We start from the raw sequence: 97,202 nt of genomic DNA on the forward strand, positions 1-97,202 counted from the left end.
CAACCGCGCCTCAGCGCCGCCGGTGAAGGGGGTTCTAGTACCACCACCCAAAACCCGCAAGCAGTTTTTTGAAGAAACGTCAGTTTTTTTTCATCCCCACATTTTCTCGTATAATATCAAATGGTTGATGCTGAATTTTTTGCGGCCGTCTAGCCACCTCAAGCTGAAAACCACTGTCGTGCGCCCTATCAAGGTTCAACATGTAGCGGTTGCCAAGACATCAGCCCCAAGAGGAAGATTCTCAGAGGCGATTCAGAGAGGCCACAAGGCATAGTCTCGGAGACCAAACCGTCAGATTCCCGCCATTCGCGGCCGCCGCGCACTCCGAAATTGATACCTATGCGTCGTCGGTAGAACCAAATTGGCCTCAAAACGTCGAAATCGACAAAATCGCGATTTCTCAAAGCGCCAAATCTCCCGGATTTCGACGCTCAAACTGCCTGATTTTTACGCACACCGCGAACCCGGAGGGCAAGGAGACCCAAAATCACGACGATATAGGCCAGAGGCTCTGGCTGAAGTCCCTTCACCAGCATCACGAAGTGCAATCCACCCAGCAAAATAGCGGGATAGACAAGCTTGTGCAGACGCCTCCAATCCGGGCCCAGACGCCTGATCGAATAATTGTTCGACGTCACCGCCAAGGGAACCAGCAACAGGAAGGCCAACATGCCGACCGTGATATAGGGCCGCTTGAGAATGTCCGCCCATATCTGACCGACGGCCTGCACATCCAAGAACAGCCAGACCGACAGATGCAGAACAACATAGAAGAAGGCCATCAAGCCAAGGGCGCGTCGAAACTTGAGCAGGTTCACTCCGGCGAACCGACGCAGCGGCGTCACCGCCAGCCCGGCGATCAACAGCTTAAGCGCCAGTTGTCCGTACTCATGTTCCAGTGCTTTGATCGGTTCAACGCCCAAGCCCCCGGTCAGGCCAAGATAAAACAGCCAGGGCGCAGGCAGGGCGCACAGTATATATACAGCTGCGAGGGGCGTTCGCCGCGCGAAGGCATTGATCCGATCTTTCAGCATCAGAAATTCGCAGTCAGGTCCATGCCATCGTATAGGCTGGCGACCTCATCGTAGCCGTTGAACTTCTGCGTCGGAACCTTGCGAGAAAAGAGCCCCCCGCCGATCCGACGTTCGCTGGCCTGAGACCAACGCGGATGATCCACATCGGGATTCACATTGCTGTAAAAGCCGTATTCGCGCGCATTCGCCTTGTTCCATGACGTAGGCGGCTGGGTGTCGGTCAAGCTAATCCGCACAACGGATTTGATAGACTTGAACCCGTATTTCCACGGCACCACCAACCGAAGCGGCGCACCGTTCTGGTTCGGCAGGGGTTTTCCATACAGCCCCGTTGCCATGATCGTCAGGGGATGCATCGCTTCGTCCAGACGCAACCCCTCGACATAGGGCCAGTCAAGTACGGGGAAGCGGGTGCCGGGCATCTCGTCAGGGCGCAGCGCGGTTTCGAAGGCCACGTATTTTGCGTCGGATTTGACGCCAGCCATGCTCAGCAGATCCGCAAGTTCAAATCCGTTCCATGGCACCACCATCGACCAGGCCTCGACGCAGCGGAAACGATAGATGCGCTCTTCCACCGTCATCTTGTCTATGATCCCAGCCAACGCATATTCACCGGGACGTTCGACAAGACCATCGATCTTTACCGTCCAGGGCGAGGTGGTCAGCATATGTGCGTTGCGGGCCGGATCTTCTTTGCCGGTTCCGAACTCATAGTAGTTGCAGTAGCTGGTGATCTCTTCAAAACTGTTGGGCTCTAGCCCTTCGGCCCGCGCTGGCGCAGCCAATCCGGAGATGGCCCCGGCGCCGATCCCAGCGATGATCTGGCGACGGTTCAGGAACACGCGCTCGGGCGTGATATCAGTGTGGGTCAGGTCGTTTATCCAGCGCTTGGCCATCCGGTCCTCCTTGGTGCCTCACGCCAAAGATAGGCAGGTACGCGCGCGCCTTCAAACCACGCCGTTTCACTTTGGCGTGGTATCCGTGAAACAAATACCTTGCTTTACATACGCTTCAGCGCCTGCTCGAACATCTGGTGGCCCCCGGTCAGATCGCCATCCAGCGCAACTGCGGGATAGAGCACGCTCATCTGCTCGGACGAGCCGTCGTCCTTGACCAGCCGGACGTGTTTGCGCCGCATCAGACGTGGTTCGGCAACTCCGACGGAATGCGCAATGGTCTCGACCTCTTTGATTATCGATTTGGCATAGCGCGCCACGCGCTTGTCCTTTTCCTCGACCACCAACCCGGCCTGAAGGCGCGGATCATGGGTGGTGATGCCTGTCGGGCAAGTGTTGCGGTTACACTTGAGCGCCTGAATGCAGCCAAGGCTGAACATGAAGCCACGCGCCGAGGTGACGATATCTGCCCCGGCGCAAATCGCCCATGCCACATCACCGGGGGCAATAAGCTTGCCGCTGGCAATGATCCGGATCCGATCATGCAGCCCGGCCAGATCACGCAGATCCACCATCCGCACCAAAGCCTCACGCAGAGGCATCCCGACAAGGTCCATCAGGGGCATCGGCGCCGCCCCGGTGCCACCTTCGCCACCATCGACGGTTATGAAATCCGGCGCATAATCGGTGCCGCGTTCACGGATCAGTTTGAAGAAATCGAACCACGGATCGGCCGAGCCCATACAGGTCTTGAACCCCACCGGCTTGCCCGTCACTTCGCGCACATGATGGATCAGGTCCAGTAACCCGTTGAAGTCGTCCACCTCGCTGTGGCGATTGGGGGAAATACTGGCCTTGCCCTCTTCGATCCCACGAATCTCGGCGATTTCTTTCGAGACCTTGGCCGCCGGAAGAATGCCCCCCTTGCCCGGCTTGGCCCCTTGGCTCAGCTTGATCTCGAACATCCTGACCTGAGGATGCGCCGCCACTTCGCGCAGCTTGACGTCGCTCAGATTGCCATCTTTGTCGCGCACGCCGTATTTCGCCGTGCCGATCTGAAAAACGATGTCGCATCCGCCCTCAAGGTGAAAAGGCGACAGCCCCCCTTCTCCGGTATTCATCCAGATGCCCGCCTCTTTCGCGCCCCGGCTCAGCGCGCGTACGGCAGGCTTAGACAGTGCGCCATATGACATCCCCGAAATGTTGAAGATCGAAGGCGCGGCAAAAGGGATTTTTGCGGTTGGCCCGATCACCATCGGTTCAGTCGCGCCAAATTGATCGTCCAACGGCGGAAAGACCGCATTCATGAAAATCGGCGTGCCCGGCACGTTCAAATTGCGCGTCGATCCAAAGGCAACCGTATTGCTTTCGCCCTTCGCCGCCCCGTCCACCCAGTTTCGCTGCGCGCGGTTAAAAGGCATCTCTTCGCGGTCCATGGCAAAGAAATACTGCCGAAAGAATTCACCAAGCTCGGTAAACAGGTGGCGAAAACGCCCGATGACCGGATAGTTGCGCCGGATCGCGTCACTGGTCTGCGTCCTGTCGATGATGAAAAACAATAGAGCCAATGCCGCGCCAGCGCCGATGAGGAAAACAAACAAGAGCGCCAGGTATTGCAAGGCAGCGGTTGCGTAGGTCATATTCACCCTCATGAATTCGTTGATTTACGTCAATGCTAATCAACCTGTGTACCTTACTGTGGCATTATCACGAATGATTAGGCAGCCTTTCTGCACAAATCGTGAAGGGGAGAGATATGAGAAAGATTTTAACCGCAGCGGCGCTGACCATCTTCGCAACCGCAGCATCGGCAGCCGATATGATCACCTATGACAGTGACCAGAGCTTCGACGATGTCGTCTTTGGTCTTGAGAACGCGATCATTGACCAGGGGTTGGTTATCGATTCCGTCAGCCATACCGGCGAAATGCTGGAACGCACCCGCGCCGACGTCGGCTCGGACGTCGTGTTGTTCGAACAGGCAGACGTCTTCAGCTTTTGCTCGGCCAAGCTTTCGCGCGAGGTGATGGAAGCCGATCCGATGAACATTGTCTTCTGTCCTTACGACATCTTTGTCATCGTGCGTCCTGAAACCCCGGAGGTCACGACCATCGGTTTCCGCACCTATCCCGAGGGCGCCATGAAGAAGATCGAGGCCTTGCTGGACGGAATCGCAAGAGCGGCTGTCGGCCTCGAATAAATCACGCGCATTCACGAAAATGCTATTGGAAATTGAGAAAGCGCGCGGCTTAGCGGGGTCGCGCCTTTCGTCAAGTTTGCTCGGCGGGAATCCCCCCTGATCCAACTGCTCATAGTCTCCGTAAGCTTTGGTAGATGTGACAGCCACATCGGCAACACTTACTAGGAGAACACACATGTTCCGCAGAACTTATCTTGCCTTGACTGCCGCAACCCTTCTGGCTGGCCCCGCTTTCGCCGGTGGCCATTCCATGGATATCGTTGATACCGCCGCAAACGCCGGCAGCTTTGAAACGCTGCTTGCCGCCGCAACGGCCGCCGACCTTGTGGATACGCTGAAAAGCGAAGGCCCCTTCACCGTTTTCGCCCCCACGGACGAAGCTTTTGCCGCGCTTCCCGAAGGCACAGTCGAAAACCTTCTGAAGCCTGAGAACAAGGACCAACTGGCGGCCATTCTGACCTATCACGTCATTGCTGGCAAAGTGATGTCGACCGATCTGTCGAACAACATGATGGCGACAACTGTACAGGGTGGTGATGTCACCATCATGACCGAAGGCGGCGTGACCGTCGACGGCGCCAATGTTGTGCAGGCCGACATCGAAGCCTCGAACGGTGTGATCCACGTGATCGACGCAGTAATCCTGCCGAAGTAAACGACGCGTTTTTGCGTTTCCGGGTCCGTCGTGCATCGCACGGCGGACTTTTTTTGTGGCCCGCAGAATTGGCCCTAAATTAACCACAATTTCTATCAAAACGTCGAATTGTTGAATTAGCTTTAAGCGGAGCCATCATGTTCGGCGACTACAAGAACAAAGCAAACGAGCGACAAACCTTTACCGCCCAATCAGAAGCCCCGGTGCAAACCGTTCTGGGAGAAACGACCAGCGACATCCTTTTCGGCAGCGACGGACCCGACAAGATCCGTGGTGGATACGGCAACGACGCGCTTTATGGTCTGCTCGGCGACGACGAGATCCGTGGCAACAACGGCCATGACAGCCTTTGGGGCGATGGCGGGAACGATTTCTTGCAGGCCGGCGCCGGCAACGATTTCCTGAGCGGCGGGATCGGTGATGACTGGCTGCGCGCGGGCAACGGCGACGACGAGGCCAATGGCGGCGATGGCAATGACTATGTCAATGGCGGTAACGGCAACGATCTGGTCATCGGCGAGGCTGGTGACGATCTGCTGATCGGTGGTCTCGGGCTGGACCTTTTACTGGGTGGCGACGGAAACGATACCGGTATCGGTGGCACAGGCGAAGATACCCTGTTCGGCGGTGCGGGACAGGACAGCCTGTCCGGCAACAGCGGCAACGATGTGCTGGACGGCGGTGACGACGCCGACTGGCTGCACGGCGGCTCGGGACATGACACGTTGTTGGGTGGCGCGGGCGATGATGCTCTACGGGGGGCCTCGGGCCACGACAGCCTGAACGGCGGCGAAGGCAATGACAGCCTTTGGGGCGGCACCCTGAACGATATCCTCGAAGGCGGCGAAGGCAACGACCTGCTGTTCGGTGAAAGCGGCCACGACACGCTGTCCGGCGGCACCGGCGATGATACCGTCTATGCTGGCACCGGGCATGATCTGGTGTTTGGCGATGCCGGTAACGACATTCTTTGGGGCAGTGCCGGGGACGATTTCCTTGTCGGCGGTGACGGCAATGACACCCTGAGGGGTGGCTTTGACGACGACACGCTCAACGGCGGCGCAGGCGACGACCTGCTGCAAGGAGGCTATGGGCAGGACAGCTTTGTCTTCGATGCCGGGTCCGGCATGGACACAATCGAAGGCTTCAGTTTCAGTTCTGACGAGATTGACCTGACCGCGCTGAACCTGTCCGGACCCGAGGCCCTGACCTTGACGGAAACGCCCGCGGGCCTTGAGATCGGGATCACCGCAGGGGATGTGATCCTGCTGGAACAAGTGACCTTGGATGACTTCAATCCCGGATCGATCCTGTTCTGACCTTCAGCACGTGCGCAAGCAAAAAGGCCCGCCAACTCTGGCGGGCCTTTTCAGTATCACAGCGACTTAGTGCACTACGGCGTCATCCGGTTTCGGCCGGTTCGTGGACCCTACCCGATCACCGATGATCAGACCTTCGGCCCCGACGCTCACCGGAACGGTGTCGCCATCGTTCACATCCCCGGACAACAGCATCTCTGCCAGCGGGTTCTGCAAGGCGCTCTGGATCACCCGCTTGAGCGGACGCGCCCCGAATACCGGGTCATAGCCTTCGTTGGCCAACCACTTGCGCGCGTCATCGTCAAGCTCCAGCCGGATCTTGCGGGCAGCAAGCCGTTTGAGCAGCCGGGCCATCTGGATATCGACAATACCGTCCATATCCTCGCGCTTGAGCCGATCAAAGATGATCGTCTCATCCAGACGGTTCAGGAACTCGGGGCGGAAATGTGCCCGCACCGCATCCATCACGTCACGCTTGGCCTGCGCACCATCGGCACCGTCAGGAAGCTGGCTAAGCGCCTGCGAGCCAAGGTTCGAGGTCAGCACGATCAGCGTCTGCTTGAAGTCGACCGTGCGGCCCTGACCATCGGTCAGCACACCATCGTCCAGAACCTGCAACAGCACGTTGAACACATCCGGGTGGGCCTTCTCAACCTCGTCGAACAGCACGACCTGATAGGGCCGACGCCGCACCGCCTCGGTCAGAACACCGCCTTCGTCATAGCCGACATAGCCCGGAGGCGCGCCGATCAGACGAGAGACCGAGTGTTTCTCCATGAACTCGGACATATCAATACGAACCATCGCATTGTCGTCGTCGAACAGGAACTCGGCCACGGCCTTGGTCAGCTCGGTCTTACCCACGCCGGTCGGCCCAAGGAAGAGGAACGAGCCAAGCGGCCGGTTCTCATCGTTCAGACCTGCGCGCGCACGGCGCACCGCATTGGCAACCGCCGTCACCGCCTGGTTCTGGCCGATCACCCGCTTGTGCAGGCCCGCTTCCATCCCCAGCAGCTTTTCACGCTCACCTTCCAGCATCTTGCCAGCCGGGATACCCGTCCAGCGTTCCACCACCGCGGCAATCTGATCCGGACGCACGGCCTCTTCGACCATGACGTCGTTGTCATCGCTCGCCTCGGCCTCGGCCAGTTGCTTTTCAAGCTGCGGGATCACGCCGTAAGACAGCTCACCCGCCTTGGCGAGATCGCCCTGACGCTTGGCCTGATCCAGTTGTGCCCGCGCATGATCAAGCTTTTCCTTGATGTCACGCGCACCGGCCAGCTTGTCTCGCTCGGCCTGCCAGCGGGCGGTCATCTCGGCAGAGTGTTCCTGAAGGTCGGCCAGATCCTTTTCCAGCTTGGTCAAACGGTCCTTGCTGGCCTGATCGTCCTCGGTCCGAAGGGCTTCGACCTCGATCTGCTTTTGCAGAATATCGCGGTCCAGCGCATCCAGTTCCTCGGGCTTGGAGTCCACTTCCATCCGCAAACGGCTGGCGGCTTCGTCCATCAGGTCGATGGCCTTGTCCGGCAGGAAACGATCGGTGATATAACGATGGCTCAGCGTTGCGGCTGCCACCAAGGCGCTGTCCGAGATCCGCACACCGTGGTGCAGCTCGTACTTTTCCTTGATACCGCGCAGGATGCTGATCGTATCCTCGACGGTGGGTTCTTCGACCATCACAGGCTGGAAGCGACGGGCAAGGGCCGCGTCCTTTTCAACATGCTTGCGGTATTCGTCCAGCGTCGTGGCGCCAACGCAGTGCAATTCACCCCGCGCCAAGGCAGGTTTCAGCAGGTTTGACGCATCCATCGCGCCGTCCGCCTTACCGGCGCCGACCAGCGTGTGCATTTCGTCGATGAACAGGATGACTTCGCCAGCGGCGGCCGTCACCTCGGACAAGATGGCCTTGAGCCGTTCTTCGAATTCACCGCGATACTTCGCGCCAGCAATCAGCGCCCCCATGTCCAAGGACAAAAGCCGTTTGTTGTGCAGACTTTCGGGCACGTCACCATTGACGATGCGCAGCGCCAAGCCTTCGGCAATCGCAGTCTTACCAACGCCGGGTTCGCCAATCAGCACCGGATTGTTCTTGGTCCGGCGCGACAGCACCTGCATGGTGCGGCGAATTTCTTCGTCACGACCGATGATCGGATCGATCTTGCCTTCGCGGGCGCGCTCGGTCAGGTCCATCGCGTATTTGTTGAGGGCGTCATAGCCTTCTTCGGCACTGGCCGAGTCAGCTGTGCGCCCCTTGCGCAGGTCGTTGATCGCCTCGTTCAGCTTCTGAGCGGTCACGCCGCCCGCATCCAGCGCCTCTTTGGCCGGGCTTTTGACCATGGCAAGTGCCATCAGCAGCCGTTCGACCGGGACAAAGCTGTCGCCCGCCTTGGTGGCCAGCTTTTCGGCCTCGTCCAGAACCTTGCCGGTGCCGGAATCCATGTAAATCTGCCCGGCGTCTCCGGTCACTTTGGGGATTTTGGCGACCTTGGTTTCCAGAACCTGCACCACTCGTGCGGCATCCCCGCCCGAGCGATTGATCAGGTTGCTTGCCATCCCCTGATCGTCGTCCATCACTGCCTTGAGCAGATGTTCGGGCGCCAATTTCTGGTGGCTTTCCCGCATTGCAATGGTCTGCGCAGCCTGAATGAACCCGCGCGACCGTTCCGTGAACTTCTCTAAGTTCATGGTGTTCTCCTTCCGTTTAAGCGCCCCGTGGATTTGGCCCGCGCCCGAATTGCGGCACGCAGGTCCGAAAGGGCCTCGGTCAAAAGATGGCGATTGGCCCGGGCCGCTTCAAGGGGCTGGCGTTGCACTTTTGCAACTCCCCCTACGTCCACCGATTCTTAAGCTCGTTCGAGGATACTCCACCGCCGAGGAGAACAAATATGTATGTAACAAGTATCGAAATTTCAGGGTTTCATGATGCCGCCCATGGCGGCGCCCACCACGGCGCGGTCTCGCTTGTGACTGACGGCAGGCGCCTGCAAATCCCGTTGACCGTTCCCCGTCGGGTTGAAGTGCTCAAAAGCCGCCACAGGTTGCGCCTGCTGGCGATGGCCCTGAAACGGGCGCGGCAGATGCCGGAATACCTTGAGGGCGAAGAAATCCTCTTTGCCCCGGGCATTCTCCCCTATGGGCTGACACAGGTGGACTTGACGCGCCCCGTGCGGGCACCCAAAAGCAGGGGAACCCCAGCTTAGGAAAGATGCCCCATGTCTGATGACCGCCTGATCGTTGCGCTTGACGTCCCCTCTGCCATCGAAGGCCTGCACATGGCCAGCGCCTTGGGCGACACGGTATCGTTTTACAAGATCGGGCTTGGCATGCTGACCGGCGGCGGGCTGGCCTTGGCGAATGAGCTGAAGCAAGATTTTGGCAAGCGTATCTTTCTGGACATGAAGCTGTTTGATATCGGCGCCACGGTCGAAGCGGCGGTGCGCGGGCTGGCGCAGTTCGATCTGGATTTCCTGACCGTTCATGGCGATCCCTACGTGGTGCGCGCGGCGAAAGAAGGGGCCGCTGGCAAGGATCTGAAAATTCTCGCAGTGACGATCCTGACCTCGCTTGACCGCGCCGATCTGGACGCCGCGCTGATCCGACCCGGTGACATCCCCGAGCTTGTGACCACCCGCGCCGCCCGCGCGTTCGAGGCCGGGGCCGATGGCGTCATTGCCTCTCCGAACGAGGCCGCGCTGATCCGCGCCCTGCCAGAGGCCGAGGGAAAGCTGATCGTCACCCCCGGCGTCCGGCCCGTCGGTACCGACAAGGGCGACCAAAAGCGTATTGCCACGCCGGCAAATGCGGTTGCCGCAGGGGCCGATCATATCGTTGTCGGCCGTCCCATTCACATGGCCGCCGATCCTAAGGCCGCGGCGCAGTCCATCGTAGACGAATTGCGCTCGCCCCAGGCCAAGCAACCGAATATCGGCTGACCGCCGGGAATAGGCGGACTTCCGCACAGCGCGCCGGAGAAAGGGGACACAGCTTCGTGAGCCCTCTTCTCCTGACGGAACCTTATGCCCATCTGAGAGTTATCCACAGGACAGCCAGTCCCAAAGGTAGGATACAGGAGGCAGAGAGATGTCGCGCAGTAAAACAGAAATCGGTGAAATCCGTTACAATCCGGCAGAGCAAAGCTTTGAGGCTTTGGTGACGTTCCACGGAACAACCGGCACGCGCCGTATCGCAACCAGTTTCCGCGCCCCGCTGACCGCCGAATTCGACGTCGTCAGCAAAGGTTTGCTAAAGGCCGCGATGGCCCGCATCAATCGCTCTGACCAGATGAAATCGCGTCTGGAAAAAGCGCCTGCCCCGATGCCCAAACCGCTGCAAGGCGGGTTTGATTGGCAGGCCCTTCTACACGGCAGCCGCGCTGCCTGAGTTTTCCTGGCCTGAGCTGATCACCCGCACGGGCCAAACCGAACACCGTCCTTGATCAACGTCCCCCGAACAAGGGCGGTTCACTGGCCGGGGCGCTCTGCGCTCCGGCCTTTGATATATGCGCGCAGGATGTCCCGGAAATGCGGGATTGCCGTCGCATCCCCGACAAACGACGCAGGCGCCATGGCCTGCCAGCCCTGCCCTTCATCGCCAAAGCGGATGTCGCCCAGAATCCCCCCCGGAAGATGGGCCGCAAAAAACCAGGTCACGGCATTCCCCGTGTCACGCAAATGCGCCAGCCTTAAGCTGTCCGCAGGGACATCCAGGCCAATCTCTTCGCGGGTTTCGCGCAGCGCGCAGGCGACCGGACTTTCATTTCCCTCGCGCCCACCACCCGGAAAATCCAGACACCCCGGCCACACCAGCCCCGGCGCGAAGTCGCGGCGCAGCGCGACGATCTGATCCCCCGCGAACAGCATCAGCTTGGCCCCAAGAAATTCGCGATGTGGATCACTCATGGCGCGCCCTTTCGCTTCGCTGTAGACTGGCCCCATGCCCGCATTGTGCCGCGATTGTCTGACCAGCTTTGATTCCGGGTCCCGTTGCCCGGAGTGCAAGCGCCCGCGTGTCATCAATCACGATGAGCTATGGGATCTGTCCATCGCCCACATGGATTGTGACGCCTTTTATGCCAGCGTGGAAAAGCGCGACAACCCGGAACTTGCCGACAAACCCGTGATCATCGGCGGCGGACGGCGGGGCGTCGTCTCGACCGCTTGCTACATTGCGCGCATTCGCGGCGTACGCTCGGCCATGCCGATGTTCAAGGCGCTGCAACTTTGCCCCGACGCGGTGGTGATCAAACCGCGCATGTCTGCCTATGCCGAGGCCTCCAAGGCGATCCGCGCGATGATGGAGGATCTGACCCCCGCCATTGAACCGTTGTCTCTGGACGAGGCTTTTCTGGACCTGACCGGCACCACCCGTCTGCACGGTGCGCCGCCCGCAGTAATGCTGGCGCGGCTGGTCAAACGGATGAAGGATGAACTGGGGCTGACAGGCTCGATCGGGCTGGCGCACAACAAGTTTTTGGCCAAGATCGCATCGGATCTTGATAAACCGCGCGGTTTTTCCGTAATCGGCAAGGCCGAAACCGAAGCTTTCCTGCGGCCGAAATCCGTCCGGATGATCTGGGGCGTTGGCAGTGCGGGTCAGGAGCAGTTGGACAAGGCCGGTATCCGCACATTTGATGACCTGCTGCGCTGGGACCGCCGCGATCTGAACACGCGGTTCGGCAGCATGGGTGAACGATTGTGGCATCTCGCGCGCGGACAGGACAAACGGCGCGTAACGCGCAATGCGCCGATGAAGTCCATCTCGAACGAGACGACGTTTTTCGAGGATACCGCCGATACCGATATTCTGGACGGCCATCTTTGGCGCATGTCGGAAAAGGTGGCCGATCGCGCCAAGGCCAAGGGGCTGGCCGGGCGCGTCGTGACGCTGAAAGTCAAACGCAGGGATTTCCGGTTAATCACCCGGCGCACCTCTCTGCCCGAACCGACACAGATCGCAGACCGGATTTACCGCACGGTCCGTTTGCTGTTTGACCAAGTGCAGGATCAGGGACCTTTTCGCCTGATCGGGGCCGGCATCTCTGATCTGGTGCCTGAAGATCAAGCGGATCGCCTGCCCGATCTACTTGATCCGCAGGCTGCCCAGAGGGCGCAAGCCGAACGCGCCACGGACAGCCTGCGCGCCAAGTTCGGCGAAGGTGTTATCCTCAAGGGTCGCGCCCTGAGGTGACTTGGCGATCTTTACGCCCTGTTAGCGAATGTCTGGCATCGTCCGCTGAAAAATGACGATGGATCCAGCAAATGACTGAAACCGCGCTTGAACAACAATTGACCAAAGCTTTGGCCGCACACAATCGTTGGAAGTTGCGGCTCAAAACGGCGATCAACGTCGGCAAATTCGATCAATCCGTCGAGGATGTGCAACGCTGCGACATTTGCGAATTTGGCAAATGGATCGAAGGTGACGAGGTACCTGCCAGTTTGAAAGGCGGCAAACCCTATCAGGTCACCCGGCAGTTGCATCGCGAATTTCACAAGGCCGCCGCCGTGGTCATCAACCACGCCACCAATGGCCGCGCCGAACGGGCGCAGGAGGTGATGGAAGGAGCCTATGCAGAACGTACCGAAAAACTGACCCGCGCCATCACGCGCTGGCGGTCAGAAATTCAAACCTGACGGTCCCTACAAAAGCGCGTCTTCCTCGCCCTGAACATCATAGCCCAAAGCTTCCAGCCCAGCCTCGAGGTTGTCGGCAAGATGCGGGGTTCCGATCAGATAGTCCGATGTCGGAGTGGAGGCTTCGGCATAGGCGGTTGCGTAGGCCTCTTCGAATTCTTCGGCGTCAAAAGCATCACGTCCGACCCACATGACTGCGACCAGCGCGGCCTGTTCCTCTTCGTCCATGCGGTCAATCAGGGCGCGCAACTCTCCTTCTGCGCGGTCCAACTCCCGCGCCATCACGATGACGGCCGCCACTTTCCGAACACTGATCTTTTCCATGTCGCGTCTCCTTAGGTATTCGCCCAAGGATCATGCCGCACAGTGCGCCTGCCCACCTTGATCTTACGCAAACAGCCGATAGTACAACCAATCCGGCAAAAACTGCCCCAGACGGAACACAAGGCTGAATCCAAAGGGAAAAGAGCGTTTGAAGCGGTCCGAGGACATATGCTCAAAACAAATCTGCGCCGCGTCTTCCGGCTCCATCAGGAACGGCATTTTGAAATCGTTCTTTTCCGTCAACCGGGTCCGGATGAAACCGGGGTTCAACAACTGGACTTCGACCCCCGTCTTGCGAAGATCCGCAAACAAGGATTCGGCAAGCGCCATGACCCCAGCCTTGGACGATGTGTAGGGCGCGGAATCTGGCAGGCCGCGAAACCCGGACAGCGAACCGGTCAGGACAATGTGGCCTTTGTCGCGAGCCACGAACCCGGGCAAAACCGTGCCCATCAAGGCCATTGCCCCTGCGAAATTGACCTGTGCCATCGTGTTGGCTTGTTCGGCATTCCAATCCATCGCGCCAAAAGGCCAGTAGACCCCGGCCATTTGAACCACACCGTCGATCTCGCCAATCTCACCAGCGACACGCGCCAAAGCCGCGCTGTCCGTTACATCAACGGGAGCGATACGGGACTTGCCGGGAAGGTCTGCGGCCAACCGCTCCAGTCCCTCGGCGGACCGCGCCGACAGAATGACTTCGCATCCTGCCGCGTTCAGCCGCCGGGCCAGAGCCGCGCCCAATCCTTCGGATGCCCCGACCAGCCAGTACCGCTTGCCAACCCAATCTCTCACGCCGCTTCAACCTTTCGCATCGTGGCGACCAATTCCGCCACCTTGAACCCATATTTGCGAAACTGACTGCGGTTCACGATGGTTCCATTCGGCGTCAAATACATCCAGTCGAGGGTATCCAGAACATGGCCGCCAGAATCATCAGGCAGGCGGATGCGATACCGCAGGTTGACCGAGCCACCGCGTTGCGCGCCTTTCCCTTCGCCTACAAGATCCGGCGCGGTGGCCTTGATACCGCCGTCATTGCTCAGCACCAGCGCCCATTCGCGATGCTGTTCCTTACCGCTCTCATAGCGGAAGTGTTCGTGCATTACGCCACGGTTGCCATCCCACTGCACATGAAAATCACCAACGAAGCGCGACGTCACACGACCCGTCGGTCCATAGATGACGCCTTCACAAATCAGCGGTCCGTCAAGATGAGTGCGCAAATCGAATTGCTGTGTGCTATCCGCATAGTCTTCCGGCTTTTGCGCCGAAAAACTGAAGAAGCGCGTGCGCAGCCAAACCAGGCCAAAGACGATAACCGCGCCGAGCGCCACGAACAAAGCATCGGTCATCCGTTTGCCTCCTTGATTGAAGCACTTACAGCTTGCTTTGGCGGCGCGGGTCTGTCGCGATACCGTGCGCCCTTGATCCGCAGTTTCAAAGCCTGCCAAAAGATCAGCGCCAACACTCGGCGGGCGCCAAATGGGCGTCGAACCATAGCCCAGAGAATGGCCCGATTGGTCAAAGCTGTACGTTCGCCACAAAGCGTTGCGATCACGCCTCCGTCGCCGTGGCTGAAATCAATCCAGATGCCGATACGCTCCGCGCCAATATCAAAGCGAAAAACATAGTCACCCGCGATCGGCTGAAATGGCGAAACGTGGAATATCTTTTGCGCCTTTATGCGATCTTCGCGCGTGATCGGCCGCCCGCCCGGAAGCGCACAAAGGTACGAATGCCGATCCCCAAAGGTGTTCGTCACCTCGGCGATCACAGCGATCATCTGCCCTTGGCTGTCATGAGCCAGCCAGAAGGATACCGGGTTGAAAACATGTCCCAGAACCTTGGGCTGCGCCAACAACAACAGCGGCCCATCGGCGCGGATCTGATGCGCCTGCAAGACCTCGCGCGCCCAGACAGCCCCGCACCCCTGCTTCGGCGCGCCGCCATGATCCCTGTCCTGAACCGAGCTCAGGTTGCGCCCGTTCCGGGAAAACAGGGTCGGCGTTTTGACATCGGCCTCAGCATCCAGCAACACATAGTCGATGGCATAGCGAAAGGCATTCTCAACAGCCCCTTTTCGGCCATGGTAGGTGTGGCCCGCGATATGATCGACCTGCATGGTCATGCTGCCCGCACCGGCTGGGCAAGACGGGCCGTCAATGCTTCAGCGACGTCAACAGCGCTGGACAAGCCATCCTCGTGGAAGCCATTCTTCATCCATGCCCCGCAAAACCATGTGTTGTTTGTACCGTTTATTTGCGCCGCCAGTTTTTGACCTTCCAGCGCCGCAAGGTCATAGACCGGATGCCGCAAAGTGACTTCGTCATGGATCAGGTCTTCGCGGATCGCACGGGTCGAGTTGAGCGTGACGAAAAGAGGATCGTCCTTGGGGATGGGTTGCAGGCAATTCATCCAATAGGTCAGATCGATTTGGTTCATCTCTTTGCGGGTCGTTTCGGTGTAGTTCCACGACGACCAAACCGCCTTGCGCTTGGGCATGATCGACGTATCAGAATGCAGCACGATGCTGTTGGGTTGGTAGCCCACCGAACTCAGCGCCTTTTGCTCGTCGGCACTGGCATCATCGAGCATACGCAGGCTGTCGTCCGAATGCGTTGCAAAAATGACCTCGTCATAGTGTTCCCATTCGCCGCCCTTGGCCTTGATCGCGACTGAACCGGCTTCGCGCCGCACAGCGTCGACCGGGCAGTTCAGCCGTATGGCCACATCTTGCTTTTTCAGCGCGTCCTCCAGCCGTCGGACATATTCGACCGAGCCGCCTTGCACCGTATACCACTGATGCTGCCCGGTATGGTGCAGCAGAGCATGATTTTCGAAAAACTGGACCAACGCCCGCGCCGGAAAGTCGAGGATTTTCTCTGTTGGCGTCGACCAGATCGCACCCGAAAGCGGCAGCAGATAATACCGGCGAAACCAGTCCCCCATGTTTAACTGATCCAGAAATGCCCCCAAAGGGATCTCCGGATCCTGTGCTGCGCCCGCCGCTTGGGCGTTGAAGCGGGTTATGTCGCGGATCATGCCCCAGAACTTGGGTTTCGCCAGATTGCTCTTTTGAGCGAATACGGCGCGCATATCGCGCAAACCGTACTCCATGGCGCCACCGCGCAAGCTGGCGGAAAAACTCATGTCCGATTTCGCAACGGGCACTTCCAACCGCTCGAACATCGCGCAGAGATGCGGGTAATTGGCGCGGTTGAACACGATGAACCCAGTATCCACAGGCTGATCCCCGCGTTTCCCCGCCATGATAGTCCGGGCGTGCCCGCCAAGGCGCGGCTCGGCCTCATACACCGTGACCTTGTGATCGTCGGCCAGCATCAGCGCCGCGCCCAGCCCTGATATCCCAGCGCCGATAATGGCTATGTTGCGCGGCGCTGTGGGGCGGGCTTCAAAGGGCATGCAGTTCACCTGACGTTTGTTTTGTTTCAAACAATCTACGGATGGCGGCCCTGTTTGGATGAGAAAAGCCAAGAATTTTTTGATCCGACCCAGCAGTGCCCGCGTAACAGGTGTATGTTTGGTCAGATAGACATCATTGAGATCCGCGACTCTGTGCCTGTTGATAATGGGTTCACGGCAAGCGAAGTCTTGGTGAAACGACAGAAAAACAAGGCGAAACATGTGAAGGAAAATGAGGGCGAAAAAACGCCGGAGTGGAGCGACTGCATCGCACGGATTCGCGATCACCGCGATGAGATGGCCTTTGTTGAGCTGTTTCAGCACTTCGCCCCAAGGGTGAAGGGCTTTTTGATGCGGTCCGGCGCAGATGCAACTCTGGCAGAAGAGTGCGTTCAGGACGTCATGGCCACGATCTGGAGAAAGGCCGCTCAGTTCGATCCATCGCGGGCCTCGGTCTCGACATGGATTTTCACCATCGCGCGGAATCGCAAGATCGATCACCTGCGCAAACAACGTCGACCCGAACCCGAAGAATTAACCTGGGGTCCGGACGCAGAACCCGATCAGGCTGACGTGATTGGCCTGCAACAGGAAACGGAACAACTTGGGGCCGCGATCGCTGCCCTGCCCGAAAAACAGCGGGAATTGATCGAGAAAGCCTATTTTGGCGACCTTACCCACTCCGAGATTGCGGAAGCCACCGGGCTGCCGCTTGGCACGATCAAGTCCCGTATCAGATTGGCGTTGGATCGCCTGCGCCACACAATGAGCCAGAAGTAAAATGACACAAAGCATCACACATCACCTGACCGACGCCCTTATCATGGGGTATTCTGCTGGCACGCTGCCCGAAGCGGTCAACCTGATCGTCGCCACGCATGTTTCGCTTTGCGATGAATGCCGGGCCGCTGTCGAGGCGCATGATGCTGTGGGCGGAGGGTTGATCGAAGAATGCGCCCCGGCCGCAGTGTCGAAAGACTGCCTTTCGCAAGTAATGTCGCTGATACGCGACGAGCCCGCCCCGGTTGCTGCTCAGGTGCCCGTCGATCCGGCCATACCGGCGCCGTTGCGCGATTATGTTGGCACGTCGCTTGCAGACGTGAAATGGCGTCCTGTCGGGATGGGCGTGAAGCAAGCCGTGCTGAGAACCTCGTCCGAGGCGACGGCGCGGTTGCTTTTCATACCGGCCGGCACCGCTGTGCCGGACCATGGCCACAACGGGCTGGAACTTACGTTGGTCTTGCAAGGCGCTTTTCGCGACGAAGACGGATACTTCCGCCGTGGCGACATCGAAGTGGCAAGCGAAGCCGTGAACCACACGCCGATCGCTGACATTTCAGAGGATTGTATCTGCCTTGCCGTGACCGATGCACCCTTGCGGTTCAAAGGGCTCTTGCCGCGACTGGCGCAACCCTTCCTGGGAATCTGAAAGGCAAAGGCGTCAGTCGCACTTGTCGACTTAGCGCCAACCGCTGAAAAGAACTGGACATTGATGCGCCCGGGATGGTCCTGCCATACCGGGCGCTGCACGTTTAGTGCTTTTTCTTCTTCGGCGGCATCAGGTCGGTGATCGTGCCTTCGAACATCTCTGCGGCAAAGTTCACCGTTTCCGATAGCGTCGGATGCGGGTGGATCGTGTGGCCGAGGTCCACAGCATCTGCCCCCATCTCGATTGCCAAAGCGCATTCCGAGATCAGATCCCCGGCGTTGGTGCCAACGATGCAAGCGCCGATAATGCGGTCATCTGCCGGATCGAACAGCAGCTTGGTGATGCCTTCGCTGCGTCCGTTGGACAGGCTCTTGCCGGACGCCGCCCATGGAAAGACACCCTTTTCGTACTTGATGCCCTTGGCCTTGGCTTCAGTCTCGGTCAATCCGCACCATGCCACCTCGGGGTCGGTATAGGCGACCGAAGGGATCAACTTGGCGTCAAAGAAGCGCTTTTCACCGGCACAGACTTCGGCGGCGACTTTGCCTTCGTGCACAGCCTTGTGCGCCAGCATCGGCTGGCCGACCACATCACCGATGGCGAAGATATGCGGCACACCGGTACGTTGCTGGGCGTCGACGGCGATAAAGCCCCGATCATCCACCGCGACACCGGCCTGCTCAGCGGCGATCACCTTGCCGTTGGGCTTGCGGCCCACAGCAACCAGAACCTTGTCAAAGGTGTCGTTAAAGCTTTCGCCCTTGTCGTCTTCGAAGGTGACTTTCATGCCGCCCTTGAGCGCCTCAACCGCTGTGACCTTGGTCTTGAGAAAGATATTCTCGTAGCGGCCCTTGATGCGGTTCATCAGCGGTTTGACGATATCCTTGTCGGCCCCGGGAATGATCTGGTCCATCAGTTCGACCACGGTCACCTTGGCCCCCAAAGCGTCATAGACGCAGGCCATTTCCAGCCCGATGATCCCACCGCCCAGAACCAGCATTCGTTTCGGGATATCCTTCAGTTCCAACGCGCCTGTGCTATCAATCACCCGGTCATCTTCGGGGATGAAGGGCAGCGCGACAGGTTCGGAGCCCGCCGCGATGATGCACTGGTCAAACGACACGGTCTTGGTGCCATCGTCGCCGGTGACTTCGATCATGTTCGGGCCGGTGAACTTGCCATAGCCGCGCACGACCTGCACCTTGCGGCCCTTGGACAACCCGTCCAGACCGCCAGTCAACTGGCTGACGACGCTGTCCTTGAAGCCGCGCAATTCGTCCAGATTGATCTTGGGCTTGGTGAAGGTGATGCCATGGGCGCCCATCTCTTCGGCCTCGGTGATGACCTTGGCGACGTGCAGAAGCGCTTTCGACGGGATACAGCCGACATTCAGGCAGACACCGCCCAGCGTCGGGTTGCGTTCGATCATGACAACCTTTTTGCCCAGATCCGCCGCGCGGAAGGCCGCAGTGTAGCCGCCAGGGCCAGAGCCCAGAACGACCACTTCGGCATGGACATCGCCGGTGCCAGTGGCGGTTCCGATGGCGGCAACGGCTTTGGGAGCCTCGGCGGCAGGGGCTTCGGCCTTGGGGGCCTCGTCCTTGGCGTCTGCGCCTTCGAGCATCAGGATGACAGTCCCTTCCGAGACCTTGTCGCCCTCAGCCACCTTGATTTCCGTCACCTTGCCCGCTGCGGGGCAGGGAACCTCCATCGTGGCCTTGTCGGATTCAATTTCGATCAGCGGGTCTTCGGCGGCGACTGTATCGCCGACCGAGACCAGAACCGTGACAACGGGGACGTCGGTGAAATCACCGATATCGGGTACTTTGACTTCCATATCGTTGTCCTTTCTTACCACATCAACTTGCGCATATCGCCAAGCAGCGTCTTGAGCGTCACGGTGAACCGGGCGGCCAAGGCGCCGTCGACGGCACGGTGATCATAGGACAGCGACAGCGGCTGCATCAGGCGCGGAACGAATTCCTCGCCATTCCAGACCGGCGCCATTTTGCTGCGGGTCAGGCCAAGGATCGCCACTTCGGGCGCATTGACGATGGGGGTAAAGCTGGTGCCCCCGATGCCGCCAAGCGACGAGATGGTGAAGGTCGCGCCCTGCATGTCCTTGGACTTCAACTCGCCATCGCGGGCGGCTTTGGACAGGGTCATCAACTCCTTGGAGATCTCGACCAGACCTTTGCGGTCCGCGTCCTTGATCACCGGCACCATCAGGCCGTTCGGCGTGTCTGCTGCAAAGCCGATGTTGTAGAAGTCCTTCTTGATCAGTTTGTCGCCATCAGGATGGATCGAGCTGTTGAACTCCCAGTGTTGCTTGAGCGCAGAAACGCTGGCCTTGATCACGAAGGACAACAGCGTCACACGATAGCCGTCTTCCTTGGCCTGAGTGTCCATCTCCTTGCGATACTTGTCCAGATCGGTGATGTCCGCCTCGTCGTTGTGGGTGACGTGCGGGATGTTCAGCCAAGAGCGGTGCAAAGCGGGACCGGAGATCTTCTTGATCCGCGGCATTTCCACTTCTTCGATCGGGCCGAATTTGGAGAAATCCACAGCCGGGATCGGCGGGATGCCCATGCCGCCCTGTACCGCGCCACCGCCAGCAGCAGGAACAACGGCGGATTTCATCGCCTTTTCCACGTCTTCGCGCAGGATGCGACCCTTGCGACCTGTGCCGTTCACCGTGTTCAGATCGACCTCGACCCGGCGGGCAAAGGCCCGAACGGATGGCGAGGCATGGACCTTGGAGAAACCGGCATCCGTCACCGGCGCGGGGGCAGCAGCAGGTGCGGCGGCGGCGGCAGGTGCCGGAGCAGCAGCAGCGGCTTTCGGCGCTTCCTCGGCGGGGGCTGCGCCTGCGCCGTCGGCTTCGATGATCAGGATCACGGCGCCTTCGGAAACCTTGTCACCTTCGGCAACCTTGATCTCTTTGACCACGCCAGCGTGCGAAGACGGAACTTCCATCGTCGCCTTGTCTGACTCCAGCTCAACAATCGGATCTTCCACCGCAATCGTGTCACCAACGCTGACCAGAACGGTCACCACAGGCACATCGTTGAAATCGCCGATATCGGGAACTTTAACTTCTGTTGTCATCTGTTTTCTCCTCGTTCCCGCTTATGCCAAGCGCGGGTTCGGCTTGCCGCCGTCTATGTCGTATTTCTTCAAAGCCTTCTCGAGGTCCTTGTCGCCCACCACGCCTTCGCGCCACAGATCAACCATGGCGGCAGCGGCGATATGGTTCGCATCCACCTCAAAGTGCCGACGCAGGTTCACCCGGCTGTCCGACCGGCCAAAGCCGTCAGTGCCGAGAACCGTAAACCGGCCCGGAACGCAGCCGCGGATCTGCTCGGCGTAGTTCTTCATGTAGTCGGTGGCGGCGATGATCGGCCCTTTGACACCTTCGAGCAGCTCAGCGGCATAGGCCTTGCGCGGCTCGGCAAAGGGGTTGAGCCGGTTGAAACGTGCTGCATCCTGACAATCGCGGGCCAGCTCGTTCAAAGAGGTGGCCGACCAGATATCCGAGGTCACGCCAAAGTCCTCTTTCAACATTTCTGCAGCCTTGATCGCCTGTACAAGGATCGTACCCGAGCCCATCAGGTTCACATGCTTTTTCGCAGGCTTCGCCGTCTTGGTCATGCGGTACAGGCCCTTGATGATGCCCTCTTCAGAGCCCATCGGCATTTCGGGATGCTGATAGTTCTCGTTCATCAGAGTCAGGTAAAAGAACACGTCCTCCTGATCTTCGAACATCCGTTTCAAACCGTGCTGCACGATGACCGCGACTTCGTAGCTGAAGGTCGGATCATAACTGATGCAGTTCGGGACGGTGCTTGCCAAAATGTGGCTGTGGCCGTCTTCGTGCTGCAGGCCCTCGCCGTTCAGCGTGGTCCGCCCGGCGGTGCCGCCCAGCATAAAGCCCCGCGCCCGGCTGTCGCCAGCGGCCCATGCCAGATCGCCGATCCGCTGGAACCCGAACATCGAGTAGTAGATGAAGAACGGGATCATCGGAACGCCGTGGTTGCTATAGGCCGTCGCCGCAGCGATCCAATCGGCCATCGCGCCCGCTTCGTTGATGCCCTCTTGCAGCACCTGACCGTCCAGCGATTCCTTGTAGTACATCATCTGGTCGCGGTCTTCGGGGGTGTAGTGCTGCCCCAGAGGGTTGTAGATGCCCACAGAGCGGAACAATCCCTCCATCCCGAAGGTGCGGGATTCGTCCGGCACGATCGGGACGACCTGCTTGCCGATCTTCTTGTCGCGCAGCAGCGTCGTCAGGATGCGGACAAAGGCCATCGTCGTGCTGATTTCGCGGTCACCCGTCGATTCAAGCTGGCCCTTGAACTTGTCCAGCGTCGGAATTTCCAACTTGTCACTTTGGGTTTCGCGCTTGGGGAAGGACCCGCCCAGCTCTTTGCGACGCTCGGCCAGATAGGCCTTTTGCGCGTTGTTCAGGGTCACAAAGGGGACGTCCTTTTCAAGCTCCGCATCCGTGACCGGAATCTTGAACCGGTCGCGCATCGCCTTGAGCTGGTCGAACTGCATCTTCTTTTGCTGGTGCGTGGTGTTCTGGCCTTCGCCAGCGGTGCCCATGCCATAGCCTTTGACGGTCTTGACCAGCAGAACGGTCGGCTGTCCATCCGCTTTGGTGGCCCGCATGAAGGCATTGTAGACCTTCTTTGGGTCATGGCCGCCACGGCGCAGCGCCCAGATCTGATCGTCGGTCCAGTCTTTTACCAGCTCCGCCGTCTCAGGGTATTTGCCAAAGAAATGCTCGCGGATATAGGCGCCATCCTTCGACTTGAAGGTCTGATAATCGCCGTCGATGGTTTCATCCATCAACTGACGCAGCTTGCCCGAGGTGTCCTTTTCAAGCAGCTGATCCCAGCCCTTGCCCCAAAGCAGCTTGATTACGTCCCAGCCAGAGCCGCGGAAGTTGCCTTCGAGTTCCTGAACGATCTTGCCATTGCCGCGAACCGGACCATCAAGCCGCTGCAAGTTGCAGTTCACCACGAAGATCAGGTTATCAAGCCCCTCGCGCGCGGCGAGGGAAATGGCGCCTTGGCTTTCCGGTTCGTCCATCTCGCCATCGCCAAGGAAGGCCCAGACCTTACGGTCACCAGCGTCGATCAGCCCGCGATTGTGCAGGTACTTCATGAAACGGGCCTGATAAATCGCCATCAGCGGGCCAAGGCCCATGCTGACCGTCGGGAACTGCCAGTATTCCGGCATCAACCATGGGTGCGGATAAGACGACAGGCCACCGCCTGCGACTTCGGAACGGAAGTTCTTCAGCTCTTCTTCGCTGATCCGCCCTTCCATGAACGACCGCGCATAGATCCCGGGAACAACGTGGCCTTGGAAGAATACCAGGTCGCCGCCGTGGATTGCGGATTTGGAACGCCAGAAGTGGTTCAGGCCCACATCATAAAGCGCTGCGGACGAAGCGAAAGAGGCGATATGCCCGCCATATTCGCTGCTTTCCTTGTTGCGCTTGACCACCGTCGCCATGGCGTTCCAGCGGTTTATGGTGCGGATGCGCCATTCCATCTCGTGATCGCCGGGCATGTCGACTTCGTCATCCGGCGAGATGGTGTTCTGGTAGGGCGTCGTGGACGAAAACGGCAGTTTCGCCCCGGCGGCGCGGGCACGTTGAACGGCCTTGTCCAAAAGGAAATGCGCGCGGTCGGCACCGTCGCGTTCAATAACGTCTTCGACCGCCTCTTGCCATTCCTGGCTTTCGACCGGGTCGATATCCTGGGGAGTGTCTTTCATGTGCCTCTTCCCTTCTTCTGCGCAAGTGAGCGCGATATTGGTTTAACGCTAAACCATATTGAATTTCAGTGGGAGGTGATTGTCAGTCTACCGGCCCCTCCCATGGCTCAGCAAACGATGCGGCGTGTCTAGCAACCCAGTTTACTCTAAGGCAGCCCAAACAGTGCATAACTTCCATGCACCGCGCGCATGGCTATAGTTCAATGTTAAACAATCCACCACAGCCGTGCTTTCAGACGCAATCTTCTTTCCTTCCGGCCCACCATTCAGCTAGGGCGACCGCCGCAAGCCATCCACAATCGCGCCGCCAAAGCGTAATCCCCCGCAGCGATTCCCCGGAACATAAAAGCGCGTGGCCCCTGCCCAAGTGTGATGCCTTTGTCCAAAAGCTCGGTCAGATCGGCGGCGATCTGCGCGGGCGGGACAACCGGATCGGGCATGTTTTCTTCTTGCTCTCTATCATCGACCACTACGGTTTCGAAGGCGTCGAATGTCTCGCGCATCCACGGTTTGGCCGCGTCAGTGACAATGGCCAGCGCGCCCGGCTTCATTAGCCGTGCGTCAAGGAAGGGCGCGCCGGAATAGGTGATGGTGATGGAGCTGACAACAATATCAGCCCCGTCCAGCGCCTGATCCGGTGTCTCGCAGACCTTGGCCGTTAAGCCCAAACCCTCGGCCATTTCGCACAGCGCGTCGATATTGGCCTGCCCCCGCCCTGACAGGCGTATTTCTTTCAACGGGTACAGACCGGCAAACAGCTCAAGATGCGAGCGCGCCTGCACGCCGCAACCGACAAAGCTCATCACTTTCGACTGCGGGTCAGCCAATGGCCCCGCTGCCACAGCTGACAAACCAGCCGTTCGCACCCCGGTGATCCACTCGGCGTCCATCAGTGCAAGGCATTCCCCGGTGTGCGCATCCAGCACCATGATCGCCCCTGTGATCGAGGGCAATCCACGCGCCGGATTGTCCGGGCATACGGTCACAGCCTTGACCACGGTCACATCCGGCCCCTCACCCGTGGCAAGAGTGGACATCATATAACGGCCATCGCCGGGTTGAATCACCGATTTTGGCGTGGTGATCAGCCGCCCCGCCGCCTTGTCGCGGATGGCCTTGCTGATCGCTTCGACAATGTCTTTTGGCCCCAATCCCAACGCTTTGAGATCTTCGTCACTCAGGACTTTGGGGGCAAAGGGCATATTACTCTCCGGGCTTTGTTAGCGGTACAATTTCCGCCTCACCTTCGCCCGCAAGTTCCTCAAAGTCAAAGTTATCCAGTCTCCGCGCGCGCTTGCCCGCCTTGTCGGCGCTGATCTTGATTTCCTCGATGTCCTTAGAGGCCTGTCCGAAATGGCGATCAAGGTTCGCAACGCGGACGCCCAGCCGATCCACATCCGCATAAAGCAGGTGCAATTCCTTGCGGATCGCTCCGGCCTGTTCGCGCATACGCGCGTCCTTCAGAATCGCCCGCATGGTGTTGAGCGTGGCCATGCAGGTGGTCGGTGACACGATCCAGACCCGCGCGGCAAAGCCTTCGCGCACCAGTTCGGGGAAATTGGCGTGCAACTCGGCATAGACCGCTTCGGAGGGCAGGAACATCAGCGCACCATCGGCGGTTTCGCCTTCGATGATGTACCGGTCCGAGATATCGCGGATGTGCCGACGCAACGAGATGCGCAACTGTTGCGCCGCACGGGTCATCTGCTCGGGCGTTTCGGCGCGGCGCAGGGCCTCGTAGCCTTCAAGCGGAAATTTGGCGTCCACGACAATCGGGCCGGGCGGGTTTGGTAGGTGGATCAGACAATCAGCCCGGCGACCGTTCGAAAGCGTCGCCTGCAAGGTATAGCTGTCCGAAGGCAGCGCCTTTTGCACGATGTCATGCAGCTGGATTTCCCCAAAGGCGCCGCGCGTCTGCTTGTTCGACAAGATGTCCTGCAACGACAACACGTCGCCAGACAGTTTGGTGATGTTCGCCTGCGCCTTGTCGATGACCTGAAGCCGCTCCTGCAATTCCCCCAGCGACCGCGCCGTGCGTCGGGCCGAACCGTGCAGGTTCTCGCTCATCCGTTCCTGAACCTCGGCCAAGCGTTGCTCCATCAGTTGCAGCATGGCGGTCTGGCTTGTGGCCTGCGCTTCCGAAACGTGGTGCAGCCCGCCCGCAAGCCTTTCCTGACCATCCGACAACCCCGAAACCCGCTGAGCCAGCGATCCCATCTGATAGGCCAATGGCTCGATAGCGCGGGCCGAACGGCTGGCACCGCGCACGGCAAGGATCAGCAGTATAAAGAAGATGAAAAGCACCGTGGCGCCGCCAAGCCCCGCCAGCACCAAGGGGTCGTTCAGCGCAAAACTCGCTTGCCCGATCTGGATCATGTGCGACCGAACAGACGCTCTATGTCCGACAGTTTGAGTTCCACATATGTGGGGCGCCCGTGGTTGCACTGGCCGGAATGCGGCGTCGCCTCCATCTCGCGCAGCAGGGCGTTCATTTCCTCGGCGCGCATACGGCGACCCGACCGGATCGAGCCGTGACAGGCGACGCGGCTGAGGATAGCCTCGATCTTATCCTGAACAAGCTGACTTTGACCAAGGTCTGAAAGCTCATCCAGAATGTCTTCGAGCAGTTTTTTCGCGTTCACTTCCCCAAGGATCGCTGGCGTTTCGCGCACAGCGACAGCACCGCCGCCGAACGGCTCAAGCGTCAGCCCCATGCGCGTCAGATCCTCGGCCACAGACAACAGCGCATCGCGATCGCCCGGCGACAGATCCACCACCTCGGGGATCAAAAGCGCCTGAGCGGCCACGCCGTTTTCCGCCATCTGGCGTTTTAGTTTTTCATAGACCAGACGTTCATGCGCCGCGTGCTGGTCAACGATAACCATGCCGGTTTCGGTCTGGGCAATGATGTAGTTCTCATGCACCTGCCCGCGCGCGGCGCCCAACGGAAGCGCTTCGACTGGGGCCATGTCGTCCGATGGCAAAACGTCATCGACCAAGCGACCAGAGTATTCCCGCGCCAATTCTGCAAAGCCCTGCTCAGGCGCCTGAGCGGCGTAAGATGCGGCGCGGGCAAAGGAGCTGGGGCGGTCCATCTGGTAGACGCGCGGCGGCACAGGCTCGGGGCGCATGGCGCCAAGGGTCGCATTCGCCACGGTCGAGGAAGCGCGATGCCCCGCTTCGGCCAAGGCATGCCGCAGGGCCGAGACGATCAGCCCGCGCACCACCCCGGGGTCGCGAAAACGCACCTCGGATTTGGCGGGATGCACGTTCACGTCTACTTTGTGCGGATCGCAATCGACAAAAAGCGCCACAGCCGGGTGACGGTCGCGCGACAGAAAGTCGTGATAGGCGCCGCGCAAGGCGCCGATCAGCATCTTGTCCCGCACCGGACGGCCGTTGACGAACAGATATTGCGCCACTGCTGTTCCGCGCGAATAGGTTGGCAGCGCGGCATAGCCCGTCAGGCGAAATTCCTCGCGCGCGGCGTCGATGGGAAGGGCATTCTCGACGAACTCGGCGCCCATGACGCGCGACAAGCGCCCGCGCAGGGCATCAAAAAGATCACCGCTTTCTGGATCGACGCTAAAGCTCACCCGATCATTGCCTCCGGACACATCGCGCAGCGAAAACCCGATCGACGGCTCGGCCATTGCAAGGCGTTTGATCACATCACTGACCGCCTGCATTTCGGCGCGATCGGTGCGCAAGAACTTGAGCCGCGCTGGTGTTGCATAGAACAGATCACGCAGGGTGACGACGGTTCCCGCGTTCAATGCGCAGGGTTTGACAGCCTCCATCGCGCCACCACTGACCGAAAGCTCGGCCGCTTCGGCGCCGCGCGCCCGGCTTTGAATGGTCAGCCGCCCGACAGCGCCAAGCGACGGCAAAGCTTCGCCTCGGAAGCCGAACGAGTGGATGTTGAGCAGGTCGGTCCCGTCAATCTTGGACGTAGCGTGGCGCGACAAAGCAAGCGGAAGTTCCGCGCCCGTCATTCCGCAGCCGTCATCGGTGACCCGGATCAGGGTCTTGCCACCGTCCGCGATTTCTATGCCAATGCGCCGCGCGCCCGCGTCGATGGCATTTTCGACCAGTTCCTTCACCGCTGAAGCAGGCCGTTCTACGACCTCACCTGCGGCGATCCGATTGATCGCAGCATCGTCCAACTGACGGATAACTGGGCGCATATTGGGGACGTGGCTGTTCATACCACAAAACCTAGCAAAGCTGCCGCGATTCTGAAACGGGTGTTTTCGAAAAGTTCCGCGACACTCAAACCTTGGCGAAACGCAGATGGAATACCATCTTCGAAACAATAGACCAAAAGTCTTAGATACTTGGTTACTTTATTTCGGTATAGTTAAGGCGAGCAGTCACAAAACTCGTAGGAGAATATGATGCTAGTGCCGTTGATTACGTTTGAAACCATTGCCAATGTGTATGGCGAAGCCTTTGCCAAAACCTGGTTCCGCCCCTATTCGCCGGTGCGCAAAGTCGACTGACCCTTTTGCGGATTGCGGCGCGCTTTTCCTCCGTCCTTGCCAGATTGGCAGAGGGCGCGGCGCGAGCAATTCCTGAGCGCCTGTAGATTGCCACTGCATTTCCGGCGATCTGCGCCTCAAGTTCCAGACTGACGCCCTTGGGCGCCAAAACTGGCGATCATGGACCGGCTCGGCGGCGTGACACTTCGAGCATCGGCTTGGCACTATATTGTGCATTTCATTGACCTTTCATCGCAGCTTGGGCCAACCCCTCTTCGGTTTTTCGGTAAGAACCGGTGAATCGGACGCCACCAGCATCCTGTTCCGTGACCGGATCGCCGTGGCGGTCGAGGATCAGCATTTTCTCACGCTCAATTGGCTGAGATATGTATACTCAAACTTGTGCGCGAATGTCGTCTGAAGGAGACCCTCACATGAAAAGCGAAGAAGTCGGACAAGCCATATTTGAAACATGGACGGTCGAGGAAGTGGCCAAGGCGATGAAGGAAAACAAAATTGTCCTGATCGATGTTCGCACGCCCCAGGAATACATGTTCGAGCATGTCGAAGGGGCGTTGCTGATGCCTCTGGCCTTTTTCAAACCCGATGCCCTGCCCGGCCAGAGCGATAAGAAAATTGTGCTGCACTGCGGATCGGGTGCGCGGTCTGAAAAGATGGCGCGCTTGGCGATTGAGTCAGGGCTGGCCCGTATCGCCCACATGGAGGGCGGCTTTGGCGCGTGGAAAGGGGCAAAGCTACCCTACATCGGCACCAATATGGCCACCGGCGCACCGCACCGCGTGGATTGATGCCCCCGGCGGCTAACCTGTGTCAAAGCACGGCGCAGGTCGCACGCTTATGGTCGTGGCATCCAATTCCGTCGGAGGAACGTCATGATCAAGGTAACCGCCGCCAGTCATCCGGGGGTGTACGAAGTCGAGGTCTCGGGCCGGGTGACCGAGGACGACTATGAAAACGTCCTCATCCCGGCTCTTGAAACCGTCATCGAAAACCACGACCACATCAGGTTGCTGGTCAAGCTCGACAAGGGGTTCGAGTCGTTCAGCCTTGGCGCCGTGATGGACGATGCGAAAATGGGGCTGAAACATTGGAACGGCTTCGACCGCATCGCACTGGTTGCCGAAAAGGGCTGGATCACGGGGATGGTGCGGGCCTTTTCGATTCTGATGCCCTGCCCCGTCCAGATATTTCCGCTGAGCCATGAGGAAGAAGCCCGCCGCTGGCTGGTCGAATCCCTTGGCGCGATCCACCAGACCGATCTTGGCGGAGGCGTTCTGCTGGTTCAGCTGCACGGCAAGCTGGACCCAGAGGTTTATGAAAGCGAAACCGAGGACATGAATGCCTTTGTCCGCGCCAACGACAGGTTTCGCCTGCTGCTGGACCTGCGGGATTTTGACGGCTGGCAGGGGCTGGCGGCCATCAACCGACACCTGTCGCTTGTGCGCGATCACATCGGGGTTCTGGACAAGGCCGCAATCATCGGCGACGCGGCCTGGCAAAAGCTGGCCGAACGCATCCTGTCCAAGGCCGCCGATGCCGAAACGGAATACTTCACAGCCGACCAGTTCGAGGCGGCGAAACGCTGGATCGCCGCCTGAACTCTGCCGTCAGGCGCGGGGCGCCGCCTGCATCAGACCTTCGTCCTTCAGCTTGGCATGGGCCTCGTCAAGGCTCTGCCAGGCGCGTTCGATCAGCGTGTCGATCTCATCCTTCGAGATGACAAGCGGCGGCGAAATGATCATGCGGTCACCAACATGGCGCATGATCAGGTTGTTGCTGAAACAGCGCTCACGGCAAATGAAGCCAACGGTTCCCGCGTCAGAGGCAAAGGGCGCGCGGGCCGCTTTGTCCGGCGTCAAGGCAAGACTGCCCATCATGCCGACGATCTTGGCTTCACCCACCAAAGGATGGTCTGTCAGAGTTTCGAAGCGCTCTTTCAGGTAAGGGCCGGTTTCGGTGCGAACGCGGTCGACAATGCTTTCGTCCTCAAGAATCCGCAGGTTTTCAAGCGCCACGGCGCAGGCGACCGGGTGACCTGAATAAGTATAGCCGTGGTTGAACTCGCAATTGCCGATCACCTCGGCCACCTCATCACACAGGACGCTGCCGCCGATCGGCTGATAGCCCGAGGACAGGCCCTTGGCGATGGTCATGATATGAGGCTTGATGCCCATGGTTTGCGATCCAAACCAATTGCCGGTCCGGCCAAAGCCGCAGATCACTTCATCGGCGATCAGCAAGATGCCATAGTGATCGACGATGCGCTGAATTTCGGGCCAGTAGGTTTCGGGCGGGACGATCACACCACCAGCGCCCTGCACGGGCTCTGCGATAAATGCGGCGACATTCTCGGGGCCCAATTCGAGGATCTTCTCCTCGAGCTGACGAGCGCGCTCAAGACCGAACTCTTCCGGTGTCTTGTCGCCACCTTCGGCCCACCAATGCGGCTGGTCGATAAAGGCGATTCCGGGGATGGGCATGCCGCCCTGCGCGTGCATTCCTTTCATCCCGCCAAGCGAACCTGAGCCCACCGAGGATCCGTGATAGGCGTTCCAGCGCGAGATCACCCATTGCTTTTGCGGCTGACCCTTTTCGGCCCAGTAGGTCCGGACAAGGCGCAGATTGGTGTCATTCGCTTCGGACCCGGACGAGGCATAGAAAATGTGGTTCAGATCGCCCGGCGCCAGTTTGGCGATCCGTTCTGCCAGCGCGATGGCCGGGACATGCGAGGTCTGAAAGAAGGTGTTGTAATAGGGCAATTCGCGCATCTGGCGCGCTGCTGCTTCGGCCAGTTCATTGCGACCGTAGCCAACGTTCACGCACCAAAGCCCTGCCATCGCGTCAAGAATACGGTTGCCATCGCTATCGTTCAGCCAAACACCATCAGCGCGGGTGATGATCCGCGCGCCTTTGGCCGCCAGTCCGGCGCTATGCGTAAACGGATGCATATGGTGCGCGGCGTCGATGGCCTGAAGCTCTGCGGTCGGGGTGTTGGTGGACAAAGTGGTCATGATGGCCTCCTCAAAAAGGGTCTTGGGCAGAATATGATCAAATTCAGCGCTGTCAATCGAATCGCGCCATACCTGCCCTGAGCGGTACGGCTCCTGGCAAAGACGCGCCCGAGGCGTGGCGGCGACGCCCGGGACCTGACAGATATGGCTACAAAACGGGCATTGAGTCGCGCCCGATTGGATCGCGCCGGTCAACCACCTGTCAGCCCCTGCTTGATCAGATGCATCCCCTGCACCGCGTCATCCGCGATCGCCCGCCCCGCAGCTTCGACATTGCGGTCACGCAATGCCTCGAGCAGGTCTTTGTGTCGGTCGGGAACGTTGCGAGTGCCAACCTGACCGCAAACCATGCGCAGACTCGGGCCAAAACGCAGCCACAGACCATCCACCAAAGACGTGAGAATAGGCGCTTCGGCACACCCGTTCAGCTGGGAATGGAACAGGTGATTTTCCTTGAGATACAGACCGATATCACCCTGCGCGATCGCGCGGTCCAAACGTTCGTCTGTTTGTGCCAATTGCGCAATTGCTGCCTCATCTATCTGCTCTGCCGCCCTTTGGGCCAGCAAAGGTTCCAATGCGACCCGCGCGCCAGTCAACTCCTTGACGGCTTTGACGGTCAGCACGGGCACGACGATTCGACGATTACCCAAGGCCTCCAACGCGCCCTCGGCCGTCAGACGGCGCAGCGCCTCCCGGACAGGGGTCATGCCCGAGCCGAGTTGATCGACAAGCCCCTGAATCGTCACAGCTTGCCCCGGAGCCAACTCACCAAACAAAATCATGTCACGCAGGCGTCGATAGACCTGTTCATGCACCGGAAGCCCCGCGCCCGACACCCCATCTGCCTGAAAGTTCATCACACCCGCACCTCATTGCCCAATCGATATGCCGCGCCACCTTGCGCCGCGTCATTTGGCATGGAAACATCGAAATGGTTGCCAAGCAAGTCAACATTTGATCAAATTCAAGGACCAAGGGGCACGAGACCCCAATGTCCAACGGGAGTACACCATGAAGACTCTGATGAGTTTCACAGCGAGCATCGCGATGATCGCCAGCCTGGCCCACGCAGAAGAGGTGCGGGTCTACAACTGGTCTGACTACATTGACGAAAGCCTGCTGTCCAAATTCGAAGAAGAAACCGGAATCGACCTGATCTACGACGTTTTCGATTCCAACGAACTGCTTGAAACCAAAATGCTGGCGGGCGGTTCTGGTTATGACGTCGTGGTGCCCACCGGCACCTTCCTGCAACGCCAGATCATGGCGGGCGCCTTCCAGAAGCTCGACAAGTCCAAGCTGCCCAACATCGACAACATGTGGGATGTGATCTCGGATCGTACGGCAAAGTATGACCCCGGCAACGAATACGCCATCAACTACATGTGGGGCACCACCGGGCTTGGCGTGAACATTCCCAAGGTCAAGGAGCTGCTGGGCGAAGACGCCCCGATCGACAGCTGGGACTTGGTCTTCAAACCCGAGAACATGGAAAAGCTGGCGGAATGCGGAGTGCATTTCCTTGATGCACCATCCGAGATGATCCCGGCCGCGCTGAACTACATCGGCGAAGACCCCGACAGCCACGATCCGGACGTGATTGCCAAGGCCGAAGATGTCTTCATGCCGATCCGCCCCTACATCCAGAAGTTCCACAGCTCGGAATACATCAACGGGCTGGCCAATGGAGACATCTGCGTGGCCGTAGGCTGGTCCGGCGACGTGCTTCAGGCCCGCGACCGCGCCGCCGAGGCTGACAATGGCGCGGTGATCGGGTATTTCGCGCCCAAGGAAGGCGCTCAGATGTGGTTTGACGAGATGGCCATTCCCGTCGACGCCCCAAACCCGGACGGGGCGCACAAGTTTCTGAACTTCATCATGGACGCGCAGAACATGGCGGCGGCGTCGAACTATGTCTATTACGCCAACGGCAACAAGGCCTCGCAAGAGTTCCTGGTCGAAGACGTGATCGGCGATCCCGCGATCTACCCAACCGCCGAGGCGCTGGACAATACCTTTACGACCACGCCTTGGGATCCAAAGGTGCAGCGTGTCGCGACACGTCTGTGGACCAAGATCAAGTCGGGCACCTGACGCCCTTTACCCGGCCCGCTCCTCTATCACGGGGGGCGGGCCTTACTTCTAGCGGGAACGCTCATGGCCGACAGTGTATTTGCTCCTTGGAATGATCCAAACCAGAAGCCCCTGATTGAATTCCGGGGGGTGACCAAACGCTTTGGCGATTTCACGGCCATCGACGATCTGTCGCTGAAAATATACGAAAAGGAATTCTTTGCCCTCCTCGGCCCGTCAGGCTGCGGCAAGACAACCATGATGCGCATGCTGGCCGGCTTTGAAGCCCCCAGCCAAGGTCACATCCTTCTGAACGGCCAAGGCATCGACGACGTGCCCCCCAACAAACGCGCCGTGAACATGATGTTCCAAAGCTACGCGCTGTTTCCGCATCTTTCGGTCTGGGACAACATCGCCTTTGGCCTGCGCCGCGAGTCCAGGGACAAAGCCGCGATCGAGGCTCGTGTCGAAGAGATGCTGCGCCTCACCCGCCTGTCCAAATTCGCCAAGCGCAAGCCGCACCAGATTTCCGGCGGCCAGCGTCAGCGCGTGGCCTTGGCGCGATCTCTGGCGAAGGCGCCCAAACTGCTGTTGCTCGACGAACCGCTCGGCGCGCTGGATAAGAAACTGCGCGAAGAGACGCAGTTCGAACTGATGGACATTCAGGAAAAGACCGGCACGACCTTTGTCATCGTGACCCACGATCAGGAAGAGGCGATGACCGTTGCCAGCCGCGTCGCCGTCATGGACGAAGGCCGCATTGTTCAGGTGGCCACGCCGGACGTGATCTATGAAGCGCCCAATTCGGTCTACGTCGCGGATTTTATCGGCGACGTGAACCTGATCCGCGGCACGGCGTCCGCCCGAGGCACCTCTGCGCCCGCGCCCGAACCAGCGGCGCCGCAGAAATCTGAAAGCCCTGCGCCGGCAAAGGCGCCGACCAACACGCCGGACCGCCGCCCTCAGCCGAACGCCTTGGGTGAATGGCTGCATGACAACATCCTTGCCCCCGTTCTGGGCGAGCGCGAAAAGCCCCCGGCCATGCTGCCCGCCCCCTCTCCCGAGGAAAGCGCAAAACCAAGGCCGGAAGCCGCATCAGACACCCCCGAAGGCGGGATCGAGATCACTTGGGCCGAAGGCCAACCCAAGGTGATCGCCACCAATGGCGAGCAAGACCTGGATGGCAAACAGATCGTCCTCGCTCTGCGTCCTGAAAAGGTCAGCATTGCCAAAACCAAACCCGATGCTGCCAACGCACTGAAAGGCAAGGTCATCGATATCGGCTATCTGGGCAATATCTCGACCTATCATGTCGAGCTGGCGGGCGGTTTGATGGTAAAGGCGCAAGTCACCAACACCCGCCGGATCTCGCGCCGGGATATCACTTGGGAAGACGAAGTCTGGATCAGCTTCACTTCCACCGCGGGCGTGGTGCTGCAAGAATGACCGGGTTTTCTCAAATACCGCGCACCCCGGATGGGAGGGCCGTCTGATGCGCCGCTTCACCCTGATCGCCGTGCCGTATCTGTGGTTGCTGGCGTTGTTCCTGATCCCCTTTGTGATCGTACTGAAAATCTCGCTTTCAGACGTCGCGCTGGCCCGCCCGCCATATACGCCGCAGCTTGATCTGACCGCTGGCTGGGAGGGGCTGCGCAGTTTCTTCTCGGATCTGGATTTCGAGAATTTCACCTTCCTGACAACCGATGACCTGTACTGGAAGGCGTATCTCAGCTCCCTGCAGATCGCGCTTGTCTCGACCTTCCTTACGCTGCTTGTCGGATACCCGATCGCCTATGGCATGGCCCGCGCCGCGCCCGAATGGCGGCCCACCCTTCTGATGTTGGTCATCCTGCCGTTCTGGACCTCGTTCCTGATCCGCGTCTATTCGTGGATGGGCATTCTTTCGACCGAAGGGCTGCTGAACCAGTTCCTGCTCTGGACGGGCGTGATCTCTGAGCCCCTTGCCATCATGAACACCAACCGCGCGGTCTATATCGGCATCGTCTACACCTACCTGCCGTTCATGATCCTGCCGATTTACGCGGCGCTGGAAAAACTCGACGACAGCCTGCTCGAAGCCGCCGAAGACCTCGGCTGTTCACGCCTGTCCGCATTTTGGCTGATAACCGCGCCGCTTTCCAAAGGCGGGGTGATTGCAGGCTGCTTCCTCGTGTTCATCCCCGCGATTGGCGAATTCGTCATCCCGTCGTTGCTTGGCGGCTCGCAAACCCTGATGATCGGCAAAGTCCTGTGGGAAGAGTTCTTCTCCAACCGCGACTGGCCCGTTGCCTCGGCGGTCGCCGTCATTTTGCTGCTGATCCTGATCATCCCCATCATCCTGTTCCAGAGGAACGAACAAAAAGCGCGCGAGGCCGAACAATGACCCGCCTCCTGATCTTGACCAATACACCTCGGCGCCACCGCTTTCCGACCAAGGGAGGCCCGGCATGAAACGGTTTTCCTGGTTCAACGCCACGTCGCTGACGCTGGGCTTTGCCTTCCTTTACCTGCCGATGGTGATCCTCATCATCTACAGCTTCAACGAAAGCCGCCTTGTCACCGTCTGGGCCGGCTTTTCCACGAAATGGTACGGCACCTTGCTGCAGAATGAGGAATTCCTCGACGCGGCATGGGTCACCGCGAAGGTCGCTTTCTTTTCGTCCTGTCTGGCGACGGTTCTGGGCACGATGGCGGCCTATGTGCTGGTCCGGGCCAACCGCTTTCCGGGGCGCACGCTGTTTTCCGGAATGATCTACGCCCCGCTTGTCATGCCCGAAGTCATCACCGGCCTGTCGCTTTTGCTGCTGTTCATCGGGATCGGGCTGGACCGCGGGATATTCACCGTTGTTCTTGCCCATACCACCTTTGCCATGTGCTATGTTTCGGTGGTGGTGTCTTCGCGCCTCGTGGCCTTTGACCGCTCGCTCGAAGAGGCCGCGCTGGATCTAGGATGCTCAGCCTTCGAGGCATTCCGTCTGGTGACACTGCCGATCATCGCCCCTGCCGTGATCTCGGGTTGGCTGCTGGCCTTTACCCTGTCGCTCGACGATCTGGTCATCGCCAGCTTTACCACCGGCCCCGGCGCCACGACCCTGCCGATCAAGGTGTTTTCTGCCGTCCGCCTTGGCGTCTCGCCCGAGATCAATGCGCTTTCGACCCTGTTGATTTCAATCGTGACCGTGGGTGTGATTTCTGCTTCGCTGATCTCGAAACGGGCGGCGGTGGCGCAGGCACGCGATGAACTGGCCGCCGTGCGCTCCGAATGAGGCGCATCTATGAACCTTCCGCCTATGCCCCGCAGACCGGGTGCTATTGGGCAGAGACGGTTCCGCAAGACCACTGGCCCGAACACTCCGGCGTGCAAAATGCCGAAGTTGCGATTATTGGCGGTGGCTTTACCGGACTGAATGCGGCGCTGACGCTGGCACAGGCGGGCCGCGAAACCCTTGTGCTCGAAGCTGGCACGCCGGGGTTCGGCGCCTCCGGGCGCAACGGTGGTTTTTGCTGTCTTGGCGGCGCCAAACTGCCCGCCCGGCAGATGGCCCGGCGGTTCGGAGCGGAAGCGCCACACTATTGGGCGCAGACCGAGAAAGCTGCGATTGACCATGTCGCAAAGCTGATTTCCAAGCATGAGATCGAGGTCGACGCGCATTCCCGCGGCGAAACACAGCTGGCGCACAACGCGCGGCGCTGGCTGGAAATGCAGCTAGAAGCCAAACATTTCGAGACGGCCCACGCGCTTGGCGCTCATCTGACACCGAAAAAGGCGCTGGCAGATGAGGGGCTGGCCGGCCCTTGGCACGGCGCGCTGACCCTGCCGATTGGCTTTGGCCTGAACCCACGCAAATACCACGCAGGATTGGCGCGTGCGACCGCTACGGCGGGCGCAGAGCTTTTCCAGAGCAGCCCTGTGACCGCGATGAGCCGCGACGGCAACCGTTGGCGCCTGACCACCCCCGGAGGAGAAATCACTGCCCGCCATGTCGTTCTGGCCACCAACGGCTATTCCTCCGAAGATTTGCCGGACTGGCTGCGGGCGCGTTATCTGCCAGTGCAATCAAGCGTGATCGTCACGCGCCCGATCCCCCCCGAGGAACAGCAACGGCAAGGCTGGACGTCGGACCAGATGGCCTATGACAGCCGCCGATTGTTGCATTACTTCCGGCTGATGCCGAACGGTCGGTTCCTGTTCGGGATGCGCGGCGGGCTCAAGGCGACTTCGGGCGCGCAAGCCGCGATTTCGCGCAAGATCAAGGCCGACTTCCACGGGCTTTTCCCGGCGTGGCGGGACGTCGAGATCACCCATGAATGGAGCGGGCTTGTCTGCATGATGCCGGGGCTCGTGCCCTTTGTCGGGCCGGTGCCCGAACACGGCGGGCTGCACGCAGCGATGGGTTTTCACGGCAATGGTGTCGCGATGGGCAGCTATGCCGGGCACCTGATTGCCCATGATATTCTGGGCGCGACCCCGAAAGGGCCATACCCTGCCTTTCTGCGCCAGCCTCCGGGACGGTTCCCCTTGGGGAGCTGGCGCCGAAGCCTTTTGGCTCCAGCCTATATGGCCGCCGAAACTCTGGATCTATAAGGCGGCATTCACCATTTCGCCGACATGCCCGCACGGGCCTTGCCGCGCTTGAGACCAAGCTGGCGTTCACGCCAGATGATGATCACCCCGGCCAACATCACGATGCCAGATCCAATCAGCACCATCGCGGTCGGCACTTCATCAAAGAAAAAATAGCCAAAGAGGATGGCAAACAGGATCGAGGCATAGTCAAAGGGCGCAAGAACCGCCGCTTCGGCATGGCGATAGGACGAAGTCAGCAGGATTTGCCCGACACCGCCGATCAGACCAGCGCTGATCAGTTGCACCAAACCAGCAGTTCCGGGCCATTCCCAGCCAAAGGGGATCGTCAGCAGCGAAAACAGCGTCGCCGTCATCGAGAACCAAAAGACGATGGCGGCTGTCGGTTCGGTCGCGACCATACGGCGGATGTGGATTTGCGCCAGCGCCCGAAGCACCGCCGAGAATAGGATGCAGGCAACACCCAGCGCCGCCGCATCATCCAGACCATCCAGCGTCAGGCGCGGCCACAGCACCACCACCACGCCGATCAGGCCAAGGCCGACCGCGCTCATTCGGAAAAGGCGCAGGCGTTCCTTTAGGAAAATGGCGGCGAAGATCACAGTCAAGAGCGGCGCGGCATAGCCCAGCGCCGTAACCTCGGGCAAGGGAAGAAGCCCCAGCGCGGTAAAGCCGCTGCCCATGGCCGAAACCCCGATCAACCCGCGCCAGACATGGCCCATCGGGCGCTGAACCTTCAGCCCGGTGGACAGATCCCCCCGCGCCGCAAGCCAGGCGATGATGATCGGCATGGCAAAAAATGACCGGAAGAAGACGGCTTCTCCCGGGGGGACGATGTCTGAGCTGGCCTTGATGAGCGAGGCCATGATCGTGAAAACGAAAACCGCGCTAAGCTTGAGCGCGATGCCATGCAGGGGGGTCATGAGGGCTCCTGAAGATGGGCGCAGAGTGTACTGATCGCAGAGGGGCGTCAATCCCGCCCCGCATTAGCCTTCGCTCAGGGTTTGGCGCGGTCCGGTGGTTGCTGGGTGTTGCGGGCGGGCGCGGTTTGCGACAGTGTCAGCGCAAAGTCATTCACCAGCGGGAGGAACAGTTATGCGCACAATGGCAGCCGTTGCATTGGAGGCAGGCAAGCCTCTGGAAATCATGGAAGTGAATCTGGATGGCCCGAAGGCCGGCGAGGTTCTGGTTGAAATCAAGGCTACGGGCATTTGCCACACCGACGAGTTCACCCTGTCCGGCGCCGATCCCGAGGGGCTGTTCCCCTCGATCCTTGGCCACGAGGGCGCAGGCGTTGTGCTGGAGGTAGGTGAAGGCGTCACCACGCTTAAACCGGGTGATCATGTCATCCCGCTCTACACGCCGGAATGCCGCGAGTGCTATTCCTGCCTGTCGGGCAAGACCAACCTGTGCACCGCAATCCGCAACACGCAAGGTCAGGGCCTGATGCCCGACGGCACCACGCGGTTTTCGATGCTGGATGGCACGCCGATCTATCACTACATGGGCTGCTCGACCTTCGCCAATCACACCGTGATGCCGGAAATTGCGCTCGCCAAGGTCCGCGATGACGCCCCCTTCGACAAGATCTGCTACATCGGTTGCGGCGTGACCACGGGCATCGGCGCGGTGATCAACACCGCAGGCGTCGAAATCGGATCGACCGCCGCCGTCTTCGGCCTCGGCGGCATCGGCCTCAACGTGATCCAGGGCCTGCGCATGGCGGGCGCGGACATGATCATCGGCGTCGACCTGAACGACGGCAAAGAGGAAATGGCGCGCAAGTTCGGCATGACGCACTTCATCAACCCGTCCAAGGTCGAGAACACCGTCGCCGAGATCGTCAAGCTGACCCAGCGCGGCAACGACCATATCGGCGGCGTCGACTACAGCTTTGACGCCACCGGCAACGTCAAGGTCATGCGCGATGCGCTGGAATGTTCGCACCGCGGCTGGGGCGTGTCGGTGGTTATTGGCGTGGCTCCTGCTGGCGCCGAGATCAGCACCCGTCCGTTCCAGCTTGTCACCGGGCGCGTCTGGAAAGGCACGGCCTTCGGCGGCGCCAAGGGCCGCACCGACGTGCCGAAAATCGTCGATTGGTACATGGACGGCAAGGTCGAGATCGACCCGATGATCACCCACACCATGCCGCTCGAGAAAATCAACGACGCCTTCGACCTGATGCACAAGGGCGAGAGCATCCGCTCTGTCGTGATCTACTGAAAGCGCGCGGGGACAGTCCCCGCCCTAGATGATGGTCCAAGCAAAGGCCCGGGAGAAATCCCGGGCCTTCAACGCTTCGGAATCGATGTAGAAGGCCAGATGTTCGGAATAATCGAATCCCCAATCGTGGTCGTACTCCAACCGCAACAGCGGGATCTGACGCGCCTCCATCAAGTGCTCATCCCGATCGCCGTAGAAATCAAAAAACGTATGCGCCGCCGGCCCGCTGCGCTCCGTCTCCAGCCCAGACCGGTCCGGATCCGTTACAGGGGCAACGGCGATTTCGTTAAGCGCCTTACCCGTCGCCTGAATCCGTTCGATCGCGGCATCGGCGAAGTCCTGAGTGACAAACATCCATGCGGTCTGTTCATACTTGTGGGCGTGTACCGGCCATTTGCGAAAGACCTTTGGCTCTTCGAACCAGCACACATCAAGCAGCGTCCGCTCTTTCCAACCCTCCGGGAACTCGGGCATGGCACGCTCCGGACAGGCGCTGACATCACCGTCGACCCAGATCACCGACGCTGTTCCCGGCACCCCCTCCAGATGATCCGCGTAGTCGGCAAAGAAGAACAGCGTGCCGGTCCGGGGCATCAGTTCGAAATCCTCTCCGAAGGGAAGGGACGCCAGATTGATCTGGGCAATGAAATGCATCGGGTGCGTCGCTTCCTCGGTATACCTTGCCACCCAGGGCCACGCGATCTCGGGTGGCAGCGTCGGCGCCCCGCCAAGCCAGCAGCCCGTCCTTGCCGGCATTTCGGCAAAGGGCTCTTTCACCACGAACAGCGCCGGGTAGGTGGCCTTTGCCAGCATCTGTTCAAGCTCGCCGGGATCCAGCGCGCGGTGATGTTCGGCAGGATCGGCCCATTTCGCCGGATACTCGATAAGCGGAAACATGTGCGCCCTTTCTGGATTGCGTTTCTTGCCCGGGGATCGCCTGAAAATCCGGCAAGTTTCAGGCCCCCGCGCGGCAATCTCGGGAAACGCGCGCATGAAGAATTAACGGGCCGCCCTTGCCCCGGATCGCATTTTGAGACAGTCCTAGAGGCGCTTTTCAAGGGATCGGTCATGCAGAACAAGGTGCGCGAGCTTTATGCCGGCGACAGCGACACGGCGCACAGGTTTCGCTATGGTCTGCTGATCTTTGACGTCACAACGATCCTGTTCGTGATCGCGACCTCCTTTACCCAGCACGGCACCGTCGTCGAGGTGATCGACGCACTCTTTGGGGTGGTGATCCTGACAGACTTCGCCGCCCGCATCTGGGTTTCGACCAACCGCATGCGGCTGCTGACACGGCTGACGACGTTGGCCGATGTCATTGCCCTGCTGTCCTTTCTGGCCCCCTTGGCGGGCGAAGGGCTTGGCTTTCTGCGGATCCTGAGGACGCTGCGCCTGCTGCGCACCTATCAGTTGTCGCAACGGCTGAAACTGGATTTTCCTTATTTCAGGCGCAATGAGGACGTGGTCTTTGCAATCCTCAACCTTGCTGTGTTCATCTTTGTGATGACAGGTCTGATCTATGCGACCCAACACAAGGTGAACCCGCAGATCCGCCACTATGCGGACGCCCTCTATTTCACCGTGACAGCGCTGACGACAACCGGGTTTGGCGACATCACTCTGCCGGGCACCACGGGGCGGATGATTTCAGTTCTGGTGATGATCTTTGGCGTGACGCTTTTCTTGCGGCTGGTGCAGGTGCTGTTCCGCCCCAACAAGGTGCGCCAACCTTGCGAGACCTGCGGCCTGGTTCTGCATGATGCCGACGCCGTGCACTGCAAACACTGCGGTCAAGTGATCCGGATCGAGACTGAGGGCCAGACATGAGCATTCCCATCCGCCCTGCCACCGACGCCGACAAACCTGCCGTATGGGCCATGCTGGAACCGGTGTTTCGCGGCGGCGACACCTATGCCATCGACCCGGATATCCCAAGAGACGAGGCGCTGGCATATTGGTTCGGACCGGAACGCCGGGTCTTCGTGGCCGAGGACGGCGGCAAGGCGCTGGGCACCTACTACATGGTGCGCAATCAAAAGGGTGGCGGCACGCACGTTTGCAATTGCGGCTATGTCACCGCGGCAGCGGCGCGCGGCAAAGGCATTGCGCGCGAGATGCTGGCACATTCGCTGCAGGTCGCGCCCGGGTTCGGGTTTCGGGCCATGCAGTACAATTTCGTGGTCAGCACAAACACCCGCGCCGTGGAGACATGGGCACGCGCCGGGTTCGACGTGGTGGGCCGCCTGCCGGGGGCCTTTCTGCACCCCGACGAGGGCTATGTCGATGCTTTGGTGATGTATCGCGCGTTGGCTTGATCAGGATCGCGACCGCACCGAGATCTTGCTCAAACGCGCTGTATGACGTCGGTTTACCGGACAAGCCGGGCCTTCGATGCTATGATGACCGAAACCAATAAGGAGGCTTCATGGCCGACACCAAACTGCTTGCCGTTCTGATTGACGCGGACAACACCTCGCCGAAATACACCAAGGCGATCTTTGACGAGATCGCAGGCCTTGGAGAGGCGAGCGTTCGGCGCTGTTATGGCGATTTTTCCAGCCAACAGATGGCCGGTTGGTCAAGGGTGCAGGCTGAATTCGGGCTTGTCCCACATCACCAGCCCGCCAATACGGTTGGCAAGAATGCCAGCGACATTGCTTTGGTGATCGATGCGATGGATCTCATGCACTCGGGCCGGTTCGATGGTTTTGTTCTGGTGAGTTCAGACAGCGATTTCACCCGGCTGGCCAGCCGTATTCGCGAACAGGGGCTCGATGTCTATGGCATGGGGATGCAAAAAACGCCGGACGCCTTCCGCAAAGCCTGCAAACGGTTCATCTTTCTCGAAAATCTGGATGGCGCTCCGGGCAAGGAAACCGGCCAGAAACCGCAGGGCGGCAAGGATTTGCACGACGTACGAGACCTGATCTTCAAGGCGATGGACGCCATCGAGCAGGATGATGATTGGTACCGCCTTGGCGATGTCGGCCAGTTCCTGACCACGTCGAACCCGGATTTTGACACCCGCAGCTATGGCAAACGCAAACTGTCGGACCTCGTGGCTGAACTGAAGATTTTCGAGACCAAGCGCGGACCGGGTAACCAACTGCTGGTCCGCCGGATGGATTGAAGCGTATCGGCTGAACCCTGGGGCTCAGAGCCCTGCGACCAACCCAATCACAAAACTGACGGTCAGAATGCTCGCAGCGGTCGAGACAAGGATCGAGGCAGACACGCGCTGTGGCGCGACGCCATAATGTTGGGCAAGGATAAACACGTTGCCCGCCACCGGGAGTGACGCTGCCGAAACGGCTACGACGGCCTTGTAAGCGTCTACCGGGAAAAACACATAGGCCCCTGCCGCGACAAAGGCCGGATGCAGAATGAGTTTGGCAAATGACAACCACGCCGCGATCTGGATACGCTCGGCTGATTTTGAGGCCAGCGACGCGCCAATGGCAAACAGCGCCCCCGGCGTGGCCGCGGCCCCGAGCGTGGACAAAAAGGAATTGACGACCTCGGGCACAGGCACCCCGCCAGCCGAGATCCCCAGCCCTAGCGCGATCGACACGATCATCGGGTTCTTGAGCAGGCCCAGCGCGACCGTCCTGAACACCGCCGTCCCCCGCGCGTCACCGCGCGTTCCGGTGACAAGGATGGTCAGCAGCGTTGAAAAGACGATCAGATCGATCGACAGGATCAGAATGATCGGCCCGACAGCGGCCTGCCCCAGTAGCACCGCCAGCATCGGCACCCCCAGAAAACCGGTATTTCCGATGGCGGCGCATTGCGCTTCGATCGCGGCGGTAGCGGTGTCCAGCCCGCGGTAAAAAGCGACCCCGATGGCAATGCCATAGGTAAAGGCCGTGCCCCACAGGTAGGCCGCCGCAAGGGAAGGATCGAAAATCTCGGAAAAGCTCAGGTTGGCGGAAAACCGCAGCAGCATCGCTGAAAGGGCAAAGTAAAAGACGAATTTGGTCAGATGGGCCGATGCTTCCTCGGGGAAAAAGCGCGTTTTGGCTGCGCCATATCCCAGCCCGATCAGGGCAAAAAACGGTAAGGTTTTGAGGAAGATTTCGAACATTACGCTTGGTGGCATGACGCATGAACGGCGTCAACGCGGCCCGCGCAATAGAGGCCTGAAATATCGCCCTATATCGGCTCTGCGGACAATAGAACGTCAGCCAGAACGTATTGCGCGCGATCCCCTGAGTTCGGGCCGCTCAAAGGCAGCAGGATCTCTTTGGTCGATTGGTACAGCGGGCTGGGTCCTACGTAGGGCAAGGAGGCCAACAAGGGTTTGCGGCTGTCAGCCATCTTCAGATACAGGCTCCAGATATCCGACCCCGGCCCCTTACCGGGAAAGCTGGACAGCCGCCGCCCGGGCATTTTCTCGCGGGTCAGATCGCGCAGCGTGGAGCCGATGAATACCGGCTCGAAATCTTCCACGGTGCCGTCGGGATATCGGATAATTTCGGTCAGAATCAATGAATGGCTGCTTTCACTCAGTCCGCTCAGATCGAAAGCATTGAGCTTGGGAAGCTGTCCGTCTTTCGCCTGCGACATCCACTGAAAATATAGCCCCCGCAGGTCAAGCGGTATCTCGGGAAGCGCAAAATCGGATGAGTTCTTCACGTCCTATCTCCCTTTCCTTCATCAAAACCCAAAAATGCTCAATCAACCAGATAACTTGTGCGGTTTAACGGTTGACCAAGCGGAAATCCCCGGCAGATGCCAATGCGGGGCGTGCCGAAAATACGGCCAGGTCTGATTGACAGCGCGTCGGCGGCACTGGATCATGCCGCCATGAACCCCTACGCCCCCCACGAACGTCTGGTCTTGCATGCCCGCCGGGCCCCGGAATTGTGGCGACTAATCCTTGGGCTATGTTTGGCGGGCTTGGTGATGTTTGCGTTAAGCCGCGCGTTTTTCGCCTTGGTCCATGTGGTTTTGCCACAAAGCGCCTATTTCGAGCTTGTTTCGGGGGTAGAAAGCACAGCGACCGCGACTGGCCTATTGGTCCTGCTGATCCTGATGGGAGCGATGGGCGTTGGCGCTATGGTGGCAGCCGAGCTCGTGCATCAACGCTCGGCCGCGTCGCTTTTTGGGCCTTGGCGCGCGTTTCTCCGGCAATTTCTTCAGGTTTTCGCCGCCCTTGCGGTTTTGACGGTGATGATTGCCATCTTGCCGCCTTGGGGGTTGCCCGAAGGAACCATGGCGGCAATGCCCATGGGGGATTGGTTGCGTCTTTTGCCGCTGACACTGGCCGGATTGCTCATCCAGACCGGCTCGGAGGAATTGCTGTTTCGCGGCTATATCCAATCGCAACTGGCGGCGCGGTTCAGCCAGCCCGGTGTCTGGCTTGTCCTGCCCTCTGCCATGTTTGCGGCCCTGCACTATGCGCCCGCCATCTACGGCAGCAACGCCGGGCTGGTGGTTCTCTGGGCCTTTGTCTTCGGCCTTGCTGCTGCCGATTTGACCGCCCGCAGCGGGACGCTTGGACCAGCCATCGCGCTGCATCTCGTGAACAATTTCACCGCCATGGCCATTGTCTCGCTTCAGGGGGAAATGTCGGGGCTGGCCCTGTATCACCTGCCCTTTGGCCCCGAGAACACAGATACCTTGCGCAGCCTGCTGCCGATTGATCTTGGAACGATCGCCGTCAGCTGGCTTGCCGCGCGGATAGCCCTGCGCCGCTAGGGCTGCATGATTGCAATTCTTCTCGTCCGGGCTTAAGTGACGCTGCAACCAACCGGGAACAGGCTGCATATGAACTGGATTACCAACTACGTTCGCCCGCGCATCAACTCGATCTTTTCGCGCCGCGAGGTCCCCGATAACCTCTGGTCGAAATGTGATGACTGTGGAACCATGCTGTTTCACCGTGAAATCAGTGACAATCTGAACGTCTGCTCGAACTGCGGGCACCATATGCACATCACGCCGCGCGACAGGTTCCTGTCGCTGTTCGATGGCGGCATCTTTACCGAGATCGAGGTGCCGGAACCGCTGGCGGACCCTTTGCACTTCCGCGACCAAAAACGCTATCCAGACCGGATGAGGACCGCCCAGAAAACCACGGGCGAGAAAGACGCGATGCTGGTCGCCACCGGCGAGATTGGTCGCACACCGGTGGTCACGGCCGCACAGGACTTTTCCTTTATGGGCGGGTCCATGGGCATGTACGTGGGCAACGCCATCATCGCCGCCGCACAAGAGGCCGTGCGACTGGGGCGTCCGTTGATCCTGTTTTCCGCTGCTGGCGGGGCGCGCATGCAAGAAGGGATCCTGTCCCTGATGCAGATGCCCCGCACCACGGTGGCTGTGCAGATGCTCAAAGAAGCCAACCTGCCCTATATCGTCGTGCTGACCCACCCGACCACTGGCGGCGTGACCGCCTCGTATGCCATGTTGGGCGATGTGCACATTGCCGAACCGAACGCGCTTATCGGTTTTGCCGGGCAGCGGGTGATCGAACAAACCATTCGCGAGAAACTGCCCGAAGGGTTTCAGCGCGCGGAATATCTGCTCGAACATGGCATGCTGGATCGCGTCACCGATCGCCGAAAGATGCGCGAAGAATTGATCATCATTTGCCGGATGCTGATGCAGATGCCGCCCGCCACTTGGGGCGACCTGCCCGCTCCGGGCCCCGACGAGATTTCCAAGCCCGATGTGGGCAGCGCAGAGACGCCCTCAAAATGAACGGCAAAGGCTCGGACATCATCCTTGAAAGGATGATGTCGCTGCACCCCAAGGTGATGGATCTTGTGCTGGATCGTGTCTGGCGCCTTCTTGAAGCCTTGGGCAATCCGCAAAACGAGCTGCCCCCGGTGATCCATCTGGCCGGAACCAACGGCAAGGGCTCGACCCAGGCGATGATCCGCGCAGGGCTAGAGGCAGCCGGTCACAAGGTGCACGCCTATACCTCGCCGCACTTGGCGCGATTCCACGAACGCATCCGCCTTGCGGGTGAGCTGATCAGCGAAGACGACCTCAGCGCCGTGCTGGACGAATGTTATGCCGCCAACAATGGCGAGACGATCACATATTTCGAGATCACGACCTGCGCCGCAATCCTTGCCATGGCACGCACACCAGCAGACTTTACGCTGCTAGAGGTCGGGCTGGGCGGACGTCTGGACGCGACCAACGTGATCGAAAAACCTGCGCTGACGGTGATCACTCCGGTTTCGCTGGACCACGAACAATTCCTTGGCGACACGCTGGCCAAGATCGCGGGCGAAAAGGCCGGGATCATCAAGAAAGGCGTGCCCTGCATCGTCGGCCCTCAGGACGAGGCCGCGCTGGAGGTTATCGAGGCGCGGGCGGAACGGCTGGGCGCCCCGCTGCTGGTTTACGGCCAGCACTGGCATATACACGAGGAACATGGGCGCCTTGTCTATCAAGACGACACAGGCCTGCTGGACCTGCCGCTGCCGAACCTGCCCGGTGCGCACCAGTACCAAAACGCCGGCGCTGCGCTGACGGCCCTGCGCCACCTGAACGCGGGCGACGCGGCCTATGAGGCGGCGGTGACCCGAGCCTATTGGCCTGCCCGTATGCAACGCCTGCAAAACGGCCCGCTGTTCGACATCGCCCCCGAGTCCGAGCTTTGGCTGGACGGCGGGCACAACCCGGCTGCCGGACAGGCCTTGGCCGCGCATCTGGCACGTCTGCCCAAGCGCCCGACCCATCTGGTCTGCGGCATGCTGAACACCAAAGACGCACGCGGCTTCCTGCGCCCGCTCGCCTCTCAGGCACAAAGCCTGACGGCGGTTTCGATCCCCGGTGAAACCAACACACTGCCCGCTGAACAGACCATGGCGCTGGCCACAGAAAGCGGTCACACCGCCAAAAGCGCGCCTGACCTTGCCACGGCGCTGGCCGGGATCGTCGCGACCGACCCCAAGGCGCGCATTCTGATCTGCGGCTCATTGTATCTTGCCGGGAACATTTTGCGGGAAAATGGCTGAAACCATTGGGATAGAGACACAAATCCCCTTGTGTCCGATCGCTGCATATTGACTGATTCGCACGCTCTGACCTATATTTTGTGCAAACAATAACAAGTGCTGGTCCTGTTGGACCGCCAGAGGACGAGCAGATGTTCAAAGGACTTTGCCTGAGTGCAGTCGCCGCCATTGTCGTGGCCGCGCCTGTGTGCGCGCAAAGTACGCGCATCTCGGAAGATCGTGACAGCTTTCAGTTTACCTTGAATGGCGCGTCGGTGACGATCGAACGTTCCGGCCCGGCCTGCCCGCCGTCCTGTCTGCAACCCATGCAGGCCGCCTCGGGTGTGGCGACGATTGGCGAACTCGAAGTGATGGATTTTCTCGATCTCTTCGTCTCGACCGGTCAGGGGCTTCTGATTGACGCGCGCCTGCCAGACAGCTACAGCGCCGAAACGATCCCCGGCGCGGTCAACGTACCCGCCGCCACCTTGCGCCCCGACAACCAGTATCGTGACGACCTGCTGAATGCGTTGGGTGTGAAGGCCGGTGACTACACTGGCGCCTATGACCTTGTGATCTTTGCCGGTGGGCCAGATGCAGCACAGGCCGCCAAGGCGGTGCGCGATCTTTTGGGCGCGGGCTACCCCCCTAGCAAGCTCAAGTATTACCGAGGAGGCCTGCGGGCTTGGACGACGGCGGGGCTAAGCACCGTGTCGGGACAATAGGCCGGAGTGTAGTGTAATGATCAGAATGGTTCTTTTCGCTGTCGGCTTTGTTGCGATCACCATCGCGTTGGTGGTTTTTCAGCCCGGCTCCAATCGCGGCAGGGATATCGCTGTACCGCAACCGGTCACGCGGGCCGAACCCGGGCTGGATACGGCCGAGGCTGTGCCTGCCGCCAATCCTGCGCAGATCCCGCAAGCCGCCCTTGTGGCGCCGAAACCGGAAAAAGTTGCGCCTACGACAGTGGCCAGCATGCCCAATGCAGCGATGGACGACCAGTCCCTGCGCAAGATGACATGGGAGACCCTGTCAAACCTCAATCAGGCTACAGGGCATGAAAAAGCCCCAGGCCAGCCCGGCAGCCTGCTGCACACCATCGTGCGTAGGTCATTGAACCAAGCCCCAAGCGGCGAAGGACCAGGTGGCAATGGCGCTGGCTCGGTTTCTGCCGCTACTCCCGATGTCTATGTCGTGCGACCCGGAGACAGCCTCGTCTCTATCGCCGAAGCGGTCTACGGCGATGTGAACATGACCGGCCCGCTCTTCGCCGCAAATCAGACTTTACTGACGCGGCCCGACGATCTGAGACCTGGTCAGACCTTGGTATTGCCGTCCAACTGACTACTAAGTGTAGCGGAACATTGCCAAAGTTTATTCTAGGTATTGACACCTCCACTATATGTTGACTGCTGCAATTTGATTCGTCTATAACTTTAGGTAGATCGCGCCAGACTGCCAATCAAAGGTGCGACATCGGGGACAATTCATGACGCAATCGAACGCCATTTCGCGTAACGCACCTCGTGTATCCAAAACGGATGTTTCGGCATGATGCGGCAGATTGCCCTTGGAACCGGCTTTATCGGAGTGACGCTTGGTCTGCTTTGGTTTGGGCTTGCCCCGATGGACCAACCCAACACCGACTATAACGAAGTCAGCCGGTCCGAGCCCGATCTCATGGGGCTGACACCCGCCTTGCCAAAGCCAACCGCGGCCACCGAGACCGTCGTTGTGGTTGAAACGCCCACCGCGGCGACATTTCAGGGGCCTAGTGAAGAGTTCGACGCCATCGAAGCCCTGCGCGCGATGAGCTATGGCATCATGAATGAACTTCAGGTGCCCGCGCCCAAGACTCAAGGCCGCCAGCAGGCGGCGCTGACCCCTGTGGTCACACCTCGGCCAGTCAGCGTGCACACGCAACCCCAGACCGGCAAGCACTACACGGTCCAAAAGGGCGACAGCCTGCCGGGCCTCGCCTTTCGATTTTACGGCACAACGGTGGCATATATGCAGATCATCGACGCCAACCCCGACCAGTTGAACGATCCGTCGGACCTGCGCGCAGGCATGACGTTGACGATACCAGAGATAAAGTAATCAGGCAGCAAGACCGGTAGTAACGAGCAGTCTCAGAGGGTCCTTCGGGATCCTCTTTTTTCTTGTCCGCTCAGCCCCAGTCGGCGGCCTGCATTTCGCGCAATCGGCTGGCCGTGCGTTCGAACTCAAAGCTTCCGGCGCCCTCGACATAGAGCATTTCAGGTTCGGCCGCTGCGCTGGCGATCAACCGAACGCGCGCCTCGTAGAGCGCGTCGATCAGGGTGACAAAGCGTTTGGCTTCGTTGAAATTCTGACGCGACAGACGCGGGATGTTTTCAAGCACCAGAACCCGCAACGTGTCGGCCAGTGCAAGGTAATCCGCCGGGCCAAGCGCCTGCCCGCACAGATCAAAGAACGTCGCCCGCGCCATGCCGTTGTGGAACCGCTCCAACACCACGTCGCGGCCCTTTACATGCAGCGTGTGCTTTTCCTCGTTGCCGTGGCTCAGCTCATCCCAAAGGACATCAATCCGCTGACGAGACTCTGCACCGGCGGGTGTGAAGAACACCTGCTCACCGGACAGGCGGTCCTGACGGTGATCCCGTTCCGAAGCCAGTTCATGCACTTCCATCCGCTGTTTCAGCAACTCGATGAAGGGTAGGAAAAGCTGACGGTTCAGGCCATCGCGGTACAGATCATCGGGCACCCTGTTCGAGGTGGTCACAATCACTGTGCCGGCGTTCATCATCTGCTCGAAGAGCCGTCCAACGATCATGGCGTCAGCGATATCGGTGATCTGCATTTCGTCGAATGCCAGAACCTTGACCGCATCGCTGATCGACTTGGCAACCGGTTTGATCGGGTCCGGGGCGCCCTGCTTGCGCAACTCGTGAATTTGCGACTGAACTTCCTGCATGAAGGCATGGAAATGGACCCGGCGCGCGGGAACGCTGAGCGTATCGACGAAAAGATCCATCAACATCGACTTTCCGCGCCCGACACCGCCCCACAGATACAGCCCCTTGGGCGGCTCTGGAGCCTTGCGGAACAGGCCCTTTTTCACCGGTGCCGCCACTTCGGCGCGAATACGCTCGAGCTGGGGCAAGGCCGCAAGCTGGGCATCGTCCTGCTTGATCTGCCCGTTCTGCACGCGGGCGGCGTAAGTGTCCTGAACGCTTGTCATGCGCTTGGCCTTAGCGGTTTGAGCAGCGATTGTGTAGGGGCAACGATGCATCAGAATGTGTGATGCATCCCTGCAAATTTTCTGAATTGACCAATCGTTCCTTTCCCGTAAAGCATGGCGCGTTAACGGAGACCTTCGATGCAAGCGCGCGCCCCACTGTTTACCCCCGTTCTGATCGTGGGGTGTCTGATCATCCTCGTCTCCTTTGCGATCCGAGCCAGTTTTGGTGTCTTTCAGATCCCGATCGCTGCCGAGTTTGGTTGGCTGCGCAGCGAGTTCAGTTTTGCCATCGCGATCCAGAATCTTGCCTGGGGGATTGGCCAGCCGCTTTTTGGCGCGGCAGCTGAAAAGATCGGCGATCGCAAGGCAATCATTCTGGGCGCGCTGGTTTATGCGGCGGGGCTGGTCCTGTCCAGCAAGGCCGTCAGCCCTGAAGCCATGCAATTGTCGGAAATTCTGGTGGGATTTGGCGTTGCCGGAACCGGGTTTGGCATCATTCTGGCGGTGGTTGGTCGCGCCTCAAGCGATGAAAATCGCTCGATGAGCCTGGCAATCACGACCGCTGCCGGCAGCGCGGGGCAAGTCGTCGGCGCGCCGACGGCGGAATACCTGCTGAATGTCATGCCGTGGCAGTCGGTCTTTCTGGTCTTTGCGGCTGTCATCCTTGGGGCGCTGGTGATGTTGCCCTTCATGCGAGCCCCCGCCGCAGCGAAGCCAGAATTGCAGCAAAGCCTTGGCGCCGCCCTGACCAAAGCCGCCAAAGACCCGTCCTTTTCGCTGATCTTCATCGGGTTTTTCAGTTGCGGCTATCAATTGGCCTTCATCACCGCGCATTTCCCCGCCTTCGTGTCCGAGATGTGCGGCCCGATTGCCGCAGGCGGAGTGCTGCACGGTCTGGGGGTCACCACAACATCGGCGCTTGGCGCCGTCTCGATCTCGTTGATCGGGATGTTCAACATTCTTGGCACACTGACCGCAGGCTGGCTGGGCAAGCGTTACTCGAAGAAATACCTGCTGGCGGGCATCTACACGGGCCGGACCATTGCGGCGGCACTGTTCATCGCAATGCCTATCACGCCGACCTCGGTGCTGGTGTTTTCGGCGGTGATGGGCGCGCTGTGGCTGGCGACGGTGCCGCTGACCAGCGGGTTGATCGCGCATCTCTACGGGCTGCGCTACATGGGCACGCTGTACGGGATCATCTTTCTCAGCCATCAGATCGGCGGCTTTCTTGGGGTTTGGCTGGGTGGCCGCTTTTATGACGTCTACGGCAACTACAATCTTGTCTGGTGGATTGGCGTCGGTGTCGGAGCACTCAGCGCCCTTGTCCATCTGCCGATCAGGGAAAAACTGACTGTCGCGCCTTTGCCTGCGGAATAACCGTCTTCAAACCGGGCTGACCCAGGTGGCGCGGATCGCTTCGATGACTTCGGCCTTGTGGGTATTGGGCAAGCCGTGGCCAGCGCCTTCGATCACCTCGTGCTTTGCGTCACGGTTCCATTGAGCCAGCTCTCCCATGGCGCGGATCGGAATGACTTGATCCTCGCGCCCCCAGATCGCCGTAACGGGAAGCCCCTCGCGCGATATGCGGCGATGCTGCTCGGATTGCTGATTGCGAAGTATCCCGCGCATAGATGCAAGCACCGAGCGGGAATAGCCCCAATAGTTCAACTCTCGTTCCAGAAGGTTGGACATGGCTGCGGCCTCGGGGTGGGCGGCGGCGTCAGCTTTGATCCCTTTGCGCAGGTTGCGCGGGAACCCAAGGTGAAAGGCCCAATCGCCGATCAACGGCCAATTGATCGCCCATCTCGCAAGGTTGCCCAATTCATGGCCCATCCCTGCAGGCGCCAGAAGGATCAGACGCCGCAGCCGATGCCCCTGCTCGGCTGCGAATTCTGTGGCGATGGCCCCGCCCATGGAATAGCCGATCAGGGTGATGTCGTCCTGCACGCCTTGATGATTCAAAAGTTCGGTCAGCTGCCCCATAAAGAATGCCGCGCCCTGCGGGCCGCGCGGTCGGTCAGAATAGCCGCGGCCATACAGATCATAGACCAGAACGCGAAACCCCAAGGCGCCCAGATCCTCGGCCAGACGTCGCCAGACGAATGAGGGCGTGGTCAGCCCATGCACACAGACCGCGACAGGCCCACTTGGCGCGCCAAGCCATTCATAGTGAGTCAGACCTTGGGAAAGCCGCGCAAATTGCCCCGGCGCGGTTTCGCGCGCGCGTGCGTTCATCGGCTTACGCGCCAGCTCTTGCCAAAACGGAAGCGACGCAAGGCCAAACCCGGCGACACTGGTGATGACCGTGGTCAGGCTCATGCGGCTTCACCCGCCGTCAGCAGACCCTTGGAAACAAGGCATTCGGCCCACCCCTGCGGCCCATCGAACAGATGGCCCTGCCAGCCGCGATTGCGGGCGGCCTCGATGTTTTCGGCGCGGTCATCGGTGAACAGCAAGCTTTCCGGCGGCAGGCCGCAGTCCTGTTCGACCATCTCGTAGATGCGCGCATTCGGTTTGATCACCCCCATATGCCCCGAGACATAGGGCCGGTCGAATTCGTTGAGGAACTCATAGACCGGAGTCGCAATCTGCCATGTACCGATGCCAAAGTTGGTCAAGGCAAAGACCGGCACGCCCTTGGCCCGCAAGGCGCGCAGCAGGCGTACCGAATGCGGGATGGCGGGTGTGGCAAGGTCCAGCCAGTGGTCATGCCACATGCGGATTTCATCGCGCCATTCCGGGTATTTCTCGGCCCAGTCATAGATGGTCTGGCGGAAATCGTGGCCAGTATCGACAAGATCGTTCATGCCGTGCAGATCGACCTGCGCGAACATCTGCTTGCGACGGGCCTCCCCGATGGTCGCATCGTAAAAGCGTTCGGGTTGCCATTCGATCAGCACGTTTCCGATGTCGAAAACCACAGCCCTGATCATGCCCCGGCCCCCTTGGCTTTGCGCAAACACCGCTCGAGCGCGTCAAGAAAGCGGCTGCGGTCGGCTTTGGAAAAGCCCTTGCCGCCGCCTTGCCGGAACGGATCAGCCGAGCGCAGGTCAGCCATCAGGTCACGCATGGCCAATTGCTGACCGATGTTGCGTTCATCTAGGATCGAGCCGTCATGGCGCAGCACCTGCGCCCCCGAGGCCACGCATTTCGCCGCCAAAGGCATATCCGAGGTCACGACCACATCCCCGGTTTTTGCCCGGTCCGCGATCCACATGTCGGCCACATCCGGGCCTTCTGGGACAATCACCGTTTCGACAAACGGGTTCTGCGGGGGCCGCAGCCCGCCATTGCTGACCAGCTTCATGGGGATCTTGTGGCGGGTGGCCACGCGCTCGGCCTCTTGTTTGACGGGGCAGGCGTCGGCGTCGATGAAAAGGGTCGTCACGCGTGCAATGCCTCGGCATGAAAGGCGATGTGATCCTCCATGAAAGAGGAAACGAAGAAATAACTATGGTCATACCCCTTCTGGATGCGGAACGTGCCTTCCTGGCGGCGGGCAGCCATCGCTGCGGACAGCGCCTCGGGCTTGAGCAGGTCAAGGAAATTATCGCTGCCGCCCTGATCAATCAGGATCGGGCCTTCGAACCCCTTGTCCCGCATCAACAGCGTCGAATCGTGCTTGATCCATGTGCTTTCATCGGACCCAAGATAGGCGCCCAACTGCTTGCGGCCCCAATCGCTGGCTGTTGGATGGGCAATGGGGGCAAAGGCGGACACACTGGAAAACCGTCCCGGCAGATTCATCGCCAGGGTCAAGGCGCCGTGGCCGCCCATGGAATGGCCCGTGATGGCCTGCCGATCCAGATCAATCGCGAAACTGTCGCCCAGCAGGGCTGGCAGTTCTTCGGCCACATAGTTCCACATGCGAAAATGCGGCGCCCATGGGTCCTGTGTGGCGTTCACATAGAACCCGGCGCCCTGCCCCAGATCATAGGCCTCGTCATTGGCCACGCCTTCACCGCGCGGCGACGTGTCGGGGAACACCAGCGCGACGCCAGCCTCGGCGGCCCAACCTTGGGCGGCGGCCTTGGTCATGGCATTTTCGTGGGTGCAGGTCAGGCCCGACAGATACCACAGCACAGGCACCGGTCCGTGCGCCGCGTCTTCGGGCAGGAACAGCCCAAAGGTCATGTCGCAATTGCAAACCGTAGACTTGTGGGAATAGACCCCTTGCACGCCGCCAAAGCACTTGTTTTCGGATACGATTTCCATCTGCTCCCTCCATTGGCAAAGCTGCCCCTTGGAGGGGCTAAATCATGCCCCGTAACGTGCCATGAAGGTTTCGATAGCGCCATCCAAAATCCGGTCGACTTCGTGCTGTTCAAAGTCGGTTTGCAGGCCAAAGATCAGCTTGGGCCACAGATCGGCCTTGCACAACTCGGCGAACTGGTCGGCGGCAAGGTTCATGTCGTCGATCACCAATTCGCCCCGCGCCCGCGACTGTTCCAGATAGGTGGTCAGCGCGCGGCGCATGGTCATCGGACCACTTTGATAGAACTGGCGGCCGAGCTCTGGGAAACGATCGGATTCAGCCACGCAGATACGAAAGATGCGCTGCCCCATTTCCGAATAGATGAACGACAGGAACCGATGCCCCGCCTCGCGCAGCACCTCGCGCGGCGGTCGGGACAGATCCATTGTCACCAGCGCCTCGTCTGCCTGACGGCAGCATTGATCCGAGGCGACCTCCATGAACAACAGCCGTTTGTCCGGGAAATAGCTGTAGAGCGTGGCCTTCGAGACCCCTGCCGCACGGGCGATGTCATCGACACTGGCGCCCTCAAAGCCGTCGCGCAAGAAAATCTCACGCGCGCCATCAAGCACCTGATCGAATTTCCGGCCTTTTCGGACCACGGCCTCAGTTGTCATAGATATATTCCATCGCTCCACTATAAACCGAACGGTTCAGTTTCAGCAAGCGCGGCGCGTCATTTGCAGACCGAGCTGGCGGCTTGGCCCGGAACACAGCCTTGGGTCGAAATGTCGGGCTGCGCGGGCGGAAACGTCAGGTCCGGCAAGGACATTGTTGGAACACCCGCAAAGGCAGCCGAACTGCTGACGGACAGGATTAAGGCAAATGCGAAGGATTTCATGACTCGCTCCATCTGAACTGTTTCGTTCACCTATCTAAACCGATCAGTTCAGAACGCAAGGGGAATCTAAACCGATCAGTTCACTTTTTGCCGCTTGAAGCCGGGCGCCGATCGGATAGATTAGAACCATTCTAATCATGAGGTCACCCATGCGCTATCTCACGCAACGTCGGCACTTCAAGGATCTGTCAGAACAGGAGGTTCTGGCGCTGGCGATTTCCTCGGAAGAGGACGACGCCCGCATCTATCGCTCCTACGCCGAAATGCTGCGCACGGACTTCCCGGACACCGCCAAGATCTTTGACGGCATGGCCCGCGAGGAAGATACCCACCGGCGGGCGCTGATTACCATGCACACAAAGCGGTTCGGTGACGTGATCCCCCTGATCCGGCGCGAACATGTTGCGGGCTACTACGCACGGCGCCCCGTCTGGCTGACCAAGAACCTGCCGCTTGAACGCATCCGCGAAGAAGCGGCCGCCATGGAACAGGACGCTGAGCATTTCTATCTTGAAGCGGCCAAGCGAAGCACTGACGCCGAGACGCGCAAACTGCTGGGCGATCTGGCTGCGGCGGAAGCGGGCCACCAATATTCCGCAGAGCGGCTTGAACGCGAACATCTGGACGACGACGCCCGCGAACGCGAGGGGCTGACCGCCCATCGCCAGTTTGTGCTGACATGGGTGCAGCCCGGTTTGGCAGGATTGATGGATGGTTCGGTCTCCACCCTTGCGCCGATCTTTGCCACGGCATTTGCAACGCAGGACACATGGACCACCTTTCTTGTCGGGCTTGCGGCCTCGATCGGGGCGGGGATTTCCATGGGCTTTACCGAGGCGGCCTCGGATGACGGAGAACTGTCTGGGCGCGGATCGCCGGTGAAGCGCGGCATCGCAGCGGGCGTGATGACAGCGCTTGGCGGCTTGGGCCACGCCCTGCCCTACCTGATCCCGCATTTCTGGACGGCGACGATCATCGCTTTTGTCGTGGTCTTCGTAGAACTCTGGGCGATTGCATGGATTCAGAACAAGTGGATGGACACGCCTTTCCTGCGCGCGGCCTTCCAGGTGGTGCTGGGGGGCGCATTGGTCTTTGCGGCGGGGGCGCTGATCGGATCGGGCTGATCGGGTGGGCATAACCTGCCCGCAGCCCCTTGACGCTTGTGCGCTTCCTGCCTGTTCGGTATTCAATCCAAACAAATTCCGCGGGAGGAACCACAGTGCTCAAGCGTTCATTCGACAAATCCAAACTGCCCAGCCGTCATGTAACCGAAGGCCCCGAACGAGCGCCGCACCGATCCTACTATTATGCCATGGGCATGACCGAGGACGACATTCACCAACCTCTGGTTGGCGTGGCCACCTGCTGGAACGAGGCCGCACCCTGCAACATCTCTCTGAACCGGCAGGCGCAAGCCGTGAAGCTGGGCGTCAAGCAGGGCTTTGGCACCCCACGTGAATTCACCACCATCACTGTCACCGACGGCATAGCCATGGGCCATGAGGGCATGCGCTCGTCGCTCGCATCCCGCGAAGCCATCGCCGACACGGTCGAACTGACAATGCGCGGCCATTGCTACGATGCCGTCGTTGGCCTTGCCGGGTGCGATAAATCCCTGCCCGGCATGATGATGGCCATGGTGCGCCTGAACGTCCCGTCGGTCTTTATCTACGGCGGCTCGATTCTGCCCGGCAGAGCGCCCCAGCTGGATGAGATCCCCGAGGATTTCCGCACCCGCGACCTGACCGTACAGGACATGTTCGAGGCGGTTGGCCGCCATCAGAACCACGAGATGTCCGATGCCGCATTGGACATGCTGGAACGCGTTGCCTGCCCCTCGGCAGGAGCTTGCGGCGGTCAGTTCACTGCCAACACCATGGCCTGCGTCTCCGAGGCGATCGGACTGGCCTTGTTTAATTCATCCGGCATGCCTGCCCCCTATGAATCGCGCGACCAGTACGGCGAAGCCTCGGGACTGGCGGTCATGGACCTGATTGAAAAGAACATCCGCGCCCGCGATATCGTCACCCGCAAGGCGATGGAAAACGCCGCGCGCGTGGTTGCCTGCACCGGCGGATCGACGAACGCCGGTCTGCACCTTCCCGCTATCGCGCACGAGGCCGGGATCGAATTCTACCTTGATGACGTGTGCGATATCTTCAAGGACACGCCCTACTTCGTCGATCTCAAGCCCGGCGGCCAATACGTGGCCAAGGACCTGTATGACGCCGGCGGCATTCCTGTCGTGATGAAAGAACTGCGCAAGGCGGGTCTGATCCACGAAGACTGCATGACCGCCACAGGCCGCAGCATTGGCGAAGAGCTGGACCTGATCACCCGCGAAGCGGACGGCAAGGTCATTTATCCAATCGACACTCCGATCACCAAGACCGGCGGCGTTGTCGGCCTGAAAGGCAACCTTGCCCCGCAGGGCGCCATCGTCAAGGTTGCGGGCATCCCTGCGGAACAGCAGGTGTTCACCGGCCCGGCCCGCGTCTTTGAATGCGAGGAAGACGCCTTTGCCGCCGTCAAGGACCGCAAATACGAAGAAGGCGAAGTCATCGTGATCCGCAACGAGGGCCCCGCTGGCGGCCCCGGCATGCGCGAGATGCTGTCCACCACCGCCGCGCTGTCCGGTCAGGGCATGGGCAAGAAGGTGGCACTGATCACCGACGGTCGTTTCTCGGGCGCGACCCGCGGCTTTTGCGTCGGTCACGTTGGCCCCGAGGCGGCACAGGGCGGCCCCATCGCTCTGCTTGAAAACGGCGACATGATCACCATCAACGCTATGACCGGCGAACTGTCAGTTGATGTCAGCGACGAGATTCTGGCCCAGCGTAAAACCAACTGGAAAGGTCCGCGAGAGACGATCTATGCCTCTGGCGCGCTGTGGAAATACGCTCAGCTTGTGGGCGAGACCTACAAAGGTGCCGTGACCCATCCGGGCGGCGCCGAGGAGAAGCACGTTTACGCGGATCTTTGATCGGATGCGGGTCTTTTGCGTACTGAGTGTCTTGGTTGCCAGCCTTTTGTTGGCCGGGTGCGGTGCTACAGTGCCCGGCTCCAACACCGGGGCAGGGTCGGACAGCAAGGCAAACGGCCCGCTTTCCGGCCTGTTCACATCGACGGGTGGCAGCAAAGGGCCAACGCGGCCAAAGATGCCCATGCCCTTGGCCAAGGCCAAGCTGGCGGGTGGGGACGTGGTGGCGGCTGGCCCCGAAGGTTACTGCCTTGATCCGAAAACCGTACAATCGCGCGCATCGCGCGGCTTTGCCCTGATCGCGTCCTGCCAGATCCTGTCTGGCGGTGCGGTCGGAAACTGGGCCGAGCCTGTCTTGATCACCGTTACCGTTGGACCCAAGGGCGCATTGGATGACCTGCCCTCGCCCGCCGCGCTGGCGCAGGCGGCCGGGGCTGAATTACTGGCCGGCGAAACCGCCCCCGGTTTCGTTGCGGCGAATCTTGATCGCGGCGGCGACGCGCTTCTGGATGGTGGCGACAAACACTACTGGCGCGGCGCTTTTGTGCTGAACGGCCGCCTTGTCGGCCTTGCGCTTTATGCCCCCGAAGGCAGTTCCTATGCGGCGCAACAAGGCGGCGGCATGCTGGCCAGGGTCAAAGCGCAAATCGCGGCCCTCAGCCCAAACTCCGCTCCTGTCGTGGCAACACAAACAGGGACACCCGGGAAAAAGGGCAAAAGCCTGTTTGGCCGTTTATTCGATGGGAAGGATTTGCCATAATACTGAAAAGGGTTCAGCAAGGACCCAAGGTATCTGGCAGAAAACGGGGCAACGTATGGCAGGCGAAAAGCAGGGGTTTCTGACGCGCGCCATTCAGCTGGGCACTTTGCGTCGGTGGTCCCAGATGGCCAAAGCCGCCCCCAAGACCGATCTGCCGGAACTGCGCCAGCAGCGCAGCGTCGCCCGCAGGTTGAAGGCGCAAGTCGATCAGTTGATCCATGTGGCGGATGCCCGTCTCGCCCTGCCCTTGATCGGCAATCAGGCCTTTCCGCGCCCACAGGATGCCGATTGGGCATGGCGTCCAGAACTTTGGTGCGGGCCGCTTCCGACCCCCGGCATTTCCTCGGTCCGCTCGCAAAGCATGTTGGGCCGGGAAGCGACGTTGTTCCACGACTGCGCGCAATCCGAACTGACCCTGCGCCAGCTGCGCAACATGCGCGAGGCTGATCTTGCCGCTTATGGCTTGCGCATGGATGTCTTTCGGTTTGACGGCTCGTACCTGTCACTGGCCATCGACCTGCCCGAGGCTGCAAATCGTGGTCTGACCCGCAAACACCTGATCCGCATCGAAACCATTGTCGAAATGGAGAAGCGGCTTGAGATTTTTGCGCGGCTGAACATCAAGCACGGCCCGAATACCGAACAGATCGTGCGCGAACTGCCCCTGCACGAAGATGATATTCGCGTCGAGTTCGATCTGGCCTATACCAAGCTGAACGAAAAGCGGATCGAACGCATGTGGCTGGACCTGATCTTTGAGGGGCCGCAGATGAATCAGGTGATCCTGCGGGATCTGACCTTTAGCCGCCGCAAGCGGGCGGAACTGTAACAAGGAACCGGGTATGAGCTATTTCGAACTGACCAAAACCCGTTTCAAGGAAGGCGTCTGGGAGGGGCTTCTGACCGCCAAGGTCAAGGACTCGGGCGCCCCCGAGATTGCCGTGACGCTACGCGATCAACCGGTGCGCGGCGTCACCGTCACCGAAACCAGCCAAGCGGGGCGCTGGGTGGTGGAAATCCCGGTCCCGGTCGAAGCCGTGGGCGACGGCGTGCAGACCTTTCTGATCCTCGACGCCAATGCCGACACAGTTCTGGAAAGCTTTACACTGATCGCCGGAGAAGTGCTGGGCGACGACATCCGTGCCGAGGTTGAACTTCTTCGGGCCGAACTGGACATGCTCAAACGCGCTTTCCGCCGCCATTGTCTTGAAACGATGTGAAAGGGCTGGACGTTCAGCCTGCGCGCCATCCGGACTCGACTCGCGGCCTATCGCGATTTAGAACAAAAAGAGAACAACTGCCGGTTCTCTTATGCGTCATCGTCGTATCCTCTCGCTCTGGTTTCCACGCCTTGGCGCCGAACGCCTGATCCGGGCCGAGCCTTGGCTGGCCGAGGTGCCCTTTGCCGTGGTCGGCGAAGAGGCGCAGGCACAGGTGGTGACCTCGCTTTCCGAAAAGGCCTCGGAGGTGGGAATCTATCGCGGTCAGCCATTGCGCGATGCCCATGCGGTCTGCGCCGATCTGATCACGCGCGCCTCGGTTCCGCACCGCGATGCTGCCTTTTTGAACGTGCTGCACCGCTGGGCCGGACGCTATTCCCCATGGGTTGCGCCCGAGCCGCCCGACGCGCTGGTGATCGACCTGACCGGCTGCGCACATCTGTTCGGGGGCGAGCCAGCCTTGATGGAGCAGGTGGCGCAGGATTGCGCCGATCTGGGGCTGAGCGTGCGGCAGGGGCTGGCCGATACGCTGGGCGCCGCATGGGCGCTGGCGCGGTTCACCGAACAGGACGGCGGCAGCCACCGCAGCGGCGACGCCATCGACCAAGAGGCGCGCGCCACCCGCTCCCGCGCGGGCAAGCGGCGGCATTGGGAACGCGGCGGCCTGCCCCCCGGCGCGCCAGCGCAACGCCTGCCGCAGGGGCGCATCGCCGGGGTCGGTCAAAGCTGGAGCGCGATTTCCCCCCTTCCCGTCGCCGCCCTGCGCATCGACGCCTATACCCAGAACCAGCTGAACCGCCTTGGCCTGCGCCGCATCAGCGATCTGATCGGCCAGCCGCGCGCCGGTCTGGCCCGCCGTTTCGGGCGCGGACTGGTTGACCAGCTGGACAAGGCCACCGGCAGCGCCCCCGAACCGATCAGTCCCGGCCGCGCCCCGGATCGCTTTTCGGCCCGTCTTTCGCTGCCGGACCCCATCGGGTTGGTCGAGGACGTCACCGAAGCGCTGGAGCGCCTGACCCAACACCTCTGCGCACGGCTCAAGGAAAAGGCGCGCGGCGCGCGGGTGCTGCGGCTCGAGGCGTACCGCGCGGATCACTCCATGCAGTGGCTGACGCTGAAATCGGCGGTGGCCAGTCACGATCCCGCACGGCTGATGCCGCTGCTGAAGATGAAGATCGATGAGATCGACGCTGGTACCGGCATCGATATGCTGCGCCTTGAGGCAATCCAGCACGAACCGATCCACGCCCGCACCATTGCCGGCCACGCCGAGGCCACCGCCCACGGGCAGGCCCGGCAGAAAAGGGGGCTGGAGACCGCAACCGAGGATCTGCTGAACCGCCTTGGGGCCCGCATCGGGATGGAGGCCATCACCCGCCGCCACCCCGGCAACAGCCACATCCCCGAGAAAGGCGCGCAGGTGCTGGCCGCCGCATGGTCCGCCCCGGCGCAGGGCTGGCCCCGGCACCCGGTGCCGCGCCCGCTGCAACTGTGGCGGCCCGAGCCGGTCCATGCCCCGGACACCCCTGCCCTGCCCAGTCGGTTCCGCTGGCGCGGGCGCGATTTCACCCCGTGCGGCGCCACCGGGCCGGAACGGATCGCGCCCGAATGGTGGCTGGACGACCCCGAATGGCGCACGGGTCCACGCGATTACTGGAGGGTCGAGACCGACAAGGGCGAAAGGCTCTGGCTGTTTTATGCCCACGGCGGGACGATGTCCTCGGGCTGGTTCTGTCAGGGAGAGTTTGCCTGACAGAACTGCGCCGGGGTGCTGGGTTTCGACGCGCAAACTCAGGCGCCGCTCCGCACCTCCCCGCGCTCTGGACGCGCTGCCTTTGCCGTGGCAAAAGCCGCGCGCAACTCCGCGAAAGGACCGCCCCCATGTTCATCGTCTCGCTGATCGCCAAGCCCGGCGCGCTCGACCCTGCCTTGGTCGACAACCTGCGCAACGCATGGGGCGGCGGAATGGCCGCGTGGCTTGCCGCGGACGAAGCGGCCGAGTTCCCGATCGAGCAGATCCCCAGCAATCTTGGCGCGGTTCGCGCGTCGATCGCGGATCAGGCCGACCTGAACATCCTCCCCGCCGACAACCGTCGTAAAAAGATGCTGCTGGCGGATATGGACAGCACAATGATCCAGCAAGAATGCATCGACGAGCTGGCCGAGGAGGCGGGCGTCGGCGCACATGTCAAAGAGATCACTGCCCGCGCCATGAACGGCGAGCTGGACTTTGAAGGCGCCCTGACCGAACGGGTTGCGCTGCTGCGCGGCCTGCCCGAAAGCGTCATCGACAAGGTCGTGCAGGACCGCATCACCCTGATGCCCGGCGGCCGCGCGCTGATCGCTACGATGAAGGCGCACGGCGGGCACGCGGCGCTTGTCTCGGGCGGGTTCACGGCCTTCACCACCCGGGTTTCCGCGCTGCTCGGCTTTGATGAGAACCGGGCGAACACGCTGTTGATCGCAGATGGTCACCTGACCGGAGAGGTCGCTCGCCCCATTCTGGGCCGTGAGGCCAAGATCGAAGCGCTCGAACAAATCGCCGCCCGGATCGGTATCCGCGAGGATGAGGTGATCGCCGTGGGCGATGGCGCCAACGATCTGGGGATGCTGGGCCGCGCCGGTCTGGGGGTCGCCCTGCACGCCAAGCCCGTGGTGCAAGAGCAAAGCGATTGCCGCGTGAACCACGGCGATCTAACGGCGCTTTTGTACCTCCAGGGCTATGCCCGAGACGAGATCACCGGCCTCTGACCACATTTGACGCAGGACAGCACTTTGACCTTCCAGTGACTGGAGCCCCTATCTATCGGGCACAGACATCACTGCAAAGGGGCCATAATGGCCGATCACGCTTTTCGTTTCGAAGTTACCGGGTTGAATTGCGCCGGATGCGCAGGCCGCGCAGAACGCGCCTTGGCCACTGTTCCGGGAGTGTCCGAGGCACGCGTGAACCTTGCCAACCGCATGGCACAGGTCGAGGGCGAAACCACGAGTGAGGCACTGCGCGAGGCACTGAAGTCCGCAGGCTATCCAGCCGCGGAATCCCGCCAAAGACTGTCGATCCAGGGTATGAACTGCGCCTCCTGCGTGGGCCGGGTGGAACGCGCGCTGCTCGCTGTGCCCGGCGTGTTGGACGCCCGCGTCAATCTTGCCTCGGAAACCGCCGAGATCACCGTCCTTGCGGGCGCGGTCGAGGCCGCGCAACTGGCCAAGGTCGTGATCGAAGCGGGCTATTCCGCCAGCCCAACCCAAGACAACGCACGCAGCGAAACCGAAGATCGCCGCGAGACCGAGACCCAAGAGCTGAGGCGTGATCTGACCATTGCCGCCGCCCTGACGCTGCCAGTTTTTCTGGGGGTCATGGGGTCGCATATCATCCCCGGCATGCATCACTGGATCATGGCAACCATCGGTCAAACCACTTGGTGGGCGGTTCAATTTGTCCTGACCACGCTGGTTCTGATCTGGCCTGGGCGGCGTTTCTTTCGCATCGGCCTGCCGCTGCTGGCCAAGGGCGCGCCGGACATGAATTCGCTTGTGGCACTGGGCACGTTGGCGGCGTGGAGCTATTCCACCGTCGCGCTTTTCGCGCCCACCCTGCTGCCCGAGGCCAGCCGCGCCGTCTATTTCGAAGCCGCTGGCGTGATCATCAACCTGATCTTGCTGGGGCGTTTTCTTGAGGCCCGCGCAAAGGGGCGCACAGGGGCTGCGATCCGGCGGCTTGTGGGCCTGCGCCCCGACACCGCGCGGGTCGAACGGGACGGTGCAATAACCGAAATCCCAGTCGATCAGATCACCACCGGGGAAACGTTGCACCTGCGTCCCGGCGAACGCATCGCCGTCGATGGCGAGGTGCTGACCGGGCGATCCTACGTCGATGAAAGCACGATCACCGGAGAGCCGGTTCCGGTTGAGAAACTGCCGGGCGCGGCTTTGGTCGGCGGCACGGTGAATGGTCAGGGCGCACTGAGTTTCCGCGCCACGGCAGTTGGCGCCGACACGATGCTGGCACGAATCATTGCGCTTGTCGAAGACGCTCAAGGCGCACGCCTGCCCGTGCAGGCCTTGGCGGATCGTGTGGTGCGCTGGTTCGTACCTGCGGTGATTGGCCTTGCGGCCCTGACGGTTCTGGCGTGGTTGATCTTTGGTCCGGGGCTGACCTTTGCACTGGTCGCAGGCGTTTCGGTGCTGATCATTGCCTGCCCTTGCGCGATGGGTTTGGCAACGCCGACCTCGATCATGGTTGGCACCGGGCGAGCTGCCGAACTGGGCGTTCTGTTCCGCAAAGGGGATGCCTTGCAACGGTTGGATGAGGTCAAGGTCATTGCCTTTGACAAGACCGGCACCCTGACCGAAGGGCGCCCCGAACTGGTGAGCTCTGTCGCCGCAGACGGGTTTGATGCGGCGCGCGTTCTGACACTTGCGGCCAGCGCTGAACAGGGGTCAGAGCATCCGATCGCGCGCGCCATGGAACGCGCCGCCGGACCAAACCTGCCAAAACCCGATGAGGTGGAGGCGGTTCCCGGCCATGGGCTGCGCGCAAAGGTGGACGGGCAGGTGATCCTTGTCGGTGCGCCGCGCCTCATGGCCCGTGAGGGGGTTGATATCTCCCCGCTTGGCGCTGCCTTGGAAGAGATGGAACACAAGGGCCAAACCCCGGTTCTGGTGGCGGTGGACGGGCGCATTGCAGGCGCATTTGCCGTGGCGGATCGCGTAAAGCCCGGGGCCCGGGCCGCGATTGACGCGCTGCGGGCGCGCGGATTCGAGGTCGCCCTGATCACCGGCGACACCCGCGCCACCGCAAATGCCATCGGCGCTGAGTTCGGCATTCCCCATATCGAAGCCGAGGTCTTGCCGGAAGGCAAGCTTGACGCCGTAAAACGCCTGCGCGACCAATTCGGCCCAGTTGCCTTTTGCGGCGACGGCATCAACGACGCCCCGGCCTTGGCCGAGGCCGATGTCGGGCTGGCCATAGGCACCGGCACAGACGTCGCCATCGAAAGCGCCGACGTGGTGCTTGTCTCGGGCGAATTGTCGGGCGCGGTGAACGCCGTGCTGGCCAGCCAATCGGTCATGCGCAATATCCGGCAGAACCTGTTCTGGGCCTTCGGCTATAACGTCGCGCTGATCCCTGTGGCGGCAGGGGTTTTCTATCCGCTGACCGGCTGGCTGTTGTCACCGATGCTGGCGGCCGGGGCGATGGCCATGTCGTCGGTCTTTGTCATCTCGAACGCCTTGCGGTTGCGCAGGTTGGGGGGCGCAGGCATTCCGGAAATCGCCGCGGTACAAAATCCCGAGGGAGTCCCGGCATGAACATCGGAGAGGTGGCAAAACAGGCAGGTCTGCCCTCAAAGACCATACGCTATTACGAAGACATCGGATTGATACGGCCCGACCGCACGGAAAACGGCTATCGTGACTTTTCCGACAGCGATCTGCACAAGCTGACCTTTCTCGCCCGCGCCCGCGAACTGGGCTTTTCCATCGAAGACTGCCGCGCCCTGATGGCGATGTACGAAGATGAAAGCCGCGCCAGTTCAGACGTGAAAAAACTGGCCGAAGAACACCTGAAACGCGTTGACGAGAAGATCGCGCAGTTGCAGGCGATGCGCGACACGCTCAGCCATCTGGTCCACGCTTGCCACGGCGACAACCGCCCCGATTGCCCGATCCTTCAGGATCTTGCAGAGGGTACGGAATAAAGGTGGATTGACGCCCCTTGGCGGATCGCGGCATTTACCCGCCAAGGAGACCTACTATGACCGATCGCTACGCCGTTTTCGGCAACCCTGTTGTGCAGTCCAAATCCCCGATGATTCACGCGCGCTTTGCCGCTGAGACCGGGCAGGACATAGAATACGGCAAGATCGAAGCGCCGGTGGGCGGCTTTGCCGCCGCGCTGCACGCCTTCGCTGCCGAGGGCGGCAAGGGTTGCAATATAACCGCCCCCTTCAAACTGGACGCCTATGCGCTGGCCACCAAGATCACCGAAGCGGCGCGGCTGGCAGGATCGACCAACACCCTGCGGTTTGATGGTACCGAGATCGAGGCGCATAACACCGATGGCGTGGGGCTGCTGCGCGATATCGAAGTCAACCTTGGCCATCCGCTGCGCGACAAGCGCGTATTGATGCTGGGCGCAGGCGGCGCGGTGCGCGGGGCTGCTTTGCCACTTTTGCAGGCTGGCCCGGCCGAGTTTGCCTTGCTGAACCGTAGCCCCGAAAAAGCCGAGGCGATCCGCGACATGCTGGCGGATTATGGGCAAATCACCCTGTGCGACCCCAAGCAAACCGAAGGGTTCGACATTGTCCTCAACGGCACCTCGTCCAGCCTGACCGAAACCTGTCCGGCCCTGCCGAGTGGGGTCTTTGACGGCTGCGCGCTGGCATATGATCTGTCTTATGGAAAGGGTTTGACGCCCTTTCTCAAGGCGGCTCAGGCTGCGGGAGTTCCGAAGCTTGCTGACGGTGTTGGCATGCTGGTCGAACAGGCCGCCGAGGCCTTTACCTGGTGGCGCGGGATTACCCCCGCCACCGCCGGTCTGATTCAGGAAATGACGATCCCGCTGACCTGAGGCTTACTGCTTTTGCAGGCGCTGAAGAACGCGGTCCAACTGCTTGCCCTGCCTGCTGGTCGGCGTCGGCGCGTCTTTGACCAGATTGTAGTACTCAGTCGGATCGTATTTCACCACGTTCAGCTTGAGATGGTCCGTGGTCAGCATGCCCAGCGAAGCCAGAACCTGATAAGACGCCAGCTGCCGGTCGATGGTGGCCGAGATCAGCCCCGCCTGCGCATCCAGAAGCTCTTGCTCGGCCTGAAGCACGTCAAAGGTTGTCCGGGCGCCAAGTGACGCCTCTTCGCGTACGCCGCGGAATGCAACGCGCGCGGCGCGGACCTGCCGTTCGCTTGCGTCGATGCTTGCCACCGCCACCTGCAAAGTCGCATAGGCAGTCGTCACATCCTGCGTCACGCCATGGCGCACCGCATGCAGGTTGCCCCGCGCAGCGTCCCGCTGGGCGCGAACCTTGCGGGCCTGCGCGCTCAGCCTGCCACCTTTGTAGATCGGCCCTGATGCCCCTAGGGTAATGGACCCGATCCGTGAATAGGTTCCATCGCCAAGATCGTCCGTCGCGGCAAGTCGCCCTGAAAGAGATACAGTTGGTTTCATCTCGGCTTCGGCCTGTTTGAGGGTCAGCTCCAGAGCGAGGATCTGATGTTGCACTTGCCGCAGGTTCGGATGCAAACGCAGCGCCGTTGCAGCCCCTTCGGCCTGCGCCGGAAGGCGCGGCAAGGATTTTGGCGCGACCAAGTTGCCGGGCTTGCGCCCAATGACCGAAGTGTATTCAGCGCGTGCAATATCCAGATCACCCTGCGACGACGCCAAGGCACTGCGCGCGGCCGCGAGCCGGGCCTCGGCCAACGCCACGTCGGTCCGGGTGACTTCACCCACCTCGAAACGGTCACGCGCGGCGCGCAATTCAGTCTGGATCACGCGGACGTTGTTTTGGCGCAGGCTGACAATCTCCAGCGCGCGGCGCACGTTCAGGAAAGCCGCGACCCCGCGGTACAACACTTGCTGTTCAATCGAAATCAGCGTTTCGCGTGTGGCCAGAACGCTTTCCTTGGCCGCCTCCAGACCCAATTGATTCCGTCCGAAATCGTACAGCGTATAGCTGGCGATCAGCGCGACGGTGGATTCCGTGTTCGCCACGCCGCCGCTGCGCAGGGCCGTTTTGGAATAGCCAAAGGTCCGTTTGATTTCCGCTGCCCAGTCCAGAGTGGGACGCAAGGCCGACATCGCGATTGCCACGTCTTCATCCGCTGCGCGCAGAACCGCGCGGTTCTGCTCCAACAGGCCGCTATGATTGTAGGCCGAGGTCAGCGCATCTGCCAAATTTTCTGCCCAAGCCGACCCTGTCATCAGCACCGAGAGCGTTGCGACCGCCGCAAAACGGCGAAAGGCCTTGTTCATTCCGGTCACCTTCATCCGCGTTTCTCCATGCCTCACACTCAATTTTCTGAATACTTGGTAGCGCCGCCACGAAGGGCTGTCAAAACAACACTTGCGCCGCGACTTTCTGAACCAATCAGTTCAGAATCAGAATTCACCGGCATTTGTTTCGCTTTCGATCAATGGGGTCAAGGCTTTCTGGTTTCAGTCAGGCGCATAAGGGCGCCATTCAAAGTCTCGCATAAGTCAGAATGTTACGCCATAGACCCGAAGACTGACGTCGGCCATGCGTTGCACAAGCACCGCATTCTTACCCGCAACGGCGTGGCAGCCGGTACCGCACCAAACTTCGGAAAATTTTCTACGCAATGAGAACGAAGGGCGCATTCCTGCCATCTTTGCAACACCTCCGCGCCGAGGCCGCATTGTGTTGTGGGTCAAACGAAACAACCGACACAAACAAGATTGCTCTGCGGTCCAGAGGAGCGAGCGCTGTGAACACTACAACGCAAGAGCAGTTGGCCGACCTGCCACATTCTGTCGGCGACGAGCTGCCACCCAGAACACAACTGTGCTATGGCCAGTACACAATTGAGAAGTTTCTCAACTCGGGTGGCTTTGGCGTCACCTATCTTGCGTTTGACAGCCTCGGACGCAAGGTCGTGATCAAAGAGTGCTTTCCCAATTCAATGTGCTGCCGTTCCGGCGACTTTGTGCGCGTGCGGTCCCGTTCGTTCCAGACGGATTTCGAACGCATTCTGGAACTGTTCGAAAAGGAGGCGCGGGCGCTGGCCCACATCCAGCACCCCAACGTGGTGGGCGTGCACCAGATTTTCAAAGACAACGGCACGACCTACATGGCGCTCGACTATGTCGAAGGTCTCGATCTGCTGGATGTGATCGAACAAAAGCCTGAACTTCTGGGTCCCGAACAGATCAAGATCTTCCTGCGCGAGCTTTTGGCCGCGCTCAGCTATGTTCATTCCAACGGCATCCTGCACCGGGACATCTCGCCCGACAACATTCTGCTGGACCATGAGAATACTCCGATCCTGATCGACTTTGGCGCCGCGCGAGAGGGCGCAACCCGTGCTAGCCGCATCCTGTCGCGGGTCCACACGGTCAAGGACGGGTATTCACCGCAAGAGTTTTACCTTGCTGGCAGCATGCAATGCCCATCCAGTGATCTTTATGCTCTGGCGGCAACCTTCTACCACATGATTACTGGCTTTCCGCCGCCCAACAGCAACCTGCGTCTGGCCGCCGTGGCGGAAAACAATCCGGACCCGCTGGAACATCTGACTGGCAAATATCCGGACTACGATCCGCTGCTTCTGGAAACGATAGATCAGTGCCTGAGCCTGTTTTCCAGAGACCGCATCGAGAGCGCCGAGGTTTGGTTGCAAATCATCGAAGAGGGCCACCGTCAGCCAGTACAGGTTCCGACAGTCCGTGAAGAAAAACAGATCGAGCTGAAGATCGCTGCCCTCGTCGAAGAAAATCACCAGGCCATCAAGGAAGAAGAGGCCCGCGCGCTTGAAATCGCCATTCAACCGCCCCCTGAACCACCAGAAGACCCCGCCGCAATAGCCGAGCGTGAATACTGGGCGATCCTGACAGAAGAGCTCCCCGAAGAGGATGACGAAGACGATCTCGACGAGGATTGGGAAGAGGACATGGCCGACGCAGAGGACCCTTGGGACGAGAAGACAGAGGACGAAGTCGAGTTGGAGGAACAGGCCATCGCCGCGATGTCCGCAGCCTCTGCACCGCGCAAGCGGTTTTCGCTGGCGGCTCTGCTTCCGTGGTCAGGCCGGAAGCGGCGCGACACGCAAAACATGCAACCCCTTTAAATTTGGAATGAGCAGATGAGAAACCTCAGAGATGTAATTGTGCGCCGTCGCCCGTCGCTCGGCTCGGGCACTGAACCCGAAACGGTAGTACAGGACAGCGTTGCGCCACCAGAACCGCCGCGCGCCCATGACCAGCCGGATTTCAAACGGGACATCTTCCTTGATGCCGCGCGCGAGGCTCGTAACCATGTGCCCAAACCCGTCCGGCCGAAAATCCATGATCAACCGGATTGGTCGAAATCGTCTGAAGCTCAGGCAGGCCTTCCCGAGGCCAAACTGGCGGAACCTGTTTCCGCCGCGCCTGAGGCCAAAGCCACGCCAACCGCTGGCCCTGCCCCCAAGATATGGGATCTGCAACCGGACATCGAGGATGTTGCACCGCGTGTGATTCAGGCTGTCAACAACGCGCCCGAGACCCCCAAGCCCGTACCGGCCGCCCCCCCTGTCCCGACCCAAGCCAAGCAGCCTGTACAGGCAGCGCCGCGACGCGCCTCCTCTGAACGGGTCAAGACCCGCCTTCTGGGCTTTCACGCGCCGGACGTGGGCGCGGATGTTTTTGACGCCGAAGCCGTCAAGACCAGCGCCGCTACGCCTTTCTTCCCGATTGGCTGGCTCGTGGTCGTCGAAGGCCCCGGGCGCGGTGCATCATTTACTCTGACTGCGGGCCTGTCGACCATTGGCCGCGATGCGGATCAGACTGTGGCCTTGGACTATGGCGACACGAGCATTTCCCGCGAAAGGCACGCCTCGATCGCCTACGACCCCGAGGAAAAGCGCACCTATGTCGGCCACGGTGGCAAGTCCAATATCGTGCGCCTGAACAACAAACCCCTGCTGACGACCGAGGAACTCTCGGATGGCGACATGATCAAGATCGGCAAGACCGTCCTGCGCTTTGTCGAATTCTGCGGCGAAGCTTTCTCGTGGTCCGAAGAGGCTGACGCGGACGGAACGCGTGATGACTGAACTGGCGACAGATGCCACAGCCAAGATGGATATTGGCCAGCGCACCCGCCAGGAAGATGCGGTTATCGCTGATTTCTCGCAAGGGGCGCGGCTGGGGCTAGCGGTACTGTCTGACGGCATGGGCGGCCATGAGGATGGCGATCTCGCCAGTCGCGTCATTGCCGGTGAAATGTTTGGCGAGCTGTTCTTTTCCGCCGCCCGGCCCGACGCGCTTTTGCACGATGCGCCGACGACCTTTCAGCACGCCCTTTCGGTCGCCAACCGGAAGCTGCGCAATCAGGCCAAGGCCGGTGTTCTCAGCGATACGTCCGGCGGCACGCTTGTCTCGGTCGCGGTCGTTGGCGGGCAGTTGCACTGGATTTCCGTGGGAGACAGCCCGCTTTACCTCTATCGCGACAAGACGTTGCGGCGGCTGAACGAAGATCACTCGATGGCGCCGCAGATCGACATGATGGTACGCGAGGGCCTGATTGACGACGAAGAAGGTCGCAATCACCCACAAAGGAATTGCTTGACTTCGGCAGTCACCGGCGCAGACATTCACAAGGTCGATTGCCCCCTGACGCCGACACCCTTGATGGCCGGTGACATCATCATCCTCGCCAGCGATGGCATCAACACCCTGCCCGACGAAGGCATCCTCGCGCTGACCCGCCGCTACAGGCACAAGGACAGTCAGCAGATCGCGCGGGAACTGATGAATGCCGTGCACAGTGTTGGTTCTCCGGACCAAGACAACACGTCGGTTGTGGTGATCAAAATGCAAGATCAGGCCCACAAGCATCGTAGCGCCCTGAGCAATTTTGCACGCGACATCTCGACCGCAACCGACGAGCGGTACACGCGCGTGATGACCTCTCTGGGGCAGGCCTTCCGGCCCAAGACACGGCACGTCGGGTCATGACCGGTCCTGCCATGAATAAAGCCGACGTTCTCGCGCGGCTCAGGGCGACCTCGACGGCCGATTTGTCGTCCAAGGCTCAGACCGTCTGCGCGTCGCTGATCAAAAAGCTGCAAAGCCCGGTCCGGCTTGGCCTGTTTGGTCTGCCTGATGCGGGCAAACGGCACATTCTGAACGTGCTGTTTGGCGAAACCATCGCAGATCCAGGCCTGCTCTTGCCCACTTTTGAGCTGACGCATGGCGCGATTGCAGAAACCGAGGCCGTCTTGCCCGACGGTGGGGCCGTCAACGCGCGGGGCTATCCAAGCCGCGAAATCGCCGATCTGATGCCGGTCTTCCTGAAGGTTCAGACACCGACACGCCAAATGCCTGACTGCGACGTACTGCTGGTTGCCGCCGATCCGACACCGTCCGACCTGACGGCAGCGCTGGCTTGGGCCTCTGCCCGGGTGGACGTGTCAATCTGGTGTTCCCGTCAATGGACGGATTTTGAACACCAGATATGGTCCGCCGCGCCCGAGACATTGCACAACCACGCCATTCTGGTTCTGACAGGCCATCATGACGATGCAGGTGCTCGGGCAAAGCGCGCCGTCAATCTCCAGCTTTTTCAGACCGTTCTGAGCCTGGACTTGTCGCAAAATTCACGAGTCGTTCCAAGCGTCAACAACGACAAATCGGCGACTGCCCTACTGTCGCATCTGACCAGCACCATTCACGAGGCGACCACACAGGACATGCTCGCCGCCGAATTGTTCTTGCACCGGTATGAGCCGCGCAGAGAGGTGCTGGCCGTTCCCGAGGCTGAGGCACCGCCCGAAGTGCCCGAGGCAACGCCGCCTTCCAATGTCGTGGCTCATCCAGCCATGGAAGCGCAAGGCCCGGACCAAGCCAAGCAGGATAAGGCGGACAAGGCCGAGGCGCATGTCGCGCTTGCCCGGGTCTTTCAGTTTGTCCGGCAATCGGCGGACGATCTGCGCCGATCTCTGCCCACAGGCCCGAACGCTCAGATGGACGTCGATCAAACCCTGAGCGAGATCGAAGCGATCTTTGAAACCCTTGCGGACCGGGTCTGCGATCAGGACGTGCTCGAATCCGCTTGGCCCCAACTATGCGGCGACATCCTTGAGGCGCGCGACCTCGCGCTTTTGATGCGGATCGAGGGCGGGGCCGACCAACTGGAAGACCTGGCAATGCTCCTTTTGCAGCTTCGCCAAGAGATCGAGGTCAAGCTGGCGGCATGATGCCATTGGCAGGCCCTCGGAACAAAAAAAGAAAATGAGGCACGGGACATGACCCGCAGTGACGACATTTCCGATTATACCGAGTTTGAGCAGACCGGTGCGCTGAACGCGTTCAAAGGCCTTGAGGATCTGGCCGATCGACTGGATGATCTGGAGGCTGATCTGACCGATATCAGCACCGACGCAGATCCGGCCATCGCGGCGAGTGTGCGCAAGCTGCGCCGCCAGATCCGCGATTTTGAGCCGAACATCACCATGGTCGGGCAGGTCAAGGCAGGCAAGACAACGCTGGTGAACGCGATGGCTGGCTGGCCCGATCTGTTGCCAGCAGATGTGAACCCCTGGACCTCGGTGGTGACCTCGCTGCACATGCAGCCAAACCTCAAACCCAACGAGCGCCGCTCGTCCTTCCGGTTCTTCAGCAATGAAGAATGGGATCGCCTGATCACACGCGGTGGGCGTGTAGGTGAATTGGCCAACCGCGCGGGCGCCGAGGACGAGCTTGAGAAAGTCCGCAAACAGTTGGACGAGATGCGCGAGAAATCGCAGGCCCGGCTTGGCCGCCGATTCAGCATGTTGCTGGGGCAGTCTCACGATTATGAAACCTTCGATGAAACCCTGATCCAGCGCTACGTCTGCCTTGGCGACGATTTCTGGGAAGAGGCGGACGGCAGTTTCGATCAAGGCCGCTTTGCCGACATCACCAAATCGGCGGACCTCTGGTTTGGCCAACAATCCCTGCCCGTCGGCCTGTGTATTCAAGACACGCCCGGCGTCAACGACACCTTCATGATCCGCGAGCAGATCACCATCAATGCGCTGCGCGGCGCAAAGCTGTGTGTGATGGTGCTGTCGGCGCAGCAGGCCCTGTCATCGGTGGACCTTGGACTTATCCGGCTGATCGCAAACGTCAAATCGCGCGATATCATCATCTTTGTGAACCGGATCGACGAATTGACTGACCCGGTCCGCGAGATGCCTGAAATCCGTCAAAGCATTTTGGACACGCTGAAGAAGTTTGACGGCCCGAGGGACGCCCAGATCATCTTTGGCAGCGGTTTCTGGGCCAGTCATGCCATCGCCAACACCTGTCACGAAATGGGCGAAGACAGTGCCGAGGCGCTTTTGGCCTGGGCCGAGGCGCAACTTGACGAAAACCTTATAAAGCTCGCTCCGCAAGAAATGGTCTGGCATCTTTCCGGGCTTCCCGCGCTTGGCGATGCCATATCAGAGCGGATTGAAAACGGAGTTGGAGCACGTCTGATCGAACGGCTGGACGCGGCCAAAAGCAACCTGCGGGCAAATCTCGTGATCAGCGATGCGATCACTGAGGTCCAGCCGGACGGCACGCGGGCGGCACGACTGTCCCAAAGCGAGCTGGCGGCCCGCCTCCACGACATCGAAACCAATGTCACAACGGCTTTGGACGCCCGTCTGTCGCAGGCCCACACGGCCTTTTTAACGCGGATCGAAAACGCCCATCAGACCTTTCTGGGTCGCGCGACCGCCTCGCTTGTCAAACATCTGGAACTCTATGGCGAAGAGGCGATTTGGACATACGATCCGGTTGGATTGCGCATGTTGCTGCGCACGGCCTACCGGGTTTTCGTGAAGTCCGCGACAGAGGCAGGCAGCGATGCGCTGGCCACAACTGCAATGCACATCACCGCGCTTTACCAAGACTGTCTTGGTCAAAGCGGCCGGGCACCGACCATCGTAGCGCCGCCTTTGCCAACAGCCAGCCCACCGATCGCGCTTGGTCAGACGATCGCGCTGGACTTGCGCGGCAGCTGGTGGACGCGGTTCTGGCGCAGACGGCGGGGCCATCAGGCGCTGTGCAATGATTTTGCCAACTTGATCTACGAAGAAACCTCGCCCGTCGTCACAGCTCTGCGGAGACAGAACGCTGACAGTTACTCGGTGGCGATACGTGCCGAACTGCGCGACTTCATTGCCTCGCAGCGCGCCCTTCTGGACGGGCTTTTCGATAAGGATAAGCCCGCTGCGGAAGCGCCTTGCCAGATCGGCGACACCGCAGGGCAACCCCGCATCCCGCTGCATCTCGACGAATACGCTTTAACACCAACGCCGACCTCACACATGGGGAGTTCAGAATGAAAGATGACCTTCAGAGCGCGCCGCGCAAACCTCGTTTGGCGCTCATGGGCGAATTCAGCGCCGGCAAGAGCACCCTTGCCAACCTATTGCTGGGCCGGGATATTTCCCCGGTTCAGGCAACTGCGACCCAGCTACCCCCTATCTGGTATAGCTATGGCGAGGCGGACACATACCGTGTGTTGCCCGATGGCTCACGCGAAACGATTGACTTGGAAAACTTGCGCGGGGCCACGCCCGACAACACATCGATGATCTCGATTTCCGCCACCACCAGCCTGCTCGAGGCTTGCGATCTGATCGATATGCCCGGAACCTCTGACCCGAATATGGCGGCCGATTATTGGGAAAGCTTCCTGCCGCAGATCGACTTCGTGATCTGGTGCACGCCTGCCACCCAAGCCTGGAGGCAATCCGAAGCGGCGATTTGGGAACTCATGCCGCCTCACCTTTGGGAAAACAGCCTGTTGCTGATAACCCGGATGGACAAGGTGCTGAGTGATCGTGACAAGGCGCGCGTCTTGCAGCGGGTGTCGCGTTCGGTCGAAGGGATGTTCTACGACGTGCTGCCGATCGCGCTCTTGCCCGCCCTTCAGGGCCGCGACAATCCCGAGGTTTTGAACCAGACGGGCGCAAGCGATCTTGTCGAACGGATGGTCGAAGTGTTCGAACGGTTCGAAGGAGAAGCAACGCCCGATCTTCGCGCGGTCGAAGACATGCCGCAACCGGCACCGCCAGCCGCACAGCCTAAGGAGGTTTCCAATCTCGGGTCCGGGAAAATCGTGCCGCGCCGCATTGTCCGCGACCCTTCGGAAAAAAATCATGCCCGTCCCGAGGCCCGATCCGCCATATAGGCTCGCGCAGTAAGCCGATCTTAACGGGTCTGAGGTCATGAAGAAGCAGGAAGGCCCGCTTCATGACCAACGACGACTTTGGCAAATTCAGATCGCGCTTCGCAGGTTGCGAGGTGGTGATGCTTGCCGACATCTCGACCATGACAATCCTTGCGTCGGACAGTGCCATCAAGCTGGGTCAGGAACACCTTGATCGTCTTTGCACCGCGGCAAGCACGATCTTTGCGGCAGAGGCCAGCAAGGGGATTTCCGTGGCCTTTCTAACCGGGCCAACCGGGTGCACCGTCTTTGTTCGGGCGAACCACGGGGTGCCCGAGGTGCTTTGCGGCGTCTTTGCGCCCGGCGCAGACCTGTCAGGCGTTTCAGAAGCCGCGCGGGCCTTGCTGGAAACGGCGGACAGTGAGGCTGTAGGTGAGTGATATGACCTCTGCTCAACCTTCATCCGGACTTCGCGCCGTTCTGTCGGGCGTGGCCGCCAACGGCATTTTGCCCCGGCGGGAATTGCGCCCCAATTCGTCCAAAGACGCGCTTGGCTTCCTGCTAGACCAGATCGACACCTGTGTGATGGCGCGACGGCTGAGCATTGTCGCGGATGGCACGATCAACGTCACTTTGGACGCATCAGAGCGCAGACTTCTGAGCATTTCCAGGCTTGAGGGGCTCGCACTGGGCGACATCAGATCGGATTTGATTGCCACCCGTCTTTTTGGCTCTGACACCGAACATTGTGCCGGTGTGGCGGAAATCTTGATCGCCCTTTGCGATGGGTGCCAGCATGTTTCGGTAACGGCCCAACCTTTGGACATGGCAGCAGAGGCCGCTGTATCGGGCATCTCGGTTCGCCAACTTCAGGCAGCCCTTGGCCTTGATTCAGCAATCGCCACCCCGGTTGTTGACTTGCCGACTATGGTCAAACTTGCCGGGAACGCGATGGTCGCCAGCTTTTCAAAGCTCGATGGATGGCGTTTCTCGGCGTCGGGACCGCCCAACACTGATGCCTTAATCGCCACTATAGAGCCCTACGTGAGCAGGCAAAGACTCCAACCACTAATTGAAGAAGGCTCCTTGCTGATTCTGGAACTGGACGCACATTTCGCCGGTTGCCTGACCTTGGCAGAAGGTGATCCTGTCGCCGTCATTGTCACGCGCAATGCTGCTGCGCAGATTGCCGCCGCTTGCCACAAGACGAAGATCGGCACCGATTGAACATCACGGCAGAGCCGCGCCTTTCATTAGGTGAATCAGCCGTCAAAAACCTTCCCAAGATCAGGCCCAAGACCCGATGTCGGTTTTGGCCCGGGCGGCTTGTAGGCACCTGCAGTGGGCGCCTTCCATGCGGTCAGCACCGCCGCCTCGGCCAAGGCAACGGCATAGGGCAGCGGCGTGATCAGCGGGACCGGCAGATGCGGTGCGATCTGCCCTGCTAGTCCTGCCAAGGCCGCGCCTCCCAGAACGATCACGTCAGCCTTGTCTTCAGTCACCAGCGTCTGACCTTGGCGCAGCGCCTCGGCCTCAACGGCGGCTTGATCTTCGGCAATTGTGTGCCCGGGCAAAGACAGCAGCCGGATACCCGCGATCTCGTCCCGCATATCCAAATCAAAGATGATATCTTCGTTCGAGCCCCGCTCGGGATCACCTACCCCAAGGATGCCGACACGTCGGCCAAATATCTGCGCGCTGCGCATCCCTGCCTCGGCAAGGCCCACAACAGGAACGGACAAAAGCTCCTTCGCGGCGGCAACAAAACCGTGGCAGAAGGCCCCGATCACCACCGCGTCATGGCCAGGCCCTTGCTGTGCGAGAAGCTCAAGCAAAGCGTGCCCTGCAATGGCCATTTCACTTCGGGTCCCAATGTAAGGCACGCCAAAACCCGCGGTGACTCCGGTGATCTCGGTTCCATGACGGCAGGTGGCGCGCGCCTCGGCCACCATCAGCGCGGTCATCGTTTGGGACATGTTCGGGTTGGCAATCAGAAGCTTCATGATCGAATTCCGGTTAAAGATACTTGGGGACACCCGCATCGGCCAAAGGCCACATTGTGCCAGATACCAGCCTTACGAGTTCAATTCGACCGTCATTTCGATTTCGACCAAGGCATTGGCAGGCAACGACGCAACGTTGACGGCGGTGCGGGCGTGGCGACCCGCATCCCCCCACAGGTCAATGAACAATTGCGATGCGCCGTTGACGATCATCGGGCCATCGCCATAGCCCGGAGGCGCCGCCACAAAGCCGCCAAGCCGCACGATCTGTGACACCCGGTCAAGCGATCCTGCCACGGCACGGATCGAGTACAAAAGGTTCAATGCGCACATGCGCGCGGCAGCCTGCCCTTCGTCCATGTCAAAATCTTCGCCTACCGGGCCAAAGTATTTTGGCACGCCCTCCCATTCGCAAATCTGGCCTGACAGAAACAACAGATTGCCGGTGATTTTGCCCGGCAGGAACAACGCACGCGACGGCGCCGAGGGCGGAAGTGCGAGACCAAGTTCGGACAGGCGGTTTTCGATTTGGCTCATGCTGCGGCTTTCATCTGGCGGGCGAGGCCAATCAGTGACAGGTCCGATCCGGCCGGTCCAATCAACGAGACCCCAAAAGGCGCGCCGTCCACCATGCCGGCGGGCATCACGACCTGAGGCAATCCGGCGAGGCCTGCAACGCAGAGCAAGCGCTGGGCCTCGTGGCGGAAACCATCGAACACTTCAACGCCGGCATCCAGACGAAACGGTGCATCGTGCGCGGCTGGGACAAGAAGCACGCCGCTGGTACCCAGAACTGCGTTGATATAGCCGCGAAACGCATCGCGCACGGCATTGGCATCGCTGATTTCTTCTGGGGACAGAGCTGCGGCGGCGGCAGCACGTTCAGCAATTCCGCGCACCAAAGGCATGGCGGTTGCCTTGATAAAGGGAAGGACGCCGCGCGCAGCGTCGGCGCCCACCGTCGTCAGAAAGGCGGCATAAGCGGCCTGTACCCCGTCTGGATAGACTTCGACGGGGCTGGTTGACAGACCTGCGAAGGCATCTTCGCAGGCAGACCGGGCTTCGGTGCCAAGCAAGGACAGCATGTCTGTTGGTGCCAGATACTCTGGCCTGTCAGGCAATGGCCGTGGATCAGGCCCAAGAAGCACCTTTGCAGCGGCTTCAAAGGCCGCAGGATCGCGGGCGAACAGGCCGCAGGTATCGTAGCTGGCCGCAAGCTCCATGCAGCCGTCCAGCGCGATACGTCCATGCGTCGGGCGCAACCCCCAAAGTCCAAAAAAACTGGCGGGTGCACGGACCGAACCGCCGGTATCGGTGCCCAGCGCAATGTCGGCCAGCCCGGCCGCGACAGCCGCCGCCGAGCCAGAGGAGGAGCCGCCCGGAATGCGGTTGGGCGCGGCGGCATTGATCGGTGTCCCAAAATGGGCGTTCATACCGTACATCGACCAAGCCAGTTCGTCGGTATGCGTCTTGCCGACAAAGCGCGCGCCGGCATCAAGCATCATCTGCGGCGCATGTGCCGTCAACTTTGCGATTGGACTGGCGGCCAGCTTCAGCGGGCAACCACAGCCGGTGCGGTATCCAGCGACGTCAAAAATATCCTTTACCGCCAGTGTCAGGCCCGCAAGAGGCCCATCAGAGGCATTGGGAACGGCAACAGGCTCGTAGGGCATGAACGCACGAACGGGGTCTTCACCAAGCAGCATTATTCGGCCGCCTCAACCGTGGATTCCAGCACGCATGCCACGCGGCGGCGCGGCCCGAGATCGACCATTGGCGGCAAACCCGCTCGGCAGGCCGCCGAGGCGCTGGCGCAGCGAGGTGCAAAGGAACACGCCTCGGGGCGGGTTTCCAGCGGAGGCGGCGCGCCGGGGATCGCCTCTAGCCGGGCTCCACGCGCCACGTCGTGCAAGTTCGCGGCCAGCAGACCACGCGTATAGGGATGTCGAGGATCCTTGATGATCTGCCGTGTGGTGCCTTCTTCGACGATGGACCCGGCGTACATCACAGCGATCCGCTCGGAGATTTCGACGGCGACGCCGATGTCATGGGTGACAAAGATCACCCCCATGCCGAATTCGCGTTGAAGTTCGCGCAAAAGCAGTAGGATCTGAATCTGCACCGTCGCATCCAGCGCGGTGGTCGGTTCATCCGCCAAAAGCAAACGCGGTCGGCAAGCCAGCGCCAGCGCAATCATGACCCGTTGCCGCATACCTCCTGACAATTCATGTGGATAGTTCTTGAGACGCCTTTCGGGCGACGGAATACGCACCCGCTCGAGCATCTCCAGTGCGGTCTTCATCGCCTCGGCCTTGGTCACCCCCTTGTGACGCACGACGGCTTCGGCAATCTGCGCGCCCACCGTATAGACGGGATCAAGCGCCAAAGCTGGCTCCTGAAACACCATGGAGACCTCGCCGCCGCGATAGCTTTGTAACACCTTGCCCGACAGTGTCAGAACATCGGTGCCGTTCACCGCGATACTGCCGTCGATCTGGCTGCGTTTGGGCGGCAAGAGCCCAAGCAGCGTCTTGAGCGTCACGCTCTTACCCGACCCGCTTTCTCCCAACAGCGCCAGCGTTTCGCCCTGCTCCATCGTCAGGGACAGATCATTTATCGCATGCACGGTGCGCTCGCCCGTGAAACGGACATTGAGGCCTTGGATGTCGACAAGTTTTTCGCTCATTCTGCGGCCTCCAGTGCCGTTACGGAGTGTTTTGACTCCGGGTCATGAATGTGACAGGCGGCGAAATGTGCAGGATTTCCGGGCAGGCTCTTCAGCTTGGGCGCATGGGTCTTGCAGATGTCTTCGGCAAAGCGGCACCGGGTGTGGAACCTGCAGCCCCTGGGCGGATCAATCGGGTTCGGCGGATCGCCCGCAAGCGGCGGTTCTTCGGTGCGGTTGTCCGGGTCCATGGACGGCATCGCGGCAAACAAAGAGCGCGTGTAAGGGTGGGCCTGCTCGGCATAAATACTGTCGACCGGCGCGATTTCCACCACTTCACCCAGATACATCACCAAGATACGGTCCGAGATGTAGCGCACTACATTCAGGTCATGGCTGATGAAGATATAGGTCAGGCCAAAGTCGCGCCGTAGATCGGTCAACAGGTTCAGCACCTGTGCCTCTACGGATTTGTCGAGCGCCGAAACGGCTTCGTCGAGCACCACCAGCCTCGGAGACATCGCCAAGGCTCGGGCAATATTGACGCGCTGTCGCTGGCCGCCGGACAATTCATGCGGATAGCGCTGCGCGAAACGGTCAGGGTTCAGCCCGACACGCTCCATCAGGTCGCGCGCGCGCCCGCGTGGATCGTCCAGCCCCTGCACCTCGGGTCCAAAGGAGATACTTTCCTCGATTGTCAGCCTTGGGTTCAAAGAGGCATAGCTGTCCTGAAACACCATCTGCACGCCCCGGCGCAATTCGCGCAAACTCAGGTCACCGCCCAGCGCCTCGCCGTCAAAGATGATCTCACCCGCGTCTTTGGGCAGCAACCCGATCAGCAACCGCGCGGTTGTGGATTTCCCGCAGCCGCTTTCGCCGACGATCCCCAGCGTTTCGCCCTTCTTGACCTCAAAGGAGACATCATCGACCGCCTGAACCAGCGCCTGAGTGCGCCCCAGAACACCGCCTCGGATCGGAAAGTATTTCTTGAGATGTTTGACGATCAGCAAGGGTTGCGCCGGACCGCCCCGGTCGCGTGGATCAATCGCGGACATTCATTGCCCCCCTCACGCCATCGCTGAGCAGATTGAGGCAAAGCGAGGTGATAAAGATCATCAGCCCCGGCAGCGCCGAGAGCCACGGATTGACGTAAATCGCCGAGCGCAGGGTGTTCAGCATCAGGCCCCATTCCGGCTCTGGTGGCCTAACGCCAATCCCAAGGAATGACAGGCCAGCCGCCAAGATCATGCACACCGAGGTCAGCGACGTCGCATAGACAAAGATCGGCGACAGGACGTTGCCGATCACGTGCACCCGGATCACCGTCAGCGCCTTGCCGCCCGAGGCGCGCGCCGCGTCGATATAGTCCAGCGCCCGCACGCCCGAAGTGACCGCCTCGGCCACGCGGGTGATTGGTGGGATAAAGACCACGGTCAACGACACGATGCTGTTGACGATCCCCGCCCCCAGCGCCCCCGAGATTGCAATGGCCAGCAGAACCGATGGAAAGGCAAAGAACACATCGACCGTGCGCATGATGATCGTATTGGTCAGTCCTCCCACATACCCCGCAACGATCCCTAGTGCCGAGCCGATGAAAAAGGCGAAAACCACCGGCATCAGCCCGATGAACAAGGTCAGCCGTCCGCCATAGATCAGACGAGCCAGCATATCGCGGCCTTGCTCGTCAGTACCAAGGATATGGCCCTCAGTTCCGACGGGTTTGAGCCGCGCGATCATCGACCCCTTGTAGGGATCGGCAAGACCCAGCCACGGCGCAAAGATCGCCGACAGGATAAGGGCCAGCAATATGGTCAGGCAGACCATGGCCACCGGGTCGCGCACCAATCGTGACGCGACGCCAGACCAGTACCCTCGGTTTCGTCCCGCCGCCGTTTCGGGCAGGTCGGATATGTCGGCCAGTGCCATGTCAGGACCTCTTGATACGTGGGTCGATGGCGGCTTGCAGCACATCGACAATCAGGTTCATCCCCACGAAGAACAGCGCGAGCACAAGGATCGTCCCCTGTAGCAACGGCAGATCGCGTTGGAAGATTGCATTGGACAGTAAAAAGCCTGACCCGGGCCAGTTGAAGACCGTCTCGATCAGGATCGAACCGCCCAGAAGGTAGCCAAGCTGCAGGCCCATCACTGAAAGCGCGGTCGCGGCGGCATTTCGGGCAACATGAATCAGGACATCGGCGCGGCTCATGCCCTTGGCATACAGGGCCTGCACGAAATCCATCGTCAGAATGTCGCCGGCCAGGGCCCGCACGGTCCGCGCGACGATGCCGATGGGCACCACCGCAAGCGTTACGGCAGGCAGAACGAGGTGGCGCATGTGCAGCCAATCCCACGCCCAATCCTGCGATCCTCCAGGGCCGGCGCCCATCGACGGCAACCAGCCAAGGTTCACCGAAAAGATGATGACCAGCACGATGCCCAGCCAGTAATTCGGCACCGAAACGCCGGTGATCGATACGGCTGTCACCGCCCGGTCAAACAGGGTGTCGCGGAAGTACCCAGCCAGAAACCCCAGGCAAATGCCGATGGGAAAGGCGATCACAGCCGCACTGACCGCCAGCAGAAGAGAGTTCTGTACAGCGCCGAACACTTCGCCCGCAACGGGGCGCCCGGTGGCGATGGATTTGCCCATGTCGCCTTGCATCAGATTGCCGATCCACAGCGCATATTGGATCGGCAGGGGTCGATCCAACCCGTAAACCGCCCGCATCGCGGCCTGTTCTTCGGCAGTGGCATCAACCGGCATGATCGCGGTCAACGGATCACCCGGGGCGATCTGGACCAGCAGAAAACAAATGACCGAGACCCCGAAGGCCACCGGCAACACAAGAACCAGACGTCTAAGGAAATAATTGAACACTTGGATTTGATCCTTGCAGTAAAAGCCCCCCGAAGCAGATCCCGCGGGAGGCTGTTTTCCTTATTCCATCGAGATCGACGAGAAGTTTTGATACCAGTTCTGTGCCTGCACAAAGCCCTTGACCTTCGGGCTCATGGCGCGCGGCGCCACGTCGTGCGTGACCATCAGGAACAGCGCGTCGTTGACGTACTTCTCATGCGTCTTTTTCAGCACGGCATCCTGTTCAACCGGATCAAAGGTGGTGCGGATCGCCTTGAACAGCTCTTCCATTTCGGGGTCGCAGTAATGCCCCCAGTTGGTCCCGTTCGGCGCGATCAGATCGCAGGACAGGTGCCGGATCAGGCCGGTAAACGGATCCTGGATGAAGTAGGTAAAGTTGATCGACATCGCGCCTTCGGCCGCCGGATCTTCGGCCCCGGCACGCCACAGGTTGATCATCTGGTTCCACTCGACCACCACAAACTCGACATCAATGCCAACATCAGCCAGGTTTTGCTGGATGTACTCGTTCATCGGCAGCGGCAACATCTGGCCCGAGCCCGAGGGCGAAATCAGCGCTTTGACCGCAAGACGGTTATCCGGGCCATAGCCTGCTTCGGCCAGCAGGGCCTTGGCGGCTTCGGGGTCGAATTTCACTTCGAAAGTCGGCTCACCGAACCACTGCGAACCCGGCGGCAGGAAACCTTCGGCTGGAACCATCAATCCGCCCAGCAGCGTGCTCAGACCTTCACGATCCACGGCAAGGTTGGCCGCTTTGCGAATGCGGATATCATTCCAGGGCGACCCTTCGACCCGCGACAGGTGCCACGTCCAGTTATGCGGATAGGCGTTCGACGAGATCACAAAGCCGTTGCCGGTCATCGCGGGAATGGTGTCGGGCGCGGGGGCTTCGATCCAGTCGACCTGACCAGACAGCAAGGCCGCAGACCGCGCATTGGGTTCCGGCAGCGGGATCAGCACCATCTTGTCCAGTTTCGGGATACGGGTTTCGTCCCAATAGTCCGGGTTCGGCACCAATTCAGCGCGCTCGCGCGGCACAAAGGTTTCTAATTTCCACGGACCGGTACCAGACGGAGATCCGGCAACCGCTTCCCAACTTTTGTCCATGGCTTCCCAGTTCGCCTTGGACGACATCAGGATCCAGGCAAGCTGGTAGGGCAATGTGGCGTCAGGAGTCTTGGTGACGATCTCCAGCGTGTAATCGTCGATGGCCGAATAGCTGGCGACGGCCGGAATGCGCGATTTGCCCTGAGCAGACTGGCGCGGATCGTATTGTTCACTGTCCTCGACCAGAAGCTTGTCAAAGTTCCAGACGGCAACCTCGGCGGTAAAGGGGCTGCCATCGTGAAAGGTCACCCCTTCGCGCAACTTGAGCGTCCACTTGGTCTGATCGTCTGGATTTACCGACCATTCCGTCGCCAGCCCCGGGATCAGAACCGACGGTTTGTCGGCGCTGGTCAGGTCCCAGTTGATCAGCGCATCATAGACCGTGTAGCCCATGAAGCGCATGCCCTCGCCGCCCTGATCGGTCTGTCCGGTGGTCAGCGGAATATCCGCTGCGGTCATGCCAACCCTGAGCGTTCCCTCAGCTGAGGCCCCTCCGCCGCAAGCCACGGCGACTGCCATCGCGATCGCTGCAAAATTCGTTCTTAACGTCATTATTGAGTCATCCCCTTGTTGTGGCGCGCGCCTGTTCGTTCGGCGACGTCGATGGATTAAAGATGACCTTTGGCCATAGGATTGTCGGCACGACGGCATGCCGATGCCCTGCTTTCGGTGGGCATTTCCACGTAGATGCTGAAATGTCGCCCGTGTAGGCAGACGCCTGCACCATTAATAAGCGCTTGGTGTTCGAATCGCCGCGCCGGGATCGCGGGTCAGTCTTTGGCAGCGATCAGCGAATACATCTCTGGGCGCCGGTGCTGGGCGAAATCGAAGATGTTGGAGCGGATCTCGGCGCAACGGTCCAGATCACAATCGGCGATGACCAGTTCGTCGCCAAGCGTCGCGGCCTGCGCCACGATTTCTCCGGTGGGCGCCACGATGCAAGATCCGCCGATCAGATCGCAGCCTTCCTCGACCCCGGCTTTGGCCACGCCGACAACCCACATTCCGTTGGCATAAGCCCCGGCTTGCAGGCTCAGGTGGTTGTGGAAATCCTGAAGGTGATCATGTTCCGGGGCCGGCGGATAATGGCGGGGCGTGTTGTAGCCAATCAGGATCATCTCAGCCCCACGCAAGGCCACCTCGCGATAGGTCTCGGGCCAACGACGATCATTGCAGATCGCCTGTCCAATCGTTCCGCCAAGGGTCTCGAACGCTGAAAACCCGTCCATCGAGGGCGTGAAATACCGCTTTTCAAGATGTTGGAACGGGCGCCACGGCTGGTGATCGTCATGGCCGGGTAGATGGACCTTGCGGTAGCGGTTCACGATTGTCCCCGCTTTGTCGACGACTATCGCGGTGTTGTAATGTGAGCCGCCGGTCAATTCAGCATAGCCAAAGGAAAATGCCATCCCCAACTCGCGCGCGCGGTCAAACAACGGCTGCGTCGCGGCATTCGGCATCGCGGTCTCAAAGAAGGCATCAACCTCGGCCTGATCTTCAAGAAACCAGCGGGGAAAGAAGGTCGTGAGCGCCAGTTCCGGAAAGGCAACAAGATCGCACCCCTTGTGATCCGCTGCCTCCAGCAATGCAATCATCCGGGCCACGGCGCTGCCCCGCGGCTCATCGCGCGCGATAGGGCCAAGTTGGGCGGCGGCGGTGCGTAGAATGCGGGTCATAGGGCTGTCTCCTTTGAGATCAGGCGTTTATAGAGTGCAGCGTCCGTGTCGCCTTCGCTGCCAAACACGAGCACGCCTGATGTCAGATCGTGGTCAAGCTTTGCGCGCAGGTCGCTATCGCGGGCCACCGCCACCAGCCCGGCCACCCCCGCAACGCCGCTTTCGCCGATGGTCAGTCGAGCCCCGGCGTGACCAGAGGCCAGCAGACGCATCATCTCGGCGGCGGCGCTATCCGGAATTGTTTGAAATGAGGTGACGCCTGCCGAAAGTATCGGCCAGGCGATCAACGATGGCCCGCCGCAGACCAAGCCAGCCATGATCGTGTCCAAGGCACCGCCCAGCGCTTTGAAGCTTTTCAGCCCAAACCGGCGCGACTCGTCCTTGATCCGAATGCGGCCGACCCCAAGACGCTCTGCCTGCCCCGGCAAATCGACCAGCGGTGTCGGCGCATACCCCAGCCAGGTGAAAATGACAGCCCGGGCAGCGCGCATCCCTGTATCACTGACGGTCGCACGGAAACCCTGCGGATTGGGGCCATTGAGCGTGATCGGGTTCAGGAAATGATCTGACCGGGTCATGGGGACAGTCTTTCGCAAAATCGCATCAGACGTAGCGATGACCATTTCCGGACGGCGCGAAAGCCTGCTGGCGGCGCGGGGACATAAAAAGTCGGAAAGACGGACGGACTGCCGAAAATTTTGGCATCGCACCGCATGGCGCTCAGGAAAGTCGGCGAGTGCAGATTACCAGGAGCAAAGGCATTTGGCCCAGCTACCGCCCCGGAATCCCAAAATCGCCATTCGAATTCCCAGCGCAGCGCTTTCAGTTTCAACGCGAGCGGACGGGCAACCGCTTTTTGTCTGGCACAGGTCGATGGCCTGTGTTCGCCCCTGCTCAGGCTGTTTTGTACCGCCCATTATCGAGCGTCGTGGCGATAGTAAGCAAAAGATCTTCGCCACCATGATCCGCGATCAACTGCATTCCGACCGGCAGGCCTTCGGAAACACCGGCCGGGAAGGCCATGCCGGGAAGACCTGCGGCATTGACCCAGCCGGTATAGACGGCATGGCCGCGCGGACCCGCGGTCACGCCGTCGATGATTTTCGGAAAGGCCTCGCTTGCCGGCCATGGCGGTGCGGCGGCAGTGGGCAAGAGGACGGCGTCATACCCCCAAAGGCCCCGCACCGCTTCGCGCAAAGCGAAGACGCGGGTCAGCGCCTCGTACAGCGTGACCGCGGAAACCTTTGTGCCACACTCGGCCATCTGTTGATACTTGGTCGCAGCACGGGCCATGACCGGCGGATCGCTCCAAGCCAAATGCGCAAGTCCGATCTCGGCTATCTGCGCCCACACCTCGTTCAGTGGGGCAAGATCAAGCGGCAGGCTGCCTTCGGTCACCGAATGACCAAGGTTGCGCAAGCGGTCGACAGTTGTGGAAAACAACGCCCGAATTCCGGGATCGCAGGGGGCATCCTCGATACGGGGCACCGCAAGGATGTGCAGGGAACGATGTTCAGCCTGATGCGACTTGCCCGTCAGCACCGTCTGAAACAGGGCAAGATCGCGAGCTGAGCGGGTGATCGGGCCCACCGTTTCGAAATCCAGCAGAACCTGAGGCAAACCGCCACCTCGGCGGGTTTTGCCAATGCCCGGCTTCAATCCCCACAAACCCGTATAGCCAGCCGGCCTGCGAATGGACCCGCCTCCATCGGTGGCAAGTCCCGCAACCGCCATGCCTGCGGCCACCGCCGCAACGACACCGCCCGAAGACCCGCCCGGCGTTAGCGCTGCGTCAAAGGGGTTGCCTGTGGTTCCAAAGGTCGCGTTGCCGGTATAGCCCTCGACCGCGAATTCGGGGGTGTTTCCCTTGCCGATGATGATGGCCCCCGCCCGGCGCAATGCGGCCACTGGCACTTCGTCCTGATCCGGTATCCTTCCCGCCAGTTCGGCATTTCCCCAAGCGGCCGGCAACCCGGCAGAGACAAGGTTGTCCTTGATGATCACGGGCACGCCATCCAATGGGCCCGTCGGTTCACCGCGCGCCCAGCGATCGCGGGCGGCGCGCGCCTCGTCGAGAACGGTGTCCGAACGAGCGGACAAGGCGTTGAGGTCCGGGTTGCGCTGCGCAATGCAATCAAGATGCGCCTCGGCGACCTTTGCAGGATCGCTTTCCCCACGGCTGAATTGCGCGATCAGATCGGTTGCGTCGTATTCAACGGTCATCAAGATACCGCCTCGGGCAGCCAAGTGGCGATGGCGGGCCAAAAGATCAGCGCCGCAGTGAACAGCAACATCAGCGCCGCGTAGGGGACCGCCCCTGCAACCACGTCGGTGAAAGGTCCGTTGTCGCTACGCACGCCATGCACGACGTAAAGGTTCATGCCGACAGGCGGGGTGATCATGCCAAGCTCGCACATCAGCACCACGAAAATGCCGAACCAAACCGGGTCAATGCCCGCGCTGACGATGATCGGTACCACGATGGGGATGGTCAGCACCTGCATCGACAACACATCCATGAACATCCCCAACACGAGATAGAACACCATCAGCGCAAACAGCAGTTCGACCGGTGTCAGACCCAGTCCTTCGACCCAGCGCGACATGACACCGGTGATGCCGCCAAGCGCCAAGGTCACGTTCAGCGTGAAGGCGGCAACAATGATCAGCAAAATCATGCCCGTCGTCTTGGCCGTTTTGCGGAAACACAGGTCCAGAAAGGCGAGGCTCAGCTTGCCTTCGAGGGCGACAAAGATCAGCGCCACGATCACGGCCAGCGCGGCGCTTTCGGTGGGGGTGGCGATGCCAAGATAGATCGATCCCATGACGATCAGAAAGACCACGGCTGCAGGCACCAGATGTTTGAGCGCTCGCAGTTTGACCTCCAGCGGCACGTGCACCTGTTCATGCGCGCCCCCATGAGACAGGATATCCTGCACGGCAATGAACACCATGAACAGCAGCGTCAAAAGGATGCCCGGTATAACGCCTGCAATGAACAACTGCCCGACTGAGACACTGGCCAAGGATCCATAGACCAGCAGGTTTACGGAGGGCGGAATGAGAATACCCAGCGTCCCACCCGCTGCCAGCGACCCCAAGGATCGCGAGGGGCGATAATTCCGCTCGGTCAAGGCGGGCAAGGCGACAGTGCCCACCGTTGCCGCCGTCGCAACCGAAGACCCCGACGTCGCGGCGAACAGCGCGCAGCAGCCTATGTTGGTGTGCAAAAGACCGCCCGGCAGGCGCCCCAGCCAAAGCGCCAGCGCCCCATACATGCGATCTGCAAGCCCCGAACGCAGCAGAAGTTCGCCGAGCAGGATAAACAGCGGGATGGCGGTCAGAACCGGTTCGTTCGAAGTGCCCCAAAGCACAGGCCCCATGCTTTTTAGCAGAACCGGCCCATAAAGGATCATTCCCCCGGCAACGCCCATGGCAACCATGATGGTCGCAACCGGCAGCCCCACCAGCAGCAGACCCATCATAACGATAAAGCCCACCAGAATGTCGAAAATACCCATCTCAGCGGTCCTGAAGCTGTTCGAGCTCTTCGGAAAGCTCGTCTTCGGCGGTTTTTGGATTGAATTCAGCGGCCAGATCCGCGTGCCGCCCGCTCAGGAACAACCTCGTCGCACGGCCTGCCATGACGAATGAACACAGCGCAAAGACTGCAAGGCCCCCATACCAGGCCGATTGCGGCCATATCAGCGGCGTGCGCCACGGCGTTGCGGCGGTAGATCCATAATCCAGCGTGTCAGAGATCACGAACCAGCCAACGTAAAGAAAGAACAGCCCCAATACGCCCAGAGAGAGCACCGAAAGCCAATCGATCAGCGCCTGCACCTTTACGGGAAAGCGGGCGTGCAGAACGTCAATTCGGATGTGCGCCCGGTCGATCATCGCCACGATAAAGGCCAAAGACGCCCCCAGCGCGAGGACATATCCCCCCAGCTCATCCGCGCCTTGAAGCGACGTGTTGAACAGCTTGCGCATCACCGTTTCCAGCGCCACGAATGCGGACAGGAAAAGCAGTGCCCATCCAAACAGTCGGCTGATCCAGGTGGCAAGTCGGTCCATGTCAGGCTCCATTTCGGTCGTTTCGAAGTTTCGGGGCAATACCCTGGCTATCGCGGCAACAGCGCGCCCCGCCGTTTTCGGAACGGAGCGCGCCATCAAGGGTTACATGCCGCGCTTGGCGCCAACTGTTTCCATCCACGCATCCGAGCAGCCCGGATTGGTGGCATCGCAAACCTCTTTCCACGCCGGGAATGAGACATTGGGCACAGCGGTGCCGACCAGCTCTTTGTCGGTCGCGGTGGGTTCAACCAGTTTCAGCTTGTAAGATGTGCCGGTCTCGCAGGGTTCAGTGCCGGTGTTGCAGTTCACCGCGTCAACAAACAGTTCCTCGGAATAGGCCCAGATCTTGTCCGACAGCTTGTCGAAACCAGCCTGCAGCTTGTCTTGCTGTTCCGGGGTCAGCTTGTTCCAGGTATCAAGGTTGATACCGTAGCCGTTCATGGCAAGCTGGAACGCGATCGGTAGCGTGTAGGAGGTTACCTCTGGCCAGCCGGCCGAGTTGGCCGAGGACGGACCGGTGATCGCGCAGTCCACCACGCCGCGGGCCAGTGATTGCTGCACTTCCGGAAAGCCAATCGGCACCGGAGTGCCGCCAACGAGCGAGACGAATTCGGCCAGGTTCTGGTCATAAACGCGCACTTTCAGCCCCTTGAGATCGGCCAAAGAGCCAATCTCGGGCTCGCAGAACAATACCTGCGGGCCAAAGGGCCAGACACCCAGAAGCTTGGTATTGAACTTCTCCTGGAGCCGGGCGTCCACCACGGGCGCAAAGGCTTCGACGGTGGTTTTGCCAGTGGCGTAGTCGGGGTTCAGACCAACAAGGTCGAGGCCCAGAATGGTCGGCTCGTCCCGCGACACCTGGCTCAGGCGCAACGACACGATGTCGAACAGACCATCCTTGAGAACGCGCAGTTGTTCGGTGTCCTTGATGCCGGTCACGTCAACCGGTTGATAATCGGCTGTAAAACCTTCGAGGCCGGTTTCGGCGGCGAAGTTTTCAAAGAACGGCTGTTCGACGTTCTTCTGAATCAGGCCGGTGGCGACAGGCTGGCCCATCACGCGCAGATTTTGCGCAGCGACTGGCATGGCAAGAACGGCCAGCGCCGCAGCGCCGGTTAGGATATTACGGATCATGAAAGATCTCCTTGGTGGATCGCGTTGTTCAGGTCAGACTTGTTACGTCAAGGCTGGCGACGTGTTTGAACACGCTGCCCCAGCCGGTCACACGCGCCGGGTCCAACCCGGTCAGCGCAAGGCAATGCGCCGCCGTGACGGCGACGGAGTCGAGCACCGGGATGCCTGTGGCCTCCTCGATGCGGGCCGCGACGGGGGCGCCGCGGAAATTGGTGCAGACCACAGCGATGGCATCGGGTTTCGCCTGCGCCACCTCTTCGATCATCGCGCCCACCTGTTCGGGTGGGTAGGTCGCAAAACTGTAGTTCCCCTTGTCGTCGAGCCGCGCCTTGGACACCACCTTGATGCCCTGCGCGGCGTAGTTGGCGACCATGCGGCTTTCGATGGCCTCGATGTAGGGTGTGACCACCCCAAGCCGCTTGACCCCCATGCCGCGAAACAGCGCGTCAAAGGCAAGGATAGTCGAAGTGGCAGGCACACCCGTGCGTTCGGTGATCGCGGTACAAAGTGCGCGATCCTTTTCCAGCCCGAGCCATGAGGCAGAGGTGCCATTCCACGCGATCAGATGTGGCTTGGCCTCGGCCAGGCGCTCAGCTGCTTCGAGGATCGGCTCCAGCGTGAACTGGCTTTGCGAGGCTTCGGACATGGAGATTTCGACCACCCGGAACCGCCCGAAAACGGCGGTGGCGTCATCGCCAAATGGCGCGAACATGGCCGAGGTATAAGGTTCCAGCACGGTGTTGGAAGACGGGGTCAGCATCCCCACCCGGCGACCGTCGACGGGAGCATAGCTCATGGCGTGACCTCCGGTTTGGCGCGTGCAACATGGGTGCCGATGGCCTCTCCGACAGGGGTGTTGTCCTTGACCACTGTGCGCCCGCGCAGGATCGTGCGCACCGGCCAGCCGGTCACTTCAAAGCCCTCCCATGGGGTGTAGTCGGACCCGTGGTGCAAAGCGTCCTGTTTGATCGGTCGCGTTAGGGCCGGGTCCCAGAGCACGATGTCGGCGTCCTTGCCGACCATGATAGACCCTTTGTGTTCAAGCCCGTAGATGCGGGCATGGTTAGTCGCCGTGATCTGGGCAAAGGTTTCCAGAGAAATGCGCCCCTTGCTCACACCTTCGGAAAACAGGATCGGCAGGCGGGTTTCGACGCCGGGAATGCCGTTCGGGATGTTGCGGAACGAGGCACGCGCGCCGGGCGCATCCTTGCCCGCCGGATCGGCGAACCGAAACGGACAATGATCCGAAGAAAACACATCAAAGGCACCCTGTTCGATCCCGGCCCAGATCGCGGCTTGTTCCTCCATGTCGCGAGGAGGCGGTGAACAGACCCACTTGGCCCCTTCGAACCCGGCCTTGTCGAGGTTGTCGGCGGTCAGTGTGATATACTGAGGACAGGTCTCGGCAAAAACGCGCACACCGCGGGACTTGGCGCGTTGAATTTCCTCAAGCGCAGCCCCGTTCGAAACATGCACGATCATCACCGGAACGTCTGCTATCTCGGCCAGCGTGGTGGCGCGGTGAGTGGCCTCGCGCTCGACCGGGACGGGGCGGGTGCGGGCATGGTGGACGGGCTGCGTGCGCCCGTCACGCTCGGCCTTGTCGCGCAGAAACTCGATCGCGTCCTCGTTTTCGGCATGGACCATGGTCAAGGCGCCTTGCTCGCGCGCCACATCCATGACCTGAAGGATTTCACCGTCGGTCAGTCGCATGCCCTGATAGGTCATGAAGACCTTGAAGCTGGTCAGGCCCTGCCCGATCAATGCGGGCAGATCCTGGCCCAGCGTCACCGAGTCCACTGACTTCACGATCAGATGAAAGGACACATCCGTAAGGCATTGCCCTTCGGCCTTCGCGTTATAGGCGACGACCGCTTCGCGCAGCGTTTGGCCGTCCTCGGGCAGGCAGAAGGGCATGATTGTCGTGTTGCCGCCGCAAGCGGCCGAGCGCGTGGCTGATGCGAAATCATCCGCCATCTCGACACCGGGGCCCGAGGGCTGAGCGATGTGGACGTGGCTGTCGATGCCCCCCGGCATGGCAATCAAGCCTGTTGCATCGATAACCTCGGCCCCGGTAAGGCCGTTGCCCAGCGTCACGATACGGCCATGCGCAATGCCGATATCGCAGGCGCTGATGCCACCAGGGCAGACGACCTGCGCGCCTGTGATGACCAGATCATGGGTCATGCCAGATGGCCTGTGGTATTGGCGAAGAAGGCTGCATTGATCTTGGACATGTGTCTTCCATCGGTTCGAGTCGGGGAAAGCCTAGCGGCGATCTGAATTGCCAACTATGGCAAAATAGGTAATCCTGCATTCTCAAAACGAGAACGGAACAAAGATCACTCCAAAGGCTATTTGCATGAATTTTCACCTCGTTCCGCGTCCATTGCTGTATGTTGAGGCGGTTGCCGAACATGGATCTGTTCAGGCGGCCTCGCGGGCGCTGGGAATCGCGGCATCGGCCATCGACCGGCACATCAAGTCACTGGAAGAGGCCAACCGCGCGCCGTTGTTTGAACGTCTGCCCCGCGGGATGCGTCCGACCGCAGCCGGCGAGGCGATGGTGGTCATGGCCCGGCGCTGGCGTGCCGATGCCGAGCGGCTGGAGACCGATCTGCAGGAAATGCGTGGGCAGGAACGCGGCACCGTGCGACTGGCCGCGATGGACAGCCTGTGCAACGGAATTCTCACTGATCTGCACAGTTGGCTGCGGGCGGAACACCCCCATATCCGGCTGGGTCTGGATATCGTGCCACCGACCGAAGCAGCACGGCTGCTGGACGAAGGCGCGGTCGAAGTGGTCATGGCTTTCAATATGCCGCGCCTGCGCCATCAGCACGTTCTCTGGTCCGAAAAGTTACGATTTGGATGTATCGTGGCCCCCGGCCATCCCTTGGCGAGCGAAAGCGAAACTTCACTTGCCAAAGTCAACGGTCATGCTCTGGTGTCGCAAAACGCGCTGCTGCCGACCCGGCAATATCTGGATACCCGCTATGCTTGGTTCTTTTCCGAAAACACCCCGGTCTTGGCGTCAAATTCTTTGCAATTGCTGAAACAGGTCTTGGCACAAGGCGAAGTGGCAATGATAACTTCTGAATTGGACGTACTGCCCGAACTTCAGACCGGAGAGCTTCTGTTCCTGCCGCTGAAGGACAAAGGTATCGTTGCGCCGACCATTTCAGTGGTCATCGACGCTCGCCGATCATTGTCACGCCCCGCCCGGCTGGTTGCCGAATTCATGGTCTCGCGCACCGAAACTCTACTGAGCGAGACGCGAAAACGTTCGCCTAGTCGAGACGGCAGGTGACTTTCCCGAAGCCTTCGATCACGCCGGTCACATCGCGGCCTCCGGGAAAGTAAACAAGCCCCGAAAGCGAGCCGGTGATGACAATCTGCCCCTTTTTCAAGCCACCGCAATGGTCGCCCACATGCGCGCAAAACACCGCGAGACTTTCCAGAGCTGAGCCGTCCGGCACTGTAACTTTTCCGTCGATCACCTGTGTCTCGCCGCAGCGAAGTGAAGCTGTGACTGTTCCGAAATCCGACCCGTCCCACCCGTCCAGCGCAGGCCCGACCACAAGGCCGGCGTTGATCTGCATGTCCGCAAATTTCTTGAGAGGATCGTCATCTGCGCCGGTCATTCGCGTATCGACCAATTCCACAACAATATGGGGGCGGAAATGATCTTGCGGCCGCGCCATCAGATCGCCCGAAGGCTCTGTGATCAATTCAAAGCCGATTTCCAATTCAATACCCAATTGGTCCCGCACGGCGATTGCCGCCCCCGAAGGAACGGTCCTGTCCGCGCATATGGGCGCAATCACCGGCGGTCCGCCAGGACGCTGTGCAACCTTGAAACCACCGACTGCACCAAGGTGGGATTGCACCTGGCGTTGAATTTCCAATGCCTCTGCATAATCGGGTGTTGAAAGCTGGGTTGCATCAGCACGCCGACCCGTTTTGTGCGCCTCAATCAAAGCCGCTGCGAAGGTCGCTGTGGCGGTCATGCCTGTCTCCTGTGACTTGCGAAGCCCTTTGGCCTAAGCGCCAAGGCAAAGCGATGATTTCAGCTGCCCACCTGTCTCAATCAGAGCGATCATAGGGCCTGTCCCGGAATTAGTATGCAGCGGCGATGCCCAGCGCAATTGAGGATTTACAGAGAAGGGAACATACGCAACGGGATGTCTTGGCCTACGATGCGATTGACACTGTGACCCCACGTACCCTCAAACGAAACCGCCCCACGTCCGGCACTCGCTATGTGTTTGATCCCACGGTTTGATGGTGTGATCCTTTCGTTGGAATGGAAGGAGACCTTATGGGACAAGTTCGTCATGGCAGCGCCACGACTACGCACGCCGTCAGAGCAGCTCCGCGATCGCAAGCTTCGATCGCGGAGCTGAGCCGGGAGCTCGGGGTCAACCCCAAAACGGTCGCGAAGTGGCGCAAGC

Annotated in this window: 96 protein-coding genes and 1 pseudogene; 49 read left to right on the plus strand and 48 right to left on the minus strand. The window is 60.4% G+C overall.

Going from position 1 to position 97,202, the window contains the following annotated elements; all coding sequences use genetic code 11:
* Window positions 1-274: hypothetical protein (locus ACOYQJ_RS18095; RefSeq protein ID WP_422907405.1), on the plus strand; the 274-nt coding region annotated here is incomplete at its 5' end.
* A gap of 157 nt (window positions 275-431) precedes the next feature.
* Here ACOYQJ_RS18095 and msrQ read toward each other — a convergent pair.
* The 3 genes from msrQ to ACOYQJ_RS18110 form a co-directional block, all read right to left on the minus strand.
* Window positions 432-1,034 carry a protein-methionine-sulfoxide reductase heme-binding subunit MsrQ gene (gene msrQ / locus ACOYQJ_RS18100; protein WP_422907406.1) on the minus strand — a complete coding sequence of 201 codons (603 nt, stop codon included), beginning with the start codon at window positions 1,032-1,034 and terminating at the stop codon, window positions 432-434.
* The gene (gene msrP, locus ACOYQJ_RS18105; protein WP_422907407.1) at window positions 1,034-1,930 is read right to left on the minus strand and encodes a protein-methionine-sulfoxide reductase catalytic subunit MsrP; all 897 of its coding nucleotides are present in this window, start codon (window positions 1,928-1,930) and stop codon (window positions 1,034-1,036) included. Before msrP ends, msrQ begins: the two co-directional genes overlap by 1 nt.
* Window positions 1,931-2,034: 104 nt before the next feature.
* Window positions 2,035-3,570, minus strand: a complete 1,536-nt coding sequence (locus ACOYQJ_RS18110) for an FMN-binding glutamate synthase family protein (protein ID WP_422907408.1) — start codon at window positions 3,568-3,570, stop codon at window positions 2,035-2,037.
* A gap of 116 nt (window positions 3,571-3,686) precedes the next feature.
* Here ACOYQJ_RS18110 and ACOYQJ_RS18115 point away from each other — a divergent pair, with 116 nt between their 5' ends.
* The 3 genes from ACOYQJ_RS18115 (at window position 3,687) to ACOYQJ_RS18125 (ending at window position 6,104) form a co-directional block, all read left to right on the plus strand.
* On the plus strand, window positions 3,687-4,130 hold the full coding sequence (locus ACOYQJ_RS18115) for a DUF302 domain-containing protein (protein ID WP_422907409.1): 444 nt from the start codon (window positions 3,687-3,689) through the stop codon (window positions 4,128-4,130).
* Window positions 4,131-4,305: 175 nt separating this feature from the next.
* Complete coding sequence (locus ACOYQJ_RS18120) at window positions 4,306-4,785, plus strand: fasciclin domain-containing protein (protein ID WP_422907410.1); 480 nt, start codon at window positions 4,306-4,308, stop codon at window positions 4,783-4,785.
* A gap of 137 nt (window positions 4,786-4,922) precedes the next feature.
* Complete coding sequence (locus ACOYQJ_RS18125) at window positions 4,923-6,104, plus strand: calcium-binding protein (RefSeq protein WP_422907411.1); 1,182 nt, start codon at window positions 4,923-4,925, stop codon at window positions 6,102-6,104.
* Between the two features lie 66 nt (window positions 6,105-6,170).
* Here ACOYQJ_RS18125 and clpB read toward each other — a convergent pair whose 3' ends face one another.
* The gene (gene clpB, locus ACOYQJ_RS18130) at window positions 6,171-8,789 is read right to left on the minus strand and encodes an ATP-dependent chaperone ClpB (RefSeq protein WP_422907412.1); all 2,619 of its coding nucleotides are present in this window, start codon (window positions 8,787-8,789) and stop codon (window positions 6,171-6,173) included.
* Between the two features lie 200 nt (window positions 8,790-8,989).
* Between clpB and ACOYQJ_RS18135 the strand changes: the two genes are divergently transcribed.
* From ACOYQJ_RS18135 to ACOYQJ_RS18145, 3 genes are all read left to right on the plus strand, one after another.
* Window positions 8,990-9,304, plus strand: coding sequence for a hypothetical protein (locus ACOYQJ_RS18135; RefSeq protein WP_422907413.1), 315 nt, complete (start codon window positions 8,990-8,992; stop codon window positions 9,302-9,304).
* Window positions 9,305-9,316: 12 nt separating this feature from the next.
* A complete protein-coding gene (pyrF, locus tag ACOYQJ_RS18140) occupies window positions 9,317-10,036 on the plus strand; it encodes an orotidine-5'-phosphate decarboxylase (protein ID WP_422907414.1) in 720 nt (239 codons plus the stop codon).
* A 148-nt stretch (window positions 10,037-10,184) separates the two neighbouring features.
* Window positions 10,185-10,484 carry a hypothetical protein gene (locus ACOYQJ_RS18145; protein WP_422907415.1) on the plus strand — a complete coding sequence of 100 codons (300 nt, stop codon included), beginning with the start codon at window positions 10,185-10,187 and terminating at the stop codon, window positions 10,482-10,484.
* Window positions 10,485-10,564: 80 nt separating this feature from the next.
* On the opposite strand, the gene ACOYQJ_RS18150 is transcribed toward ACOYQJ_RS18145, so the two are convergent.
* The gene (locus ACOYQJ_RS18150; RefSeq protein ID WP_422907416.1) at window positions 10,565-11,002 is read right to left on the minus strand and encodes an NUDIX domain-containing protein; all 438 of its coding nucleotides are present in this window, start codon (window positions 11,000-11,002) and stop codon (window positions 10,565-10,567) included.
* A gap of 34 nt (window positions 11,003-11,036) precedes the next feature.
* On the opposite strand from ACOYQJ_RS18150, the gene ACOYQJ_RS18155 reads away from it, so the two are divergent.
* Together ACOYQJ_RS18155 and ACOYQJ_RS18160 are read left to right on the plus strand one after the other, a co-directional pair.
* Window positions 11,037-12,290, plus strand: coding sequence for a DNA polymerase IV (locus ACOYQJ_RS18155; protein ID WP_422907417.1), 1,254 nt, complete (start codon window positions 11,037-11,039; stop codon window positions 12,288-12,290).
* Between the two features lie 71 nt (window positions 12,291-12,361).
* Window positions 12,362-12,736, plus strand: coding sequence for a CZB domain-containing protein (locus ACOYQJ_RS18160; protein ID WP_422907418.1), 375 nt, complete (start codon window positions 12,362-12,364; stop codon window positions 12,734-12,736).
* 6 nt (window positions 12,737-12,742) lie between these two features.
* Here ACOYQJ_RS18160 and ACOYQJ_RS18165 read toward each other — a convergent pair whose 3' ends face one another.
* The 5 genes from ACOYQJ_RS18165 to ACOYQJ_RS18185 form a co-directional block, all read right to left on the minus strand.
* The gene (locus ACOYQJ_RS18165; protein WP_422907419.1) at window positions 12,743-13,060 is read right to left on the minus strand and encodes a DUF3775 domain-containing protein; all 318 of its coding nucleotides are present in this window, start codon (window positions 13,058-13,060) and stop codon (window positions 12,743-12,745) included.
* A gap of 63 nt (window positions 13,061-13,123) precedes the next feature.
* Window positions 13,124-13,855, minus strand: coding sequence for an SDR family NAD(P)-dependent oxidoreductase (locus ACOYQJ_RS18170; protein ID WP_422907420.1), 732 nt, complete (start codon window positions 13,853-13,855; stop codon window positions 13,124-13,126).
* Window positions 13,852-14,415, minus strand: a complete 564-nt coding sequence (locus tag ACOYQJ_RS18175) for a DUF3833 family protein (RefSeq protein ID WP_422907421.1) — start codon at window positions 14,413-14,415, stop codon at window positions 13,852-13,854. Before ACOYQJ_RS18175 ends, ACOYQJ_RS18170 begins: the two co-directional genes overlap by 4 nt.
* The gene (locus ACOYQJ_RS18180) at window positions 14,412-15,191 is read right to left on the minus strand and encodes a DUF1365 domain-containing protein (RefSeq protein ID WP_422907422.1); all 780 of its coding nucleotides are present in this window, start codon (window positions 15,189-15,191) and stop codon (window positions 14,412-14,414) included. The genes ACOYQJ_RS18175 and ACOYQJ_RS18180 overlap by 4 nt, the downstream gene beginning before the upstream one ends.
* Complete coding sequence (locus tag ACOYQJ_RS18185) at window positions 15,188-16,486, minus strand: NAD(P)/FAD-dependent oxidoreductase (protein WP_422907423.1); 1,299 nt, start codon at window positions 16,484-16,486, stop codon at window positions 15,188-15,190. Before ACOYQJ_RS18185 ends, ACOYQJ_RS18180 begins: the two co-directional genes overlap by 4 nt.
* A 114-nt stretch (window positions 16,487-16,600) precedes the next feature.
* On the opposite strand from ACOYQJ_RS18185, the gene ACOYQJ_RS18190 reads away from it, so the two are divergent.
* Together ACOYQJ_RS18190 and ACOYQJ_RS18195 are read left to right on the plus strand one after the other, a co-directional pair.
* Window positions 16,601-17,266 (plus strand): sigma-70 family RNA polymerase sigma factor, encoded by a 666-nt coding sequence (locus ACOYQJ_RS18190; protein WP_422907500.1) that lies wholly within the window; start codon window positions 16,601-16,603, stop codon window positions 17,264-17,266.
* Between the two features lies 1 nt (window position 17,267).
* Window positions 17,268-17,915, plus strand: coding sequence for a ChrR family anti-sigma-E factor (locus tag ACOYQJ_RS18195; RefSeq protein ID WP_422907424.1), 648 nt, complete (start codon window positions 17,268-17,270; stop codon window positions 17,913-17,915).
* A gap of 103 nt (window positions 17,916-18,018) precedes the next feature.
* Here ACOYQJ_RS18195 and lpdA read toward each other — a convergent pair whose 3' ends face one another.
* From lpdA to ACOYQJ_RS18230, 7 genes are all read right to left on the minus strand, one after another.
* Window positions 18,019-19,752: a dihydrolipoyl dehydrogenase gene (gene lpdA / locus ACOYQJ_RS18200; RefSeq protein WP_422907425.1), complete on the minus strand. Its 1,734-nt coding sequence runs from the start codon at window positions 19,750-19,752 to the stop codon at window positions 18,019-18,021.
* Window positions 19,753-19,766: 14 nt separating this feature from the next.
* The gene (aceF, locus tag ACOYQJ_RS18205; protein WP_422907426.1) at window positions 19,767-21,023 is read right to left on the minus strand and encodes a dihydrolipoyllysine-residue acetyltransferase; all 1,257 of its coding nucleotides are present in this window, start codon (window positions 21,021-21,023) and stop codon (window positions 19,767-19,769) included.
* 21 nt (window positions 21,024-21,044) lie between these two features.
* On the minus strand, window positions 21,045-23,702 hold the full coding sequence (gene aceE / locus ACOYQJ_RS18210; RefSeq protein WP_422907427.1) for a pyruvate dehydrogenase (acetyl-transferring), homodimeric type: 2,658 nt from the start codon (window positions 23,700-23,702) through the stop codon (window positions 21,045-21,047).
* 266 nt (window positions 23,703-23,968) lie between these two features.
* Complete coding sequence (locus ACOYQJ_RS18215) at window positions 23,969-24,904, minus strand: ornithine cyclodeaminase family protein (protein ID WP_422907428.1); 936 nt, start codon at window positions 24,902-24,904, stop codon at window positions 23,969-23,971.
* Window position 24,905: 1 nt separating this feature from the next.
* The gene (locus ACOYQJ_RS18220; RefSeq protein ID WP_422907429.1) at window positions 24,906-26,078 is read right to left on the minus strand and encodes a DNA recombination protein RmuC; all 1,173 of its coding nucleotides are present in this window, start codon (window positions 26,076-26,078) and stop codon (window positions 24,906-24,908) included.
* The gene (gene mutL / locus ACOYQJ_RS18225) at window positions 26,075-27,910 is read right to left on the minus strand and encodes a DNA mismatch repair endonuclease MutL (RefSeq protein ID WP_422907430.1); all 1,836 of its coding nucleotides are present in this window, start codon (window positions 27,908-27,910) and stop codon (window positions 26,075-26,077) included. Before mutL ends, ACOYQJ_RS18220 begins: the two co-directional genes overlap by 4 nt.
* 511 nt (window positions 27,911-28,421) lie before the next feature.
* Complete coding sequence (locus ACOYQJ_RS18230) at window positions 28,422-28,544, minus strand: hypothetical protein (RefSeq protein ID WP_422907431.1); 123 nt, start codon at window positions 28,542-28,544, stop codon at window positions 28,422-28,424.
* Between the two features lie 73 nt (window positions 28,545-28,617).
* On the opposite strand from ACOYQJ_RS18230, the gene ACOYQJ_RS18235 reads away from it, so the two are divergent.
* Both ACOYQJ_RS18235 and ACOYQJ_RS18240 read left to right on the plus strand, forming a co-directional pair.
* Window positions 28,618-28,992 carry a rhodanese-like domain-containing protein gene (locus ACOYQJ_RS18235; RefSeq protein WP_422907432.1) on the plus strand — a complete coding sequence of 125 codons (375 nt, stop codon included), beginning with the start codon at window positions 28,618-28,620 and terminating at the stop codon, window positions 28,990-28,992.
* 84 nt (window positions 28,993-29,076) lie between these two features.
* A complete protein-coding gene (locus ACOYQJ_RS18240; RefSeq protein ID WP_422907433.1) occupies window positions 29,077-29,802 on the plus strand; it encodes a SpoIIAA family protein in 726 nt (241 codons plus the stop codon).
* Window positions 29,803-29,811: 9 nt separating this feature from the next.
* On the opposite strand, the gene ACOYQJ_RS18245 is transcribed toward ACOYQJ_RS18240, so the two are convergent.
* Both ACOYQJ_RS18245 and ACOYQJ_RS18250 read right to left on the minus strand, forming a co-directional pair.
* Entirely contained in the window at window positions 29,812-31,215 is a 1,404-nt protein-coding gene (locus ACOYQJ_RS18245; protein WP_422907434.1) for an aspartate aminotransferase family protein, read from the minus strand.
* A gap of 191 nt (window positions 31,216-31,406) precedes the next feature.
* Entirely contained in the window at window positions 31,407-32,075 is a 669-nt protein-coding gene (locus tag ACOYQJ_RS18250) for a GntR family transcriptional regulator (RefSeq protein ID WP_422907435.1), read from the minus strand.
* A 154-nt stretch (window positions 32,076-32,229) separates the two neighbouring features.
* Here ACOYQJ_RS18250 and ACOYQJ_RS18255 point away from each other — a divergent pair, with 154 nt between their 5' ends.
* From ACOYQJ_RS18255 to ACOYQJ_RS18275, 5 genes are all read left to right on the plus strand, one after another.
* The gene (locus ACOYQJ_RS18255) at window positions 32,230-33,312 is read left to right on the plus strand and encodes a polyamine ABC transporter substrate-binding protein (RefSeq protein ID WP_422907436.1); all 1,083 of its coding nucleotides are present in this window, start codon (window positions 32,230-32,232) and stop codon (window positions 33,310-33,312) included.
* Window positions 33,313-33,375: 63 nt separating this feature from the next.
* Window positions 33,376-34,737: an ABC transporter ATP-binding protein gene (locus tag ACOYQJ_RS18260; protein WP_422907437.1), complete on the plus strand. Its 1,362-nt coding sequence runs from the start codon at window positions 33,376-33,378 to the stop codon at window positions 34,735-34,737.
* 46 nt (window positions 34,738-34,783) lie between these two features.
* The gene (locus ACOYQJ_RS18265; protein ID WP_422907438.1) at window positions 34,784-35,674 is read left to right on the plus strand and encodes an ABC transporter permease subunit; all 891 of its coding nucleotides are present in this window, start codon (window positions 34,784-34,786) and stop codon (window positions 35,672-35,674) included.
* Between the two features lie 64 nt (window positions 35,675-35,738).
* The gene (locus ACOYQJ_RS18270) at window positions 35,739-36,557 is read left to right on the plus strand and encodes an ABC transporter permease (protein ID WP_422907439.1); all 819 of its coding nucleotides are present in this window, start codon (window positions 35,739-35,741) and stop codon (window positions 36,555-36,557) included.
* Entirely contained in the window at window positions 36,554-37,876 is a 1,323-nt protein-coding gene (locus ACOYQJ_RS18275; protein WP_422907440.1) for an NAD(P)/FAD-dependent oxidoreductase, read from the plus strand. The genes ACOYQJ_RS18270 and ACOYQJ_RS18275 overlap by 4 nt, the downstream gene beginning before the upstream one ends.
* Window positions 37,877-37,884: 8 nt before the next feature.
* Here ACOYQJ_RS18275 and ACOYQJ_RS18280 read toward each other — a convergent pair whose 3' ends face one another.
* On the minus strand, window positions 37,885-38,799 hold the full coding sequence (locus ACOYQJ_RS18280; protein ID WP_422907441.1) for a DMT family transporter: 915 nt from the start codon (window positions 38,797-38,799) through the stop codon (window positions 37,885-37,887).
* 172 nt (window positions 38,800-38,971) lie between these two features.
* Here ACOYQJ_RS18280 and ACOYQJ_RS18285 point away from each other — a divergent pair, with 172 nt between their 5' ends.
* Window positions 38,972-40,099, plus strand: coding sequence for an S-(hydroxymethyl)glutathione dehydrogenase/class III alcohol dehydrogenase (locus ACOYQJ_RS18285; RefSeq protein ID WP_422907442.1), 1,128 nt, complete (start codon window positions 38,972-38,974; stop codon window positions 40,097-40,099).
* 24 nt (window positions 40,100-40,123) lie between these two features.
* Here the strand turns inward: ACOYQJ_RS18285 and ACOYQJ_RS18290 are convergent, their stop codons facing one another.
* A complete protein-coding gene (locus tag ACOYQJ_RS18290; RefSeq protein WP_422907443.1) occupies window positions 40,124-40,996 on the minus strand; it encodes a DUF1963 domain-containing protein in 873 nt (290 codons plus the stop codon).
* A 171-nt stretch (window positions 40,997-41,167) separates the two neighbouring features.
* Between ACOYQJ_RS18290 and ACOYQJ_RS18295 the strand changes: the two genes are divergently transcribed.
* From ACOYQJ_RS18295 to ACOYQJ_RS18305, 3 genes are all read left to right on the plus strand, one after another.
* Window positions 41,168-41,929 (plus strand): potassium channel family protein, encoded by a 762-nt coding sequence (locus ACOYQJ_RS18295; RefSeq protein ID WP_422907444.1) that lies wholly within the window; start codon window positions 41,168-41,170, stop codon window positions 41,927-41,929.
* Window positions 41,926-42,417: a GNAT family N-acetyltransferase gene (locus ACOYQJ_RS18300; protein ID WP_422907445.1), complete on the plus strand. Its 492-nt coding sequence runs from the start codon at window positions 41,926-41,928 to the stop codon at window positions 42,415-42,417. Before ACOYQJ_RS18295 ends, ACOYQJ_RS18300 begins: the two co-directional genes overlap by 4 nt.
* A 110-nt stretch (window positions 42,418-42,527) precedes the next feature.
* On the plus strand, window positions 42,528-43,232 hold the full coding sequence (locus ACOYQJ_RS18305) for an NYN domain-containing protein (RefSeq protein ID WP_422907446.1): 705 nt from the start codon (window positions 42,528-42,530) through the stop codon (window positions 43,230-43,232).
* 24 nt (window positions 43,233-43,256) lie between these two features.
* Here ACOYQJ_RS18305 and ACOYQJ_RS18310 read toward each other — a convergent pair whose 3' ends face one another.
* Together ACOYQJ_RS18310 and ACOYQJ_RS18315 are read right to left on the minus strand one after the other, a co-directional pair.
* A complete protein-coding gene (locus tag ACOYQJ_RS18310) occupies window positions 43,257-44,186 on the minus strand; it encodes an AEC family transporter (protein ID WP_422907447.1) in 930 nt (309 codons plus the stop codon).
* Window positions 44,187-44,254: 68 nt separating this feature from the next.
* Window positions 44,255-44,737, minus strand: coding sequence for a hypothetical protein (locus ACOYQJ_RS18315; RefSeq protein WP_422907448.1), 483 nt, complete (start codon window positions 44,735-44,737; stop codon window positions 44,255-44,257).
* Window positions 44,738-44,908: 171 nt separating this feature from the next.
* Between ACOYQJ_RS18315 and ACOYQJ_RS18320 the strand changes: the two genes are divergently transcribed.
* The 6 genes from ACOYQJ_RS18320 to ACOYQJ_RS18345 all read left to right on the plus strand — a co-directional run bounded on the left by ACOYQJ_RS18320 (window position 44,909) and on the right by ACOYQJ_RS18345 (window position 50,157).
* Entirely contained in the window at window positions 44,909-45,802 is an 894-nt protein-coding gene (locus tag ACOYQJ_RS18320) for a CPBP family intramembrane glutamic endopeptidase (protein WP_422907449.1), read from the plus strand.
* Between the two features lie 69 nt (window positions 45,803-45,871).
* A complete protein-coding gene (accD, locus tag ACOYQJ_RS18325; RefSeq protein ID WP_422907450.1) occupies window positions 45,872-46,807 on the plus strand; it encodes an acetyl-CoA carboxylase, carboxyltransferase subunit beta in 936 nt (311 codons plus the stop codon).
* Window positions 46,804-48,078, plus strand: a complete 1,275-nt coding sequence (locus ACOYQJ_RS18330) for a bifunctional folylpolyglutamate synthase/dihydrofolate synthase (protein WP_422907451.1) — start codon at window positions 46,804-46,806, stop codon at window positions 48,076-48,078. The genes accD and ACOYQJ_RS18330 overlap by 4 nt, the downstream gene beginning before the upstream one ends.
* A 131-nt stretch (window positions 48,079-48,209) precedes the next feature.
* Window positions 48,210-48,782: a rhodanese-like domain-containing protein gene (locus ACOYQJ_RS18335; RefSeq protein WP_422907452.1), complete on the plus strand. Its 573-nt coding sequence runs from the start codon at window positions 48,210-48,212 to the stop codon at window positions 48,780-48,782.
* Window positions 48,783-48,798: 16 nt separating this feature from the next.
* Window positions 48,799-49,401, plus strand: coding sequence for a LysM peptidoglycan-binding domain-containing protein (locus tag ACOYQJ_RS18340; protein ID WP_422907453.1), 603 nt, complete (start codon window positions 48,799-48,801; stop codon window positions 49,399-49,401).
* A 207-nt stretch (window positions 49,402-49,608) separates the two neighbouring features.
* Entirely contained in the window at window positions 49,609-50,157 is a 549-nt protein-coding gene (locus ACOYQJ_RS18345) for a LysM peptidoglycan-binding domain-containing protein (protein WP_422907454.1), read from the plus strand.
* A 70-nt stretch (window positions 50,158-50,227) separates the two neighbouring features.
* Here the strand turns inward: ACOYQJ_RS18345 and zapE are convergent, their stop codons facing one another.
* Window positions 50,228-51,280, minus strand: coding sequence for a cell division protein ZapE (gene zapE / locus ACOYQJ_RS18350; RefSeq protein WP_422907455.1), 1,053 nt, complete (start codon window positions 51,278-51,280; stop codon window positions 50,228-50,230).
* A gap of 138 nt (window positions 51,281-51,418) precedes the next feature.
* Here zapE and ACOYQJ_RS18355 point away from each other — a divergent pair, with 138 nt between their 5' ends.
* Window positions 51,419-52,660 carry an MFS transporter gene (locus ACOYQJ_RS18355; protein WP_422907456.1) on the plus strand — a complete coding sequence of 414 codons (1,242 nt, stop codon included), beginning with the start codon at window positions 51,419-51,421 and terminating at the stop codon, window positions 52,658-52,660.
* A gap of 6 nt (window positions 52,661-52,666) precedes the next feature.
* Here the strand turns inward: ACOYQJ_RS18355 and ACOYQJ_RS18360 are convergent, their stop codons facing one another.
* Genes ACOYQJ_RS18360 through ACOYQJ_RS18385 form a run of 6 tightly spaced genes read right to left on the minus strand, consistent with a single transcriptional unit; the run spans window position 52,667 to window position 56,379 of the window.
* Window positions 52,667-53,602 carry an alpha/beta fold hydrolase gene (locus ACOYQJ_RS18360; RefSeq protein WP_422907457.1) on the minus strand — a complete coding sequence of 312 codons (936 nt, stop codon included), beginning with the start codon at window positions 53,600-53,602 and terminating at the stop codon, window positions 52,667-52,669.
* Window positions 53,599-54,216, minus strand: a complete 618-nt coding sequence (locus ACOYQJ_RS18365) for an HAD family hydrolase (protein WP_422907458.1) — start codon at window positions 54,214-54,216, stop codon at window positions 53,599-53,601. Before ACOYQJ_RS18365 ends, ACOYQJ_RS18360 begins: the two co-directional genes overlap by 4 nt.
* Window positions 54,213-54,671: a YaiI/YqxD family protein gene (locus ACOYQJ_RS18370; RefSeq protein ID WP_422907459.1), complete on the minus strand. Its 459-nt coding sequence runs from the start codon at window positions 54,669-54,671 to the stop codon at window positions 54,213-54,215. The genes ACOYQJ_RS18365 and ACOYQJ_RS18370 overlap by 4 nt, the downstream gene beginning before the upstream one ends.
* Window positions 54,668-55,498 (minus strand): S-formylglutathione hydrolase, encoded by an 831-nt coding sequence (gene fghA, locus ACOYQJ_RS18375; protein WP_422907460.1) that lies wholly within the window; start codon window positions 55,496-55,498, stop codon window positions 54,668-54,670. Before fghA ends, ACOYQJ_RS18370 begins: the two co-directional genes overlap by 4 nt.
* Window positions 55,499-55,540: 42 nt before the next feature.
* On the minus strand, window positions 55,541-56,155 hold the full coding sequence (locus ACOYQJ_RS18380) for a TetR/AcrR family transcriptional regulator (RefSeq protein ID WP_422907461.1): 615 nt from the start codon (window positions 56,153-56,155) through the stop codon (window positions 55,541-55,543).
* A gap of 59 nt (window positions 56,156-56,214) precedes the next feature.
* On the minus strand, window positions 56,215-56,379 hold the full coding sequence (locus ACOYQJ_RS18385) for a hypothetical protein (RefSeq protein ID WP_422907462.1): 165 nt from the start codon (window positions 56,377-56,379) through the stop codon (window positions 56,215-56,217).
* 149 nt (window positions 56,380-56,528) lie between these two features.
* On the opposite strand from ACOYQJ_RS18385, the gene mbfA reads away from it, so the two are divergent.
* The 10 genes from mbfA to aroE all read left to right on the plus strand — a co-directional run bounded on the left by mbfA (window position 56,529) and on the right by aroE (window position 67,913).
* Window positions 56,529-57,503 carry an iron exporter MbfA gene (mbfA, locus tag ACOYQJ_RS18390; protein ID WP_422907463.1) on the plus strand — a complete coding sequence of 325 codons (975 nt, stop codon included), beginning with the start codon at window positions 56,529-56,531 and terminating at the stop codon, window positions 57,501-57,503.
* Window positions 57,504-57,598: 95 nt separating this feature from the next.
* Complete coding sequence (ilvD, locus tag ACOYQJ_RS18395) at window positions 57,599-59,362, plus strand: dihydroxy-acid dehydratase (RefSeq protein ID WP_422907464.1); 1,764 nt, start codon at window positions 57,599-57,601, stop codon at window positions 59,360-59,362.
* Between the two features lie 70 nt (window positions 59,363-59,432).
* Window positions 59,433-60,119, plus strand: coding sequence for a dihydroxy-acid dehydratase (locus ACOYQJ_RS18400; protein WP_422907465.1), 687 nt, complete (start codon window positions 59,433-59,435; stop codon window positions 60,117-60,119).
* Between the two features lie 55 nt (window positions 60,120-60,174).
* A complete protein-coding gene (locus ACOYQJ_RS18405) occupies window positions 60,175-60,948 on the plus strand; it encodes a DUF6478 family protein (RefSeq protein WP_422907466.1) in 774 nt (257 codons plus the stop codon).
* A gap of 13 nt (window positions 60,949-60,961) precedes the next feature.
* Window positions 60,962-61,339: a hypothetical protein gene (locus ACOYQJ_RS18410; RefSeq protein WP_422907467.1), complete on the plus strand. Its 378-nt coding sequence runs from the start codon at window positions 60,962-60,964 to the stop codon at window positions 61,337-61,339.
* Between the two features lie 91 nt (window positions 61,340-61,430).
* Window positions 61,431-63,092 (plus strand): Y-family DNA polymerase, encoded by a 1,662-nt coding sequence (locus tag ACOYQJ_RS18415; RefSeq protein ID WP_422907468.1) that lies wholly within the window; start codon window positions 61,431-61,433, stop codon window positions 63,090-63,092.
* Window positions 63,093-63,220: 128 nt separating this feature from the next.
* Window positions 63,221-64,090, plus strand: coding sequence for a phosphoserine phosphatase SerB (gene serB, locus ACOYQJ_RS18420; protein WP_422907469.1), 870 nt, complete (start codon window positions 63,221-63,223; stop codon window positions 64,088-64,090).
* Window positions 64,091-64,177: 87 nt separating this feature from the next.
* Window positions 64,178-66,652, plus strand: coding sequence for a heavy metal translocating P-type ATPase (locus ACOYQJ_RS18425; protein ID WP_422907470.1), 2,475 nt, complete (start codon window positions 64,178-64,180; stop codon window positions 66,650-66,652).
* Window positions 66,649-67,041, plus strand: coding sequence for a Cu(I)-responsive transcriptional regulator (gene cueR, locus ACOYQJ_RS18430; protein WP_422907471.1), 393 nt, complete (start codon window positions 66,649-66,651; stop codon window positions 67,039-67,041). The genes ACOYQJ_RS18425 and cueR overlap by 4 nt, the downstream gene beginning before the upstream one ends.
* A 56-nt stretch (window positions 67,042-67,097) precedes the next feature.
* Entirely contained in the window at window positions 67,098-67,913 is an 816-nt protein-coding gene (gene aroE, locus ACOYQJ_RS18435; RefSeq protein WP_422907472.1) for a shikimate dehydrogenase, read from the plus strand.
* Window positions 67,914-67,916: 3 nt separating this feature from the next.
* Here the strand turns inward: aroE and ACOYQJ_RS18440 are convergent, their stop codons facing one another.
* Window positions 67,917-69,326, minus strand: a complete 1,410-nt coding sequence (locus ACOYQJ_RS18440; protein WP_422907473.1) for a TolC family outer membrane protein — start codon at window positions 69,324-69,326, stop codon at window positions 67,917-67,919.
* Between the two features lie 458 nt (window positions 69,327-69,784).
* Here ACOYQJ_RS18440 and ACOYQJ_RS18445 point away from each other — a divergent pair, with 458 nt between their 5' ends.
* The 8 genes from ACOYQJ_RS18445 to ACOYQJ_RS18480 all read left to right on the plus strand — a co-directional run bounded on the left by ACOYQJ_RS18445 (window position 69,785) and on the right by ACOYQJ_RS18480 (window position 78,429).
* The gene (locus ACOYQJ_RS18445) at window positions 69,785-71,143 is read left to right on the plus strand and encodes a serine/threonine protein kinase (protein ID WP_422907474.1); all 1,359 of its coding nucleotides are present in this window, start codon (window positions 69,785-69,787) and stop codon (window positions 71,141-71,143) included.
* A gap of 15 nt (window positions 71,144-71,158) precedes the next feature.
* Complete coding sequence (locus ACOYQJ_RS18450) at window positions 71,159-72,109, plus strand: FHA domain-containing protein (RefSeq protein WP_422907475.1); 951 nt, start codon at window positions 71,159-71,161, stop codon at window positions 72,107-72,109.
* Window positions 72,102-73,013, plus strand: a complete 912-nt coding sequence (locus ACOYQJ_RS18455; protein WP_422907476.1) for a PP2C family protein-serine/threonine phosphatase — start codon at window positions 72,102-72,104, stop codon at window positions 73,011-73,013. Before ACOYQJ_RS18450 ends, ACOYQJ_RS18455 begins: the two co-directional genes overlap by 8 nt.
* 11 nt (window positions 73,014-73,024) lie before the next feature.
* Window positions 73,025-74,254 (plus strand): hypothetical protein, encoded by a 1,230-nt coding sequence (locus ACOYQJ_RS18460; RefSeq protein WP_422907477.1) that lies wholly within the window; start codon window positions 73,025-73,027, stop codon window positions 74,252-74,254.
* A gap of 48 nt (window positions 74,255-74,302) precedes the next feature.
* Window positions 74,303-76,372, plus strand: coding sequence for a dynamin family protein (locus tag ACOYQJ_RS18465; RefSeq protein ID WP_422907478.1), 2,070 nt, complete (start codon window positions 74,303-74,305; stop codon window positions 76,370-76,372).
* The gene (locus tag ACOYQJ_RS18470; RefSeq protein ID WP_422907479.1) at window positions 76,369-77,223 is read left to right on the plus strand and encodes a dynamin family protein; all 855 of its coding nucleotides are present in this window, start codon (window positions 76,369-76,371) and stop codon (window positions 77,221-77,223) included. The genes ACOYQJ_RS18465 and ACOYQJ_RS18470 overlap by 4 nt, the downstream gene beginning before the upstream one ends.
* A gap of 62 nt (window positions 77,224-77,285) precedes the next feature.
* Complete coding sequence (locus tag ACOYQJ_RS18475; RefSeq protein ID WP_422907480.1) at window positions 77,286-77,642, plus strand: hypothetical protein; 357 nt, start codon at window positions 77,286-77,288, stop codon at window positions 77,640-77,642.
* A gap of 1 nt (window position 77,643) precedes the next feature.
* Window positions 77,644-78,429, plus strand: a complete 786-nt coding sequence (locus ACOYQJ_RS18480; RefSeq protein ID WP_422907481.1) for a hypothetical protein — start codon at window positions 77,644-77,646, stop codon at window positions 78,427-78,429.
* A gap of 35 nt (window positions 78,430-78,464) precedes the next feature.
* Here the strand turns inward: ACOYQJ_RS18480 and ACOYQJ_RS18485 are convergent, their stop codons facing one another.
* From ACOYQJ_RS18485 to hydA, 16 genes are all read right to left on the minus strand, one after another.
* The gene (locus ACOYQJ_RS18485; RefSeq protein ID WP_422907482.1) at window positions 78,465-79,205 is read right to left on the minus strand and encodes an aspartate/glutamate racemase family protein; all 741 of its coding nucleotides are present in this window, start codon (window positions 79,203-79,205) and stop codon (window positions 78,465-78,467) included.
* A 72-nt stretch (window positions 79,206-79,277) separates the two neighbouring features.
* Window positions 79,278-79,742, minus strand: a complete 465-nt coding sequence (locus ACOYQJ_RS18490; RefSeq protein WP_422907483.1) for a RidA family protein — start codon at window positions 79,740-79,742, stop codon at window positions 79,278-79,280.
* Window positions 79,739-80,911 (minus strand): amidase, encoded by a 1,173-nt coding sequence (locus tag ACOYQJ_RS18495; RefSeq protein ID WP_422907484.1) that lies wholly within the window; start codon window positions 80,909-80,911, stop codon window positions 79,739-79,741. The genes ACOYQJ_RS18490 and ACOYQJ_RS18495 overlap by 4 nt, the downstream gene beginning before the upstream one ends.
* A complete protein-coding gene (locus tag ACOYQJ_RS18500) occupies window positions 80,911-81,891 on the minus strand; it encodes an ABC transporter ATP-binding protein (RefSeq protein ID WP_422907485.1) in 981 nt (326 codons plus the stop codon). The genes ACOYQJ_RS18495 and ACOYQJ_RS18500 overlap by 1 nt, the downstream gene beginning before the upstream one ends.
* Complete coding sequence (locus ACOYQJ_RS18505) at window positions 81,888-82,925, minus strand: ABC transporter ATP-binding protein (RefSeq protein ID WP_422907486.1); 1,038 nt, start codon at window positions 82,923-82,925, stop codon at window positions 81,888-81,890. The genes ACOYQJ_RS18500 and ACOYQJ_RS18505 overlap by 4 nt, the downstream gene beginning before the upstream one ends.
* Window positions 82,912-83,799 carry an ABC transporter permease gene (locus tag ACOYQJ_RS18510; protein ID WP_422907487.1) on the minus strand — a complete coding sequence of 296 codons (888 nt, stop codon included), beginning with the start codon at window positions 83,797-83,799 and terminating at the stop codon, window positions 82,912-82,914. The genes ACOYQJ_RS18505 and ACOYQJ_RS18510 overlap by 14 nt, the downstream gene beginning before the upstream one ends.
* Window position 83,800: 1 nt before the next feature.
* The gene (locus ACOYQJ_RS18515) at window positions 83,801-84,754 is read right to left on the minus strand and encodes an ABC transporter permease (protein ID WP_422907488.1); all 954 of its coding nucleotides are present in this window, start codon (window positions 84,752-84,754) and stop codon (window positions 83,801-83,803) included.
* A gap of 60 nt (window positions 84,755-84,814) precedes the next feature.
* On the minus strand, window positions 84,815-86,413 hold the full coding sequence (locus ACOYQJ_RS18520) for an ABC transporter substrate-binding protein (protein ID WP_422907489.1): 1,599 nt from the start codon (window positions 86,411-86,413) through the stop codon (window positions 84,815-84,817).
* Between the two features lie 218 nt (window positions 86,414-86,631).
* Window positions 86,632-87,537, minus strand: coding sequence for an N-carbamoyl-D-amino-acid hydrolase (locus ACOYQJ_RS18525; RefSeq protein ID WP_422907490.1), 906 nt, complete (start codon window positions 87,535-87,537; stop codon window positions 86,632-86,634).
* Complete coding sequence (locus ACOYQJ_RS18530; RefSeq protein ID WP_422907491.1) at window positions 87,534-88,115, minus strand: PALP domain-containing protein; 582 nt, start codon at window positions 88,113-88,115, stop codon at window positions 87,534-87,536. The genes ACOYQJ_RS18525 and ACOYQJ_RS18530 overlap by 4 nt, the downstream gene beginning before the upstream one ends.
* A gap of 316 nt (window positions 88,116-88,431) precedes the next feature.
* Window positions 88,432-89,760: an amidase gene (locus ACOYQJ_RS18535; RefSeq protein ID WP_422907492.1), complete on the minus strand. Its 1,329-nt coding sequence runs from the start codon at window positions 89,758-89,760 to the stop codon at window positions 88,432-88,434.
* Window positions 89,760-91,058, minus strand: coding sequence for a TRAP transporter large permease (locus tag ACOYQJ_RS18540; protein WP_422907493.1), 1,299 nt, complete (start codon window positions 91,056-91,058; stop codon window positions 89,760-89,762). Before ACOYQJ_RS18540 ends, ACOYQJ_RS18535 begins: the two co-directional genes overlap by 1 nt.
* Window position 91,059: 1 nt before the next feature.
* The gene (locus tag ACOYQJ_RS18545) at window positions 91,060-91,614 is read right to left on the minus strand and encodes a TRAP transporter small permease subunit (protein WP_422907494.1); all 555 of its coding nucleotides are present in this window, start codon (window positions 91,612-91,614) and stop codon (window positions 91,060-91,062) included.
* Between the two features lie 102 nt (window positions 91,615-91,716).
* Window positions 91,717-92,748: a TRAP transporter substrate-binding protein gene (locus ACOYQJ_RS18550; protein WP_422907495.1), complete on the minus strand. Its 1,032-nt coding sequence runs from the start codon at window positions 92,746-92,748 to the stop codon at window positions 91,717-91,719.
* Between the two features lie 28 nt (window positions 92,749-92,776).
* Window positions 92,777-93,544 carry a maleate cis-trans isomerase family protein gene (locus ACOYQJ_RS18555; protein WP_422907496.1) on the minus strand — a complete coding sequence of 256 codons (768 nt, stop codon included), beginning with the start codon at window positions 93,542-93,544 and terminating at the stop codon, window positions 92,777-92,779.
* Entirely contained in the window at window positions 93,541-94,935 is a 1,395-nt protein-coding gene (gene hydA, locus ACOYQJ_RS18560) for a dihydropyrimidinase (protein ID WP_422907497.1), read from the minus strand. The genes ACOYQJ_RS18555 and hydA overlap by 4 nt, the downstream gene beginning before the upstream one ends.
* 175 nt (window positions 94,936-95,110) lie before the next feature.
* Here hydA and ACOYQJ_RS18565 point away from each other — a divergent pair, with 175 nt between their 5' ends.
* Window positions 95,111-96,058 carry a LysR family transcriptional regulator gene (locus tag ACOYQJ_RS18565; RefSeq protein ID WP_422907498.1) on the plus strand — a complete coding sequence of 316 codons (948 nt, stop codon included), beginning with the start codon at window positions 95,111-95,113 and terminating at the stop codon, window positions 96,056-96,058.
* Here ACOYQJ_RS18565 and ACOYQJ_RS18570 read toward each other — a convergent pair.
* Window positions 96,039-96,758 carry a hydratase gene (locus ACOYQJ_RS18570; RefSeq protein WP_422907499.1) on the minus strand — a complete coding sequence of 240 codons (720 nt, stop codon included), beginning with the start codon at window positions 96,756-96,758 and terminating at the stop codon, window positions 96,039-96,041. The two genes, ACOYQJ_RS18565 and ACOYQJ_RS18570, sit on opposite strands and share 20 nt — an antisense overlap.
* 311 nt (window positions 96,759-97,069) lie before the next feature.
* Here ACOYQJ_RS18570 and ACOYQJ_RS18575 point away from each other — a divergent pair.
* Window positions 97,070-97,202 (plus strand): annotated as a pseudogene (locus tag ACOYQJ_RS18575) (IS481 family transposase); the annotation flags it as partial.

It is taken from the genome of Pacificoceanicola algae, from assembly GCF_049341065.1.
Lineage (GTDB): Bacteria > Pseudomonadota > Alphaproteobacteria > Rhodobacterales > Rhodobacteraceae > Pacificoceanicola.

Bases quoted from the DNA above. Each gene is read 5' to 3' on its own strand.
- msrQ (WP_422907406.1), bottom strand. From the start codon at position 1,034: ATGCTGAAAGATCGGATCAATGCCTTCGCGCGGCGAACGCCCCTCGCA.
- msrP (WP_422907407.1), bottom strand. From the start codon at position 1,930: ATGGCCAAGCGCTGGATAAACGACCTGACCCACACTGATATCACGCCC.
- ACOYQJ_RS18110 (WP_422907408.1), bottom strand. From the start codon at position 3,570: ATGACCTACGCAACCGCTGCCTTGCAATACCTGGCGCTCTTGTTTGTT.
- ACOYQJ_RS18115 (WP_422907409.1), top strand. From the start codon at position 3,687: ATGAGAAAGATTTTAACCGCAGCGGCGCTGACCATCTTCGCAACCGCA.
- ACOYQJ_RS18120 (WP_422907410.1), top strand. From the start codon at position 4,306: ATGTTCCGCAGAACTTATCTTGCCTTGACTGCCGCAACCCTTCTGGCT.
- ACOYQJ_RS18125 (WP_422907411.1), top strand. From the start codon at position 4,923: ATGTTCGGCGACTACAAGAACAAAGCAAACGAGCGACAAACCTTTACC.
- clpB (WP_422907412.1), bottom strand. From the start codon at position 8,789: ATGAACTTAGAGAAGTTCACGGAACGGTCGCGCGGGTTCATTCAGGCT.
- ACOYQJ_RS18135 (WP_422907413.1), top strand. From the start codon at position 8,990: ATGTATGTAACAAGTATCGAAATTTCAGGGTTTCATGATGCCGCCCAT.
- pyrF (WP_422907414.1), top strand. From the start codon at position 9,317: ATGTCTGATGACCGCCTGATCGTTGCGCTTGACGTCCCCTCTGCCATC.
- ACOYQJ_RS18145 (WP_422907415.1), top strand. From the start codon at position 10,185: ATGTCGCGCAGTAAAACAGAAATCGGTGAAATCCGTTACAATCCGGCA.
- ACOYQJ_RS18150 (WP_422907416.1), bottom strand. From the start codon at position 11,002: ATGAGTGATCCACATCGCGAATTTCTTGGGGCCAAGCTGATGCTGTTC.
- ACOYQJ_RS18155 (WP_422907417.1), top strand. From the start codon at position 11,037: ATGCCCGCATTGTGCCGCGATTGTCTGACCAGCTTTGATTCCGGGTCC.
- ACOYQJ_RS18160 (WP_422907418.1), top strand. From the start codon at position 12,362: ATGACTGAAACCGCGCTTGAACAACAATTGACCAAAGCTTTGGCCGCA.
- ACOYQJ_RS18165 (WP_422907419.1), bottom strand. From the start codon at position 13,060: ATGGAAAAGATCAGTGTTCGGAAAGTGGCGGCCGTCATCGTGATGGCG.
- ACOYQJ_RS18175 (WP_422907421.1), bottom strand. From the start codon at position 14,415: ATGACCGATGCTTTGTTCGTGGCGCTCGGCGCGGTTATCGTCTTTGGC.
- ACOYQJ_RS18180 (WP_422907422.1), bottom strand. From the start codon at position 15,191: ATGACCATGCAGGTCGATCATATCGCGGGCCACACCTACCATGGCCGA.
- ACOYQJ_RS18185 (WP_422907423.1), bottom strand. From the start codon at position 16,486: ATGCCCTTTGAAGCCCGCCCCACAGCGCCGCGCAACATAGCCATTATC.
- ACOYQJ_RS18190 (WP_422907500.1), top strand. From the start codon at position 16,601: ATGTTTGGTCAGATAGACATCATTGAGATCCGCGACTCTGTGCCTGTT.
- ACOYQJ_RS18195 (WP_422907424.1), top strand. From the start codon at position 17,268: ATGACACAAAGCATCACACATCACCTGACCGACGCCCTTATCATGGGG.
- lpdA (WP_422907425.1), bottom strand. From the start codon at position 19,752: ATGGAAGTCAAAGTACCCGATATCGGTGATTTCACCGACGTCCCCGTT.
- aceF (WP_422907426.1), bottom strand. From the start codon at position 21,023: ATGACAACAGAAGTTAAAGTTCCCGATATCGGCGATTTCAACGATGTG.
- aceE (WP_422907427.1), bottom strand. From the start codon at position 23,702: ATGAAAGACACTCCCCAGGATATCGACCCGGTCGAAAGCCAGGAATGG.
- ACOYQJ_RS18215 (WP_422907428.1), bottom strand. From the start codon at position 24,904: ATGCCCTTTGCCCCCAAAGTCCTGAGTGACGAAGATCTCAAAGCGTTG.
- ACOYQJ_RS18220 (WP_422907429.1), bottom strand. From the start codon at position 26,078: ATGATCCAGATCGGGCAAGCGAGTTTTGCGCTGAACGACCCCTTGGTG.
- mutL (WP_422907430.1), bottom strand. From the start codon at position 27,910: ATGAACAGCCACGTCCCCAATATGCGCCCAGTTATCCGTCAGTTGGAC.
- ACOYQJ_RS18230 (WP_422907431.1), bottom strand. From the start codon at position 28,544: ATGCTGATCCTCGACCGCCACGGCGATCCGGTCACGGAACAGGATGCT.
- ACOYQJ_RS18235 (WP_422907432.1), top strand. From the start codon at position 28,618: ATGAAAAGCGAAGAAGTCGGACAAGCCATATTTGAAACATGGACGGTC.
- ACOYQJ_RS18240 (WP_422907433.1), top strand. From the start codon at position 29,077: ATGATCAAGGTAACCGCCGCCAGTCATCCGGGGGTGTACGAAGTCGAG.
- ACOYQJ_RS18245 (WP_422907434.1), bottom strand. From the start codon at position 31,215: ATGACCACTTTGTCCACCAACACCCCGACCGCAGAGCTTCAGGCCATC.
- ACOYQJ_RS18250 (WP_422907435.1), bottom strand. From the start codon at position 32,075: ATGAACTTTCAGGCAGATGGGGTGTCGGGCGCGGGGCTTCCGGTGCAT.
- ACOYQJ_RS18255 (WP_422907436.1), top strand. From the start codon at position 32,230: ATGAAGACTCTGATGAGTTTCACAGCGAGCATCGCGATGATCGCCAGC.
- ACOYQJ_RS18260 (WP_422907437.1), top strand. From the start codon at position 33,376: ATGGCCGACAGTGTATTTGCTCCTTGGAATGATCCAAACCAGAAGCCC.
- ACOYQJ_RS18265 (WP_422907438.1), top strand. From the start codon at position 34,784: ATGCGCCGCTTCACCCTGATCGCCGTGCCGTATCTGTGGTTGCTGGCG.
- ACOYQJ_RS18270 (WP_422907439.1), top strand. From the start codon at position 35,739: ATGAAACGGTTTTCCTGGTTCAACGCCACGTCGCTGACGCTGGGCTTT.
- ACOYQJ_RS18275 (WP_422907440.1), top strand. From the start codon at position 36,554: ATGAGGCGCATCTATGAACCTTCCGCCTATGCCCCGCAGACCGGGTGC.
- ACOYQJ_RS18280 (WP_422907441.1), bottom strand. From the start codon at position 38,799: ATGACCCCCCTGCATGGCATCGCGCTCAAGCTTAGCGCGGTTTTCGTT.
- ACOYQJ_RS18285 (WP_422907442.1), top strand. From the start codon at position 38,972: ATGCGCACAATGGCAGCCGTTGCATTGGAGGCAGGCAAGCCTCTGGAA.
- ACOYQJ_RS18290 (WP_422907443.1), bottom strand. From the start codon at position 40,996: ATGTTTCCGCTTATCGAGTATCCGGCGAAATGGGCCGATCCTGCCGAA.
- ACOYQJ_RS18295 (WP_422907444.1), top strand. From the start codon at position 41,168: ATGCAGAACAAGGTGCGCGAGCTTTATGCCGGCGACAGCGACACGGCG.
- ACOYQJ_RS18300 (WP_422907445.1), top strand. From the start codon at position 41,926: ATGAGCATTCCCATCCGCCCTGCCACCGACGCCGACAAACCTGCCGTA.
- ACOYQJ_RS18305 (WP_422907446.1), top strand. From the start codon at position 42,528: ATGGCCGACACCAAACTGCTTGCCGTTCTGATTGACGCGGACAACACC.
- ACOYQJ_RS18310 (WP_422907447.1), bottom strand. From the start codon at position 44,186: ATGTTCGAAATCTTCCTCAAAACCTTACCGTTTTTTGCCCTGATCGGG.
- ACOYQJ_RS18320 (WP_422907449.1), top strand. From the start codon at position 44,909: ATGAACCCCTACGCCCCCCACGAACGTCTGGTCTTGCATGCCCGCCGG.
- accD (WP_422907450.1), top strand. From the start codon at position 45,872: ATGAACTGGATTACCAACTACGTTCGCCCGCGCATCAACTCGATCTTT.
- ACOYQJ_RS18330 (WP_422907451.1), top strand. From the start codon at position 46,804: ATGAACGGCAAAGGCTCGGACATCATCCTTGAAAGGATGATGTCGCTG.
- ACOYQJ_RS18335 (WP_422907452.1), top strand. From the start codon at position 48,210: ATGTTCAAAGGACTTTGCCTGAGTGCAGTCGCCGCCATTGTCGTGGCC.
- ACOYQJ_RS18340 (WP_422907453.1), top strand. From the start codon at position 48,799: ATGATCAGAATGGTTCTTTTCGCTGTCGGCTTTGTTGCGATCACCATC.
- ACOYQJ_RS18345 (WP_422907454.1), top strand. From the start codon at position 49,609: ATGATGCGGCAGATTGCCCTTGGAACCGGCTTTATCGGAGTGACGCTT.
- zapE (WP_422907455.1), bottom strand. From the start codon at position 51,280: ATGACAAGCGTTCAGGACACTTACGCCGCCCGCGTGCAGAACGGGCAG.
- ACOYQJ_RS18355 (WP_422907456.1), top strand. From the start codon at position 51,419: ATGCAAGCGCGCGCCCCACTGTTTACCCCCGTTCTGATCGTGGGGTGT.
- ACOYQJ_RS18360 (WP_422907457.1), bottom strand. From the start codon at position 53,602: ATGAGCCTGACCACGGTCATCACCAGTGTCGCCGGGTTTGGCCTTGCG.
- ACOYQJ_RS18365 (WP_422907458.1), bottom strand. From the start codon at position 54,216: ATGATCAGGGCTGTGGTTTTCGACATCGGAAACGTGCTGATCGAATGG.
- fghA (WP_422907460.1), bottom strand. From the start codon at position 55,498: ATGGAAATCGTATCCGAAAACAAGTGCTTTGGCGGCGTGCAAGGGGTC.
- ACOYQJ_RS18380 (WP_422907461.1), bottom strand. From the start codon at position 56,155: ATGACAACTGAGGCCGTGGTCCGAAAAGGCCGGAAATTCGATCAGGTG.
- ACOYQJ_RS18385 (WP_422907462.1), bottom strand. From the start codon at position 56,379: ATGAAATCCTTCGCATTTGCCTTAATCCTGTCCGTCAGCAGTTCGGCT.
- mbfA (WP_422907463.1), top strand. From the start codon at position 56,529: ATGCGCTATCTCACGCAACGTCGGCACTTCAAGGATCTGTCAGAACAG.
- ACOYQJ_RS18405 (WP_422907466.1), top strand. From the start codon at position 60,175: ATGGCAGGCGAAAAGCAGGGGTTTCTGACGCGCGCCATTCAGCTGGGC.
- ACOYQJ_RS18410 (WP_422907467.1), top strand. From the start codon at position 60,962: ATGAGCTATTTCGAACTGACCAAAACCCGTTTCAAGGAAGGCGTCTGG.
- ACOYQJ_RS18415 (WP_422907468.1), top strand. From the start codon at position 61,431: ATGCGTCATCGTCGTATCCTCTCGCTCTGGTTTCCACGCCTTGGCGCC.
- serB (WP_422907469.1), top strand. From the start codon at position 63,221: ATGTTCATCGTCTCGCTGATCGCCAAGCCCGGCGCGCTCGACCCTGCC.
- ACOYQJ_RS18425 (WP_422907470.1), top strand. From the start codon at position 64,178: ATGGCCGATCACGCTTTTCGTTTCGAAGTTACCGGGTTGAATTGCGCC.
- cueR (WP_422907471.1), top strand. From the start codon at position 66,649: ATGAACATCGGAGAGGTGGCAAAACAGGCAGGTCTGCCCTCAAAGACC.
- aroE (WP_422907472.1), top strand. From the start codon at position 67,098: ATGACCGATCGCTACGCCGTTTTCGGCAACCCTGTTGTGCAGTCCAAA.
- ACOYQJ_RS18440 (WP_422907473.1), bottom strand. From the start codon at position 69,326: ATGAAGGTGACCGGAATGAACAAGGCCTTTCGCCGTTTTGCGGCGGTC.
- ACOYQJ_RS18450 (WP_422907475.1), top strand. From the start codon at position 71,159: ATGAGAAACCTCAGAGATGTAATTGTGCGCCGTCGCCCGTCGCTCGGC.
- ACOYQJ_RS18455 (WP_422907476.1), top strand. From the start codon at position 72,102: ATGACTGAACTGGCGACAGATGCCACAGCCAAGATGGATATTGGCCAG.
- ACOYQJ_RS18460 (WP_422907477.1), top strand. From the start codon at position 73,025: ATGAATAAAGCCGACGTTCTCGCGCGGCTCAGGGCGACCTCGACGGCC.
- ACOYQJ_RS18465 (WP_422907478.1), top strand. From the start codon at position 74,303: ATGACCCGCAGTGACGACATTTCCGATTATACCGAGTTTGAGCAGACC.
- ACOYQJ_RS18470 (WP_422907479.1), top strand. From the start codon at position 76,369: ATGAAAGATGACCTTCAGAGCGCGCCGCGCAAACCTCGTTTGGCGCTC.
- ACOYQJ_RS18475 (WP_422907480.1), top strand. From the start codon at position 77,286: ATGACCAACGACGACTTTGGCAAATTCAGATCGCGCTTCGCAGGTTGC.
- ACOYQJ_RS18480 (WP_422907481.1), top strand. From the start codon at position 77,644: ATGACCTCTGCTCAACCTTCATCCGGACTTCGCGCCGTTCTGTCGGGC.
- ACOYQJ_RS18485 (WP_422907482.1), bottom strand. From the start codon at position 79,205: ATGAAGCTTCTGATTGCCAACCCGAACATGTCCCAAACGATGACCGCG.
- ACOYQJ_RS18490 (WP_422907483.1), bottom strand. From the start codon at position 79,742: ATGAGCCAAATCGAAAACCGCCTGTCCGAACTTGGTCTCGCACTTCCG.
- ACOYQJ_RS18495 (WP_422907484.1), bottom strand. From the start codon at position 80,911: ATGCTGCTTGGTGAAGACCCCGTTCGTGCGTTCATGCCCTACGAGCCT.
- ACOYQJ_RS18500 (WP_422907485.1), bottom strand. From the start codon at position 81,891: ATGAGCGAAAAACTTGTCGACATCCAAGGCCTCAATGTCCGTTTCACG.
- ACOYQJ_RS18505 (WP_422907486.1), bottom strand. From the start codon at position 82,925: ATGTCCGCGATTGATCCACGCGACCGGGGCGGTCCGGCGCAACCCTTG.
- ACOYQJ_RS18510 (WP_422907487.1), bottom strand. From the start codon at position 83,799: ATGGCACTGGCCGACATATCCGACCTGCCCGAAACGGCGGCGGGACGA.
- ACOYQJ_RS18520 (WP_422907489.1), bottom strand. From the start codon at position 86,413: ATGACGTTAAGAACGAATTTTGCAGCGATCGCGATGGCAGTCGCCGTG.
- ACOYQJ_RS18525 (WP_422907490.1), bottom strand. From the start codon at position 87,537: ATGACCCGCATTCTACGCACCGCCGCCGCCCAACTTGGCCCTATCGCG.
- ACOYQJ_RS18530 (WP_422907491.1), bottom strand. From the start codon at position 88,115: ATGACCCGGTCAGATCATTTCCTGAACCCGATCACGCTCAATGGCCCC.
- ACOYQJ_RS18535 (WP_422907492.1), bottom strand. From the start codon at position 89,760: ATGACCGTTGAATACGACGCAACCGATCTGATCGCGCAATTCAGCCGT.
- ACOYQJ_RS18540 (WP_422907493.1), bottom strand. From the start codon at position 91,058: ATGGGTATTTTCGACATTCTGGTGGGCTTTATCGTTATGATGGGTCTG.
- ACOYQJ_RS18545 (WP_422907494.1), bottom strand. From the start codon at position 91,614: ATGGACCGACTTGCCACCTGGATCAGCCGACTGTTTGGATGGGCACTG.
- ACOYQJ_RS18550 (WP_422907495.1), bottom strand. From the start codon at position 92,748: ATGATCCGTAATATCCTAACCGGCGCTGCGGCGCTGGCCGTTCTTGCC.
- ACOYQJ_RS18555 (WP_422907496.1), bottom strand. From the start codon at position 93,544: ATGAGCTATGCTCCCGTCGACGGTCGCCGGGTGGGGATGCTGACCCCG.
- hydA (WP_422907497.1), bottom strand. From the start codon at position 94,935: ATGACCCATGATCTGGTCATCACAGGCGCGCAGGTCGTCTGCCCTGGT.
- ACOYQJ_RS18565 (WP_422907498.1), top strand. From the start codon at position 95,111: ATGAATTTTCACCTCGTTCCGCGTCCATTGCTGTATGTTGAGGCGGTT.
- ACOYQJ_RS18570 (WP_422907499.1), bottom strand. From the start codon at position 96,758: ATGACCGCCACAGCGACCTTCGCAGCGGCTTTGATTGAGGCGCACAAA.